This window comes from Streptococcus suis, assembly GCF_046032515.1.
Lineage (GTDB): Bacteria > Bacillota > Bacilli > Lactobacillales > Streptococcaceae > Streptococcus > Streptococcus suis_AL.
On the sequence record NZ_JARQPJ010000010.1, the window covers coordinates 1 to 84,138 of the forward strand.

At 41.7% G+C, this 84,138-nt stretch carries 81 protein-coding genes and 2 pseudogenes; 65 read left to right on the plus strand and 18 right to left on the minus strand.

The window, feature by feature from the left end:
• Positions 1-68: 68 nt before the first annotated feature.
• The 4 genes from zwf to P7J49_RS05715 form a co-directional block, all read right to left on the minus strand.
• Positions 69-1,556 (minus strand): glucose-6-phosphate dehydrogenase, encoded by a 1,488-nt coding sequence (zwf, locus tag P7J49_RS05700; RefSeq protein ID WP_044668739.1) that lies wholly within the window; start codon positions 1,554-1,556, stop codon positions 69-71.
• A 78-nt stretch (positions 1,557-1,634) separates the two neighbouring features.
• The gene (locus P7J49_RS05705) at positions 1,635-2,450 is read right to left on the minus strand and encodes a TIGR03943 family putative permease subunit (RefSeq protein ID WP_408569895.1); all 816 of its coding nucleotides are present in this window, start codon (positions 2,448-2,450) and stop codon (positions 1,635-1,637) included.
• Entirely contained in the window at positions 2,447-3,352 is a 906-nt protein-coding gene (locus tag P7J49_RS05710; RefSeq protein WP_408569897.1) for a permease, read from the minus strand. Before P7J49_RS05710 ends, P7J49_RS05705 begins: the two co-directional genes overlap by 4 nt.
• A gap of 1 nt (position 3,353) precedes the next feature.
• Positions 3,354-3,500: an SPJ_0845 family protein gene (locus tag P7J49_RS05715; RefSeq protein ID WP_002936026.1), complete on the minus strand. Its 147-nt coding sequence runs from the start codon at positions 3,498-3,500 to the stop codon at positions 3,354-3,356.
• Between the two features lie 122 nt (positions 3,501-3,622).
• On the opposite strand from P7J49_RS05715, the gene ligA reads away from it, so the two are divergent.
• The 29 genes from ligA (at position 3,623) to P7J49_RS05860 (ending at position 35,052) form a co-directional block, all read left to right on the plus strand.
• Positions 3,623-5,581, plus strand: coding sequence for an NAD-dependent DNA ligase LigA (gene ligA / locus P7J49_RS05720; RefSeq protein ID WP_029185885.1), 1,959 nt, complete (start codon positions 3,623-3,625; stop codon positions 5,579-5,581).
• Between the two features lie 10 nt (positions 5,582-5,591).
• Positions 5,592-6,635, plus strand: coding sequence for a diacylglycerol kinase family lipid kinase (locus P7J49_RS05725; RefSeq protein ID WP_408569900.1), 1,044 nt, complete (start codon positions 5,592-5,594; stop codon positions 6,633-6,635).
• A 136-nt stretch (positions 6,636-6,771) separates the two neighbouring features.
• Positions 6,772-6,972 carry a F0F1 ATP synthase subunit C gene (locus P7J49_RS05730; protein ID WP_002936021.1) on the plus strand — a complete coding sequence of 67 codons (201 nt, stop codon included), beginning with the start codon at positions 6,772-6,774 and terminating at the stop codon, positions 6,970-6,972.
• A gap of 36 nt (positions 6,973-7,008) precedes the next feature.
• Positions 7,009-7,725 carry a F0F1 ATP synthase subunit A gene (gene atpB, locus P7J49_RS05735; RefSeq protein ID WP_024407435.1) on the plus strand — a complete coding sequence of 239 codons (717 nt, stop codon included), beginning with the start codon at positions 7,009-7,011 and terminating at the stop codon, positions 7,723-7,725.
• Between the two features lie 17 nt (positions 7,726-7,742).
• Positions 7,743-8,249: a F0F1 ATP synthase subunit B gene (gene atpF, locus P7J49_RS05740; RefSeq protein ID WP_002939801.1), complete on the plus strand. Its 507-nt coding sequence runs from the start codon at positions 7,743-7,745 to the stop codon at positions 8,247-8,249.
• Positions 8,250-8,783 (plus strand): F0F1 ATP synthase subunit delta, encoded by a 534-nt coding sequence (locus tag P7J49_RS05745; RefSeq protein ID WP_408569902.1) that lies wholly within the window; start codon positions 8,250-8,252, stop codon positions 8,781-8,783. It abuts the gene before it with no gap.
• A 3-nt stretch (positions 8,784-8,786) separates the two neighbouring features.
• Positions 8,787-10,307 (plus strand): F0F1 ATP synthase subunit alpha, encoded by a 1,521-nt coding sequence (gene atpA, locus P7J49_RS05750; protein ID WP_032497571.1) that lies wholly within the window; start codon positions 8,787-8,789, stop codon positions 10,305-10,307.
• Positions 10,308-10,318: 11 nt separating this feature from the next.
• On the plus strand, positions 10,319-11,197 hold the full coding sequence (locus P7J49_RS05755; protein ID WP_002936012.1) for a F0F1 ATP synthase subunit gamma: 879 nt from the start codon (positions 10,319-10,321) through the stop codon (positions 11,195-11,197).
• A 19-nt stretch (positions 11,198-11,216) separates the two neighbouring features.
• Positions 11,217-12,623 (plus strand): F0F1 ATP synthase subunit beta, encoded by a 1,407-nt coding sequence (atpD, locus tag P7J49_RS05760; RefSeq protein ID WP_024407431.1) that lies wholly within the window; start codon positions 11,217-11,219, stop codon positions 12,621-12,623.
• Positions 12,624-12,632: 9 nt separating this feature from the next.
• On the plus strand, positions 12,633-13,049 hold the full coding sequence (locus P7J49_RS05765) for a F0F1 ATP synthase subunit epsilon (protein ID WP_002936007.1): 417 nt from the start codon (positions 12,633-12,635) through the stop codon (positions 13,047-13,049).
• Between the two features lie 59 nt (positions 13,050-13,108).
• Complete coding sequence (locus P7J49_RS05770; RefSeq protein ID WP_408569903.1) at positions 13,109-13,333, plus strand: DUF1146 family protein; 225 nt, start codon at positions 13,109-13,111, stop codon at positions 13,331-13,333.
• Between the two features lie 23 nt (positions 13,334-13,356).
• Positions 13,357-14,640, plus strand: a complete 1,284-nt coding sequence (gene murA / locus P7J49_RS05775; RefSeq protein ID WP_024400741.1) for a UDP-N-acetylglucosamine 1-carboxyvinyltransferase — start codon at positions 13,357-13,359, stop codon at positions 14,638-14,640.
• A complete protein-coding gene (locus tag P7J49_RS05780) occupies positions 14,633-14,824 on the plus strand; it encodes a DNA-directed RNA polymerase subunit beta (protein ID WP_012775177.1) in 192 nt (63 codons plus the stop codon). The genes murA and P7J49_RS05780 overlap by 8 nt, the downstream gene beginning before the upstream one ends.
• Before the next feature lie 29 nt (positions 14,825-14,853).
• Positions 14,854-15,693 (plus strand): DNA/RNA non-specific endonuclease, encoded by an 840-nt coding sequence (locus P7J49_RS05785; RefSeq protein WP_408569904.1) that lies wholly within the window; start codon positions 14,854-14,856, stop codon positions 15,691-15,693.
• A gap of 186 nt (positions 15,694-15,879) precedes the next feature.
• Positions 15,880-17,433 carry an MFS transporter gene (locus P7J49_RS05790; protein WP_408569906.1) on the plus strand — a complete coding sequence of 518 codons (1,554 nt, stop codon included), beginning with the start codon at positions 15,880-15,882 and terminating at the stop codon, positions 17,431-17,433.
• 55 nt (positions 17,434-17,488) lie between these two features.
• Entirely contained in the window at positions 17,489-18,517 is a 1,029-nt protein-coding gene (locus tag P7J49_RS05795) for a PfkB family carbohydrate kinase (RefSeq protein WP_408569908.1), read from the plus strand.
• A gap of 15 nt (positions 18,518-18,532) precedes the next feature.
• Complete coding sequence (gene uidA, locus P7J49_RS05800; protein WP_408569909.1) at positions 18,533-20,332, plus strand: beta-glucuronidase; 1,800 nt, start codon at positions 18,533-18,535, stop codon at positions 20,330-20,332.
• Positions 20,333-20,377: 45 nt separating this feature from the next.
• On the plus strand, positions 20,378-21,094 hold the full coding sequence (locus P7J49_RS05805; RefSeq protein ID WP_053863794.1) for a FadR/GntR family transcriptional regulator: 717 nt from the start codon (positions 20,378-20,380) through the stop codon (positions 21,092-21,094).
• A gap of 122 nt (positions 21,095-21,216) precedes the next feature.
• The gene (locus P7J49_RS05810; protein ID WP_029176962.1) at positions 21,217-21,837 is read left to right on the plus strand and encodes a bifunctional 4-hydroxy-2-oxoglutarate aldolase/2-dehydro-3-deoxy-phosphogluconate aldolase; all 621 of its coding nucleotides are present in this window, start codon (positions 21,217-21,219) and stop codon (positions 21,835-21,837) included.
• Between the two features lies 1 nt (position 21,838).
• The gene (gene uxaC / locus P7J49_RS05815) at positions 21,839-23,239 is read left to right on the plus strand and encodes a glucuronate isomerase (RefSeq protein ID WP_044778538.1); all 1,401 of its coding nucleotides are present in this window, start codon (positions 21,839-21,841) and stop codon (positions 23,237-23,239) included.
• A gap of 13 nt (positions 23,240-23,252) precedes the next feature.
• Positions 23,253-24,353, plus strand: coding sequence for a mannonate dehydratase (locus tag P7J49_RS05820; RefSeq protein ID WP_024378476.1), 1,101 nt, complete (start codon positions 23,253-23,255; stop codon positions 24,351-24,353).
• Between the two features lies 1 nt (position 24,354).
• Positions 24,355-25,194 (plus strand): SDR family oxidoreductase, encoded by an 840-nt coding sequence (locus P7J49_RS05825; RefSeq protein ID WP_023369921.1) that lies wholly within the window; start codon positions 24,355-24,357, stop codon positions 25,192-25,194.
• Positions 25,194-25,994 (plus strand): HAD family hydrolase, encoded by an 801-nt coding sequence (locus P7J49_RS05830; protein WP_408569912.1) that lies wholly within the window; start codon positions 25,194-25,196, stop codon positions 25,992-25,994. Before P7J49_RS05825 ends, P7J49_RS05830 begins: the two co-directional genes overlap by 1 nt.
• Positions 25,995-26,040: 46 nt before the next feature.
• Positions 26,041-27,831, plus strand: a complete 1,791-nt coding sequence (locus P7J49_RS05835; RefSeq protein ID WP_408569914.1) for a glycoside hydrolase family 3 protein — start codon at positions 26,041-26,043, stop codon at positions 27,829-27,831.
• 10 nt (positions 27,832-27,841) lie between these two features.
• The gene (locus P7J49_RS05840; protein WP_408569916.1) at positions 27,842-29,566 is read left to right on the plus strand and encodes a glycoside hydrolase family 3 protein; all 1,725 of its coding nucleotides are present in this window, start codon (positions 27,842-27,844) and stop codon (positions 29,564-29,566) included.
• 670 nt (positions 29,567-30,236) lie between these two features.
• Complete coding sequence (pheS, locus tag P7J49_RS05845; protein ID WP_002939760.1) at positions 30,237-31,280, plus strand: phenylalanine--tRNA ligase subunit alpha; 1,044 nt, start codon at positions 30,237-30,239, stop codon at positions 31,278-31,280.
• Positions 31,281-31,818: 538 nt separating this feature from the next.
• Positions 31,819-32,340, plus strand: a complete 522-nt coding sequence (locus P7J49_RS05850) for a GNAT family N-acetyltransferase (protein ID WP_033875308.1) — start codon at positions 31,819-31,821, stop codon at positions 32,338-32,340.
• 1 nt (position 32,341) lies between these two features.
• Complete coding sequence (gene pheT / locus P7J49_RS05855) at positions 32,342-34,741, plus strand: phenylalanine--tRNA ligase subunit beta (RefSeq protein WP_408569919.1); 2,400 nt, start codon at positions 32,342-32,344, stop codon at positions 34,739-34,741.
• 44 nt (positions 34,742-34,785) lie between these two features.
• A complete protein-coding gene (locus P7J49_RS05860; protein ID WP_408569921.1) occupies positions 34,786-35,052 on the plus strand; it encodes a DUF2087 domain-containing protein in 267 nt (88 codons plus the stop codon).
• Between the two features lie 20 nt (positions 35,053-35,072).
• On the opposite strand, the gene P7J49_RS05865 is transcribed toward P7J49_RS05860, so the two are convergent.
• A complete protein-coding gene (locus P7J49_RS05865; RefSeq protein ID WP_408569923.1) occupies positions 35,073-35,375 on the minus strand; it encodes a hypothetical protein in 303 nt (100 codons plus the stop codon).
• Between the two features lie 192 nt (positions 35,376-35,567).
• On the opposite strand from P7J49_RS05865, the gene P7J49_RS05870 reads away from it, so the two are divergent.
• Both P7J49_RS05870 and P7J49_RS05875 read left to right on the plus strand, forming a co-directional pair.
• Positions 35,568-36,311, plus strand: a complete 744-nt coding sequence (locus tag P7J49_RS05870; RefSeq protein ID WP_408569925.1) for a polyphosphate polymerase domain-containing protein — start codon at positions 35,568-35,570, stop codon at positions 36,309-36,311.
• Positions 36,298-36,975: a DUF4956 domain-containing protein gene (locus tag P7J49_RS05875; protein WP_408569927.1), complete on the plus strand. Its 678-nt coding sequence runs from the start codon at positions 36,298-36,300 to the stop codon at positions 36,973-36,975. The genes P7J49_RS05870 and P7J49_RS05875 overlap by 14 nt, the downstream gene beginning before the upstream one ends.
• A gap of 64 nt (positions 36,976-37,039) precedes the next feature.
• Here P7J49_RS05875 and P7J49_RS05880 read toward each other — a convergent pair whose 3' ends face one another.
• Positions 37,040-37,522, minus strand: coding sequence for an NUDIX hydrolase (locus P7J49_RS05880; protein WP_408569929.1), 483 nt, complete (start codon positions 37,520-37,522; stop codon positions 37,040-37,042).
• A 168-nt stretch (positions 37,523-37,690) separates the two neighbouring features.
• Between P7J49_RS05880 and folE the strand changes: the two are divergent.
• Both folE and P7J49_RS05890 read left to right on the plus strand, forming a co-directional pair.
• Positions 37,691-38,131 (plus strand): annotated as a pseudogene (gene folE, locus P7J49_RS05885) (GTP cyclohydrolase I FolE); the annotation flags it as partial.
• A 2-nt stretch (positions 38,132-38,133) separates the two neighbouring features.
• Complete coding sequence (locus P7J49_RS05890; protein ID WP_408569930.1) at positions 38,134-39,204, plus strand: GntP family permease; 1,071 nt, start codon at positions 38,134-38,136, stop codon at positions 39,202-39,204.
• A gap of 350 nt (positions 39,205-39,554) precedes the next feature.
• Here the strand turns inward: P7J49_RS05890 and P7J49_RS05895 are convergent, their stop codons facing one another.
• The 7 genes from P7J49_RS05895 to P7J49_RS05925 all read right to left on the minus strand — a co-directional run bounded on the left by P7J49_RS05895 (position 39,555) and on the right by P7J49_RS05925 (position 47,124).
• The gene (locus P7J49_RS05895; protein WP_408569932.1) at positions 39,555-39,767 is read right to left on the minus strand and encodes a hypothetical protein; all 213 of its coding nucleotides are present in this window, start codon (positions 39,765-39,767) and stop codon (positions 39,555-39,557) included.
• Positions 39,768-39,793: 26 nt separating this feature from the next.
• Positions 39,794-40,789, minus strand: coding sequence for a hypothetical protein (locus P7J49_RS05900; protein WP_408569934.1), 996 nt, complete (start codon positions 40,787-40,789; stop codon positions 39,794-39,796).
• 1 nt (position 40,790) lies between these two features.
• On the minus strand, positions 40,791-43,394 hold the full coding sequence (locus P7J49_RS05905) for a hypothetical protein (protein WP_408569936.1): 2,604 nt from the start codon (positions 43,392-43,394) through the stop codon (positions 40,791-40,793).
• Positions 43,387-43,848 (minus strand): hypothetical protein, encoded by a 462-nt coding sequence (locus P7J49_RS05910; protein ID WP_408569938.1) that lies wholly within the window; start codon positions 43,846-43,848, stop codon positions 43,387-43,389. Before P7J49_RS05910 ends, P7J49_RS05905 begins: the two co-directional genes overlap by 8 nt.
• Positions 43,849-43,967: 119 nt before the next feature.
• On the minus strand, positions 43,968-44,906 hold the full coding sequence (locus tag P7J49_RS05915) for an LPXTG cell wall anchor domain-containing protein (RefSeq protein WP_408569940.1): 939 nt from the start codon (positions 44,904-44,906) through the stop codon (positions 43,968-43,970).
• Positions 44,907-45,322: 416 nt separating this feature from the next.
• A complete protein-coding gene (locus P7J49_RS05920; RefSeq protein WP_408569942.1) occupies positions 45,323-45,937 on the minus strand; it encodes a recombinase family protein in 615 nt (204 codons plus the stop codon).
• Between the two features lie 86 nt (positions 45,938-46,023).
• A complete protein-coding gene (locus P7J49_RS05925; protein WP_408569943.1) occupies positions 46,024-47,124 on the minus strand; it encodes a hypothetical protein in 1,101 nt (366 codons plus the stop codon).
• Between the two features lie 115 nt (positions 47,125-47,239).
• Between P7J49_RS05925 and P7J49_RS05930 the strand changes: the two genes are divergently transcribed.
• From P7J49_RS05930 to P7J49_RS05960, 7 genes are all read left to right on the plus strand, one after another.
• Positions 47,240-47,509: a hypothetical protein gene (locus P7J49_RS05930; RefSeq protein ID WP_024413593.1), complete on the plus strand. Its 270-nt coding sequence runs from the start codon at positions 47,240-47,242 to the stop codon at positions 47,507-47,509.
• A gap of 9 nt (positions 47,510-47,518) precedes the next feature.
• Positions 47,519-47,731 (plus strand): hypothetical protein, encoded by a 213-nt coding sequence (locus tag P7J49_RS05935; RefSeq protein WP_408569945.1) that lies wholly within the window; start codon positions 47,519-47,521, stop codon positions 47,729-47,731.
• Between the two features lie 157 nt (positions 47,732-47,888).
• Positions 47,889-48,059 (plus strand): hypothetical protein, encoded by a 171-nt coding sequence (locus P7J49_RS05940; protein WP_408569947.1) that lies wholly within the window; start codon positions 47,889-47,891, stop codon positions 48,057-48,059.
• A gap of 2 nt (positions 48,060-48,061) precedes the next feature.
• Entirely contained in the window at positions 48,062-50,269 is a 2,208-nt protein-coding gene (locus tag P7J49_RS05945) for a type IV secretory system conjugative DNA transfer family protein (RefSeq protein ID WP_408569949.1), read from the plus strand.
• Positions 50,270-50,352: 83 nt separating this feature from the next.
• Complete coding sequence (locus P7J49_RS05950) at positions 50,353-51,150, plus strand: replication-relaxation family protein (protein ID WP_408569951.1); 798 nt, start codon at positions 50,353-50,355, stop codon at positions 51,148-51,150.
• A complete protein-coding gene (locus P7J49_RS05955) occupies positions 51,134-51,301 on the plus strand; it encodes a hypothetical protein (protein ID WP_162841085.1) in 168 nt (55 codons plus the stop codon). The genes P7J49_RS05950 and P7J49_RS05955 overlap by 17 nt, the downstream gene beginning before the upstream one ends.
• Positions 51,302-51,361: 60 nt before the next feature.
• Entirely contained in the window at positions 51,362-53,059 is a 1,698-nt protein-coding gene (locus P7J49_RS05960) for a recombinase family protein (protein ID WP_408569953.1), read from the plus strand.
• 87 nt (positions 53,060-53,146) lie between these two features.
• Here P7J49_RS05960 and P7J49_RS05965 read toward each other — a convergent pair whose 3' ends face one another.
• A complete protein-coding gene (locus P7J49_RS05965; protein WP_408569955.1) occupies positions 53,147-54,295 on the minus strand; it encodes a cobalamin-independent methionine synthase II family protein in 1,149 nt (382 codons plus the stop codon).
• A 197-nt stretch (positions 54,296-54,492) separates the two neighbouring features.
• Between P7J49_RS05965 and P7J49_RS05970 the strand changes: the two genes are divergently transcribed.
• The gene (locus tag P7J49_RS05970; protein ID WP_408569957.1) at positions 54,493-55,659 is read left to right on the plus strand and encodes an MFS transporter; all 1,167 of its coding nucleotides are present in this window, start codon (positions 54,493-54,495) and stop codon (positions 55,657-55,659) included.
• 98 nt (positions 55,660-55,757) lie between these two features.
• Here the strand turns inward: P7J49_RS05970 and P7J49_RS05975 are convergent, their stop codons facing one another.
• Positions 55,758-55,928: a DUF3042 family protein gene (locus tag P7J49_RS05975; protein WP_012775205.1), complete on the minus strand. Its 171-nt coding sequence runs from the start codon at positions 55,926-55,928 to the stop codon at positions 55,758-55,760.
• Between the two features lie 68 nt (positions 55,929-55,996).
• Here P7J49_RS05975 and miaA point away from each other — a divergent pair, with 68 nt between their 5' ends.
• From miaA to P7J49_RS06080, 21 genes are all read left to right on the plus strand, one after another.
• A complete protein-coding gene (gene miaA / locus P7J49_RS05980) occupies positions 55,997-56,881 on the plus strand; it encodes a tRNA (adenosine(37)-N6)-dimethylallyltransferase MiaA (RefSeq protein WP_408569959.1) in 885 nt (294 codons plus the stop codon).
• Positions 56,874-58,124, plus strand: a complete 1,251-nt coding sequence (gene hflX / locus P7J49_RS05985) for a GTPase HflX (protein WP_408569961.1) — start codon at positions 56,874-56,876, stop codon at positions 58,122-58,124. The genes miaA and hflX overlap by 8 nt, the downstream gene beginning before the upstream one ends.
• Positions 58,108-58,743, plus strand: coding sequence for a cystathionine beta-lyase (locus tag P7J49_RS05990; protein ID WP_408569962.1), 636 nt, complete (start codon positions 58,108-58,110; stop codon positions 58,741-58,743). The genes hflX and P7J49_RS05990 overlap by 17 nt, the downstream gene beginning before the upstream one ends.
• A 3-nt stretch (positions 58,744-58,746) precedes the next feature.
• A complete protein-coding gene (gene rnz, locus P7J49_RS05995; RefSeq protein WP_318824061.1) occupies positions 58,747-59,676 on the plus strand; it encodes a ribonuclease Z in 930 nt (309 codons plus the stop codon).
• Positions 59,673-60,428, plus strand: a complete 756-nt coding sequence (locus P7J49_RS06000; RefSeq protein WP_099833244.1) for an SDR family NAD(P)-dependent oxidoreductase — start codon at positions 59,673-59,675, stop codon at positions 60,426-60,428. The genes rnz and P7J49_RS06000 overlap by 4 nt, the downstream gene beginning before the upstream one ends.
• Before the next feature lie 143 nt (positions 60,429-60,571).
• Positions 60,572-62,728 carry a copper-translocating P-type ATPase gene (locus tag P7J49_RS06005; protein WP_274807021.1) on the plus strand — a complete coding sequence of 719 codons (2,157 nt, stop codon included), beginning with the start codon at positions 60,572-60,574 and terminating at the stop codon, positions 62,726-62,728.
• Positions 62,729-62,899: 171 nt separating this feature from the next.
• Positions 62,900-64,447 (plus strand): cardiolipin synthase, encoded by a 1,548-nt coding sequence (gene cls / locus P7J49_RS06010; RefSeq protein WP_408569965.1) that lies wholly within the window; start codon positions 62,900-62,902, stop codon positions 64,445-64,447.
• Between the two features lie 155 nt (positions 64,448-64,602).
• Positions 64,603-66,816: a single-stranded-DNA-specific exonuclease RecJ gene (gene recJ, locus P7J49_RS06015; protein ID WP_408569967.1), complete on the plus strand. Its 2,214-nt coding sequence runs from the start codon at positions 64,603-64,605 to the stop codon at positions 66,814-66,816.
• Positions 66,795-67,964: a DUF3114 domain-containing protein gene (locus P7J49_RS06020; RefSeq protein ID WP_408568573.1), complete on the plus strand. Its 1,170-nt coding sequence runs from the start codon at positions 66,795-66,797 to the stop codon at positions 67,962-67,964. The genes recJ and P7J49_RS06020 overlap by 22 nt, the downstream gene beginning before the upstream one ends.
• Positions 67,965-67,978: 14 nt before the next feature.
• Positions 67,979-68,491 carry an adenine phosphoribosyltransferase gene (locus P7J49_RS06025; RefSeq protein ID WP_002937136.1) on the plus strand — a complete coding sequence of 171 codons (513 nt, stop codon included), beginning with the start codon at positions 67,979-67,981 and terminating at the stop codon, positions 68,489-68,491.
• 103 nt (positions 68,492-68,594) lie between these two features.
• Positions 68,595-69,536, plus strand: coding sequence for a homoserine O-acetyltransferase MetA (gene metA / locus P7J49_RS06030; protein ID WP_002941370.1), 942 nt, complete (start codon positions 68,595-68,597; stop codon positions 69,534-69,536).
• A 9-nt stretch (positions 69,537-69,545) separates the two neighbouring features.
• Entirely contained in the window at positions 69,546-70,220 is a 675-nt protein-coding gene (locus tag P7J49_RS06035; protein ID WP_408569970.1) for a DnaD domain-containing protein, read from the plus strand.
• 1 nt (position 70,221) lies between these two features.
• The gene (locus tag P7J49_RS06040; RefSeq protein ID WP_024386905.1) at positions 70,222-70,905 is read left to right on the plus strand and encodes a tRNA (adenine(22)-N(1))-methyltransferase; all 684 of its coding nucleotides are present in this window, start codon (positions 70,222-70,224) and stop codon (positions 70,903-70,905) included.
• A complete protein-coding gene (locus tag P7J49_RS06045; RefSeq protein WP_408569972.1) occupies positions 70,895-71,689 on the plus strand; it encodes a Nif3-like dinuclear metal center hexameric protein in 795 nt (264 codons plus the stop codon). The genes P7J49_RS06040 and P7J49_RS06045 overlap by 11 nt, the downstream gene beginning before the upstream one ends.
• Before the next feature lie 103 nt (positions 71,690-71,792).
• Entirely contained in the window at positions 71,793-72,617 is an 825-nt protein-coding gene (locus P7J49_RS06050; RefSeq protein WP_408569974.1) for a ZIP family metal transporter, read from the plus strand.
• Between the two features lie 97 nt (positions 72,618-72,714).
• Positions 72,715-73,584, plus strand: a complete 870-nt coding sequence (rfbA, locus tag P7J49_RS06055) for a glucose-1-phosphate thymidylyltransferase RfbA (RefSeq protein ID WP_408569976.1) — start codon at positions 72,715-72,717, stop codon at positions 73,582-73,584.
• Positions 73,584-74,177, plus strand: a complete 594-nt coding sequence (locus P7J49_RS06060; protein ID WP_002937119.1) for a dTDP-4-dehydrorhamnose 3,5-epimerase family protein — start codon at positions 73,584-73,586, stop codon at positions 74,175-74,177. The genes rfbA and P7J49_RS06060 overlap by 1 nt, the downstream gene beginning before the upstream one ends.
• On the plus strand, positions 74,177-74,662 hold the full coding sequence (locus P7J49_RS06065) for a phosphoribosylanthranilate isomerase (RefSeq protein ID WP_408569979.1): 486 nt from the start codon (positions 74,177-74,179) through the stop codon (positions 74,660-74,662). Before P7J49_RS06060 ends, P7J49_RS06065 begins: the two co-directional genes overlap by 1 nt.
• A 188-nt stretch (positions 74,663-74,850) precedes the next feature.
• Positions 74,851-75,897: a dTDP-glucose 4,6-dehydratase gene (rfbB, locus tag P7J49_RS06070; RefSeq protein ID WP_002937117.1), complete on the plus strand. Its 1,047-nt coding sequence runs from the start codon at positions 74,851-74,853 to the stop codon at positions 75,895-75,897.
• A gap of 54 nt (positions 75,898-75,951) precedes the next feature.
• Entirely contained in the window at positions 75,952-76,803 is an 852-nt protein-coding gene (gene rfbD, locus P7J49_RS06075) for a dTDP-4-dehydrorhamnose reductase (RefSeq protein WP_408569981.1), read from the plus strand.
• Positions 76,804-77,479: 676 nt separating this feature from the next.
• Positions 77,480-81,148: a GBS Bsp-like repeat-containing protein gene (locus P7J49_RS06080; protein ID WP_408569983.1), complete on the plus strand. Its 3,669-nt coding sequence runs from the start codon at positions 77,480-77,482 to the stop codon at positions 81,146-81,148.
• 107 nt (positions 81,149-81,255) lie between these two features.
• Here P7J49_RS06080 and P7J49_RS06085 read toward each other — a convergent pair.
• The 3 genes and pseudogenes from P7J49_RS06085 to P7J49_RS06095 form a co-directional block, all read right to left on the minus strand.
• Positions 81,256-81,696, minus strand: a pseudogene (locus tag P7J49_RS06085) (transposase); the annotation flags it as partial.
• A gap of 35 nt (positions 81,697-81,731) precedes the next feature.
• Positions 81,732-82,199, minus strand: a complete 468-nt coding sequence (locus P7J49_RS06090) for a transposase (protein WP_408569985.1) — start codon at positions 82,197-82,199, stop codon at positions 81,732-81,734.
• 19 nt (positions 82,200-82,218) lie between these two features.
• Complete coding sequence (locus tag P7J49_RS06095; protein WP_024378845.1) at positions 82,219-82,545, minus strand: IS630 transposase-related protein; 327 nt, start codon at positions 82,543-82,545, stop codon at positions 82,219-82,221.
• Between the two features lie 484 nt (positions 82,546-83,029).
• On the opposite strand from P7J49_RS06095, the gene P7J49_RS06100 reads away from it, so the two are divergent.
• The 3 genes from P7J49_RS06100 to P7J49_RS06110 all read left to right on the plus strand — a co-directional run.
• Complete coding sequence (locus P7J49_RS06100; protein ID WP_408569987.1) at positions 83,030-83,524, plus strand: modification methylase Sau96I; 495 nt, start codon at positions 83,030-83,032, stop codon at positions 83,522-83,524.
• A 10-nt stretch (positions 83,525-83,534) separates the two neighbouring features.
• Positions 83,535-84,017, plus strand: coding sequence for a hypothetical protein (locus P7J49_RS06105; RefSeq protein WP_408569989.1), 483 nt, complete (start codon positions 83,535-83,537; stop codon positions 84,015-84,017).
• A gap of 1 nt (position 84,018) precedes the next feature.
• Positions 84,019-84,138 (plus strand): DUF2786 domain-containing protein (locus P7J49_RS06110; RefSeq protein WP_408569991.1); only part of this gene is annotated, 120 nt, incomplete at its 3' end.

Here is an 84,138-nt window from a genome sequence, read left to right on the forward strand (position 1 = left end):
TGATTGTTTTTTTATTCTAGTGTACAGGTAAATCCACGAATTCTCAACTGGGGGTCTTTACATATTGTCTATTTCAATAAACCACGTTCACGATACCATACATCAGGAGTCCAAACCCACTTGCAACCGTAGCTTTCTAGCAAATCAAAGGCTGCCTCAGGTCCCATCGTTCCAGCTGGATAGGTGTGGAGTGGGACTTGGTTGCTTGCCCACAAATCAACAATGCGGTCAATCAAGCTCCAGCTTGCTTTCACTTCTTCCCAATGGCTAAAGTTGGTAGAATCACCGTTCAAGACATCGAAAAATAGTTTTTCGTAGGCTTCGGGTGAATTTCCAAGAGCAGTTGCATTGTGGCGGAAGTTGAGTTTGGCAGGAGTAAGAGCAAAGTGGGAACCAACTTCCTTACCATTGATAGAGAGCATGAAGCCTTCTGTTGGCTGGATGAAGATGGTCAATACATTGGCCTCAGAAGGCTGACCAAAAATATCTTCCGCATGCTTGAAGGTGATGGTTACGCGCGTGCCCTTTTCTGTCAGACGTTTACCTGTACGGAAGAAGAAAGGTACATCACGGAAACGGTCAGTATCAACGAAGAAGACACCTCCTGCAAAGGTTTCTGTCTGAGAAGCTTCGGCAATATTTGGTTCATCCAAGTAGCTAACGTAGTCTTTTCCGTCGATGGAACCTGCTGCATATTGACCACGGATGAAGTTGCGTTTGAGGTCCTCATCAGAAGGCTGACGAAGGTGTTGGAAGACCTTGATCTTTTCAGCGCGGACATCTTCCTCCTTGAAGCTGGCTGGCTTATCCATTGCTAGAAGGGAAAGAACTTGAAGGGCATGGTTTTGCACCATGTCCTTCAAGGCACCAGAATGATCGTAGTAGCCCCCACGATCCTCAACACCAATCGCTTCAGCAAATGTAATTTGGACGTTATCGATGTAATCGCGGTTCCAAATATGCTCAAAAATGATATTGGCAAAGCGAACCGCAAAGATATTTTGCACCATTTCCTTTCCTAGGTAATGGTCGATACGGTAGATTTGGTCTTCATTGAAGGCTGCTGCCAATTCATCATTGAGTTTGGTAGCTGTAGCAAGGCTAGTTCCGAAAGGTTTTTCAATAATCAAGCGTTCAAAACCTTGTCCGTCAACAATCTGCTCAGATTTGAGGTGTTTGGCAATGGTTCCGAAAAATTCAGGCGCCATAGAGAGGAAGAAGACCTTGTTGTGCTGGGTATCGTATTTTTCACATAAGTCATCCTGCAATTTACGAAGAGCTACATAATGTTCCGTGTCATTGACATCATGGCTTTGGTAGTAGAAATGACTAGCAAATTCATGAGCTTGACGTGGTGTGTCAGGCAAATCACCCAGTGATTCAATGACGGTTTGCTCAAAAAATTCCTTGGTCCAGGGTCTGCGAGCTGTACCAATTACTGCAAAGTTTTCCTTGATGTGTCCAGCCTTATAGAGGCGAAATAAAGATGGGTAAAGTTTGCGTTTGGCAAGGTCGCCACTAGCACCAAAAATTGTAAACAATACATGTGATGACATAATTTCATTCCTATCTGTTGAATATCATTAATAGTATACCACAAATTGTCAGAAAATTCACTTTTTGAGTTGGGATTATTAGAAAACACGGTAGACATACGGGGAATCTGGCTGTTCAATCTGAACCATCGATTGTAATTCAAGTGTTGGGAGATTTTGTTTCAACGATGTGTGGTAGGAAACCTTGACTGTTCCTCTGGCTTTTACCCAAGTATTGTTAGGAAATTCTGTGGTAGCCCCCGTAGAGAGTAAGCCATATACCCCAGAATCAGCAATGCAGTGAATAATACCAAAGCGGAAAAGGAAAAATTGCTGGCTATTGTCAGGGTCATTGTAGACAAATCCAATCATTTCAATCGTTTTTCCTGAAAATTCCGTAGGATAGTCGTAGATTGCTTCCATCACTTCCATATAGTTTTCATTAGTAACGACAATGGTTTCTTCAGCCAAGTATTTATCAGCAATTTCACGCATCTGGTTTTGATAGGCAGATTTCGTAAAATAAATAGAAGTATCAGGCTTGAGATACTGAACAGTCGTCCCTTCTTGGTTTTGTGTATTAGCATCGTTTTCTGCTGCTAGTGGGAAATGATAGCCCTTGGCAGCAACAGTTGTTGAATCTAGGCTTACCGTGGGAAAGAGCCAGGTTATAGCAAGAGGAATGAGCAATAGTCCAATGCTTGATAGTTTGGCAATTTTGCTTTTTAAATGGCTATGTACTCGAATTTCTTTTACCCAGACATACAATTGTACGATGGCAAGTATGAAAGATAAAACCATGGATAGATAGGCTAGATAGCTATAGTGCAGATTAATGTATTGGTCTAATTTTCCAGAGACATAAAGATACATGGTCATCTCAAAATAGCCTGCAAGAATTAAAAAACGAATCATACTACACCTCCAAGTATCAGACTATATCCCAAAATAACGAGAGTGATAGTAATGATAAAACCGACTATAAATTTCCCCTTGAAATAATGTTTCATCATGAGCAAGTTTTTAACATCCACCATGGGTCCGATAACTAAGAAAGCCATTACTGGGGCAAATCCGAAGCTGGATAGTAGTGATGCGCCAATAAAGGCATCGGCTTCAGAACATAGGGAAAGAAGAAAGGCCAGCAACATCATCAGTAAAATAGCTGTTAACGGACTGTGACCGATGGTAGTCAGGACAGCAGTTGGAATATAGACTTGTACGAGACTTGCAAAGAGACAACCAAAGACTAGGTAACGTCCCGTATCAAAAAATTCATCAATGGCATGAATAAGTGCGAAGCCAACTTTTTGCCAGCTTGTTTTATTTGAATAATCATGCTGGTGATGGTCAAACTTGCTTCCTTTAAGAATGGGTCCTTTTACGAAAAAACCAAGAATGATTCCCAATACTAGGGATACAATGATGGCTCCTAGGGCTCTATAGAAGGCGAAAAGTAGGGAATTGCCAAAAGCAGTAAAGGTTGCAAAAAGGACGATGGGATTAATCACAGGAGCCGTTACTAAAAAGGGAACAGCAGTATAACTAGGTACTTTTTTCTCTAATAGCCGATTGACAATAGGGACAATACCACATTCGCAAGACGGGAAAATGAAGCCGATAAAGGTTCCAAATAGAATGGCAAGAAACTTGTTCTTGGGAAGGAGTTTATGGACTTTTTCAGGGGTGATAAACACATCAATAAAGCCAGAAATCAATGCTCCAATCAATACAAAGGGCAAGGCTTCAATCATGATAGACAGGAAAATAGCCCCCGCCTGTAGGACGGAGGTAGGTAATTGATCAAGACCGAACATATTATTTTTTATCCTGATTCAAGTTGTTTTTCTCGGAATTTTCTTTTGATTTTGGATCAGGATACTCAATTTCTTCCAGTTTTTCAAATGAAGCAAATTCTTCCAGCATCTTTTCTAAATCATCTTGTCGTTTATAGGTTACAGCCATAGGGCACCTCCAAAAATTTTATATACACATTATACATTTTTTACTAAAAATTATCTAAAGGAATCTGTTTTTATTGAAGCGCAAATATAGTTCGCACCTTCAAATCATGATATAATATTCTTATGAAAACAAGAATATCAGAATTAGTTAGCGTGCTCAATCAATACGCTAAAGAGTATTATCAATTGGACAAACCTAGCGCATCAGATGCAGAATATGATACGCTTTATCGTGAATTAGTAGAACTGGAAACAGCTCATCCAGAACTGATTTTACCAGATAGTCCTACCCATCGGGTCGGGGGAAAGGTGCTAGACGGATTTGAAAAATATAGTCATGTTTATCCTCTTTTTAGTTTGCAGGATGCTTTTTCTCGTGAAGAATTAGAAGCTTTTGACCAGCGAGTTCGCAAGGAATTTCCTCAAGCAACTTATATCTGTGAATTGAAGATTGACGGTCTATCTATTTCCCTGACCTATGAAGCGGGTAATTTAGTCGTGGGTGCTACACGTGGTGACGGTAGTGTCGGTGAAAATATTACAGAAAATCTCAAACGAGTGGCTGATATTCCTTTGACCCTACCCGAAGCTGTGGACATCACTGTCCGAGGTGAGTGTTATATGCCAAAGGCTTCCTTTGACCGTGTTAACAAACAGCGTCAGGAAGCTGGTGAAGCTGAATTTGCTAATCCGCGTAACGCAGCGGCAGGAACTCTTCGCCAATTAGACACAGGTGTCGTGGCCCAGCGTGGTCTTGCTACTTTCCTCTACCAAGAGGCCAGTCCTTCTGAGGCGACCAGCCAGTCACAAGTGCTGGAAAAGCTGGATAGTCTAGGCTTTGTGACCAACCACGACTACCAGTTGGCAGACACGATTGACGAGGTTTGGGCTTTTATTGAAAAAATGGCAGAGCGACGAGACGATTTGCCTTATGAAATCGATGGAATCGTCATTAAGGTCAATGACCTTGCCATCCAAGAAGAATTGGGCTTTACAGTTAAAGCACCTCGCTGGGCAGTAGCCTACAAGTTTCCAGCTGAGGAGAAAGAAGCGCAAATCCTATCGGTTGACTGGACTGTTGGCCGCACGGGTGTCGTTACACCAACTGCCAACCTTAGTCCTGTTCAACTAGCAGGAACGACTGTTAGCCGTGCTACTTTGCACAACGTAGACTATATTGCTGAAAAAGATATTCGTATTGGCGATACGGTCATTGTTTATAAGGCGGGAGATATTATTCCAGCAGTTCTGAAAGTGGTGGATAAATATCGAAAAGAGCAAGAAATCATGCCTATTCCTAGTCATTGTCCGTCTTGTCAGAGCGACCTACAACACTATGAGGACGAAGTTGCCCTCCGCTGTATCAACCCTATTTGTCCTAGTCAGCTGATGAGTAAGTTGGAACATTTTGCAAGTCGGGATGCCATGAACATTGCGGGACTGGGGAGTTCAATCGTTGAAAAACTCTTTGGAGCAGGCTTGGTACACGATGTTGCTGATATTTATAAATTAACTGTTGATGACCTATTGACTTTGGAAGGTTTCAAAGAAAAATCAGCTGACAAGCTCTATCAAGCCATTCAAACTTCTAAGAGCAACTCAGCAGAACGCCTCCTATTTGGACTGGGTATTCGCCATGTCGGCAGTAAGGCAAGTAAGATTTTAGTAGAAAAATTTGGCGATTTAGAAACCTTAGCATTTGCTGAACAAGAAGCAATTGCTTCGCTAGAAGGTCTTGGTCAGGTTATTGCTAAGTCCTTGACAACTTTTTTTGCTAGTGAGGGTGCGCAGCAACTTTTAACTGAACTTAAGGAAGCTAAGGTAAACTTGACCTATCTCGGACAAGTAGTAGATGAAAATGCTGCGCTATCGGGTATGACAGTTGTACTGACTGGTAAATTGGAGCGAATGAAACGAAACGAAGCCAAGGCCAAATTAGAAGCTTTAGGGGCAAATGTAGCAGGATCAGTTTCTAAAAAAACTAATCTTGTGGTTGCTGGAACAGATGCTGGTAGTAAATTGACCAAAGCACAGGAACTAGGTATCGAAATAAAAGATGAGGCTTGGTTGGAGAGCTTGTAAAGGTAAAACGATGGAAGAAAGAAAACGTGCTAGACTAATATATAATCCGACCTCAGGTCAAGAAATCATGAAGAAAAATGTAGCCGAAGTATTGGACATTTTGGAAGGCTACGGTTATGAAACTTCAGCTTTTCAAACAACTGCTGAGAAAGACTCTGCAAAAAATGAGGCTACACGTGCGGCACTTGCGGACTTTGACTTGATTATTGCGGCTGGTGGAGATGGAACGATCAATGAAGTCGTCAATGGAATTGCTCCGCTCGAAAAACGACCGAAAATGGCTATCATCCCAACTGGTACAACCAATGACTATGCGCGTGCCTTAAAAGTGCCCAGGGGAAATCCTGTAGAAGCAGCTAAGGTTATTGGTAAGCAGCAGACCATTTTAATGGATATTGGTTTAGCCAAAAATCAAAAAAATGGTTTTCATCAAGAACATTATTTTATCAACATTGCTGCGGCAGGTACACTTACGGAATTGACCTACAGTGTTCCAAGTCAACTTAAGACCATGTTTGGCTATTTGGCCTATGTGGTAAAAGGAGCAGAACTCTTGCCACAAGTACAATTTACACCTGTTCGTGTAGAGCATGACGAGGGCGTGTTTGAAGGCTCGGTTTCAATGATTTTTGTTGCCTTAACCAATTCAATTGGAGGTTTTGAACAGATCGTTCCAGATGCTAAGTTGGATGACGGCAATTTTACCTTATTAATGGTAAAAACGGGAAATTTATTTGAAATTCTGCATCTGATTCGTCAAGTCTTAGACGGTGGCAAACACATTGAGAGTGATTTAGTTGAATACATAAAAACCAAGAGCCTATCCATCGAAAATCTGAACCCAGATAACCGTCTACTGCTCAATCTAGATGGAGAGTTTGGTGGGGAAGCCCCTGTTCGTCTGTACAACCTATCAAACCATATAGAGTTTTTCGCAGATACAGATCTGGTTTCAGACCATGCAATCACTCTTGATACTGATCAGATGAATCGAGAAGATATGGCCAAACGATTCATTGAAGAAACAGACCATATTGATGAAGCTATTAAATAGGAATAAAAGATGAAACCGTCTTTTCTTTTTATTTTGTAAAAATGAATTAAACGCTTACAATGGCGGTATTTTCTTGACAAATAGATGTTTTAGGAGTATCCTTACATGGTATTAAATTTTAAAAGGAGAATTCGTTATGAGTTTAGGCGCATTGGCCCTTGGATTGGCCTGTCTTGGTGTAAGTATCGGTGAGGGACTGTTGGTGGCTTCATACCTTAGTTCGACTGCACGTCAACCAGAAATGCAAAGTAAATTGATGGCTGGTGTATTTTTGGGTGTTGCCTTTATCGAGGGAACTTTCTTCGTAACCTTGGCTATGACATTTGTCTTGAAATAGTAGAAAATAGAGAAATAGAAAAGGGGGGAACCTCCATTGGAAGAACATTTAAGTCCAACCCTTACCCTTGGTCCCGTAACCTTTGACCTGACCATGGTATTGGTTTCTGTCATTACCATTTCCATTATTTTCTTACTTGTTTTTTGGGCTAGTCGTCGGATGGAGCTCAAGCCAAAAGGAAAACAGAATGTTTTGGAGTACGTTTACGAATTGACCATCAATTTTACAAAAGGGAATCTTGGCGATGCGGAAGCAAAGCGGTATTCCTTGTTCTTCTTTACAGTCTTTACTTTTCTTTTGGTTGCCAATAATCTAGGTTTGATGACCAAATTGGAAACAGCAGAAGGACATAATTTGTGGACTTCTCCAACGGCCAATATGGCTTACGATTTCGGTTTGGCAACAATTGCAACAGTATTTTGTCATGTTGAAGGTATTCGTCGTCGTGGTTTCAAGGCGTACCTCAAATCTTTTGTGACACCCTGGGCTATGGCTCCAATGAACATTTTGGAAGAAGTGACCAACCTTGTGTCGCTTGCTCTTCGTCTGTACGGTAATATTTATGCTGGTGAAGTGCTTGTCTCTCTTCTTCTACAATTATCTCAACAAAGTGCACTTGCATATCCAATTGCCTTTGCTCTAAACGTTGTTTGGACAGCATTTTCTGTATTCATTTCATGCTTGCAGGGATATGTATTTATCATGTTGGTATCTATGTACTTAAATAAAAAAATTAGTGGTGAGAGTGAATAGGAAAGGGAAAGACAACTATGGCAACAACTATTACAATGCAATCTAGTACCATTCTTGGAAACTTTATCTTGGTAACAGTCTCATTTGCAGTACTTATTATTCTTATTCGTGTTTTTGCATGGGATAAAATTACAGGTATTTTTGAAGAACGTGCCAATAAGATTGCAAATGATATTGATGCTGCAGAAGAAAAACTAACAGCAGCAGCGAACCTTGTTCAACAACGTGAAGATGAGTTGGTACAGGGACGTATTGAAAGTCAAAAGATTATTCAAGACGCGGTTGAACGCGCAAAACTAGAGAAAAAACGTATTCTTGAGCAAGCAGATGTTGAAATTCAAGGATTGAAGCAAAAAGCTCAATTGGAAATTGAAGCTGAAAAACGTGAAGCACAAGAAAACTTGCGTGTTCAAGTTGCTGAATTGGCAGTTGATCTTGCAAGCAAAATTATTTTGGAAGATTTGGACCAACAAGCTCATAGTAACTTGATTGACCGTTATTTGGACAAACTAGGAGACAAGTAGATGAACGCTAGAGAAAATGCCATCGTGCAAAAATATGCTCTATCATTTGTTGAAAAAGTTAGTGATAATGCAGAAATTTGGGATATGTATGACCAAATTTCTGAATTGATTTCTATTATCCATGATAGTAAGCTGAATCGTCTCTTGCTGTCTGCTACGGTATCAAGAGAAGAAAAGGCTGAATTTGTAAGAACTGTTCGTCAATCAAGTTTTTGGCAAATTAATGACTTGATAGAAGATGTGATTCGAGATGGTCATGCAGATTTGCTGCTTGAAACACTTGAACGAGTTCAACTACAAATCAGTAAATTTAAAAATGAATTTGAAGCCCATGTGGCTTCAGTATATCCATTGACAGAAGCTCAAAAAGAGCGTCTCCGTCACTTGGTAGAACAACGATTTTCCTTGCGTGTACGCAATATCACGGAAGAACTTGATCAAAGTCTCCTCGGTGGTTTTATTGTAACGGTTAACCATAAGGTAATCGATGCAAGCGTTCGGACACAGTTGAAGGACGTTAGAAAAAAACTTTAGAAAATAGAAAGTGGTGTTCTTTTGATTAATGCACAAGAAATTAGCGCTTTACTAAAACAACAAATTGAAGGCTTTCAGCCTGACTTTGACTACACAGAGACTGGTGTCGTAACCTATATCGGTGACGGTATCGCCCGTGCGCAAGGTCTTGACAATGCCATGAGTGGAGAGCTTTTGGTATTTGAAAATGGCACCATTGGTATGGCACAAAACTTAGAAACCAACGATGTTGGTATCATCATTCTCGGACAATTTACCGATATTCGTGAAGGGTCAGTTGTTCGTCGTACTGGTAAAATTATGGAAGTACCAGTTGGTTCGGCTTTGATCGGTCGTGTCATCAACCCACTCGGTCAACCTGTGGATGGTCTTGGTGAAATTCGTACTAGTAAGACTCGTCCGATTGAATATCCAGCACCAGGTGTTATGCAACGTAAGTCGGTTAATGAACCGCTTCAAACTGGTCTTAAGGCGATTGACGCTTTGGTTCCGATTGGTCGTGGTCAGCGTGAATTGATTATCGGTGACCGTCAGACAGGGAAGACATCTGTAGCTATTGATGCTATTCTCAACCAAAAAGGCCAAGACATGATTTGTATCTATGTGGCTATCGGTCAGAAAGAGTCAACTGTTCGTACTCAGGTTGAAACCCTTCGGCAATATGGTGCTTTGGATTACACAATCGTAGTAACAGCATCTGCTTCACAACCGTCTCCATTGCTTTTCTTGGCTCCTTATGCTGGTGTTGCGATGGCAGAAGAGTTTATGTATGAAGGCAAACACGTCTTGATTGTTTACGATGATTTGTCAAAACAAGCGGTAGCTTACCGTGAATTATCTCTCTTGCTTCGTCGTCCTCCAGGTCGTGAAGCCTATCCAGGGGATGTATTCTACTTGCACAGTCGCTTGCTTGAGCGTTCAGCAAAGGTTTCAGATGAACTGGGCGGTGGCTCCATTACAGCTCTACCATTTATCGAAACACAAGCGGGGGATATTTCAGCTTACATCGCGACCAACGTGATTTCTATCACGGACGGACAAATCTTCTTGAAGGACGATTTATTCAACTCTGGTATCCGTCCAGCCATTGATGCGGGTTCTTCTGTATCGCGTGTTGGTGGCTCTGCACAGATTAAGGCCATGAAAAAGGTTGCAGGTACCCTTCGTATCGATTTGGCTTCATACCGTGAATTAGAAGCCTTTACGCAATTTGGTTCGGATTTGGATGCAGCAACTCAGGCCAAACTCAACCGAGGTCGTCGGACTGTGGAAGTCTTGAAACAACCATTGCATAAGCCACTTCCAGTTGAAAAACAGGTTTTGATTTTGTATGCTTTGACAAATGGCTTCTTGGATTCAGTGCCAATTGATGATATTTTGGCATTTGAAGAAGAACTGTACGCATATTTTGATTTGCACTACGATGGTCTTTTGGATGTTATTCGCACAACAAAAGATCTTCCTGACACAGATGAATTGAATGCTGCTATCCAAGCTTTCAAAGACCAGTCTGTCTTTAAGTAAAGGAGTGAATGATGGCAGGTTCTCTCAATGAAATCAAGTCAAAAATTGCATCAACTAAGAAAACCAGTCAAATCACCGGTGCCATGCAGATGGTTTCGGCTTCTAAATTAGCCAAATCAGAGCAATTAGCGCAATCCTTTCAGATCTACGCTAGTAAGGTTCGTCAGATTACAACGGATCTTTTGCGTGGAGAATTGATGGCTTCAGATACAAGCAATCCAATGCTGATTCGCCGTCCAGTTCAAAAATCGGGTTATATTGTCATTACCTCTGACAGTGGACTAAAAGGTTCATATAATTCCAGTATTTTGAAGGCTGTGATGGGGATGATTGAACAGGATCATGACTCGAAAGATGAGTATGAGATTATTGCTATTGGTAGCATGGGAGCAGATTTTTTCCGTGCTCGTGGTATCAATCCTGTCTTTGAATTGCGCGGTTTAGCAGACAATCCAAGTTTTGAAGAGGTTCAAAAAATCATTTCTAAGTCTGTTGAGATGTACAAGAATGAACTCTTTGATGAGTTGTATGTTTGTTATAACCACCATGTCAATAGTTTGACCAGTCAGGTGCGTGTACAACAGATGCTTCCTGTAGAAGATTTGGACCACAATGAAGCAGATGGTTATACAGCTACCTTTGAGTTGGAACCAAACCGTGAGGTTATTTTGGAACAACTCTTGACTCAATATGCAGAATCAACTATTTATGGAGCGATTTTGGATGCCAAAACTGCTGAAAATGCAGCAGGTATGACAGCCATGCAGACAGCGACGGATAATGCTAAGAATGTCATTAACGATTTGACAATCCAATACAATAGGGCTCGTCAGGCAGCGATTACTCAGGAAATTACTGAGATTGTAGCTGGTGCCTCAGCCCTTGAGTAATAGAAATAGAGGAAATAGAATGAGTTCAGGCAAAATTACTCAGGTTGTCGGACCAGTTGTAGACGTTGCGTTTGCAGCAGAAGATAAACTTCCTGAGATTAACAACGCACTCGTTGTATATAAAAATGATGATTCCAAACAAAAAGTCGTGCTTGAAGTGGCTTTGGAACTTGGTGATGGCGTTGTACGGACCATTGCCATGGAATCAACGGATGGATTGACACGTGGGATGGAAGTTCTCGATACAGGTCGTCCCATCTCTGTTCCAGTCGGTAAAGAAACCTTGGGTCGTGTCTTCAATGTGTTGGGAGATACCATTGACCTTGAAGAGTCTTTTCCGGCAGATTTTGAACGTGAGCCTATCCATAAGAAAGCGCCAGCTTTTGACGAATTATCTACTTCAAGCGAAATTTTGGAAACAGGGATTAAGGTTATCGACCTCCTAGCACCTTATCTAAAAGGTGGTAAGGTTGGTCTCTTCGGTGGTGCCGGTGTTGGTAAAACCGTTCTTATCCAAGAATTGATTCACAATATTGCCCAAGAACACGGTGGTATCTCTGTGTTTACCGGAGTTGGCGAGCGTACCCGTGAAGGGAACGATCTTTACTGGGAAATGAAAGAATCAGGTGTTATTGAAAAAACGGCCATGGTATTTGGTCAGATGAATGAGCCACCAGGAGCCCGTATGCGTGTTGCTCTTACTGGTTTGACCATTGCGGAATACTTCCGTGATGTGGAAGGGCAGGATGTTCTTCTGTTCATCGATAATATCTTCCGTTTCACTCAGGCTGGTTCAGAAGTGTCTGCCCTCTTGGGTCGTATGCCATCAGCCGTTGGTTACCAGCCAACACTGGCAACTGAGATGGGACAATTGCAGGAGCGTATTACCTCAACTAAGAAGGGTTCTGTTACATCTATTCAGGCCATTTACGTACCTGCGGATGACTATACAGACCCAGCTCCAGCGACAGCTTTCGCTCACTTGGACTCGACTACCAACTTGGAACGTAAGTTGACTCAGCTTGGTATCTACCCTGCGGTGGATCCATTGGCATCATCATCTCGTGCGCTTTCTCCACAAATCGTTGGTGAAGAGCACTATGCAGTGGCCATGGAAGTAAAACGTGTTCTTCAACGTTACCAAGAATTGCAAGATATTATTGCCATTCTCGGTATGGACGAATTGTCAGATGAAGAGAAGACCTTGGTTGGTCGCGCTCGTCGTATCCAATTCTTCCTCTCTCAAAACTTCAATGTTGCGGAGCAATTTACAGGAATGCCAGGTTCTTATGTGCCAGTAGCTGAAACGGTGAAAGGCTTTAAGGAAATCTTGGACGGCAAACACGACCATCTACCAGAAGATGCCTTCCGAAATGTTGGTTCAATTGAGGATGTGGTCGCTAAAGCTGCTAAAATGAAATTCTAGAGGTGGCTTATGGGACAAATGACTGTACAAATCGTAACACCAGACGGTATCAAATATGACCATCATGCAGCATTTGTTTTGGTCAAAACGGTTGATGGTGAGATGGGTGTCTATTCTGGACATGAAGAACTGATTGCAGTTTTGGAAATCGGTGAAATGAAAGTGCGTCGTGTGGATGATGAAAACCATGTAGACTGGATTGCGGTCAATGGTGGAATCATTGAAGTCAACAAGGATATTATTACGGTCATTTCTGATTCCGCTGAGCGGGAACGGGATATTGATATTAGTCGTGCGGAACGTGCCAAATTGCGCGCGGAACGTGAATTGGAAGAAGCACAGACTGCTCGTAATATTGATATGGAGATGCGTGCAACAGTCGCCCTCCAACGTGCGATAAATCGTATTCGTGTTGGAAAACATTAATCTATATGGGATTGAACTTGGTTCAGTTCCTTTTTTTCATTTCATGGTATAATGGAAACATGGTAATTTCAATTTTACAGTTTTTTAGTCATATATTGTTTATCTATCTGGCTCATCATCTCTTGGTTACAACAGTTGATTGGTCACGGTGGTTGAAGGTGACTGGGGACAATCAGCGTAAAATCAATTTGCTGATTCTCTTTCTGACAATAGCACTGGGGTACTTAGTCTCGACTTTCTTTTTAGAATTGTTGATGATGGGACGCTCTTTTGCAAATATGTGATTTAAGTAAGAAAAGGATAAGAAATGGATACAATTATTGTTACAGGTAGTAAAAACGGTTTGAAAGGACAGGTTGAGATTGAGGGGGCGAAGAATGCCGTTCTGCCTTTATTGGCAGCAACGGTTCTAGCAAGTCAAGGACAGACCAAATTGACTCAGGTTCCTATTTTGTCTGATGTCTATACAATGAATAATGTTGTACGTGGTCTGGGAGTTCGTGTGAAATTTGACGAGGAGACAAAGACTATCGATATTGACGCAACAGGTAAACTTGGTAGCGAAACTCCTTATAAGTATGTGAGTCAAATGCGCGCCTCTATTGTTATTCTTGGTCCGATTTTGGCACGCAATGGTTATGCTAAGGTTTCTATGCCAGGAGGTTGTACAATTGGTAGCCGTCCAATAGATTTGCACTTAAAAGGTTTGCAAGCTATGGGGGCTAAAATTAAGCAACGTGCGGGTTATATTGAAGCGAGTGCAGAGAACTTGCAGGGAGCTCATATCTATCTTGATTTCCCAAGTGTTGGGGCAACGCAAAACTTAATGATGGCTGCAACTCTGGCGCAGGGCACAACGGTATTGGAAAATGCAGCGCGAGAACCTGAAATTGTTGACTTGGCTATTTTCCTAAACAAAATGGGGGCCAAAGTTAAGGGAGCAGGTACAGAGACGATTACGATTACTGGTGTAGAAGAATTGACTGGCGCAGAACATCAAGTGGTGCAAGATCGTATCGAAGCGGGCACCTTTATGGTGGCAGCGGCAATGACTGGTGGAGATGTCTTGGTCAAGGATGCTGTCTGGGAGCACAACCGTCCACTCATTTCTAAGATGTTGGAAATGGGAGTTGAGGTGACGGAAGAAGCTGAAGGGATTCGAGTTCGTTCGCAAGTGGATAAGCTTAAACCTGTAACAGTAAAAACTTTGCCCCACCCAGGCTTCCCAACGGATATGCAGGCTCAATTTACAGCTCTAATGGCAGTTGCAAAGGGTGAATCTACCATGATTGAAACGGTATTTGAGAATCGTTTCCAGCATTTGGAAGAAATGCGTCGGATGGATTTGCATTCGGAAATTTTGCGTGATACAGCTATTATTACAGGTGGTCAGACCTTGCAAGGTGCTCAGGTTATGTCTACTGATTTGCGAGCTAGTGCTGCATTGATTTTGGCAGGTTTGGTTGCTGAAGGTGAGACGATTGTAGGTAAATTAACGCACTTAGATCGAGGTTACTATCGTTTTCATGAGAAATTAGCTGCTTTAGGTGCAACGATTGAACGTGTGAGTGGAGAAGATGAAAATGGATAAGGATAATCTTAGCTATGTTGGTAAAAATTTAATCTTAGTAGCAGTTGTTTTGTTGATTGCTATTTTGGTGTTTATTTTAGGATTAATGGTTGGTTACGGTGTCATAGGAGATGGAGACAATGTATTTGCGGTGTTGTCACCAGCTAAGTGGCAAGAACTAATCGGTAAATTTACAGGAAAGTAGGCTGGACCTGCTTTTTTGATGGAGAGAAAATGGCGAAGAAAAATGTAAAAAAACAAGCGATGAGTCTGCTCAGATTATTGGCTACGATTGTTGTAGTAGCGGGTGGCTATCTTTTAAGTGATAACAAGAGCAGTAACGTTGCTAATTATTCCTATTATGTCAATCAGTCTAAGGCAAGCGAGAGCACACCTAGTCAGGAACTAGCTAGTTCTGTATTGACTGAGGATGTAAAGAAACAGCTTGGACATTCAATTGACTGGAATGGAGCGGGTGCTTTTATCATCAACGGAAATAAGACTGATTTAGATGCTTCAGTCTCTAGTAAGCCCTATGCGGATAATAAGACAAAGACTGTGCAGGGAGAAACGGTTCCAACAGTGGCAAATGCCCTTTTAGCCAAATCAACGCGACAGTATAAGAGTCGTGAAGAAACAGGAAATGGTTCGACTTCATGGACCCCAGCTGGTTGGCATCAGGTACAGGATTTGGATGGATCCTATGATCATGCGATTGATAGGGGGCATCTGCTGGGCTATGCCTTGATTGGCGGTTTAAAAGGCTTTGATGCTTCAACCAGCAATCCTAAGAATATTGCAGTTCAAACAGCTTGGTCCAATCAGGCAAGGGCTGAGGATTCGACGGGGCAAAACTATTTTGAGAGTCAAGTTCGTAAAGCTTTGGATAAGAACAAACGTGTTCGTTACCGCGTGACCTTGATTTATGCTGATGAGGATGATTTGGTTCCAGTCGGAAGTCATCTAGAGGCAAAAGCAGCAGATGGTAGCCTAGAGTTCAATGTGTTTGTTCCAAATGTGCAGAGCGGTCTCAGTATCAACTATCATAGTGGGGAAATTGCAGTAAATCAATAAATAGTCAGACAAATTCTCTCTCGCCAAATCAAATATATCAGACGATTTTCGCGTAAAATCGTCTTTTTTTGCGTATAATTAAAAATATTTACCAAAACTATTGACAAATCATCAGACGAATATTAGAATATACTTAAAGAAAACGCTTACGATTTTATCGTAGAAAACATTTAGGAGGAATTTCCAATGAAAAAACATGTTGAGCAACGTGTCGAAGACGTTACTTATAACAAAGCCAAGTTATGGCAAATCATATTATTTGCGATGAACAATTCATCGACGAATATTTACTTGGTTGCTTTTACTTTCGTGACTTATTTATCGACAGGTGTACTTGGTCTTGCAGCCCTGTTTGTTAGTCAACTCATGGGCTATATTCGTATCTTTGACGGCTTCATCGATCCTACAATTGGAGTTATCATTGATAAAACGGATACTAAGTTTGGTAAATATCGTCCTATCTTGGTTTTGGGGAATATCATTACAGCAGCTTCTCTTTTTATGATGTTAGGTTTAAGTGGAGTTAGCGAGAGTCTCCGTCTTCCTCTATTCATCCTTGTTTTGATTATCCATAAAATTGGATATTCACTTCAACAGACGATTACAAAAGCAGGACAAGTTGCGCTTACTAATGATCCAAAGCAACGTCCAATCTTTAACATTGTTGATGGTATCGCCACAACTGTGTTGATGACTGGTAGTCAGGTTGTCGTATCAGGAACCTTGGTTCCAAAACATGGTGGGTTTACCCCGGGATTCTTCCAAGAGTTATTCCTTGGTGTAGTAATAATTTCAGCTGTACTGGGTATTCTTGCTATTATTGGTATTTGGGAAAAAGACAATAAGAAATACTTTGGTCTTGGTGAGAAGACACAAGAAACTAAGTTGAAAGACTACTGGAAAGTTATCAAAGGAAATAAACCTTTGCAGGTTCTTTCAATCTCTGCAGCCTTTGTAAAATTTGTTGCTCAACTGTTTGGAGATTCAGTTGTCGGAGTGATGCTGTATGGTATCATCTTTGGTGACTATGCTCTTTCTGGAAAAATGTCTATGCTCTTGATTTTGCCAGGTATTCTTGTAACAGTTGGTGCTGCGCAATTGGCTCGTCGTAAAGGTTTGCGTTTTGCATATGTAACGGCCCTTCAGCTGGGAATTACAGGTTTGATTATTCTTGCTGTTATGCTTCTTTCTGCTGAACCTGGAATGTTAGATTTAACGAATTGGAATCTCTACACAATCGGTTTCTTTGTTGTTTATATCATTGCTCGCTACGCATCTAGTGCTCCATCTGGTTTGGTATTGACCATGGGTGCGGATATTACGGACTATGAAACTTCAGTATCTGGTCGTTACTTGTCAGGTATGATTGGGACTATCTTCTCATTGACAGACTCAATTGCTTCTTCATTTGCCCCAATGGTTGTTGGATTTGTATTAGCAGGTATCGGTTTTGGTAAAGAGTACCCAACTGTTGAAACAGCATTCTCAACAGATTTGAGAATGGCACTGATTGTCCTGTTGACTGTGATTCCAGCAGCGGTATTGAGCGTATCCTTGTTCTTGATGAAATTCTACAAACTAGACCGTGAAGAAATGGCTCGTATTCAAGAGAAAATCCATGTTATGAAAGCGGCAAAAGATGAAGAACGTGTGCGTGCGATTGCAAAAAATGTTCCATTATCTGATATGGATTATGTGGATGTAACTCAATATAAGGTTGACCAGTACGACGATAAATAATACATTAACGACCTAGTTGGAGGCTTCCAGCTGGGTCTTTCATCTAGGAGGCGGTATGAAAAAAATCTTAGCATTTGGAGAAGTTTTATTGCGGCTATCTCCTCCTCATTATCAGACCTTAACACAGGCCACGAGTTTAGATTGTCAGTTTGGTGGTTCGGAGTTGAATGTTTTAGTCAGCTTGGCTCAGCTTGGTCACTCAGTCGAGTTGGTGACAGCACTGCCTAAGAATGAAGTGGGAAAAATGGCAGAACACTTTCTTTTTGCAAGGCAGATTGGACAGAAAAATGTGATTCGAAAAGAGGGGAGGCTGGGGCTTTATTATTATCAAAAGGGTTTCTCTCTGAGACCTAGTCAGGTGACCTACGACCGTGATTATTCTGCTTTCAGCTTATCCAAGGAAGAAGATTATGATTTGGAAGGTATGTTTAACGGTGTTGACTGGTTTCATGTGAGTGGTATAACGGTCGCTTTGAATCCAGATATTTATCGACTGGCCTTTCGTTTGATGGAAATGGCAAAGGAGCAGGGTGTTAAGGTTTCCTTTGACTTGAATTATCGAGAAAGTTTGTGGTCTTCTTTTGAGGAAGCAAGGGAGAAATTATCTCCTTTTGTAGGTTTAGCAGATATTTGCTTTGGTCTAGAGCCTATTCAACTTTTCAATGAATCTGGTAAAGATGTGAAGGATGAATTGGGGTTGAAGCGCCCTTATGAAAATAAAGAGGTCTTGTTGGCGGTGGTTAAAGGTTTAGCAGAGAACTATTCTTTGCAGGGTCTTGCTTTTACCCAGAGGGAAATGACCTACAATAATGAATATTTGCTGAAAGCATACTTGTATCAAGATGGTATTCTTTATGAAACGGAAAAAGAATCCATTCAAGTTTTGGACCGAGTTGGGACAGGGGATGCCTATACAGCAGGAATTATTTTGGGCTATTTGCAGGAAAAAACGCCACAGGAAATAGTCGACTTGGGGATGGCTAGTTTTCAATTCAAACATACCATTGAAGGGGACATTAATGTCATCAGTCCATCAGACATTGATTTGCTATTGAAAAAAGGGTCACGTGAAATAAAACGATAGAAAGAAGGAAAAAGTATGTTGTATCCAATTCAAACAAAAACACGTTCAGTTAATTCCTTAAATGGAATATGGGCTTTTAAGCAAGGGAACAATGATGTTCATAGTCTGTTAGATACAGATGAAGTAATGGTTGTACCAAGTTCGTTTAATGATGTTGTTGTCGATAAAGCAAAGCGCAGTTTTGTCGGAGACAATTGGTATGAACTCATGGTGGCTCTCCCTGTCGTATCAGCTGATGAGGAGTTGGTTGTGCGTTTTTGTTCGGTGACGCATCAGGCCAAAGTCTATGCAGATGGTCAGCTAATCGGGGAGCACAAGGGTGGTTTCACACCTTTTGAATGCTTGATTCCATCAAACTTATACGACGCTGATCAATTCCGGTTGACAGTCTGTGCCAATAATGAACTAAATTATACAACCCTTCCAGTAGGGAATTATAGTGAAGAAGTGGATGAGAATGGTCAAGTTGTAAAGACAGTCAAGGAAAATTTTGACTTTTTCAACTATGCTGGTATCCAGCGGACAGTCTATCTCTATAAACGTCCCAAAAATAGAATTGAGGATATTGTTATTCGGACTGAGCTAAATCAAGATTTGACTCAGGCAGTAGTAAATGTTGATGTGAAGACAATTGGGCAGTACGATTCCATCCGTATGTCTATTTTAGATCAAGAGGGACAGGAAGTAGGTCTTCTTGAAAATGGACAAATGGCCATTGAACATCCACGCCTTTGGGAAGTCTTGGATGCCTATCTCTATACTGCTAAAGTTGAATTATTTGACGGAGAAAACTTGCTAGATACCTACTCAGAACAATTCGGCATTCGTAGTGTTGCGGTTGAAAATGGGCAGTTTTTTATCAATGGAAAACCGTTCTATTTCAAGGGATTTGGTAAACATGAAGATACCTTTATTAATGGCCGTGGTTTCAATGAAGCAGCCAATCTGATGGATTTGAACTTACTGAAGGATATTGGAGCAAACTCTTTTAGGACTTCCCATTATCCCTATTCTGAGGAAATGATGCGGCTGGCAGATCGCTTGGGAATCGTTGTCATTGATGAAGTGCCAGCAGTCGGTCTGTTCCAGCTTTTCAATGCGGCCTTGAATTTGACAGGTGATTCTGAAGTAGTAAAAAATACTTGGGAAGTTATGCAAACCAAGGAGGCTCATGAGCTGGTGATTGATGAATTGATAGCGCGTGATAAGAATCATCCTTCTGTAGTGATGTGGGTTGTTGCCAATGAACCGGCAGGGCATGAAAAGGGAGCACGTGCGTACTTTGAACCTTTGATTCAACGCATGAGGGACAAAGATCCTTCTAAGCGTCCTGTGACCTTGGTCAATATTATGACAGCAACGCCTGATAAGGATGAGGTGATGGATTTGGTCGATGTTGTCAGTCTCAATCGTTATTATGGTTGGTATGTTGCTCATGGTGACTTGAAGGCGGCAGAAAAAAGGCTCCGTCAAGAGTTGGAGACTTGGCAAAAACTTTATCCTGACAAGCCGATTTTGATGACGGAATATGGTGCAGATACTCTTCCAGGTTTGCATTCGATGTGGGATATTCCTTATACAGAGGAATTTCAGGTGGATTACTATGAGATGAACCATCGAGTCTTTGATTCTATTCCTAATTTGGTTGGTGAGCAGGTCTGGAATTTTGCTGATTTTGAAACTACAGTCGGTATCATTCGCATTCAAGGAAATCACAAAGGATTATTCTCAAGAAATCGACAACCCAAGCAAATTGTAAGAGAAATCAAGAAACGTTGGACTGCCATTCCAAACTACCATTATAAGAGGAAATGAGCTATAATAGTAGCAGATAGAAAGTTGTATTGGAGGACCAAGCACATGGCGAAACCCTTGGTAGAAAAAGCATCGGAACGCTTATTAGAATTGATTTTGGAAAGAGGATATGAAGTTGGTGACAAGCTTCCAAATGAGTATGAATTGGCCCAAGATTTAGAAGTTGGACGTTCGACTGTTCGTGAAGCTGTTCGAAGTTTGGCTACTCGAAATATTCTGGAGGTGCGCCAAGGGTCGGGAACCTATATCAGCTCTAAAAAAGGAGTATCAGAGGATCCCCTAGGTTTTTCTTTGGTGAGAGATCGTGTGAAGTTGACGACAGATTTGTTTGAAGTGCGGTATTTGCTTGAACCGAGAATTGCGGAGCGTGTTGCACAGTTTGCCTCGGACGAAGATATTGCAAGGTTGGAAGACATTGTCGTAGCTATTGAAGAGGCGGTAGCTGCTGGAGATTCGAAGCATCTGGAATTGGATGTACAATTCCACTGTATGTTAGCTGAGATGAGTGGGAATCTGGCTATGACAAGTCTGATGCCTGTCATTAATCAATCTATTCATCTGATCAATGAAAATTATTCAAATCGTCAGATGAAATCGGATAGTTTACAGGCCCATAGGAATATCTTAATGGCTATCAAACAACGTCACCCTGTTGCAGCCTATGATAGCATGTTGGCGCATATTATAGCAGTAAGACAGGTTGTATTGAGTGAGTGGTTCGGTAAAGATATGACCTTGCATGGTCTCAACGATCATAAATAGAAATAAAAAATAGATAGCCCAGAAGAATTCTTCTGGGTATTTTTTGCTTTTTTCTTGACAAATCATCTGACGAATTGTATACTATAGCTATAAATGACAACGCTTTCTAATTGGAGGTCAAGATGTTAAAGCAATTAAAAGAAAATTACTTTTTTGCAGTGATTCGCGGAAAAGATGAAGAAGATGCGAAAGAAATCGCTCGCCATGCGATTTTGGGAGGTATTCGAAATATTGAAATCACATTTTCGACTCCAAATGCAGCGACAGTTATCAAAGAATTACAAGAGGAGTTCTCAGATGATTCATCCGTAGTCATTGGTGCAGGAACTGTAATGAATGTATCTCTCGCACAAGAGGCAATTGACGCTGGTGCTAGTTTTCTGGTTAGTCCTCATTTTGATAAAGAAATTCAAGACTTGGCGCAAGAGGCTGAGGTATTCTACTTCCCAGGTTGTGCAACTGCAACAGAGATTGTCACAGCTAGTCAGGCGGGATGTCCTATTATCAAACTTTTCCCTGGTGGTGTCTTGGGTCCTGGATTTATCAAGGATATTCACGGACCAGTGCCCCAAGTGGATTTGATGCCTTCTGGTGGCGTATCGGTTGAAAATGTTGCAGATTGGAAAAAGGCAGGTGCTTGTGCTGTTGGAGTCGGTTCGGCTCTGGCAAGTCGAGTGCAGGCTGAAGGCTATGAAAGTGTAACGACGATTGCTCGCAGTTTTGTTGCAGCTTTGGAGGGATGAAATGAGTTTTAATGACAAAAACTTTATGCTAAAAAACGAGCCTGCTAAGGAGCTTTACGGGAAAATAGCAGAGCTTCCTATCTATGATTTCCATTGTCACTTGGATCCTAAGGAAATTTTTGAAGATAAGGTTTATGAAGATATTGTTGATCTGTGGCTGGGGGGTGACCATTACAAGTGGCGCTTGATGCGGGCTAATGGTATCTCAGAAGAAGAAATCACAGGTTCAGCAAGTAAACTAGATAAGTTTAAAGCCTGGGCAAGGACCTTGGAACGGGCTTTCGGAAATCCTCTCTATCATTGGAGTCATTTGGAATTGCGACAGGTTTTCGGTGTTGAGGAATTGTTGACCGAAGAAAATGCAGAGCGACTCTATCATCAGCTCAATGCTTATTTGCAAGAACATCGAATGAGTCCACGGAAGCTAATTGCGGATGCTAGGGTGACCTTTATTGGGACAACTGACCATCCTCTTGATAGCTTGGAATGGCATAAGCGCTTGGCTGAGGACTCAACTATAGATACTGTAGTGGCACCGACTTTCCGCCCAGATGAAGCCTTTATAGAACATCGAAATTTCAATCCATTTATTAAACGCTTGGAGGAGGTAACAGGGGTAGCAGTAAGAGACTTTGCAAGTTTTGTAGAGGCACTTGGTCAGCGCGTTTCCTATTTTGCTCAACACGGTTGCCGAGCAAGTGACATCAGTTTTACGGCCATTTCATACGAAGAAGCAAGCCTTGAAGAGCTTGATGATATTTTACTAGCAAGACTTGCAGGTAAAGAAGCTGGTCAATCCAGTATCAATAAATGGCAGACTGCTATCTTTAGGGAATTGTGCCGATTGTACAAGAAACATGGCTTTGTGACACAAGTTCACTTTGGTGCCTTACGGAACAACCATACCGGACTGTTTGAAAAACTTGGAGCAGATGTAGGTGTGGATTCGATTGGAGACCAGACATGTCTGACTGTGAATTTGAATCGTTTGTTAGATAACTTGGTCAAGGAAAATGCCCTTCCAAAAATGATTTGGTACAATCTCAATCCAAGTTACAACATTGCTCTAGCCAATACTTTGGCGAATTTCCAGTCCAATGAGGAAGGGCTTCGTAGTCAGCTACAATTTGGTGCTGGTTGGTGGTTTAATGACACCAAGTTGGGTATGATTGACCAGATGAATGCTTATGCAGAACAGGGCATGCTTGCAAATTTTGTTGGTATGTTGACAGATTCGCGTAGCTTTTTATCTTATCAACGGCATGATTATTTCAGACGGATTTTAGCGACTTACGTCGGCCAATGGATTGTTGATGAAGAAGTGCCTGAAGATTACAATCGTTTAGGCCAGCTTGTAGAAGCCATATCCTATTACAATGCCAAAGAATTTTTTGAACAATAAAGGAGAGTAAATCATGAAAATGTCATTTCGATGGTATGGGAAAAAGGATCCTGTGACACTTGAGGAGATTAAGGCGATTCCTGGTATGCAGGGAATTGTGACAGCTGTCTATGATGTGCCAGTTGGTCAAGCTTGGCCCCTTGAAAACATTCTAGAGCTGAAAAAAATGGTAGAAGAGGCAGGACTTGAAATTACGGTTATTGAATCCATTCCTGTCCATGAAGACATCAAACAAGGGAAGCCAAATCGTGATGCCTTAATCGAAAACTATAAAACTTCCATCCGTAATGTCGGGGCTGCAGGTATTCCAGTTGTATGCTACAATTTCATGCCTGTGTTTGACTGGACACGTTCAGACTTGCACCACCCACTTCCAGATGGTTCAACCTCTTTAGCTTTTCTTAAATCTGATTTGGCAGGTGTTGATCCTGTGGCGGATGATTTGAATTTACCTGGTTGGGACTCGTCCTATTCCAAGGAAGAAATGAAGGCTATTATTGAAAATTATCGTCAGAATATTTCCGAAGAAGATTTATGGGCGAATTTGGAGTATTTCATCAAAGCGATTCTGCCAACGGCTGAGGAGGCTGGCGTCAAAATGGCTATTCACCCTGATGACCCTCCGTATGGAATTTTCGGATTGCCACGTATTATTACTGGTCAAGAAGCCGTTGAACGATTTTTGAATCTCTATGATTCAGAGCACAATGGAATTACCATGTGTGTCGGATCCTATGCTTCTGATCCGAAAAATGATGTCCTTGCCATGACGGAATATGCTCTCAAACGCAATCGTATCAATTTTATGCATACGCGCAATGTGACGGCAGGTGCTTGGGGCTTCCAAGAAACAGCACATCTGTCACAGGCTGGTGACATTGATATGAATGCTGTTGTTAAATTATTGGTAGACTATGACTGGACTGGTGCCTTACGTCCAGACCACGGCCGCCGTATCTGGGGAGACCAGACCAAGACACCTGGTTATGGTTTGTATGACCGAGCCCTTGGAGCAACCTACTTTAACGGTCTCTATGAAGCCAATATGCGAGCAGCGGGTAAGACACCAGATTTTGGAATTACAGTCAAAACAGTTGGAAATAAGGAGGGCTAGTATGACACGTGTTATTGAGTTTAAGGATAAGGTTGTTGTTATTACAGGTGCAGGAGGCGTTCTTTGTGGCTATTTGGCAAAAGAATTTGCTAAGGCAGGCGCAAAGGTTGCGCTTTTGGACTTAAATGAAGCTGCGGCTCAGGTCTTCGTTGATGAGATTGCAGCAGCAGGAGGCGTAGCAAAAGCCTATAAATCTAACGTTCTTTCTAAGGAAAATTTGGAAGAAGTTCGCCAGCAAGTCCTGGCAGATTTTGGACCAGTAGATATTTTAATCAATGGTGCTGGAGGCAATAATCCAAAAGCGACAACGGACAATGAATTCCATGAGATTGGACTACCAGCTGAGACCAAAACTTTCTTCGACTTGGATGAGGCAGGTATCAACTTTGTATTCAATTTGAACTATTTGGGAACCTTATTGCCAACACAGGTCTTTGCACAGGATATGATTGGTCGCTCGGGAGCAAATATTATCAATATTTCCAGCATGAATGCCTTTACTCCTTTGACAAAAATTCCAGCCTATTCAGGTGCCAAGGCTGCTATTAGTAATTTTACCCAATGGTTAGCAGTTCATTTTTCAAAAGTTGGCATCCGTTGTAATGCGATTGCGCCTGGATTCTTGGTTACCAACCAAAACCGTGGCTTGCTATTTGACGAGTCAGGTCAACCGACCGCGCGTGCCAACAAGATTTTGACCAATACACCAATGGGGCGGTTTGGTGAAGCCGAAGAGTTGGTCGGAGGGGTCTTCTTCTTGGCAGATGAGAATTTGGCAAGTTTTGTCAACGGTGTTGTTTTACCGATTGACGGTGGTTTCTCAGCCTATTCAGGAGTTTGATGATGAAAACGGATTACGTATTTTGTGTGGACTCTGATGGTTGCGCCATGGACACCATGACCTACAAACATAAACTATTTTTCGGCCCCTTGGCTGCAGATGTTTTTGGTGTTGAAGATAAAGAACCATTTTTAGCTGAATGGAATCGAGTCAATCTCTACTCACGAGAACGTGGCATTAACCGTTTTGTAGGCTTGGTTAAAGGTCTAGAATTTGCAGGTGTGACTGGTATAGACAACTTAAAAAATTGGGTCGCGACCACAGATTCTTTGTCAAATGCTTCTCTGGAAAGATTGATAGAGGAGCAGCCGTCAAAAGACTTGGAATTAGCTTTAGAATGGTCCAATCAAGTCAATCAAGCCATTAAGCATTATAGCGGTCCTGTTTTAGCCTTCATCGGCGTTCACAAGGGCTTGGAAAAATTGAGCCAGTTAGGAAAAGTCTACGTGGTTTCTTCTGCTAATAAGGAGGCAGTAGAAGAAGAGTGGACAGACCAAGGTTTGATGGACTATGTTACAGAATTGTACTGTCAAGACCGTGGTAAGAAAGAAGATGTCATCAAACTGTTAATAGAGGAAGGGTATTGTCCTGATAAGATTATGATGATTGGTGACTCGCCTGGTGATTTGAAGGCGGCGGAATTGAACGGTGTCCATTTCTATCCTATTTTAGTAGGACGAGAGATGCAGTCTTGGACAGATTTGACAGAAACGATTGCAGATGAATTTGTTCATCAAGCATTCAAAGATGAGAAAGAAACAGAATTGACACAGGCATTTTGGAATAATTTAGACGACTAGAGAAGGGCTAGAGGCGCTATGCCCTCTAGCTTTTTTGGAGGCAAATATGACACATTTAGTAGATTTACGGAAGAAACCTTACAGCCTTGATGAAGAGGCTATTTCTTGGATTGAAGAAACCATTGCTCAGATGACCTTGGATGAAAAAATCGGTCATCTCTTTGTCAACATGGGGAGCCAGCGGACGGAAGAATATCTGACTGGAGTATTAAATGATTATAAGGTTGCTGCTGTTCGTTACAATCCTGGACCTGCTGCAGATATTTGGGAGCAAAACTATATTTTGCAGACCAAGTCTAAGATTCCCCTTTTGATTGCAGCCAATACCGAATCTGGTGGGAATGGCGCTGTTACGGATGGAACGAAAATTGGGGATGAAATCAAGATTGCTGCGACAGCCGATCCCCGCTATGCTTATGAAATGGGGAAAGTTGCAGGACTTGAAGCAGCTGCGGTAGGCTGCAATGCCTCCTTTGCACCGATTATGGACCTAAGCCGTAATTGGCGCAATCCAATCATTGCAAACCGAACTTGGGGAGCTAATGTAGACCAAGTCATTGAATTATCCAAAGAATACATGCGTGGCATTATGGAACATGGCATTGTGCCATTTGCTAAGCATTTCCCAGGCGATGGTATTGATGAACGTGACCATCATCTCTCTTTTGCTTCGAATCCAATGACCAAGTCTGAATGGATGGAAACATTTGGACGGATTTACGGTGAGATGGCTGACGCAGGTCTTCCAGGTATTATGGCGGGGCACATTCATTTGCCAAATGTTGAGAAAGAAATGCATCCAGAACGTGAATTGGATGACATGTTGCCAGCTTCGCTGAATAAAACCCTCTTGGATGAGTTGCTTCGTGGAGAGTTAGGTTACAATGGTGCCATTGTCACGGATGCCAGTCACATGATCGGTATGACAGCCTCTATGCCGCGTCGTGAGCTATTGCCTACAGCTATTGAGGCAGGATGTGATCTTTTCCTTTTCTTCAACGATCCAGAAGAAGATTTGCAATGGATGAAAGAAGGATTGGAAAATGGTCTGCTTTCTGAGGAACGCCTCCATGATGCTCTTCGTCGTACCTTGGGCTTGAAAGCTAAACTCGGTCTTCACTTGTTTGAAGGTCGTCGTGAGGAAATCATGTTGCCAAAAGAAGAAGCGCTGGCTTTGATTGGTAGAGATGAGGCGAAACAGCTTGCAAAAGAAGTAGCTGACAAGGCGATTACCTTGGTAAAAGCCAAACAAGAAGGAATTTTCCCTGTCAATCCAGAACGCTACAAACGTATTTTGTTGGTAGAAGTAGATGGCTATAAGGGTGGTTTTGGCGCCATGATCAATGCTGGCAAGAAGAGAGCAGCTGATACGCTGAAAGAACTATTAGAAGCTCGAGGTCACCAAGTATCTATCTGGGAAAATACAGAAGCACGGATTGCCAAATTGCCAGAAGAAGAAAGACCAGCAGCGATTGCAAATGTCTATGCTTCCAAGCGTCCTATTGCAGAAATCACAGATAACTATGATTTGATTATCGATTTAGTCGATGTCAACTCAGGAGGGACAACTCAGCGGATTATTTGGCCAGCTGCCAAGGGAACACCAGACCAGCCTTTCTATGTTCACGAAATTCCAACCATTGTTGTCTCTGTTCAGCACCCGTTTGCACTTGCAGATATGCCACAGGTTGCAACCTATATCAATGCCTATGATGGCTTGCCTGTCACTTTAGAAGCCTTGGTTGCCAAACTAGCAGGAGAGTCAGCCTTTACAGGAGTATCGCCTGTAGATGCCTATTGTGGTTTGGTAGATACACGTATATGGCGAGGAAAATAAGGAGGAAAAAATGCCTAGATTGGTTGATTTGCGGAAGAAACCCTATTGTTTGGATGAAGAGCAGATTGCTTGGGTGGAAAATACCTTGGCTCATCTGACTGATGAAGAAAAAATCGGTCAATTGTTTGTCAATCTATTCTTCTTCGGAGGAGACGCTTTTAGCGGAAATAATTTGAGTAATCAGGAATTGATGAATCGGTACCACATAGGTGGAGCCCGCTATATGAATGGCAGTCCAGAACAGGTACAAGGACTGATTAACGACTTGCAAAGCTATTCAAAAGTACCTCTCTTGGTTGCGGCGAACTGTGACTCAGGTGGAGATGGGGCTGTGAAAGGAGGAACCTATATTTCCTCAGGTGTTCAATCGGAAGCCAGTCGGGATCCTCGTATTCCCTACCTAGCAGGTCTCGTATCTGCGCGCGAGGAGACTGCATTAGGCGTAAATGTCAACTTTGACCCTTGTGTGGATATTGTTCAGAACTGGCGCAATACTATCGTCAATACCAGAGCCTACGGTACAAATGCGGATGATGTGATTGCCTACACCAGTGCCTATTTAGAAGGATTGACTGCTGAAAGAGATGTGATTCAATGTATCAAGCATTTCCCAGGAGATGGTACAGAAGAACGTGATCAGCACCTAGTCCTTGGTGTCAATGAGCTCTCTCCAGAAGAATGGGACAAGAGTTTTGGTCGTGTCTATCGTCATCATATTGACGCTGGCGTTGAGATGATTATGGCGGGTCATATTGCCTTGCCTTACTATCAACAAACATTGAACCCGAGTTTGAAGGACGAAGATATTTTGCCTGCAACGCTGGCTCCTGAATTGATTCAAGATTTATTGAAAGAAAAACTGGAATTCAATGGCTTGGTCATAACAGATGCCAGCCACATGTTGGGGATGACAGCAGCGATGCGTCGTGAAGATTATGTCCCAGCAGCCATTGCTGCGGGTTGCGATATGTTCTTATTCTTCAATAATTTAGAAGAAGATTTTGAATTTATGATCAATGGCTACCGCAAGGGAGTGATTACTGAAGAACGCCTTCATGATGCTCTCCGTCGCATTTTAGGTCTGAAAGCCAAACTCAATCTGCATAACAAGCAAGCAGAAGGAACCTTACTAAAATCAGCTGATGAATTGGCTATTATCGGCTGTGAAGAACACTTGGCTTGGCAACGTGAAGCAGCAGACAAAGCAATTACGCTGTTGAAAGATACACAGAAAAATCTTCCAATCAGTCCAGAAACCCATCGCAGAATCCGTTTGTATTACCTAGAAGGCGAAAAAGAAGGGATTATGGCGGCAAGTACAGAAGTGGTTGATAACCTTAAAGCTGCCCTAGAGGCGCGTGGTTATGAAGTGACTGTCAATGATGGTACAACTCGAATTAAAGGAAAAACGCTGCAATACCGAGAAGAAGTTGATTTAGCTTTAACGGTTGCCAATGTCATTGGATATGGAGCGCAGAATAATTACCGCATCCAATGGAAAACAGCCATGTCCAATGAAGTTCCTTGGTATGTACATGAAGTTCCAACCATTTTCGTTTCACTAAACTATACGACCCATCTTCACGATGTTACCATGGTCAAAACTGCTATCAATGCCTACCATCATAATAAAAACACGATTGAATCTCTCCTTGATAAATTGGAAGGAAAAGATGACTTCTATGGTGTGCCAAATGAGAATGTTTGGGCCAATAAATGGCAGGCAAAACTATAAAACTAAACTCCTTTCTATCCTAGATAGAGGGAGTTTTTCTAGCACGCCAAACGCATGAAGAAAATTTCGTTTTCGGAAATCATATTTTCAATATTTACATCAGTTTTTTATTAAAAAAAGTGATATAATAGCTTTGAAAATGAGGGATTACCCCCGTTAAAGTGTAAGTTTTATGGAAATATTTTGAAAAAATGCATGTAACTAGAAAATAGTTGCATGCATTTTCTTCATGCGTACGGCGTGTTTTTCTAGGGATATTTATTGCCAAACATTCTTATTTTTGATAGAATATTCTTAATTGAATAGAAGTCTGTGAGACTAGTACACCTATGGAAACTGCTCAGGGAGTTGAGCCGTGACTGCAAGCTCAATCAGTGAAAGTTGGTCGAATTCACTCACACAAGGACTTAGAACCTGTATTCACAGTTCAGCACTTCCATCTAAGGCAAGTTTTTCAGCTACTCATCATTAGTTTTTTTTCAAAATACAGTCAGTATTCCCTCAAAAAACAGCCTTGATTAGCGAAAAACCATCTCTTATATGCAAGCTCTTCATTTGTGAATACAGGTTCATAGAACTAAGGTCTGCCTTGCAGATGAAAACGGATGGTACCGCGTGACAACGCTCCGATACGAGTGGTGTCATGCGTTTTTTTATTATTGGAGGAATTATGTCAAACATTGAACAACAGTTGGCTGAATTAAGCCAAACGACACTAGAAAAGTTAAAAGAAATCCAGCACCAAGGAGAAAAAGAACTACAAGACTTGCGTGTTGCGGTTTTGGGTAAAAAAGGGTCCTTGACTGACTTGTTGAAAGGCTTAAAAGACCTGTCTAACGACATGAAACCAATCGTTGGTAAACAGGTCAATGAAGTGCGTGATGTGCTGACAGCTGCTTTTGAAGAAACAGCTCAGAAGGTTGCGGCAGCGAAAATTCAACAGCAATTAGCTTCAGAAACCATTGATGTGACCTTGCCAGGTCGTCAGGTCAAGGTCGGAAAACGTCATGTCTTGACCCAAACTTCTGAGGAAATCGAAGATATTTTCTTGGGCATGGGCTTCCAAATCGTTGACGGATTTGAAGTGGAAAAAGACTACTACAACTTTGAGCGCATGAATTTGCCAAAAGACCACCCGGCGCGTGATATGCAGGATACCTTCTACATCACCGAAGAAATCCTTATGCGGACCCATACGTCGCCTGTTCAGGCACGTACCATGGACCAGCATGATTTCTCAAAAGGTGCCTTGAAGATGATTTCGCCTGGACGTGTTTTCCGTCGTGATACGGATGATGCGACCCACAGCCACCAGTTCCACCAGATTGAAGGTTTGGTTGTTGGTGAAAATGTATCCATGGGCGATCTCAAAGGTACGCTTGAAATGATTATCAAGAAAATGTTTGGTGAAGAGCGTCAGATTCGCCTGCGTCCATCATACTTCCCATTCACTGAGCCTTCTGTTGAGGTGGATGTTTCCTGCTTCAAGTGCGGTGGTGATGGCTGTAATGTATGTAAGAAAACAGGCTGGATTGAAATCCTCGGTGCCGGCATGGTCCACCCGCAAGTATTGGAAATGAGTGGCATTGACTCAACCAAGTACTCTGGCTTTGCCTTCGGTCTTGGTCAGGAACGTATTGCCATGCTTCGCTACGGTATCAATGACATTCGTGGATTCTATCAAGGCGATGTACGATTCTCGGAGCAGTTTTAATCCGATACTCATAAATGGTGCTGAAGCACCTATTTATGAGACGACAGTCGCTATGGCGAACTGTCTAATCGTCTCACTAGTTCTAAGGTTGAAAAAATGTCGTTTTCAACCTTAGAGCGTCGTAATCTCGCACTATTTAAGGTGTGGGAATCGCTGCTCTGCGACTTTCCTAGCTACCTTACTAGGATTTCTAGATAAAAATATCGTTTTGCTTGAAAGCCGTCGTAATCCGATAAAGCTAGTAGATTGTTGTTTGAGAGAAACGGTAGCTGCTCTAGCGGTCTACCTACTTCCCTCACTAGTTCTAAGGTTGAAAAAATGTCATTTTCAACCTTAGAGCGTCGTAATCTCGCACTATTTAAGATGTGGGAATCGCTGCTCTGCGACTTTCCTAGCTACCTTACTAGGATTTCTAGATAAAAATATCGTTTTGCTTGAAATCTGTCGTAATCCGATAAAGTTAGTAGATTGTTGATTGAGAGAAGCGGTAGCTGTTCTAGCAGCTTACTTAACCCAGTTAGAAATGAGAGGTAATGAAATGCAGATTGACCCTATACGTTTAGAGGAGGTTTCTGTTTTGCAGGAGCTGGCTAAGCAGACTTTTGCAGAGACCTTCGCTCACGATAATGACCCGAAGGAACTGGAGGCATTCTTTGAGGAGTCTTATTCCTTGGAGGTCTTGACTAGTGAGTTGTCGGACCCCAATTGCCAGCACTATTTTCTAAGAGTTGATAAACAGATAGCTGGTTATCTCAAGCTAAACCAAGGTCCTGCCCAGACGGAGCAGGAGTTGGAAAATGCCTTTGAAATCCAGCGTATCTATCTCTTGCAGGCTTTTCAAGGTCGCGGTCTTGGGAAGGTCTTGTTTGAGTTTGCTTTGGAAAAAGCAGAGCAGTCAAGCTGTGATTGGGTCTGGCTGGGAGTTTGGGAACATAATTACAAAGCTCAGCAATTCTATGCAAAATACGGATTTGAAAAATTTGGCCAGCATGAATTTGCGGTCGGTGATAAGATTGATGTGGATTGGCTATTAAAACGGCCTTTGCACCAGAAAGGATAATATGTTAGTAAGTTATAAATGGTTAAAAGAACTGGTTGACTTTGATGCGACAAGCCATGACTTGTCTGAAAAAATGTCAACAACAGGAATTGAAGTAGAAGGGGTTGAGCAAAAGAGTGCTGGCCTGTCTAAGTTGGTTGTTGGTCAGGTTGTGTCTGCTGAGCCAATTCCAGATACCCACCTCAATATTTGTCAGGTAAATGTGGGCGAAGCAATCACGCAAATTGTTTGCGGTGCTCCGAATGTCAAGGCTGGCATCAAGGTGATCGTTGCTCTGCCAGGTGCTCGTATCGCTGGCAACTACAAGATTAAGAAAGGCAAAATCCGCGGAGTTGAGTCCTTGGGTATGCTCTGCTCATTGAGCGAAATCGGCGTGTCCGACTCAGTTGTGCCAAAAGTCTATGCGGACGGTATCTACCACCTGCCAGAAGATGCGGTCGTGGGTGAGCCAGTCTTTTCATACCTAGACCTCGACGATGAGATTATTGAGTTGTCCATCACGCCAAACCGTGCCGACGCCCTCTCTATGCGTGGCGTGGCTCACGAAGTGGCAGCTATCTATGACAGCAAGGTCAACTTCAAGCCTGTGGTCTTGGAGGAAAGTGACAAGAAGGCCAGCGATGTGATTGAAGTGGCCATTGAGTCAGACAAGGTGACTGCCTACACGGCTCGTGTCATCGAAAATGTGACCGTCGCACCAAGTCCACAGTGGTTGCAAAACCTGCTCATGAACGCCGGTATCCGCCCGCTCAACAACGTGGTGGACATCACCAACTACATCTTGCTTTACTTCGGTCAGCCAATGCACGCCTTTGACTTTGACAAGTTTGATGGCAAGAAAATCGTGGCTCGTCAGGCAAAAGACGGTGAGAGCCTGGTAACGCTTGACGGCGAAGAGCGTGACTTGATTACCGATGACATCGTCATTTCCGTTGCGGACAAGGCAGTTGCCCTTGGTGGTGTTATGGGTGGTGCCAACACAGAGATTGACAACAACTCTAAGACGGTTGTGCTGGAAGCTGCCCTCTTTGACGGCAAGTCTATCCGCAAGACCTCTGGTCGCCTCAACCTTCGCTCTGAATCCTCTTCTCGCTTTGAAAAAGGCATTAACGTGGCGACTTTGACGGAGGCTATGGACACAGCAGCTGCTATGATTGCAGAACTGGCTGGTGGTCAGGTCTTGTCTGGTATCGTTTCAGCTGGTAGCGTGGACACATCGGATGTCCCAGTCACAGCGACTATTGATTACGTTAACCGCTCGCTCGGGACCAATCTTGACTATGCCCAAATCGCAGACATTTTCCGTCGTTTAGGTATGGAAACAACTGGCGATGCAAGTCAGTTTACAGTAGCAGTACCGCGTCGTCGTTGGGACATTCGCATCCCAGCAGACTTGGTGGAGGAAATCGCTCGTATTTATGGTTATAATAATCTGCCGACCACTCTTCCGAAAGAGGACGGAACAGCGGGTGAGTTGACCCTGACCCAGAAAATCCGTCGCCAAGTGCGTAGCCTGGCAGAAGGTGCAGGACTGACAGAAATTATTTCCTATGCCTTGACAACGCCTGAAAAGGCTGTGGAGTTTGCGGCTCGTCCAACCACAGTCACCGAACTCATGTGGCCAATGACTGTTGACCGCTCTGCCCTTCGTCAGAACATGGTGTCTGGTATGCTGGAAACGGTAGCTTACAACGTGGCTCGTAAGAACAAGAACTTGGCCCTCTACGAAATCGGAAAAATCTTTGAACAGTCTGGCAATCCAAAAGAGGACCTGCCACAAGAAATCAACAAGTTTGCCCTTGTTTTGACAGGTTTGGTAGCTGAGAAAGACTTCCAGACACCAGCTGTACCAGTTGATTTCTTCCATGCCAAAGGTATCTTGGAAGCTATCTTCGGTCACTATAAGTTGGCCGTTGACTTTGTGGCGACCAGTGAGATTGCGGCCTTGCACCCAGGTCGTACAGCTGAAATTCATTTGAATGGGGTGGTAATCGGCTTTGTCGGTCAGGTACATCCTCAAACGGCTAAGGATTACGGTATTCCTGAGACTTATGTGGCTGAAATCAATCTGGATGCGATTGAAGAAGCCCTCCAGCCTGCTCAGCCATTTACCGAAATCTCCAAATTCCCAGCGGTTAGCCGTGATATTGCCCTGCTTTTGAGCAGTGATGTCAAACATCAGGATGTCCTGGATGCGATTGCCGGTGCTGGCGTCAAACGTTTGACTAAGGTGACCCTTTTTGACGTCTATGCTGGCAGCAATATCGAGGCTGGTAAGAAGTCTATGGCTTACAACCTGACCTTCCAAAATCCTGCGGACAGCCTGACGGATGAGGAAGTGGCGAAGTACATGGAGAAAATTAGTAAGTCGCTCGAAGCACTTGGTGCTGAAATTCGTTAATTTGTAAATCCTAGTCTGTGGGCTAGGATTTTTGGGAGGGAGATATGGATAGTCAAGACATTCATGATAAATTTTTTCGAGATGGGAAGTTGCTTGTCATTCCGAAAAAGCTGAAAAGTAAGCAGGTCTTGTTTGCCTACTTACAAGAAGAATTAGCTAAGAAAGGCTCAACATTCACCGAAAAAGAGGTCAATGCCTTTCTAGCTGAAGTCTATGATGACTATGCAATTTTAAGACGATACTTGGTAGACTACGGCTACCTGTCGCGTGACCAGTATGGTTTGGAATACAGGGTAGAAGAAAAGAGATGATTGCGGTCATCTCTTTTGGTTTACAAAATAAAAGGTTCAATCTTCAAGTCGACACCTTCTCCATACTTTTCCAGCAAGTCGTCCGCCAGGGGATGATAGAGTTCTCGTAGTTGTTCAATCTTGTCAGGGAATTGCTTGCCAATGTAGTCAAACTTGCATTCGATGGTTAAGAAAAGTTGGTGGAAGAGTTCGTTCATCTCATTCAATCGGGCAATCATTTCTTCGTCTTCTTTGAGAAAATCAGGGATTTCTGAGCGATTGTTGACAAAACCGTCGATGAGTTTTACGGGGAAAGAGCCGTATTCTAGGACAAATTCGTACATGGGGTTCTCCTTGCCTTACTATTGATAAGACTATTGTAGCATAGTTTGGAATGTGACAAAAGAATTTCAACTTTATTGCAGTTTAAGTTTTGTTTAACATTACTTTCAGTTTCGTTTAAAGGTTTGGGGTTAAACTAAGACTGTAAACGAGGCAGGTAAGAGCCGAGTAGTTTTAGATAAAGAGGGAAAAACATGAAAACTAGAATCGTACAAAAACAATTTAAACGTAAAGAAACAAAATACATCGTTGATAAAGAAACATTTGCACAACTTGAAAAAGATTTACAGAAACATATGGTTTCAGACGAGTTTGCAACGTCAACCATTACAAATATATATTTTGATAATGAAGATTTCGATATGATTCAAGATTCTATTGCTAAAAAGAATGGTCGTGAGAAGATTCGCATGCGTGTCTATGATGCCAAACCATCTGGATCAAGTCAGGCCTTCCTTGAAATCAAGAAAAAAGAAAACAAAATTGGTTACAAATACCGTCTAACTTCAAACCCAGTTTCCGTAACAAATTATATTGAAAACGGAGTGATTGATTCTACCATTAAAGATGAAAAAGTCACCTCAGAATTGGAACAATTGAGAGAACGCTACGGCACAATTAAACCTAAAATGTACATTTACTATGATCGTGTTTCCTATAAAGGGATTGAAGATAGAAAAGTTCGACTCACAATTGACAAGAATTTGCTCTACCGCGACTATGATGTAGATGCCATGGAAGGTAAGTTTGGTAAAGACCTTTTGGATCCTACAAAAGTTATCATGGAAGTAAAGGTTCCTGAAGAACGACCAGAATGGTTGGTAGCCTTGCTTGAAAAATATCAAATTGAAAAACAATCATTCTCAAAATACGGCAATGCCTATAAACTTGCCCACAATATCACCGGAGAGGAAGTAAATCAACATGCAGCTGTTTAATAGCATTTTTTCAACAGCCAATAGCAGTATCACCTTAGCGCAGATGTCCATGGTTTTTGGAGTCAGTCTGGCCATGGGTATTCTGCATGCGGCTGTGTATAAATACAAAGCTAATTACACGAAAGAATTCGTCATCACATTAAGCCTAATGCCAACCTTAATTGCTGTTATCATTGCCTTGGTAAATGGTAACTTGGGTGCAGGTGTTGCGGTTGCAGGGACCTTTAGTTTGATTAAGTTCCGTTCTGCCGCTGGTTCATCAAAAGAGATATTGGCCATCTTGCTAGCGATGGCAATCGGTTTGGCAACGGGTATGGGATTCCTAGGTTTGGCTGTCTTTATGACTCTTGTTTTATCGGTATGTATCCTTATCTTTGAAAATAGTAGTTTTGCGCAAGTCAATCAAAATCGTCGCCATCTTTTGGTAACTGTACCGATTGACTTCAACTATGACCAATTTTTTGAACAACAATTTGGCAGTTCATGCAAGCAGTCAGATTTAATGTCCCTCAAATATAAAAAGAAAAAAGAAGCCCTTGTCTTAGAATACCAAGTCCTCCTCGACAAGACCATTACAGATAAGCAACTGGTCGATACAGTCCTATCAGCAGGTCCCTTGGATGTCGTATTGAATAAACAAATGCCTAAGAAGAAATATTTGTAATAGCAAAGAAGCCCAGGACTTCCAAGGGCTTTTTCTGTTTCACTTGTGAAAAGAGGTTCTTAGATTATTCTTCATAAAAATCAACGCTGTAATCTAGCAGTTTGTCCCCATCATAGCGGAAGCAGGCGGAGAAGAAGGGATGGTTTTCCAAGAGCCACTCTTGAAAATGGCGGTCGCCTTCCCAGGTTGGTTTGGACAGGACTTGATTATAAGGAACCCACTCCAGATCGCCTTCGTTGCATTCTATTAGGTTTCCCTCAAAACCAGTTATTTTAAAGACATAGGTGTACCAGTCAGTGTTTGGAGTAAAGTCCGGAAAGGTGATGACCCCTTTGAGGGCATGCTTGGTGACGGTCAGTCCTGTTTCTTCAAAGACCTCGCGAATGGCACAGGCTTGTGGAGTTTCACCAGGCTCCAACTTGCCACCGACCCCAATCCATTTCCCCTGGTGGACATCGTTTTCTTTTTTATTGCGATGGAGTAGGAGAAATTCTTTGCCATTATCAATGTAGCAAATCGTCGCTAGTTGGACAGGTTTTTTAGTCATAATAGCTCCTTGAATGTGATTTCTTTCATTATACCATAAAGCTCTCTGCTGTGAAGATGCTAGCCTTTTATCTGGCAGGGGACAGTTTTTGTATGAGAATACTGAAAGCCCTTTTCTGAAAAGGGAATTTAGGGTATAATAAGAACATCAAACTATTTAAGGTGTATTATGTCAAAACAAGAACAAATTGAACAAAACATTTACCAATTATTGGAATTATTAGGAGAAGACCCAAACCGTGAGGGCTTGCTGGATACGCCAAAACGGGTCGCCAAGATGTATTTAGAAATGTTTAATGGCTTAGAAGAGGATCCCAAAGACCAATTTACAGCCGTCTTTTCAGAAGGTCATGAAGAGGTTGTTTTGGTCAAGGATATTCCCTTTCATTCCATGTGTGAACACCATTTGGTGCCCTTTTATGGCATTGCGCATGTAGCCTATATTCCGAGTAAGGGGCGTGTGACAGGTCTGAGTAAATTGGCGCGTGCAGTGGAGGTGGCAAGCCGTCGCCCTCAATTACAGGAACGCTTAACTCATCAAGTGGCTCATGCACTTCAAGATGCCCTTGAACCAGAAGGCGTTTTTGTCATGGTCGAAGCAGAGCATATGTGATGGGGGCAAGTGGAGCTACGCAGACGATTGCCAATAGCATTTTGAAAGTAATGGGAAAAGATAGTCCCTATAAGGGTTTGTTAGCCATCACTTTGATTGCTTCCATTCTGACCTATGGTGGTGTGAGTATTTTTGTAGTTATTTTTACCTTGCTTCCCCTTTCACGCCCCCTCTTTAAAGAGTTGAATATCAACTGGGCACTTTTTCCGCTTCCTGTCTTTTTGGGAGCAGGTACCTATACGATGACAACTCTTCCTGGGGCACCTTCCATCCAGAATGTCATTCCGACAAAAGTTTTGGGAACTAGCTTGACCGCGGCACCTGTTATAAGTTTGGTAGCCAGCTTGACGCTATTAATATTTGGCTTGCTCTACATGGCCTACTGCCTCAAGAAAAGTCTAGCAAATGGAGAGACGTATACGGAAGAAGAGGATGAAACTGCAGTAGTGGTAGCTGATAAGACACCAAATCTATTTTTATCAGTCTTGCCTCTATTCAGTCTTATTGGGACGATTTTCCTAATGAGTAAAACTCCGAATGTCCTAGCAATTGGCTTGTTGGTTTCTATCCTTCTATCAGCCTTGATTTTTTATCCATATCTGCCAAATCAAAAAGAAATTTTGAATGCTGCGACAACAGCATCTATAGTGCCTGCATTTGCAACTTCTAGTACCGTAGCATTTGGGACGGTGTTAACCTTGTCAGCAGGTTTTGCAGTCATTCAAGAATGGATTCAACAAATACCAGGATCGCCACTGATTAGTTTATCTGTTTCGATAGCATTGGTTAGTGGTATTATCGGTTCATCTTCTGGTGCGGTAGGTATTGCTTCAAGTAATTTCCTCCCTGCCTATTTGGAAATGGGGATTAATCCAGAGTTGCTGCATCGTGTAGTAGTTGTTGCATCAGCTATCTTGACAGTTGTGCCTCAGTCTGGCGTGATGATTACCTTCCACAATCTTTCGAAATTAAGTATGAAACGAGGACTCAAGTATTCGTTTATCCTAGTGACAGTTGGGCATTTGTTAGCCTTACTTGTGATTTTACTGTTGGCGCCTTTGCTATATTAGGATTGATTAACAAACAAATAAAAGCCCTGCCAAAAGACAAACTGACATCTAGCAGTCTAAATCAAAGAGTTCACACATCTTAAAATAAATGAGACTGGGCAAAAAGTCTTAAAAATAGAAAACAGCTTAGAAATGCGTTGTCAGAAACGTTGATTCTAGGCTGTTTTTAATTGTTAAAATTTTAATCGGAGGAGGAATTTTTTAGTTTTTGCCCAGCCTCTATTTATTATATTCTTTTCGAAAATAATTAAATATAAGGAAATAGAACTTGAAATGAGTCCTGTTGCTTGCTTTCGAAAAGGCTGGCGTTGGATAGAAGAGAAAATTCACCCAACGCCAACCACGCCGATTTACTTACACTCTAAATGTGCCTGACCGCTGTTTTTCATGTGCGAAACCCAAAAATCCTTACAAAGCGGTGTTTCAGTTCCCTCCACCTGAACCGCAAAGTCTGGCACAGGTAGGTAGTTTTCGTCAAAGGTTAGGCGACTCTCAACTCGGCGAAACTGGTCATTAGCACGACCAGTACTATCTACCTTGGGTTGAACACCCCTAAAATTCACAATGTTATTGCCGTCATCTAACAATTCTAGTTTGAAGTTTGTGCTCCCCTGTAAAAAGGCGTTAAACGCAGGAAGGCAATATCGTTCGCCTGAACCGCGTGCCCCAACTCAACCGTTACACTACAGGCATATAACCCACCTGTTCTGGCAAAATCTTCCTTACATCGAACCAAGCTGACATTGTTGGTGCGAAGAGCCTTGCTGTCTCCTCGGCGACTTGCAGGCAGGCTATGCTCTAAATGAGCCCCTGCTCCTTGAGCTGGGTAATAGATTTGTTCACTCAAGCCATTACCATTTTTCGCAAAGGAATCATTATCCAAACCATTATAAATATCACCATTCGCTCCTTGGTTGTAGCCAAAGAATTGAGCCTTTAAGATAGCTGGCACATTTTCTTTCTTATTCCACTCACTTCTATTAAGCAGGAGGTGGTTGCCTTCTTCGCCATCCTCTAAGTAGTTAACCGTATTCAACCAAACATTGCGGTCTTTGTTGGTCATGTCTTCAGTCGTATGCCAGCTAAGGCGGACTTTCGAAAAGTTTTGAATCCCTTTAAGAGGAATGATATGTGCCTTACCAGCGTCTGCTTTGCCCAGATAATCTGGTGTATCTCGGTGGATTTTGACGCAGGTGTAGGCTTGATTGAGGCTTTCATCACCGTCTCTGGTTGAAACGACACTTTCGCCTGTTGCCGCACCAATTCCAGCCGCATGGAGCATATTGCAAGACCCAGCCGCACCTGTTTTCGAAATCTCTGCCTCCATTTTCTGGCATTTGATTGGGGTTAAATCGAACCCACCCGCACACTCTTTCTGGTAGATACTCAAGAAACGTTTGGCGTCTTCAATCCCCACCTGAGCGCTATCATAAGCGCTCTGTGAGAGGTCGTGCTTGCTGACTTGTTGCTGGTCTCGAATCATCAGACGCAGGAAACTAGCAACCATCAAAGCGACAAGGGAACAGGTGATGACCACAAGAAACATAGAAACACCACCTTTTTTAAATTGTAATCGAATCGTCATCTTAATACCTCACTGGAAGTTCTTTTGTATAAGTTGTTGTAATGCGTCCCTGAACCCAACTAGCTTGTCCGAATGCCCACATGTAGATATCTGGGCGCTGGTTGTAGACCTCGGCTGGTTCGCCATCTGTACCTGCCGTGCGCCAAGAGTTTAGCTTGTTGGCAACAACTGGACCATTCACCCTGAGAGGCTTACCACAAGTAGCGTCAGACACAAAGCTGGTATTGACCGAAAGACCAGATGATACGGGCTTGGCGCAGGTCGTAACGGTCTTTTCAGAAATCAGCCAGGCATCGATTTGGGTTACATCGCTTCCAATTTTGATATCCCCACTAGCGACGATAATCGTTTGCGGAATGCGTCCCAAATCTAGCCTACCACTTGGCGATTGCGAGACGATATTGCCTGTAATTTCCACATCCTTGGCATAAATCACACGGGTCGAAGCTAGTTGATTTGTTAGACCTGTGATGACTTTTTTTGCGAGTGGCTTGGTTTGGCTTCCTTCAACTGTTATATTTCGCTCTGGAACATTTTTTGAGAAACGCGACCCAAGGGCAGTGACTATATAAGAAATGTTAGTATCTTCTCCCCAAGCGCCATAGCTTCCAAGGTCGGTAGTTTTAGCAGTTTTTGATGCACCACTTGGGACGGCATTTTTAAAGGTCAAGTTGTGTGTGATATGCGAAGACTCAGTCGTGAAGCCAGTGATTTTCTTACCAGCCAAGGCTTCGAACTCTGCCCATGAACCAAACTGAGCTCCACTAACCTTGGTCGTTCGACTGGTTCGAATACCACTTTTCGAATAGATACCATTACTCCAAATATTCATCTTGGGCTTTTTGACCACTAGGACACAAATCGGAGCAGAATGTCGCCATTCTTTTTGATTGTCTTGTTGGGATTTCAAGCTACCAGACGAAGATGGCTTTGTCTTTTTGTAAGGTGTTACAGACAAGGCAACGCAAAACCGAGTTCCAACAGGCGCATCATCTGGAATATTGATAACGTGCGACCCGACAGAAGTTTCTCCATCCGAAATGCGTCCTGTTCGAATATCTTCATGGCAATTTCTTAAAGTGGTTGGCGGATACTTAAAGGTATATCTATAGTGCGTACAAGGATTAGAACTACTGATATATCCAGCAGAACCTCCCTGTGTCAGGTGGCTTTCTTCATTTTGTGGAACTTCCCAAGTTGTGATAGCCACTTTGGAATCTTCTGGTGTAGGTGTTCCGTTATTGGTTATTTTTTGAGTTGTAGGAATGCGTGTACCTCGTTCACTTGGGATATCATCACCACCACAATATTGGCTTCCCGTAGAAACACAAGGTGTGATTTCATATTCATACGGGATATAGACACAAGCTTCTTGCGGAGAGATACCTGTGCCGTTTTGTACTCTTGCCAAACCTCCATGGTGAACCCAAGAACGGATAGGTCTTGAGTAATCACTTCCTAAGTACTTCCCATTTTTATCCCGTTTATCGTGGTAGCCAATGATATCATAGGACTTGTATGATGGGGAGAAGGAGTATTTATAGTGGGTTCTGTCGCACACATATTTGCCTAAATATTGGTCTTTAGCCACAATTGTCCCAGAGTTTCTATTAATATCACTTCCAGAAAAGCTACCACCTCTTGGCGAAACCTCTCCATTTTCATTACTCCAGCTGTGGTTTTTAGTAGAAGTGTCAACACCGCCACTTGGGACTGAATTTTGGAAGTTTGTCGTGACAATGTGATTAAAGCTCACGCTATCTCCGTATTTTCCAAGATTTTCTCGCCCACTATGCCACCCCCTAAGGCTGGTTGATTTTACATAGGTTTGAGCACTGTGACTACTAGAGGGGGGTGGAGTAGGAGTTGGTTGAGGCTTAGGATTAGGTTTTTCTCCTATGTTTACCAACAAAGAAAATTCAGTATCGTAGTAATAATCACGGTCATAACCTCCAGGAGCTTTACCAGGAGGAACAGAAGTTGCGTGATAATCCAATACTCCATGTCCAACCCTAAACCTCAACCATCTCGAGTTAGGCTTGCTTTTGCTTGCGGCAGGCGCCGACCTCAGGCTTTCGATTCGTTCGTTTGTAATTTCAATTCGAATAGTTCCTACTCTCTTGACGTTATATAGACCAGATTGACTATATGCGAAATAGTACCCATTATTCCTGTCTGATATCGCATAAGGCTTGTTGACTTTTAAACCTCTTTCGCCACCATCATTAAGGATTTTTGCGCGCGTAATAGTATGATTAGCATGATGTACGCGACACAGTCGACTTGCGAAATTTAAGTAGATATATCGCTGATTAGACGGCAACGTATACTCAACCTTTTTACCTAATGAATTGATGATGTCTAATCCACTAGAATCTGAGGAAATCCAGCTAGTAGTAATGACATTATTATAGCCATAGTTATCAAATGATTCTTTTCTTTGTCTACCGAAATAATCTCTTTCGTAATATTCTCCACCGTTACATTTCTGAGTGAGCTCATTCACAATCTCTTGAGGGGCATGTGTTGCAAAAGCGCTACTACCACCAAAGAAAACAAAAAAGACTCCGAAAGCAAGAAAAATTCCGAATAGTTTCTTAGACATCTTGTTCGTCCTTGACATCATCTAAAATAATGGTTTTAACACTATTTTCTAGGGAATTTAAATCTTGAATCTCTCGAATCTTTAAACTTGGATTTTCACCATTTTCGACCAATTTTAAAATAGTTTCATAGCTCGCTTTTTTGTCTCGAACCAAAATAGCCTCAAGCATTACGCAGTTGGCGTCTTCTTTATAGTTTGCCAAACCTTGAACTTTGGAAATAATCTGCTTTTTGTCTTCGTCGTAATTTTCAGTTGTTTCGTAAAAATCGTTATATTCTTTGATAATTTCATCACCACAAATTGTGCCAATCTTAGATTCTTTTGGTCGAGTCAGCAAAAGATAAACGTTTGCACCAAGACTTGCCAGCAATAAAATTGCCACCAAAACCGCAAAAAATGGCTTTTTTGATGTTGTTTTAGCGGGCGTGTTTCCACCCAAAACCTGATTTTCCATAACCCTCCTTAATTATTTATGTCTCCATTTAACCACAAACGCAATCAAAATTCAAGGGCAGAAATAAGAAAAACCCCACGAAATGTGAGGTTAGACTTAGTTGATAGATGATTTAGGAATTATCGCTTCTTGGTGTTGAATTTCAAAGAGAAAGTCACACCAAGAAGAGTGATGAAGCCAAGCAAAGTTGTCCAAACAGAGGTACTGTCGCCCGTGTGCGGAAGCACTTTTGCTTCGGTAGTAGCGTTACTTGTTTGAGTTGCGCTAGTAGCCGAAGTTTTCGCTGGAGCTACGGTTGCGTTTCCAGTTGGTTTTTCGACTGATTTCGAAGTGTTGCCACCAACTTGAGCACCGCCATTTCCACCTTTCGAACCGTTTCCGCTTGATGGCGGAGTTTGGTTGTTAGACGGTGGTGTTTGACCATTCTTGCCGTTACCATCTTTTGGATTATCTCCGTTCGAAGGAGGGGTATCCTTCGGCTGTTCAGTTGGTGGAGTTGGTTGGCCTTTCGGAACATCATCTTTTGGTTTTTCACCATTTGATGGAGGATTTTGACTACCGTTATCACTTGGCGGAGTTTGACTGCCGTTTCCGTCATCTGGCTTATCGCTGTTGGATGGAGGCATTTGCTCCCCATTATCGGTCGGTGGGGTCTGACTACCGTTATCACTTGGCGGAGTAGTTACTTTATGACGTGTAATTACGTCATAAATACGACCTTCTTCTACTTCATCATAGGTATAAGTGAGTTTCTGGGTCGCATCAACTAATTCAAATCCGTCAGGAAGTTTAAAAGTGTAGCTTTCTCCTGGCTTCAGGACAATCTCCTCGCTACCAGCTCCAAAATTATAAGGTCCTCTGCGTATAAACATATAAACTATAAAGGTTTTGGATTGTACAGACGGAACATCTTGGACTGAACCATTAACGGTCGGCGGAGTAACTTCCTCCGCATAGACAATGCTTCCATTCTGCGTCGCAATCAAAGCAGATGGAACGCCGCCAAGCACTGCCACAGAGGCAAGAGCTACACCAAATTTAAGGAATTTTTTGTTCATTTTAATTTACCACGGCTTTCGAAAAGCCGTCCTTTCTTTTTAGATATAGAGAAAAAGTAAAAAACAAAAAACTTCCGTCAGGTTCATCACAAAAGAAGAATCATCTTCAACTGGTAATGTGCCTGACAGAAGCTCATCTATCAACTGCCTATCAGTTTACCATGTTTTTATGTGTTTGTCAATGGGTATTTTAGGAAAAGCCTCCTTTTCGAAAAAATGCCTGCTACAAAAATTGCTTTTGTCGCTCAGACGGTCGTTAAAGAGACAACTAAAAAAGGAAAAATGCTTGTTCTAAGAATCCCTTAAAACCAACATTTTTCCAGAAGTGTTCACTTAAAATTTAGCTTTCTCCCAAACGACCGTTCAGGTTACAAATTACCTATATTCTAATATATTCTGCCGTTTTCGTCAAGGATTTATGTGCGGTGGAACTTAATTTTCCGCCTGTTTAAGACTCGATAGACTGTCGCCCGACAAACACCGCAGGTTTGGGCGATTTCGAAAGGCTTGTATTTTTGGCGGTAAAGTTCGATAATCTCGTCCTCTTTCTCTTTCGAAAGTCCTTGATTACCCAGTTTGACGCCCTTTTCCTTGGCTTTTCTCAGACCGTCCTTGGTGCGACTGCGAATATTTTCCAGCTCCATCTCTGCCACGTAACCAAGGAGTAGACAGAGAAGCTTGCCCGTGAGCGACTTGGTTTCGATGTTTTCACGGAGCGAGATAAGCTCGATGTCGTGGGCTTGGAGCTCTTCGATGATGGCAAGGAGTTTGAACATTTTGCGGGTTAGGCGGTCGAGTTTGTAGATGACGAGCTTGGTTTCTATGCCATCTCGGGCAGACTTTTTGGCGAGTTTGAGAGCTTTTTTGAGTTTCGTTCGCTCATCATTTCCGCCTGAATCTCTCTCAATAAAGAGCCTATCGCAGTGGCTAAGAGCCTCAACTTGAACTTCCAGTCCCAGCTCTTGGCGGTTGTCACAGGACGAGACTCGGGCGTAGCCGATGGTTAATTGATTGATGGTGTCAGGTTTCATGTTTCCTCCATTTCTATTGTAGCAGGGCTAACTAGTTAGAAAAAGAAGAAACTTAGAACAACCGTGTACTCTTAAAATATCCTAATTTATAGCTTTACCAAGCAGAAAAATACCAGCTCTTTGCTCTGTAATTCTTCCATACCTCCTACAACCAACTCGGTATTCTCTTTAGAGGTATATCGTTGTCGCTTTAGAAAATCCGTAACCTTATTTGTAGTTTCTATCATTTTTTTCATAGAATCGGCAGTATGGTCATAACGAGTTCTTACAGATAGAACCAGTTTATTCATTTCGAATAATGTGCCACTCATTTCTTTAGGAAAATATTGCTGGAGTGACCGACAAAAAATATCAAAGGAATCATAAAAGCCTGCAAGTAATACAATCGAATCCGCATCTTTAAAGTTGTCTAAAATAAACTGCTGTATCCGTTCGTTAATAACATCATTTTGCAGAATCAAACCATTTTGGACAAGCGGGATTTTATCAACCCTTTCTCTAAGCAAAAAACGCAAGGTTGGGATTCCGAAATTTTGTTGGGTCTTAGCTTGAGAAAGTTGGTTCGGAGAGTAAAATTCCAGATAGAATGCTTTGTTTATTTCAGGGAAATCGAACAGATTTTCGAAATGTTTTCGGTGTGGAAATAAAGATAAGACAATCTCGTTATCTAAAAACCGAAGAATCGTTTGTTGGATAATGTGTGCATTTCGCTTGGCTTCATCGTCTACAATTGAAATATTAGGAAGATTAACCAGATAGATAAGCATAATGGCGATATATTCTTCGTCTTCTTTAGCAGAATGAAGCTTTTTTAATTTCTCTTCGCCAAAAACCTGCTTTGCTTCTTTCGCATGTTCGGAAAGAGCATTTTTTATCTTCGAAGCAACCTGTCTGAAATGAAAGGTTTCTTCTTTATTTAGATTAGACAGCACTTTAGATATTCGCTGACTCTGAAAGTCTAAGTCGGTTAGGGGCAAGACTTCACGATAATATTCAGGCACTTCCTCTTCGCCTGTAAAAATCCGATTACTAGAAACTCTGTTTATTTCTGGGATAAAAGAGGTTTTGGGATTGCCTTCGCCTACTAATTTATTTAATACTGTATTGACAAAATCTTCTTGATTTCGTTTTTTCTTTTCACATTTTTGAAGAATATAACAAAACCAACCTAATCTAAACCTTGTCATCTGCTCCTCCTTGAGATTTTTGAGATTTTTTGACTGATGAATGAGATTTAATAATCAATTATACTTTAACCATAAGTTAGCTAACTTACCAAAATTATATCAAAGGAGAACGCTTATGTCACTCACACCTTCTATTCGTCGCAATAAAGAAGTCCAAGCACTTCAAACCATCGCCAGTCCATATCAAATGGAGGTCGCAAGAAAGCTCAGTCAAAACATGGCAGACAACCAAGCAAGGGAGCTTCTGGCGACAGACATTCTCTACAAAGTGGGGAATTTAGCCTTGATTCAAGCTGAAATCCTGAAAAACAATCCAGAAGCTCACGCTTATACAGATTATATTCTGAGAGCTTTCACTCACTACACCACGCAATATTTGAAATAAGGAGGAGTTATGAACATTTATTCTTGGATTCTGATAATAAGTGGCGTTGCCTTACTCTTTATCTCTGCTCTAGGGGCATACTTTGAAGCATTAGACAAAGAAAACCAGCCAAGCTATACAGAAGAAGAAATCGCACTGGCAGAATATCTTGAAAAGAAACAAGCAATTAACGGAATTTACCTAGAAGCTGTCGCCGAAATCTTACGCCACCAAAAGCGATAGAATCACCACTTGGACTAGACAAAAGGACAAAATATGGTGAAATATACTACTGTTAATCCGTCCAAAATCTATTCCAATCGCTCCAAAAGCAGGACAAAGCCAAATTTCAAATTTTGGCAATCTTCCTGTATAACTGAAATCAGAAAGGAAACCAGCCATGAAGAAACTACTCGCTTACATTCTCGGATTCTTTGCCTGTGCTTGGCTTGTCAATCAAGCGGTTAAATTGGTCTTGGAAGTTTGGCAAGTGTTGTTTTTGGGAGTGGTGTTCATCTTTGCTGGTTGGTTTGCCTTTCAGATTATCAAAATTAAGAAAGATTGGAGGTAAATATGAAGCGACACTTTAACGCTTTGTCGTGGAGCGAATGGGCTTGGCAGCGTCCGTTTTCAGAAGAAGATGTCAAAAGCCTACTTGGTCAGCTGGTCGGTCTGACTCGGCGGAAGAGTCTTGTTTTTGAAGTTCGCTTGAAGAGAAACCGTGTGCAGTATCTTTTAGGAACAGAAGAACAAGATAAACGGCACATTCATCAATTGATACAATCACACCGACAGATTCAATTTTCTAAAGCTCCTAAGCGTGAAAAAATATCAGTTACCCGATTAGTTCAGATTAAGCAGTCACATTATGCCCTAAAAACAGACTCGCTAGAAAACATGATTCGCTCTAGTTTGGCACTGTCAAAAACACTCCAGCCAGATGAGGAAATTGTTCTTCAGCTAATTCTTGGCTCTGGCTCTCCACCAAAACCACAACCTAAAGAATTACCAAATTTGTCTGCTCGCTGGTATCAGGTTATCACAAATAATATTCCTGAACTCTCAGAAAACTCCAAAAAGCTCATGCGTCAGAAGTTAAATCAATCAACTTTCAGATGTGAAATTAGGCTTGGGGCAAATTCACGCAGTATTTTGCGGACGAAAGAGTTCTTTTCAAGCCTGCTCAGTTGCTTTCGGATGCTGGAAACTCACGCCACTATCGAACTAAAACCAATCTCGGCTTCAAAAATCAATCAAGCCCAACCGTCTTGGTCTTTCCCGTATAGCTTAGCTACTACTGACCTCGCTTGTTTTCTGCTTTTGCCTGTTGGTGAAGAAAACATGGACGGTGTGCCGAATGTTCACCCGAAACTCATCACCCCACCGCTTGGCTACAATTTGAATCACAACAAGGCAAGAAGTTTTGGGCAGACTATCGAAACTCAGCCGAGACCACTTCAAATTTCCAGCCAATCCGCCAAGAAACATTTGTTTCTACTTGGAAGCACAGGAACAGGTAAAACTACAGCCATGAGTCATTTGATTCTATCTGACATAAAATCCAAGAAGCATAGTGTGGTCGTAATTGACGCCAAGGGGCAACTAACACATGAACTGCTTGAACGAACTCCAGCCGAACATGACGAAGACATAGTGGTTGTTTCACCAACTGCCAAGCGAATTGTTGGCATTAACCCCTTTGAGCTGACAAATTATGGAATTGAACCTGAAGTTATCGCAGATTATCTGTTAGAGCTATTCAAAGGCTTATATCCAGAACATTTCGGAATCTACTCTTTAGATATTCTGTCGCACACTTTCTTGACTTTGGCACGGATTCCAAACAGTTCTTTAGTGATGTTGCCTAGCCTTTTAACCAATAAACACTTCAGAAATAAACTGCTGAAAAATCTCACAGACCCAATCGGCTTAGAAAGTTTTTGGTCTTGGTTTGAGATGTTAAGCAAAGCCCAACGCCACCAGATGTTAAACCCAATTTTGAATAAGTTTCGCCAGTTTTTACTTCGCCCGCAACTCAGGGCTATGCTTGGACAAGCTAAACCAAAATTCAGTTTGGCAGAACTCTTCCAGGGCAGAAAAATTGTGCTAGTGCCACTTAACAAGTCGGTGATTGGTTCAGAATCCGCCAAACTTATCGGAAGCCTTGTCACTTCAATCTTGTGGATGCTTATTTTGCGACAGTCTTCGGTTGAGTCAAGCAAACGCCAGTCTGCTTTCATTTATGTCGATGAAACACCGAGCTTTCTTGGAATCCCTAACGCTAATCTGGACGAAGCACTTTCACAATCTCGCCAGTTTAATGTTGGCTGGGCGATAGGTTTTCAGCACTTGGCACAGATGTCTTCAAACCTTAAAGCAGGAATTGAATCAAATACTGCCAATAAAATTGTCTTTGGCTTGAATTTGAACGAAGCCAAGGAAATGGCAAAATCCACATTAGAAGTTGCCAAAGAAGATTTTTATAGCCTGCCACCGTTTTGGGTATATTCAAGAATTGAAACCTCGCCCAATACCTATCGCTGGGTAATTGGCAAAACCTATCCACCAACACCTGGGATTCGAGATAGTCGCACGCCTTACCTAAATAGTCTTATCAAATACGGACAAAATGTGGACGATTTAGAGCGAGAATTTCAGGCTTTTACTTACCAAGAAAAACCACAAACAACTGAATCTCTGGACGATTTAGGACGAAAAAAGCGTTCTAATCGGTCTTCCAATCGTGTTGATGAAGAAGATTCTTCCAGCCCCGTAAAATAAGCCTTTCTGTCCCCCAATTGTCACACGACTTACTGCGTAACGAAGCACATTTTACCAGCCAACCTTTAAGGAGAACAAAACAGATGAAATGGAATCAATTAACCACTCAAGATATTCAAATTTTATACTTTCTCAATCAAGCTAGATATGCCACTACAAGCCAGCTTGCCAGACTCTTCTATTCGGACAGCGACAAACCAGAAACCGCTATTCGCCGAGCCAACTTTACAACGCAAAGACTGCTAAAGACTGGTCTGGTTTCACACCTCAAACGCCGAATTGGTGGTGTTCGCAAAGGCTCAGCTTCCTATGTTTGGCAAATTACCTTTCAAGGTTTGAAACTGTTAAAAAGTCAAGACGAAACGATTGTCTTGCGTTATAAAAACCACTACGAACCCAGCCAACACCATGTCGAACACACCTTGTCGGTCACGGAAATATTCATTGAAACCATGGAGACCGTCCGAGACTCCCAAAAGCTATCACTTGAAGCCTTTTCTTTCGAGCCGAACTCTTGGCGGAGCTACCAAAAACTTTCTGGCTTAGGTATGACTTTGAAACCTGATGCTTATCTGGAGCTGGTCAGCCGAGAATTCGAAGACCACTATTTTATTGAACTAGACCGAAGCACCGAAAGTCTAGCCCGCATAGTGAACACCTGTAAAAAATATATCGAATACTATCGCTCAGGCGTCGAACAACGCCAGCATGGAGTTTTCCCATTTGTGCTTTGGATAGTTCCAGATGACAAGCGAAAGCTGGCAATTTCGAAAGCGATTCAAAATGAACTCTATAACTTTTGGGAATTGTTTACCGTGATAACGCTAGATGAATACCAAAGTTATATCAAAGGAGGCTTGGAAAATGAATCAGAAGAATAAAGACCGAGATTCAAACCAAGCCTCGCACACCTTAGCAGAACACCGTCGAATTGGTCGAACGACTTACTACATTTACCATTCTTTTACTGGAAAAAGACCGCTCGAAAAAGTGCTAGAAAGGTTGATTTTAAGCGATAAACCGCTATTTTAACAGTAGTAAAAATGGTATAATAGTAGTATAGGTGTGTGAACTCCAAAAAGGAGAAAACACATGAACAGAACTTTGACAATTCCATATTATAACCAAGTAGACACTTCTAGACTTTCGAATATTACGGTCGTTTATTGTCGGTTAAGCCAAGATGACGGATTGAACGGAGATAGCAACTCAATCATCAATCAGAAGAAGATTTTATCTGAAGCCGTTCAGCGTGAACGATTAGAAAATCCGATTTTGTTTGTCGATGACGGATATAGCGGAACGAACTTTGACCGCCCAGCTATTTCAGAAGCTCTCAGACTGGTAGAAAATGGACAAGTTTCGAACTTTATCGTAAAAGATTTAAGCCGTTTGGGGCGGTCTTATATCAAGGTTGGGCAACTAACAGAAATTACTTTTCCAAGTTTTGATGTTCGATTTATCGCCCTAAATGATGGCGTTGATTCGAACAAACCCAACGAAACCAATTCGATTTTCTTGCCTATCAAGAGCCTCATGGATGAAATGTATGCGGCGGATACCAGCAAGAAGATTCGGGCGGTTATTCAGGCCAAAGCCAAGGCGGGCGAACGAGTGACAGCGAATCCGCCTTATGGCTATCTAAAAGACCCCGAAAACCCTAAAAACTGGATAGTTGACCCCGTAGCTAGTGAGGTTGTGAAGCGAATTTTTCAAGAAGCTAAAAACGGTAAATCTGCCAACGAAATCGGTAAAATGCTTGAAGCAGACAAAGTCGAAAAACCAGATTGTTATCGTATTAAATCAGGACGAAAGCCCTTGGCTGGTGTTCAAGATAAAAGATATTCTCCATATTATTGGAGTCGTGAAACTATTACAAGGCTTTTAAAACGTGAAGAATATCTAGGTCATACGGTCAATCTTCGAACACAAACCAAGTCTTACAAGGACAAACGTTCAATTGATAAACCCAAAGAAGATTGGTTGATTTTTAAAGATACCCACGAGGCAATCATAGACCAAGAAACTTTCGATATTGTTCAGAAAATGCGCAGTCACAAGCGGTCAAATCAACGCTACAAAAACCGTGTTGGTCATGAAAATTTGTTTGCGGGATTGGTCTTTTGTGGAACTTGTGGACGAAAGCACTATTTTTGTCCATTCCAGAGCAAAACAGGACTGAATCACGACCACTACAAGTGTTCTGGCTACCGCAAGCCAATTGACGGTTGCGAAAATCCGCATTACATTCAAAAATCTGCCCTGATTGAGATTGTGGGCGCAAAACTTCGGCAAACCATTCAAGAAATTCAGCTAGACAAAAACAAGTTCTTGGAAAAGCTAGAGTGGCAAAGTCAAGTTAAATTTTCGAAAGACAGCCAACGCCAGCGCCAACAACTCCAAAAAGATGAATTTCGTTCGAAAGAGATTGACGCGATTATTCAAAAGCTCTATGAAGATAATCTGCTTGGAAAAATTTCTGATGAACGTTTTGTAAAGTTAAGTCAGAGCTATGAAACTGAACAGAAACAGCTTCAAACTTCAATCTTAGACTTGACAGAAAAACTCGCCCAACAACAAGAAGAAACACAAAATATCTCCAAGTTTATGGCGAGAATTTCCAAATATACAGAACTGCCAGAATTAACTGTAGAAATAGTGAACGAACTGATTGACAAGATTGTGATTCACAAGCCAACAGGCACGAAGCGCAATCGGATTATTCAGTTTGATATTCACTACAACTTTATCGGAAAACTAAACAACGAAAAAGCGAGTCAGGTGGACTGACTCGCTAATATTGCCCATAATAACTAAACTGCTTTTTGTCAGCCTAGCTAATGGCGGGGCTTTTATGCACGAATAACAAGAAGTGGCTTAAGACCAAAACTTCTCTGCAATTTCTTGGCCTTGTTTAATTTTTGCCCACTGTTGCGGGATGGCCAATTCATTACCTGAATCACATGAAGCGAATCCACATTGATGTGACAAGTAGAGACGCTCTTTTGGAATAATCTTGCTTGCTTCCTCGAGTAATTTATAAACACGTTCTTCATCATCCAAATCAGAAGTTTTACTTGAAAGTAGACCAAGAACGACTTCGACATTCTTATCACGCAAGCTTTCCAAAGCTTTTAAATCACCTGCACGTTCATCATCCCACTCAAGGAAGAATCGATCGTATTTTTGGTCACGCAGGAATTTTTCAGCAATAGCTTCGTAAGTTCCGCCAGCTGCTGAGCGGCTTTCATAGTTACCACGGCAGTTGTGCGTCCAGACGGTCAAGCCAATTTCATGTCCGTAATCAATAACAGCATTATTGATAGCAACAAACTCGTCAGCCAAAGCAGCCAATGCTTCAGAATCGTCTTGTGGCAAGAAAGGTACAGGGTTAGCAGGGTCGAATAATTCCCAAAGGCAGTCATCAAATTGAACGATTTGTCCACCAGCTTCCTTGTACTGGTCTAAAAATTCCTTATAGGCAGCGATGAGCCCGTCTTTCAATTCATCACGAGTCCTGTAGATGTGATCTGGTCCAACTTGTCCATTGAAAATTGTCAATTCATTAAAGGCATGGGCTGGCCCAAAAATAGTTTGTTTGGTTACAGTTTCACCAGCTAGTTCTTTAACTTTTTTATAAATGTCAATGAAATGGTGATTTTTTGCTGAAAGAGGACCTGTGATACGTAATCCAATATCCTTACGTGTTTCAAAAATTTGTCCATCATGGTCTTTAAAAGGATAACCATGCTCAGCAATGTAACGCTCGATACCATCGAAGCCCCAGACAAAGTCAAGATGCCACATTGATTTTGAAAACTCACCGTCTGTTACAATATCAATACCATTTGCTTTTTGTTCAGCTACAATCGCTTCGATAGTTGCAGCTTCAGTTTCTTGATAGCCATCAAAGGCGTCGTAGAATGGGTATTGGATATTGTCACGATGCTCAATTTTACGTTTAAATTCTCCTAAGTTTGCTGGTCGAAGAAGTGAACCGACTAATTGGAATCTTGAAGTTGTCATATGTGTGTCTCTCTTTCGTTTTAGTGATGAACCTATTCTAACTCATAAGCTATCATTTGAAAAATAGTTATTTTCATGGCAAATCCATAGTTAAAAACTATAACTAGAAAAAAAGACGGAAATAACTTTCTATCATTTGTCAACTATGGTATAATCGAAAGTGCTGAAATCCGAACATTAGGAGACTTAGGAGAAAAATGAAAAAACAATCACCCTTTATAATTGCAGGAATCGTCATGCTAGGGGTCGTGATGCGTGCCCCCTTTACAGCTTTACCTGCTATTTTGACAGATGTGGCAGCAGGACTGGGAGTAGAAGTGAGTTCATTAGGAATTTTAACCTCTATTCCGCTCATCATGTTTGCTCTCTGTTCATCCTTAGCACCGCGTCTTGCGGCTAAGTTTGGCATGGAAAAACTAATGGCCCTAGTCTTACTGGTCATGGTGCTTGGTTCAGGGATGCGAGTTCTCAACTTACCAGCCCTTTACATTGGTACTATGCTTGTTGGTGCTACAATAGCGTTTATTAATGTTTTGCTACCAAGTTTGGTTGCGGCTAATTTTCCAAAGAAAATTGGTCTGTATACGACGATTTATATCACTCTCATGGGGGTTGCGGCAACAGTTGCATCCATGATTGCTGTTCCAATTGTATCCTCTAGTTCTTGGGAATTTTTTATTCTATTAATTACAGGATTGGTGTTTATAGCTTTCCTAATCTGGTTGCCTAATGTAAAAAATAACCATCGATTTGCAAGTGAGAACCAAGGAAAACAGAAATCATCTATCTGGAAAAATAAAGCAGCGATTGCCTTTTTGATATTTGGTGGGCTACAATCAGTTCTCTACTATACAGAGATTACCTGGCTGCCAACCATTTCCCAGTCGGTAGGTTTTACCAAGGCTGAAGCTGGTTTGATGGCAGGAATCTTTAACTTGACTGCCATTCCAATGTCCATGATTATACCAGCAATTTTATCACGTCAGACTAAGGAAATGCGTCGGAACATTATGCTAGGAACATCATCCGCAACTCTTCTAGGTCTTGCTTTGATGATATTCTTACCAAGTAATTTTATACTTTGGAGTATCCTCCATATTATTCTTAGCTTTTCAAACGCTGCCCTTTTCCCCTATATGATGTTGGGCTTTACCTTGAAAACTAGCAACAGCCAAGCAACTGCTCAGTTATCAGGCATGGTGCAGACCGGTGGCTATCTCATTGCTGCATTTGGACCAGGCCTTCTCGGTTATAGCTATCCAATCTTCGGAAACTGGATGCCATTGATTCTTGCTCTGGCTATCGTCACACTTGCCATGATGTGGACTATTGTTCTGATCGAAAAAGAAGATATTATCTTATAAAGTATAATCCCTTAAGGAGACTGACATTTTTCTGTGAAAATGGCAGAGCTTCTAAGGGATTTTTGGTCAAACAAAAAAGCTGGACTCCTGCCAGCTTTTTAGTGTGCCACGCGTTTACGAGCAGCTTTTTTACGATTTTCCTCAATGAAGGCTTCTTTCTTTTCTTCTGGTTCAATGATTGTTTTGTGAACGGTGAAGACTGCACCTGCCGCAAGAGCAACTGTAGAAAGAACACCTGTTAAGAAACCTTTACCAAAACCTTTAGCCATAGTTATTTCTCCTTTACTTGTGTTATAATAGATTTTAGCGAAAAAACAAAATATTTTCAAGGAAAAAGATGAAAACTAAAGTTATTGTGGTCATTGGACCAACTGCGGTAGGAAAAACTGCTTTAGGAATAGACTTGGCCCAGCGCTACAAGGGAGAGATTATCAGCGGTGATAGCCAGCAAGTCTATCGCAAACTGGATATTGGTACGGCAAAAGCTAGTCCTGAAGAGCAGGCTGCTGCGGTTCATCACTTGATTGATGTCCGAGATGTGACCGAGGGCTATTCGGCTTATGAATTTGTAGCAGAAGCCAAGGCCTTAATTGCAGACATTACTAGTCGTGGCAAGTTGCCCCTTATCGTTGGAGGTACGGGGCTTTACATTCAGAGCCTGCTTGAAGGCTACCATCTGGGCGGGCTGGTTGACCAGGAGCAAGTTCTTGCTTATCGGGCGGAACTCGACTGCTTGTCTGACGAGGATTTGGAAACAATGGCAGAGCAGACAGGTTTGATGGTCGAGGGAAACAGTCGACGGAGAATCATTCGTGGGTTGGAGTTGAAAAAATTTGGCAAAAATTTGGAAAATACAGAGTCAGAATATGTGCCTCTTTACATCTGCCTGACGGATGACAGACAGGTTCTTTACGACCGCATCAATCAGCGAGTGGATAAGATGATGGCGGCGGGCTTATTAGATGAAGTTAGTTGGCTCTACCAAGAACACCCTCAAGCCCAAGCCGCTATGGGAATTGGCTACAAGGAATTTTTCCCTTATTTTGCAGGTGATCTTTCGCTAGAAGAAGCAGTTGATAAGGTCAAGCAAAATAGCCGCCGCTTTGCCAAACGCCAATTGACTTGGTTTAGAAATCGGATGCAAGTTCCCTTTTATTCAGTAGGCGAGCCAGATTACAAGTCGCAGATTTTCACCGCCGTGGAGGAATTTTTAAATGATTGAAACGCAGAAAGAACAAGAACGCGCCCTCCTGGTTGGAGTGGAATTACCGCAGACAGATAATTTTGACATGTCCATGGAAGAGTTGGCAAGCCTGGCCAAGACGGCTGGCGCTCTGGTCAAGGGAGTCTACACTCAAAAACGTGAAAAATACGACAGCAAAACCTTTGTTGGCTCAGGAAAACTAGAAGAAATTGCCCAGATGGTCGAAGCTGATGTGATTGATACCGTTATTGTCAATAACAGACTGACACCCCGTCAGAATGTCAATTTGGAGGAGATTCTGGGGGTTAAGGTCATCGATCGCATGCAGTTGATTTTGGATATCTTTGCCATGCGGGCACGGAGCTACGAGGGAAAACTACAAGTCCACTTGGCCCAGCTCAAGTACATGTTGCCACGCTTGGTTGGACAAGGTATCATGCTCAGTCGTCAGGCAGGTGGTATCGGCTCTCGTGGACCAGGTGAAAGCCAGTTGGAGCTCAACCGTCGAAGCATTCGTAATCAGATTCACGACATTGAACGCCAACTCAAAACGGTGGAGAAGAACCGGGCAACTGTCCGTGAACGTCGTCTGCAATCAGGCGTGTTCAAAATCGGCTTGATTGGTTATACCAATGCTGGCAAGTCCACTATTATGAATGCCATGACGGATAAGCGACAGTACGAGGCGGACGAACTTTTTGCGACACTTGATGCCACGACCAAGCAGATTAACTTGGCCGACAAGTTCAACGTGACCCTGACCGATACGGTTGGTTTCATTCAGGACCTACCGACCGAGCTGATTTCTGCCTTCAAGTCCACCTTGGAGGAGTCTATGAATGTGGACCTCTTGCTCCATGTCATCGACGCCTCTGACCCCAATCACAGTGAGCAGGAGCAGGTAGTCTTGGATATTCTAAAAGACCTGGATATGCTGGACATTCCACGTCTAGCTCTCTACAACAAGTTGGACAAGACGGACGACAGCTTTACCCCAAGTCAGTTTCCTCATGTCATGCTGTCCGCTAAGGCTGAAAATGCCAAAGGCCATATTCAGATGATGGTCTTGGCCAAGATTAAGACCATGTTTGAACGATTTGAGGTCAGGGTACCACTTGCTGAATCTTATAAATTGCATGATTTAGCTACTCTAGCCCTAATAGAAAATCGGACCTATGAAGAGGATGTGGAAGTGGTATCAGGCTATATCGCTTCCAGCAATAAATGGAAGTTGGAAGAATTTTATGACGGATTATCTTGATTTGGCAATCAAATACGGTGGCTTTACCAGTCTGGACAAGGTCTATCTGGCTAAGAAATTAGCTGATTTGACTGACCAACAAAAACTAGATTTTATCACGCCACCGCCCTCGGTTATCAATGCCTATTTTGCGGAAATCTACCAGAAACAAGGAGCAGAAGAGGCGACGGACTACTATCTTACACTTTCTCAGCAGTTCTGCCTTTTTCCAAAAGAACCCAGCTTTGCTGAAAGCAAACCCTTTGTCCGCCTCAACTTATCAGGTAAGTCTTTCGGATTTGCCTATGTGTCGGCGGACGGTCTGGCCCAGGTTTTTTCGGAGCAAGAGAAGGAAGTGACAGATAGCCTAGTCTTTGAAATCGCCCAAGTCTTTCCCCACTATGTCGTCTTTGTGGAGGAGGGCAAGATTTTTATGAAAGTCAATCCCTTTAAGGATGCCGAGTTAGAGGAAGTTGAAACAGACTACCTCTTGACACAGGTGGAAAAGACAGAAGGTTTGGTCAAGATTTCAGGCTTTAATCAGGAAGAAGTGCTGGAAGTAGCGGAAGTTTTTTCTGGTCAGTCATTTTTTGCCTGGTCGGGTCGCTCAGCGATAATATTTATAGAAAATAGAAAGTAAACAATGCAAATTCAATTTTTAGGTACGGGGGCTGGACAGCCCTCCAAGGCTCGAAATGTATCCAGTTTGGCCTTAAAACTCTTGGATGAAATCAATCAAGTTTGGCTTTTTGATTGTGGCGAAGGAACTCAAAATCAAATTTTGGAAACGACTATTCGTCCACGAAAGGTCGCAAAAATCTTTATCACTCACCTGCACGGCGACCATATTTTTGGACTGCCAGGTTTTTTGTCTAGCCGTTCTTTCCAGTCTAGTGAGGAGCAGACGGATATTGATATTTACGGTCCTGTGGGCATTCGTTCCTTTGTTTTGTCCAGTCTGAAAGTATCAGGGACACGCCTACCTTATCGCATTCATTTTCATGAGTTTGATGTGGAGACGGTCGGTCAGGTCTTAGAAACAGATAAATTCACGGTATTCGCTGAAAAACTGGACCATACCATTCCTTGTGTCGGCTATCGTGTCATCCAAAAAGATTTGGAAGGGACATTGGATGCAGAGGCTCTGCGTGCGGCAGGTGTACCATTTGGTCCCCTCTTTGGAAAAATCAAAAATGGTCAAAACGTGACGCTAGAAGATGGGACTGAAATTATCGCGAGTGACTATATTTCTCCTCCTCGGCCTGGTAAGGTAGTGACCATTCTTGGTGATACGCGCAAGTGTCATGCCAGTGTGCGTCTGGCTGTCAATGCTGATGTGCTGGTGCATGAGGCGACTTACGGAAAAGGCGATGAGAAGATTGCTCGCAAGCACGGGCATTCGACTAACATGGAAGCTGCTCAGGTTGCCAAGGATGCTGGTGTCAAGCAGCTCTTACTCAATCATATCAGTCCACGCTTTTTGTCCAAAGATATTAGTCAGCTACGGAAAGATGCAAGTACTATTTTCGAGCAGGTTCATATTGTCAAGGACTTGGAGGAAATCGAGCTATGAGAACCATTCTAATCACAGGTGCCTCTGGTGGCTTGGTACAGGAAATGGTGCCATTGCTGAAAGATGATTTCTTGATTTTACTAGGTCGTGATGTGGCAAAAATTGAGCAGCTCTATGCTTACCATGAAAAAAAGGCTGTCTTTGATGTAGACATCCGAGATGAAATAGCTCTGACGGCATTTTTCGATGAACTGGATAGTCAGTTTGGTCAGATTGATATTCTAGTCAATAATGCTGGCTATGCCATTTATGATGATTTTGAGAATTTTTCCAGCCAGCAGGTGCAAGCTATGTTTGACATCAATACTTTTGCTCTGATGACCATGTGCCGTTTAGTAGGTAAACGAATGAAGGCCAGACGGAGCGGGCAGATTATCAATATCATTTCCATGTCAGGCTTGATTGCTTCAGCTAAGTCCTCGGTTTATTCGGCGACCAAGTTTGCGGCTATGGGTTTTTCCAATACCATTCGCTTGGAATTAGCTCAGTATGGTGTGACAGTTACTACCGTTAACCCAGGTCCAATCGCAACCAGCTTTTTCGATCAGGCTGACCCGGATGGAAGCTATCAAGAGAGCGTCAAGGCTTTCTTGCTGCAACCAGACTATGTTGCCAAGAAGATTGTTTCGGCTATGGGATCAAGGAAGAGAGAAATCAACCTGCCCTGGACCTTAGCTGTAGCTCATAAGCTCTATACTCTTTTTCCGAGGCTGGCTGATTATTTGGCAAGTACTGTTTTTAATTTGAAATAAAGAAAAGTGAACACATAATATGACCTAGATGGATTAATGCCATTCTAGGTTTTTTTGATCTAATCGGTTGACATTTTTTGACTACAAGTGTAAACTATAATTGTAAATCGATTACAAATGTAGACAGAAATAGGAGTTATCTTATGAACCATTCAAAAGAAAATAAGCAGGAACACCAACATATGATGCATTCTGAGGAAGTTGGTCAGACCAGCCATCATTCTCATCAGCAGGAGCATCCTCATGAAGAGGGGGTTCACGCCAATCATCATTCTGACCATCATCATGTAGGGGGCTCTGACGTCAGTCATCATTCTCATCATACTCATGATGCTCATCAGCATCACCAAGGGCATGACCATGACATGATGGAGCATGGTGGGCACATGATGCACATGGGGGATATGAATACAAAACTCAAAGTCGCAGTGGCAGTCATGATTCCCCTACTTGCCATTTCTCCAATTGCAGGTTTCACTCTTTTACGTTTTCCGGGTGTTGAACTTGTCCAGCTGATATTAGGTTCTATTATCTTCTTCTACTCAGGAACACCTTTCTTTAACGGAGCTAGAGGGGAGTTGCAAGCTAAAAAACCGGCAATGATGACCCTGATTTCCATGGGGATTATTGTTTCCTATCTTTACTCCGTTTATGCAACAATTTTAGCGCTATTGGGACAAGAAAGCATGAACTTTTGGTTTGAGTTGTCTACGCTGATTGTCATTATGCTGATTGGGCACATTATTGAAATGAAGGCGGTTATGGGAGCAGGGGATGCCCTGAAAGACTTGGCCTCTCTCATTCCGAAAAAAGCCCATCTCAAGGATGGGACAGATGTTGCGGTAGAGGACTTGCAGATTGGGGATTTCCTCTTAGTCAAGGAAAATGAAAAAATTCCGGCTGACGGTAAGATTTTGAGTGTTGCTCATATTGATGAATCCATGATTACTGGGGAATCTCGAGCTGTCAAAAAAGAGGCAGGAGATAGGGTATTCGGTGGTTCGCTCAATCAAAACACGCCCTTTGAAATGGAAGTGACCAGTCTTGGTAAGGACAGCTTTTTGGCGGAGGTGACCGAAATGGTCCGTCAAGCGCAAAACCAGAAATCCAAGCTTGAAAATATGGCTGACCGCGTAGCCTCTTGGCTCTTCTATGCAGCTTTAATTGTGGGGATTTTGGCCTTTATTTATTGGACCATGACGGCTAATCTTGCCTTTGCCTTGATGATGGCAGTTTCTGTTTTTGTCATTGCCTGTCCGCATGCCCTTGGTTTAGCCATCCCTCTTGTTGTGGCGCGTTTGACCACGATTTCTTCAAAAAATGGTCTTTTGGTTCAGAACCGAACAGCTCTTGAACAGGTTAACCAGATTCGGTTTGCCTTGATGGATAAGACCGGAACCTTGACCGACGGAAAATTTCGAGTTCGCCACAGCCAAGATTTGGTTGAGGGAGCGGATGCGCTGGCCAAAATGGCAGCATTAGAAGTTCTTTCAACCCACCCAATTGCCCTTTCGATTGTGGAGGCGGCAGGTCCACTTTTCTATGAAGCAGAACGGGTTGAGAATATCCCTGGTAGTGGGATTCGAGGCGTCTTGGATGGAAGGATTTATGAAATTATGTCCTACAAAGGTCTGCAGGAAATAGGTTTGTCAGTGGATCAGGACGTGATTGCTCCCTATCTTGATTTGGGACTTACTTTGAGTTTTTTGGTGGCTGATCGTGTGGTCTTGGGATTTGTAGCCTTGGGCGACCAGATAAGAGAAGATGCTAAAGATTTTGTAGCAGGCTTGAAAGCGCAGGGGATTAGTCCTGTGATGTTAACGGGTGACAATCCAGCTACCGCACAAAAAGTAGCCATTCAGTTGGGCATAGAGGATTACCGAGCTGAACTTAAACCAGAGGATAAGGCAAAACTGGTCAAGGACTATCAGGCGCGTGGGGCAGTTCTTTTCATCGGCGATGGGGTCAATGATTCGCCTGCTCTAGCGACGGCAGATTTAGGCTTTGCCATTGGCGCAGGAACTTCTGTTGCCATCCACTCTGCAGACGTGGTCTTGGTTCAATCCAATCCATCAGCAGTCTTGGATATGTTGAGCATTGCCAAGACAACCATCCGCAAAATGAGGCAAAATCTCTGGTTTGGGGCAGGATACAACATCATTGCCATTCCTTTAGCTGCTGGAATCCTTTATCCAAGCATGGGCATTATGGTGGATCCTTTATTGGCGGCCGTGCTCATGAGTCTATCGACGGTTATTGTCGCTATCAATGCTATGGGTTTACGTTACGGTAAACCGTAGAAATTTTGACAGATAATATATATAAGTAAAACACCGGTCTATGTCGGTGTTTTATGATGTAGGAGATAGGGGTGCTGTTTTCAAGTAAGAACTGCGAGAAATCTACTGCGATAATTAGTAGGATATTTGACTATAATCTGTTATAATGGTAAAAAAATAAGGGAGAGATGTATGGAAAAACTTTGGAAAATTATATACAGTCGGACCTTTATCGTCATTAGTTTGATCGTTCTAACCATTTTCCTTATTCTATGGTTGGTAGGTTCGGCAGCTACCTATATGCCTGCTCTATTGATTGTTTTGCAAATTTTTTCAATTTTTGTAGCTATTTCAATCATCAATAGACCGATGAATACCAGTTTTAAGTTAACCTGGATTATTTTTGTCATTGGTATTCCGATTTTTGGTGCTCTATTCTATTTTATTTTGCAGTCCAACATTGAAACCAAACGTTATCGTAAAAATTTTCATAAGCAAGCACAAAGACTTCGGGAGTATAGTAAGACGTCTGAAAAGGTCATGAAGGCATTGGAGCAGGAAGATAAGGAGCAACTGAAATTAGCTCACTTCATGAGTGAGTACGTTGGCTACCCAATTCATACCAATACGGATGCCGTCTATTTTTCAACAGGTCAGGAAAAATTTGAAGCTCTACTAGAAGAATTGAAAAAGGCAGAGCAGTATATTTTTATGGAGTACTTTATTGTCGATATGGGATATATGTGGGATTCTATCCTTGACATTTTGAAGGAAAAGGCAGCGCAAGGGGTGGAAGTTCGTTTTATGTATGATGGGATGAATTCACTGACCAATCTTCCCTATAATTACTATAAAACCTTGAGAAAATATGGGATAAAAGCCAAAGTATTTTCTCAAATTATCCCAGCCTTATCTACGGTGCAAAATAACCGTGACCATAGAAAAATTGCGATTATTGATGGAAAGGTTGCCTTTACTGGTGGCATTAATATCGCAGATGAATACATCAACAAGAAAGTGCGTTTTGGTTACTGGAAAGACGCAGCGATTATGATTAGGGGAGAAGCTGTTGCAAACTTTACGTTGATGTTCCTTCAAATGTGGAATTACAATGAAAAGACAGAGACAAATGACCTAAAATACCTCAAAACGCATAAAGATTTAGAGACGGAAACCGTTGATGCTGAAGGTTTCTTCCTTCCGTATGGCGAGAATCCATTTGATGGAGATGAGGTAGCCAAACGAGTCTGCCTAGACATGATTCAGTCGGCAACGGATTATATTTATATCATGACACCCTACTTAGTGTTGGATGATGAAATGATTGATAATTTGACTTATGCTGCGAAGCGTGGAGTCGAGGTTCGTATTCTGCTCCCGCATATCTACGATAAAAAATCAGCCTATTTGGCTGCTCGTACTGATTTTCCGACTTACTTGGAAGCAGGAATTGAAATCTTTGAATTCCAGCCTGGGTTTGTCCATTCCAAAGTTGTTTTGGTCGATGATAAGAAAGCTACTGTTGGTACGGTGAATATGGATTTTCGCTCTTTTTATCTTAATTTTGAGTGCGGTCTCTATATTTACAATCACTCGGCAGTTTTGGCAGCTATTAAGGATGACTTTACTCATTCCTTCAAAAAATCACAGCAAATTAACCTTCTGACCTTCCATAAAACGTACTCTTGGTATAAGCGTTTGGGAGGAGCCCTACTGCGAATTATTTCACCGTTATTATAAATTGCACTATTAGTTCTTCATGGAGCAAGGGATCGACATTCTGTTTCGGTCTTACCTTGCTCCATTTTTCTTGGAAAATGATATAATAGAAAGATAGTTTATACTCGGAAAAGTTACAGGTTACTTGTGATTTTGAGTATTAAGGAGTAAAAAACGTGATAAAACCCAATTATGACTGGCAATTATTGACCGGTTTTTCTGATGAACAATTTATCAAAATTGCTAAAAAAGAAGGAGTGGACCCGGTAGCGGCTAAGTTGCTGTATGAACGTGGCATCCATTCGGCGGAAGAATTGCATACTTTCTTACAACCAAGCTTAGAAGACCTTCACGATCCCTATTTACTACATGATATGGACAAGGCGGTAGAGCGGATTCGCCGAGCAATTGAAGATTACGAACAAATTTTGATTTATGGAGATTATGACGCAGACGGCATGACCTCGGCATCTATTCTGAAAGAAACTCTGGAGGAAATGGGGGCAGAAGTCCAAGTTTATCTTCCCAACCGTTTCACAGACGGCTATGGGCCGAATCAGTCAGTTTACAAGTATTTTATCGAGCAGCAGGGGATTTCTCTAATTGTGACGGTGGACAATGGCGTAGCGGGTCATGAAGCGATTGCCTATGCCCAGGAAATGGGTGTCGATGTTGTCGTGACAGACCACCATTCCATGCAGGAAACCCTTCCCAATGCCTATGCGATTGTACATCCAGAGCATCCAGAGGGAAATTATCCCTTCAAACATTTGGCAGGTTGCGGTGTGGCTTTCAAATTGGCCTGTGCCCTTCTTGAAACGGTTCATGCAGACTTGCTGGATTTGGTCGCAATTGGTACCATCGCTGATATGGTCAGCTTGACCGATGAGAATCGTGTCATGGTCAAATATGGTCTCTCGCTTCTCAAACAGACTGAGCGAGCAGGTTTGCAAGAGTTGATAAAGATAGCTGGTATTGACATAGACAGTATTGATGAAGAAACAGTTGGTTTCCAACTTGCTCCGAGGTTGAATGCCCTTGGTCGACTCGACGATCCTAATCCAGCCATCGAATTACTGACCGGTTTTGATGACGAAGAGGCCCATCAAATTGCTCTCATGATTGATAGTAAAAATGTAGAACGCAAAGACGTCGTCCAAGCAATTTACGATGAAGCAAAAACCATGCTCCGTCAGGATAGACCTGTTCAAGTTCTGGCTAAAGAAGGTTGGAACCCAGGTGTTTTAGGGATTGTAGCAGGACGCCTACTAGAAGAATTGCAGCAACCTGTTATCGTCTTGTCTATTGAAGATGGTAAGGCAAAGGGTTCGGCTCGTTCGGTTGAAGCAGTTGACATTTTCAAGGCCCTTAAAGATCATCAGGACCTATTTATCGCCTTTGGTGGTCATGCTGGTGCAGCAGGTATGACCTTGGAAGTTGACAAACTTGAAGAGCTTGCTCTAACCTTGACAGACTACATTATCGAAAATAAATTGGATTTATCCAGCAAGTCTTCGCTGGTCTTAGATGAAGAATTGGATTTAGAGGAATTAACCCTAGATACTCTAAAATCTTTCGATAAGCTTGCGCCTTACGGCATGGATAATAAAAAGCCTGTATTCTACATCAGAGACTTTCAGGTGGAATCAGCAAGAACTATGGGGCAGAATAATGCCCATTTGAAACTACGCATTACTAAAGGTGCTGCTGGATTTGATGTCGTTGCTTTTGGTAAGGGCAATCTAGCCTTGGAATTTTCACAGGCCAAGGGCTTAGAACTAGCTGTCACCTTGTCTGTCAATCAATGGAATGGCAATACCAGTCTTCAGCTTATGTTGGTTGATGCTCGGGTCAATGGTGTTCAACTTTATAATATTCGTGGAAAACAACATCCTATTCCTGCAGGAGTCCCAATTTTGGACATTGAAAATCCAGTAGCAGATAACAAAGCAATTGTCTTGGCTAACTTGCCTGAGGACCTCAGTAGTCTGCGTAGCTATTTTCAGGAAAGAGAATTTGAAGCCATTTATTTTAAAAACGAAATTGCCAAACCGTACTATCTAGACGGTTATGGTAGCCGAGAACAATTCGCTAAATTGTATAAGACTATTTACCAATTTGATGAGTTTGATGTTCGCTATAAACTGAAAGATTTAGCTGGTTACTTAAAAATTAAGGACAGTCTCTTGGTTAAAATGATCCAGATTTTCCAAGAATTAGAATTTGTCACGATTACGGATGGGGTCATGCGGATCAACAAAGGGGCACAGAAGCGAGAGATTTCAGAAAGTCAAATATATCAAGAATTGAAAGAAACAGTTATCCAACAAGAGTTGATGGCGCTTGGCACCGTTCAGGAAATTTATGAATGGCTATGTGGTCGCGTTTGATGACAGTAGAAGCTCTGGTTGTTGTTGGAGTAATTGGAACGCTTCTCTACGCTCATTGGTTTATCAGGCAGAAAAGCCTGTTGAAAAATCTTGAACAGATAACTGAAATAAAGCACGCACTGATTGAATTACGACGAGTAGGATGGTCAGAAAGAGCTATCAAAAAGGTTTTCCTGAAACAACTGTTGCCTCTAAAACAAGAAGACATCCCAGCATTTGTTCAAAATTTCATAAAAGAAGCTACTATTTTTGCCTCAACTAGCTTTTATCAGTTGATAAGAGTTGACAGTCGCTCTTTAAGCCAAGAGAAGGCGACGGCCTTATTGGAGCAAAGTATAAATATGTTAGATTTTCCTGAGGAATTAAGTCACGGGATATTACCTGAACTTTTGCAGAAGATGGATGTGAATTGTCCTCCACACCATCCGTTTTGGCGGTACTTTGCTAAGCTAGTTGATAAGGCTTTTCCAGTTCGGGAATTAGAAGTTAAACGGCCGTTAAACAGACAGGTCCATCAGCTGCGCTATCTTATTTCCTATCAGCAGGCTTTTTGGGTACGTCAGCAGTTTGGAAAAGGAAATACAGATTGGCAAGCTCTGATAGCCTATTTACGTAGCCTACCTCGATGGTCTTACCGCTTACGAGAATCTGCCCGCCTGCACAATAAACAACTGTTCGGCAAGAAAAATCAGAAGACCTTGCCAGTCAATATGAAGATTTTGATTCATTTTCACAGCGAATTTATCCTAAATCAAGATGGACAATTTGCCTTGATTTTAGAAGAACGACCTCATGTCAATGGCGTGGTAAACGGGGCTTCCTTTAATTATGCCAGAGCTAATAATAAGCGCCATAGACAACTTGATATGGCTCCAGTTGGCAGACTGGATCCCGTTTTTCGGAAAGAATTGCTACGCTCAAAGATGGGAGTCTATTTATCGCCTACTCGCTTTCGTCGCTACCAAAAAGGAAGAAATGAGGTTGGCTGGGAGCAGTCTTACTTTAATCAGCAAGGAAGCTTTTCCTATGGTGGACATAGTAGGGCAGCTTGTGTGGCGAATTTGAGGAGACGATTTGCTAAAGATATAGGTCTGAAATGTACCAAAAAACAATTTCATGGTATAATGAAGAGTAAAAATTATTTTTAAAAAGAGAGAGACAAATGAACTTAAAAGATTACATCGCAACAATTCCTAACTATCCAAAAGAAGGTATCGAATTCCGTGACATTAGCCCTTTGATGGCAGATGGAAATGCTTATAGCTATGCAGTACGTGAAATCGTTCAGTATGCGACAGATAAGCAAATCGATATGATTGTTGGGCCAGAGGCGCGTGGTTTCATCGTTGGATGTCCAGTTGCCTTTGAATTGGGAATCGGTTTTGCACCAGTTCGTAAGCCAGGTAAGTTACCACGTGAGGTTATCTCAGCTGATTATGAAAAAGAATATGGTGTCGATACATTGACGATGCATGCAGACGCAATCAAACCAGGACAACGTGTCTTGATTGTCGATGACTTGTTGGCGACTGGTGGTACTGTAAAAGCAACGATCGAAATGATTGAAAAGCTTGGCGGTATCGTTGCTGGCTGTGCCTTCTTGATTGAGCTAGATGATTTGAAAGGCCGCGAAGCAATAGGTGATTACGACTACAAGGTTTTGATGCACTATTAATCTAAGGTTATAGCCAAAACTTATAACTGGTCCTATTTTTATTCTAATTGAATTGCATGGCAACCTGTCTTATAATAAATATAAGAAAATTGGGAGGTTGCTTATGCCAATTAAAATTGAAAAATCATTACCAGCAGTTGAAATTTTGAGAAAAGAGAACATTTTTGTGATGGATAGTGACCGAGCTAGTCATCAGGACATTCGTCCTATCAAAATCCTTATTCTCAATCTCATGCCACAGAAGATAGTGACGGAGACTCAGTTGCTCCGTCTTTTGGCTAACACTCCTTTACAGCTAGAGGTTGAATTTCTCTACATGGCTAGTCACGAGTCCAAAAATACACACTCGGACCATTTGAAGCAGTTTTATAAGACTTTTGAGCAGGTCAGGGATAGCTATTTTGATGGGCTCATCGTGACAGGAGCACCAGTTGAAAACTTACCTTTTGAGGAAGTTGATTACTGGCAAGAACTTACTCAAGTTTTTGATTGGTCAAAAACACATGTTTATTCAACATTGCACATTTGTTGGGGTGCACAGGCAGGTTTGTATGCACGCTATGGTGTACCCAAACACAGTATGTCTCGAAAACTATCAGGCGTATATTGTCAAGAAGTGACTAATCCAACTAGCCCTCTTATGCGTGGATTTGACGATGAATTTCGCTCACCACACTCTCGCTATACGGAAGTAAGGGAGGCAGATATTGCCCATCTGAGTGAGTTGACGATTTTATCACAAGGTCCAGAAGTTGGCCTATCCATCTTAGCCAGCAAGGATTTAAGAGAAATTTATAGTTTTGGACATTTAGAGTATGATAGGGATACATTAGCTAAGGAATACCAACGTGATTGTATAGCTGGAAAAAATCCCCATTTACCGGAAAATTATTTCAAAGAAGATGACCCTACAAGCAAACCATCTCTCTCTTGGAATTTACCAGCAGCACAATTCTTTACCAACTGGGTGAATTATGCTGTCTATCAAGAAACTCCATACGACTGGCATATCTTTGAACAATCAGCCCAGTCAGCTAGTCTTTAAAGAGGAAGTATGAACTATTCACAGCAATTTCGTCAGGGACATTTGGTCCTGCCAGCAGCAATATTATTCCACTATCAAGAGCTTTTTCCGTCGGCAGATGATTTTTTGATTTGGCAGTTTTTCTTATATCAAAATTCTTCAGCTATCGAATCATTAGCACCTAGTGAGATTGCTCAAGCTACTGGTAAAACAGTTGCCCAGGTCAATCAAGCTATTGAAAATCTCCAGGATGCTGGACTCTTAGAATTTAAGACAATCAGTATTGCTGGTGAAATTGAAATGATATTCGATGCGCTTCCTGCTTTTGAAAAATTAGATGTTCTGTTAACTCCAAAACAGGCAGTTGAGATTGTGCAACCAGAGAATGATTTGAAGACCTTGGTGGGCGATTTTGAACGTGAATTGGGTCGCTTTTTATCGCCGTTTGAAATCGAAGATTTGCAGAAGACTATTGAGGATGACAAAACTTCGATTGATTTGGTTCGTGCAGCCTTGAAAGAAGCTGTTTTTAACAACAAAACAAATTGGAAATACATCCAAGCTATTCTACGAAACTGGCGTCGTGAGGGAATTACTACAGTTGCGCAGGTAGAAGCGAAAAATGCAGAAAGAGAAATTCAGACTCCTAAGAATGTGACTGTTTCAAGTGACTTTCTTGATGCAATGAATCTCTGGAAAGATTGATATGGAAACAAAATTATCTAAAAGGCTGGAAACAGTCGCAAGTTTTGTCCCACAAGGGGCACGTCTAGTTGATGTAGGGAGTGACCATGCTTATCTCCCTCTTTTTTTGGTAGAGCAGGGGCGTATTGATTTTGCCATTGCGGGGGAAGTCGTTCAAGGTCCCTATCAGTCAGCGCTCCAGAATGTAGAGCAGGCGGGACAAACAGAAAAAATCCTAGTCCGTTTGGCAAATGGCTTAGGTGCATTTGAGACGTCTGACCAGATGACTGCCGTGACCATAGCAGGTATGGGGGGACGCTTGATTGCGGAAATCTTAGAAGCAGGAAAAGAAAAGCTTGCGACCATTGAACGTCTGATACTCCAGCCAAATAATCGTGAAGATGATGTGCGGCGATGGTTGGAAAAAAATGGTTTTAGATTGGTTGCTGAAAAGATTCTGGAAGAAAACGGCAAGTTATATGAAGTCCTCGTTGCAGAATCAGGACAGATGAGATTGTCAGAAGTTGAACACCGTTTTGGTCCCTATCTACTAGAGGAGGCCTCACCAGTTTTCGTCAAAAAGTGGAGAAGAGAACTTGAAAAATTAAGTTTTGCTTTGGAACAAGTTCCATCTGAACGCCAGGGTGACCGCTTTGCCATTTCCCAAAAGATCCAACAAATTCAGGAGGTAGTCCATGTTAGCTAGTCAGGTTATTGAGCGCTATCAAGCCTTTTGTCCCCCTTCTTTGGCTATGGAAGGCGATGTCAAAGGGCTGCAAATCGGTACCCTTAATAAAGAGATTCAACGTGTCATGGTGGCTCTGGATATTCGTGAGACAACAGTGGCAGAGGCGATTGATAAAAAGGTGGATTTGATTATCGTCAAGCATGCTCCGATTTTTCGACCAATAAAGGATTTGGTGGCTGACAATCCGCAAACTAAAATGTATCTTGATTTGATTAAGCATGATATTGCAGTCTATGTTAGTCATACAGATATTGATGTGGTTGAGGGTGGTCTCAACGACTGGTTCTGTGAACTATTAGAAATTCAAGATACTACCTACTTGATTGAAACTGCCGAGGGGCAGGGGCTTGGTCGTGTGGGGACAATAGCAGAGCAGACCTTGGAGGAGTTGGCTTTGAAAGTCAAGGCGGTCTTTGGTCTAGATGCTGTCCGTCTGGTGACCTATGGGCATCAAGCTCAGCAATATGTCAGCCGTGTGGCGATTTGTGGCGGAAGTGGTGGTTCCTACTACCATGAGGCTCTTGCCAAGGGGGCAGATGTTTACATTACAGGCGATATTTACTACCATACGGGTCAGGATATGTTGACACAAGGCTTGCTGGCTATTGATCCAGGCCATCATATCGAAGCCTTGTTTATCAAGAAAATTGCTGAATTGTTGGAAACATGGAAAGCAGAAGAGGGCTGGGATGTGGACATTCTACCTTCAACTGTTTCAACCAATCCGTTTCGACACCTATAAAAGTCACAAAAGTTGTGGCTTTTTTCTGTCTTTCTCTTGATTTTTTAGGGTAGTTAGGGTATCCTAATTATCATACTATGCGCGGTTAAAAAGGAGATGTGAAATGGCTTGGTTTACGGAACAGTCTGTTGTCATACAGGCTTTATTAGGTGGCTTGTTTACATGGTTTTGTACCATTTTAGGTTCGGCTATCGTCTTTTTCTTTAAAACTGTTAGTCGTCGGTTGCTGGATACCATGTTAGGCTTTGCGGCAGGTGTTATGATTGCGGCCTCTTTCTGGTCCTTGCTAGCACCCTCGATTGAGTATGCTGAAAGTTCATACGGCAATTTAGCTTGGATACCAGCAGCAGTCGGCTTTGCAGTCGGTGGCATTTTCTTGCGCTTGGTCGATGCAGGGGTACCGCATTTACACTTGGGACATGACAAGGATCAAGCAGAAGGTGGAGACGAGAAGAACAGGAAAAATCTGTCTAAGACAGCTCTGCTATTTTTGGCTATTACCATCCATAATATTCCCGAAGGTTTGGCGGTCGGAGTGACATTTGGTGCCTTGGCTTCTAATTATAGTCCAGCTGCCTTTGTTGGTGCTTTAGGGCTTGCGATTGGTATTGGTTTGCAAAATATCCCTGAAGGAGCAGCCTTGGCTATTCCAATTCGTACAGACGGTGCATCTAGGTGGAAAGCTTTTTACTGGGGATCAATGTCAGCAATTGTCGAGCCGATTGCAGCAGTCATAGGGGCTTTTGCGGTCACCTTTATGACACCTATTTTACCTTATGCCCTTTCCTTTGCGGCAGGAGCCATGATTTTTGTCGTTGTAGAAGAGCTCATTCCAGAGTCGCAGACAAATGGCAATACGGATATTGCAACTCTGGGTTTAATGGCCGGTTTTATCATCATGATGATTTTGGATGTTGCCTTAGGATAATTTGTTAAAGTCTGTCGTCACAGGCTTTTTTCTTATGACAATATCTTTAAAAATATGGTATAATGAACTGATATTAATTTAGGGAAGGTACTCTTATATGAAAGGTATTATTCTAGCTGGTGGGTCAGGTACACGCTTGTATCCTTTGACGCGCGCAGCTTCAAAACAGTTGATGCCAATTTACGATAAACCAATGATCTATTATCCATTGTCAACATTGATGTTGGCTGGGATTAAAGAAATCTTGATTATTTCAACTCCGCAAGATCTTCCACGTTTTAAGGATATGCTGGGAGATGGTTCTGAATTGGGAATTTCTCTTTCTTATGCAGAGCAACCAAGTCCAGATGGTTTGGCGCAAGCCTTTATTATCGGTGAAGAATTTATCGGTGATGACAATGTAGCCTTGATCCTTGGTGATAACATCTATCACGGCAATGGATTGACCAAGATGTTGCAACGTGCAGCCAGCAAAGAAAAGGGAGCGACTGTCTTTGGTTACCAAGTAAAAGACCCAGAACGCTTTGGTGTTGTTGAGTTTGACGCAGACATGAATGCCGTTTCTATCGAAGAAAAACCAGAGGTACCAAAATCAAACTTTGCAGTTACTGGTCTTTATTTCTATGACAATAATGTTGTGGAGATTGCGAAAAATATCAAGCCCTCACCTCGTGGCGAGTTGGAAATCACAGATGTCAACAAGGCTTACTTAGAACGCGGCGACTTGTCTGTTGAGCTTATGGGCCGTGGATTTGCTTGGTTGGATACAGGTACGCATGAAAGCCTCTTGGAAGCTGCACAGTACATCGAAACGGTTCAACGTTTGCAAAACGTTCAAGTGGCTAACTTGGAAGAAATTGCCTACCGCATGGGCTATATTACAAAAGAACAAGTCCACGAATTAGCACAGCCACTTAAGAAAAATGAATACGGACAATACTTGCTCCGTTTGATTGGAGAAGCCTAATGACAGAAAACTTTTTCGGTAAAACACTAGCAGCTCGCCCAGTTGAAGCTATTCCAGGAATGTTAGAATTCGACATTCCTGTTCATGGCGACAACCGTGGCTGGTTTAAGGAGAACTTCCAAAAGGAAAAAATGTTGCCTCTCGGCTTCCCTGAAAGCTTCTTTGCAGAAGGAAAATTGCAAAATAATGTTTCCTTCTCTCGCAAAAATGTTCTTCGTGGTCTTCACGCAGAGCCTTGGGACAAGTATATTTCCGTAGCGGACGGCGGTAAGGTTTTGGGAACTTGGGTCGATCTTCGTGAAGGCGAAACCTTCGGTAATACCTACCAAACCGTTATTGATGCTTCAAAAGGTATCTTTGTCCCACGTGGCGTTGCCAATGGTTTCCAAGTTTTGTCAGATTTCGTGGCTTACAGCTACTTGGTTAATGACTACTGGGCTTTGGAACTCAAGCCTAAGTATGCCTTCGTCAACTACGCTGACCCGAGCCTTGACATCCAGTGGGAAAACCTAGAAGAAGCAGAAGTTTCAGAAGCAGATAAAAATCACCCACTCCTCAAAGACGTCAAGCCTTTGAGAAAAGAGGACCTCTAATGTTTCAAGCCTTTTTGGAAATAGCAGAGCAGTTAAACAAGTTAGGAATCACTCCCTTGTTAATGGGCTCAGTTGGTTTGGAAAGGCGCACAGGGAGGGACTGGCAGGCAGGAGATTTAGATATTCATGTTCCAAGTAATCCACGTGGCTGGGAAGCCCCAGACGATGAACGGATTTATCAGGTGGACGCCTTGATTTCTATGATGAACCAACTAGGCTATGTCCTTGTTGACCGTCATGAACATGAATTTCATAAAGACGGCCTATCTGTTGAATTCGGAGGCCTACATTCACTGCCTGAATTTGCAGGTGTGGAATTAGACGAACTGGAAGAGCTGGAAACAGCAGGTGTTCGTTATTACCTACCGACACTTGAGCAATACCTGAAAATCTACCAAGCCTCTTCAAAAGATTCCTACCGAGCAGAAAATAACAATCAAAAAGACTTTGCCAAGATTGCTTACTTGAAAGAAATCTTGAAGTAGAGAAAGCGAGCGCAGCGAGCTGCTCTGTGTGTCATCGCTGTAGTGAGAAGCTCCTTTGCCTTGCTAAGGAGCGGGGGAAACCATGAGACCTTAGGCTCATGGTTTAGTAATGAAACACCTTGGTGGTTGCTTACGACCCCACTACCTAAGATGACACACAAAAAAGAAAAAACTTTTCGGAGAAAAAAATGTCTCAATTTAAAAATATCATCGTAACTGGTGGAGCTGGTTTCATCGGTTCAAACTTTGTACACTATGTTTATAACAATCATCCAGACGTTCACGTAACTGTTTTGGATAAACTTACTTATGCAGGAAACAAGGCTAACTTGGAAGCTATTCTTGGTGACCGTGTTGAGCTGGTTGTTGGCGACATTGCAGATGCTGAGTTGGTTGACAAATTGGCTGCTAAGGCAGATGCAATCGTTCACTATGCGGCAGAAAGCCACAACGACAACTCTCTCAACGATCCAAGCCCATTCATCCATACCAACTTTATCGGTACTTACACTCTTCTTGAAGCGGCTCGTAAATACGATATTCGTTTCCACCATGTATCAACTGACGAAGTATATGGCGACCTTCCTTTGCGTGAAGATTTGCCAGGTCATGGTGAGGGTCCAGGTGAGAAATTCACTGCAGAAACCAACTACAACCCATCATCACCTTACTCATCAACCAAGGCTGCTTCAGACTTGATTGTTAAAGCATGGGTCCGTTCATTTGGTGTCAAAGCAACTATTTCAAACTGTTCAAACAACTACGGTCCATATCAACACATCGAGAAATTTATCCCACGCCAAATCACCAACATCTTGGCAGGTATCAAGCCAAAACTGTACGGTGAAGGTAAAAACGTCCGTGACTGGATTCATACCAACGACCACTCGACTGGTGTTTGGGCAATCTTGACAAAAGGCCGTATGGGTGAAACGTACCTAATCGGTGCTGACGGTGAGAAGAACAACAAAGAAGTGCTTGAATTGATTCTTGAAAAAATGGGTCAACCAAAAGATGCTTATGACCACGTGACTGACCGTGCAGGACACGATTTGCGCTATGCTATTGACGCAAGCAAACTTCGTGACGAGCTTGGATGGACACCACAATTCACAGACTTCTCTCAAGGTTTGGAAGAAACGATCCAGTGGTACACAGACAACCAAGATTGGTGGAAGGCTGAAAAAGAAGCAGTTGAAGCCAACTATGCTAAGACACAGGAAGTTATTAAATAAGACTATTAAAGGCTAGGGCTCTTGCCCAAGCCTTTCTTGAAATAAGGAGCAAATATGATTTTAATTACAGGTGCAAATGGTCAGTTGGGTACAGAGTTGCGTTATCTCTTGGATGAGCGTGGTGTTAAGTACGTTGCCGCTGACGTAGCAGAAATAGACATCACGGATGCAGACAAGGTGGATGCCTTCTTTGCAGAAGTTAAGCCAAGCGTTGTTTACCACTGTGCAGCCTATACAGCTGTTGATATGGCAGAAGATGAAGGCAAAGAACTCAACTACAAGATTAACGTAACAGGCTCTGAAAATGTTGCTAAAGCGGCAGCTAAATACGGTGCAACCCTTGTCTATATCTCTACAGACTATGTCTTCAATGGTGATTTGCCAGTCGGTCAAGAGTGGCAAGTAGATGACCAACCAGATCCGCAATCTGAATACGGTCGTAGCAAGCGCTTGGGTGAGGAAGCAGTTGAGAAATTCGCAGACAAGTTCTACACTGTTCGTACGGCTTGGGTTTTTGGTAACTATGGTAAAAACTTTGTTTTTACCATGCAAAACCTTGCGGAAACCCACGATACCTTGACAGTTGTCAATGACCAACACGGTCGTCCAACCTGGACACGCACACTTGCGGAATTTATGGTACACCTGGTGGACACCAAGCAAGCATTTGGCTACTATCATTTGTCAAACGATGCAGCAGAAGATACGACTTGGTTTGACTTTGCGACGGAAATCCTTAAGGATACTAATACCAAGGTATTGCCAGTGGATTCTAGCCAATTCCCAGCCAAGGCTAAGCGTCCATTCAACTCAACCATGAGCTTGGACAAGGCAAAAGCCACAGGCTTTGTCATCCCAACTTGGCAAGAAGCCCTCGAAGCTTTTTATAAGCAGGAGAAGCGATAGAAATTCTCTTTCGTTAATTATTCACTTGCTATCATTAGTGATTGTAATTTTATTGCTATATATACTGAAATGGTTTGCTTCTTGTCTGATGTATGTAGTAGTTTGACATTGTCAGATTAAGTTAGACATTTAGAGAGTTCTCATAGAGTAAGGAATCCTGTTAGGACAGATTCCTTTTATCACCGTCAAGTTCCAATCTTCTTCTGAATGAGATTGGATAAAGGCTTTTTCTGATGATGTTAGGTTCGTTCTACTCAGATTATAACGTTTCTTATTTGGCTAATAGTAGTCGTAAGCTGAATTTCCATTTTTGAGAAAGTGCATTATACATTATAGATAATCTATTTTGAATTATCTAAAATTTTCAGTTTTGTCAATTTTTTTGTCTTCTTGAAAGCAAGCCTTTATCATAATGAGTTCATTTGTGGTAAGAAGGGGACCTGCATTTATGTTAGTCATTTCAGATAAATGTGGTAGTTTATCTGAGCCTAACATAGATGTTTTTTTGTCTAGCTTAATTTTACAAATTTCGGGGCTTAATAAAACCGAATAATTATTGTTTGTATGATAAAATTTTTGTTTAAAAATGAGAAATTGTGCTATAATTTAGAATATAGATTTTAGTTTTGTTAGTGTAGCTATGGCTATTATCTTAACTGAAATTAAGGAGGGTAATGTGAAAAAGAAAACGATATTCTTACTATCTGTATGTGCGATTGTTTTGAGTGGTTATGTCGTACAAGCGGATAGTTTAGAAGCTTCAAGTCAGTTAATGAGTGTTCCTAGTTCACCGGAAACCGGAGGACAGTTATCCGTTATAGAAGAAGCTGGTCAGATGAAAGCTGTTCTTTCACATATTACTGGGGAAATCATTGGAGTAACAGGACAGTTTAAATCAAGTTCAAACTCAGGAAAAACTATTGCCTTCACTATTGATGCTCAGGGACAGTATGTTGCTTATTTAAATCGCTCTAATTTTTCAGATGAAGATCAAATATTTACTTTGACTTTAGTAGTTAATCTCCTAGATGGAAGTTCACATAGTTTGGATGAATATACATTCTCCTGGATAAAAGCCACAGATATTAGTCAAGAAGTAGCTATTGTTAAAGAAGATAGTGGAAAAGAGACGACAGCTTCAAATAGTTCGGTTACTTCTAGTATTTCATCTGCTTTAGCTTCGACTACGACTAGTGGGACAACAATTTCTGAAAAAAATACTGTATCTTCAGATGATACCAATTCTGTAAGCACTTCTTTAGCAAAATTGGTAACGAGTACACAAACTGAGACGGTAGCAAGCACAAGTCAAATTTTAAGTAGCGTGGGAACACAGCTTCAATCGGCTTCTATGATGAGAGCAGCAACGAATACAAGTACGCAATCACAAACAGGTACAACACCGTCAAGTGTGATAACTGAAGTTGCACAAAAGAATCAGATATTGGAAATAAAATATACTCGTCCAATTAGTAGCGGAGAAGTTATTAAATTTGCAGTTTGGTCAGAAAAAAATTCTCAAGATGATCTTATTTGGTATGATGCCAATCAAACTGGTGCTGCTTATGTAGATTTGAGAAAACATCGTGATTATGGAAAGTATCAGATTCACACTTATGCAAATCGTAATGGTAAAATGGTTTATCTAGATGAAGTTGTATTTGATGTAGAAGCTAGTGGAAAAATTTCAGTTTCTAATATTGATTCAGTAACTGGGACTTTTGACGTCAATATTGAAAATATTTCAGCGCCACTCGGTTTGAGTAAAGTCCTTGTTCCAACTTGGACAAAGTCAGGTGGCCAAGATGACATTGTTTGGTATGAAGCACAACGTCAGACAAATGGTAACTATAAGGTAACAGTAAATAAACGAAATCATAAAAATGGTGTAGGTGATTACAATCTACATTTATATTATAAGGATAGTAATGGAAATTTAGTATACATTACTGAAACGATTGCTAATCTCCCTGAAGTTAAATTATCAGGAGATTTTACGATTTTGGATATCAATCCTCAGAGTGATAGTTTTAAAGTACGTATAACAAATATTGTAGCCCCTAATGGTATTAGCAAGGTTCTTGTTCCAACTTGGACAGAGTCAGGTGGCCAAGATGACATAAAGTGGTATGAAGCAAGCCGACAAACAGATGGCAGTTATATCCTAACTGTTAATAGAACCAAACATAATTATGAGGCTGGTAAATATAACTTACATCTATATTATAAGAGTGACGATGGTAGTCTAAGATATGTGAATGAAACAGTTATTGATTTTCCTTCCGCTAAAGCATCAGGTACTATTACGGTATCGGACATAAATCAACAACACGGTACTTTTAAAGTTCGTATAACAAATGTTTTAGCGCCTAATGGTATTAGCAAGGTTCTTGTTCCAATTTGGACAGATTCCAATGGTCAAGATGATATAAAATGGTACGAAGCTAATCGTCAGACGGATGGTAGTTATCTACTTACTATCAATAAGGCTCAGCATAAGTATGGTACTGGTAAATATAACATTCATTTGTATTATCGTGGTTTAGATAATCGTTTGGTATATGTTACTGAAGCTGTAGCAAATCTACCTGAAGCTAAAGTTTCTGGTAATATTAAGATTATTGAACAAGATAATTTAAAAGGTATTTTCAATGTCAGAGTAACAGACATTGTAGCACCTAATACATTAAGTAAAGTTATCATACCAACCTGGACAGAATTTAATGGTCAGGATGATATAAAATGGTATGAAGCCAGTCTTCAGGCGGATGGCAGTTATCTATTTACAGTCAATAAGGCTCAACATAAATATGAAACTGGTAAATACAATATTCATGTGTACTATCGTGATACAGATGGTAGACTGACTTTTGCTGGATCGACAACAACAGAATTGGCAGCTGTCAAGTCTTCAGGAAAGCTTTCAGTTTCTTCGTTAGATGCTAAGAACGGAACATTCAATCTTAAGGTTTCGGATATTGTACCATCATCTTCTTTAAAATATGTTGAGGTTGTTGTTTGGTCTCAAAAAAATCCTAGCGATTTAAAATCATATAATGCAGTTGCTCAAAGTGATGGTACTTACGCAGTGCAAATTGATAAAAAAAATCACAGTAATAATATCGGTGATTATCAGGTCTCTGTATATTATGTATATTCTGACTATAAAGATTATGTAACTTCGACTGTTGTAAATATTCCGTCCTCCCGATCTTATACAATTTATATTGATCCAGGTCATGGCGGTTCAGATTCTGGTGCATCATATGATGGTATTTACGAGAAGAACTTAGCAATGTCGGTCGCCAACAAATTAAAAGCTAATTTGATACAAATGGGTTACCAAGTGTTAATGACGCGTACAGCAGACTATGATGTTGATTTCAAAACAGAACGTTCGAGAATGGCTAATCAAAGCAATGCTGATCTCTTCATAAGTATCCATTTCAATGCAACCGGTTTAGGGAAATCTAGTGCAACTGGTATCGAAACATACTGGTATCAATATGATCCAGAATACCAACCTAAAATTAATCAGAAAATGCATAACAATCCGACTCGTTTAGCTGAAAGTGAGATTTTGGCAAATCAAGTTCAAACTAGTCTAATTCGTGAAACTGGTGCGGTAAACCGAGGAGTTCGTAGAGAAACATTTGCAGTTTTACGCGAGACTGCAATTCCAGCGATATTAGTCGAACTTGGATTCATGGATAATCCATCTGAATTGCAAAAAATTAAACAAGAGGCATACCATACAAAACTTGCAAAAGCTTTGGCTACTGGTATTGATAATTGGTATAGTGTTGTTGGTAGCAAACCATCAGCAACTGAAACGACTAACCAGAAAAATACTGTTGAACGAGTTCAGATGACAACTAGCCAACAAGCATTTGTTAATAAAATATTACCTACAGTGCAGCAAGTTTCAAAAAATAAAGGTATAGTTACTAGTGTGATGTTAGCACAGACTATTTTAGAGAGTGCATGGGGAACGTCTCAACTAGCTACAAATGCGAATAATATTTTTGGAATTAAGGCCGATGTAAGTTGGAAAGGAAACACCTACACTGTTCAAACAAACGAAGTTGTAAGCGGAAAAACAGTTACGGTCGAGAAACAATTCCGTGCATATGGGACTATTTTTGAAAGTATAGCTGACTATGGTAATTTCTTTACTTCAACACCTTGGAGAATAAAAAATTATTCTAACTTTTTGCAAGCTAAGGATTATGAGTCTGCATTAACTAGCTTACTAGCTTCTGGTTATGCAACCGATCCAGCATACGCAGAGAAATTAAAATCGTTAATTCTTAGATATGGGCTTGATCAATACGATGTCAATTAGTTTGATTCGGATTGAGCAATAATATGAATAAGAATAGATTTTATTGGAAGTTTAATATCTAGTAGACTCTTTTGGCTCTTTGTCAACTGTAGTGGGTAGATGAAAAGCTAACACCTAGAGAGGACGAACTCGTTCTCTCTTTTTCTATCTCTTTCTTATTTTTAGGAGATAGGCTGAAAAGGGCTATCCCCAGCCCCTTTTCACTGTTCAAAGCGATTAAAATCCGTTTTTTAAAGTTTTCATCTTCCTAAAGCCAAAAGTATTTCGCTTAATGACTTTGATGAGATTATTGGTAGCTTCCAGTTTGGCGTTGGAATAAGGTAATTCCAACGCGTTTAAAACCTTGTCTTTATCCTTTAGAAATGTCTTAAATACCGTCTGGAAAATAGGATTAACAGTGGCTATTTCTTGTTCGATTAGGTCAAAGAAATAGTTTGAGTTTTTCTCTCAGTAATGAAATAGGAGTAGCAGAAAGGGTCCATAGTTCTGTTTTAGCTCGTCCGAGTAGGATAGAAGTTTGTCTAGGATTGCCTGTTTGTTAGATGTATAGTCATTTAGTTTTAAAATAGTATTCCAAAGAATACTAAACCGATTGAAATCTCCTCAATAACTCAGCCACTTTTCTTTTCAATCCAGCCCAGAATCGTTCAATTGGGTTAAGTTCCGGGGAATAAGGTGGAAGCGGAAGAAAATAGTGTCCCTTAGCCACTGCAAGCTCATCTAGTTGTTTCTTGGGATGAAAAGCTGCATTATCCATAATGATGACATGGGGTTCTGTCAAGGATGGCAATAGCTGCTCCTGATACCACTTGATAAATAATTCCGCTGTCATCGTTCCATGATAAAGCAAGGGGGCTATAATTTTAGAACCAGTTTGACCAGCTACTACCGAAATTCTTTCGAATCTGCGTCCACTTACCTTGTCGTATACTTTCTCCCCTCGAGGTGCTCTAGCTTTGTGACGATAAAGATAAGTATCAATGCCAGTCTCATCAATGTAAACAATAGGGGTGTTTGGAAAGCAGGCTAAAACATCAAGATAGCGTCTCACCTTTTCGCTATCTTGTTCTTTATAGGTTGTGGTCTTTTTTTAAAGTGATGTTCAGTTTTTTTAAGGCTGCCCAAACTGAGGGAATACTACAGTCAAAATGCTCTGCAATTTCCCTTAAGAAAGCATCTGGATGTTCCTTGACATAGGCTTCCAAGCGGTCAAGCGGAAGTTTGCGAGGACTACGAGCTCGTGGTTTACGATTCAGATGTCCTTCATTTTTCAGCTGTGTCTCCCAACGGTACAAGGTATCGGTTCCAATACCAAATAGGTCACAGGTTTCCTTTTTTGTGTGTCCTGATTGGACATAGGCAATAACGCGTTTTCTAAAATCAATTCCGTAAGTCATAAGTCTATTTTATCATATATTAAATAAAAACTAAACAACTATATTCGAAACATGGGGCAATAGAATCGTTTATCGCTGAGCTTACGGTTATCCTGTTGGAGAGAAACAGTCTGGGGCTAGAAACTAGAGAGCGAGGGGGCTCATTTGTAGTAAATGCAAACTTTATTTGCTCCATTTCAACTCTTCCTAGGCAGGAGAAATAAATTCGTTGTAATGGCTTTTACACGATTTCTTGTCTCTCTAGGCTAGCATAGGAATCTGTAGAATTTAGCCTACAATAGCACACTAAGTAAACCACGTGTAAGTGGTAAGAGTTTTTAGAATTGAATGTATCCCTGTATTTATGAGGAGAACGGAGAAATCTGTTCTCCTTTTTGTTCGTTTAAAATCTTATACGGAAAGGGGCTTCACCATGTGTTTAGATTTGGAGGAGTTGATTGCGGTAAACAGAGCATAGAGGGCTTGACAGAGTTAGGAGGCCAGAATGATTAGAAACGAATTATACGAGCAGCTAATCAATAGTGAGCCAATAGGGTTCATTGATCCTTTTACTGATCTAGGGGAATTTGATTCTATTCAGATGAAGTTCAAGCAACCTGTTAGAAGCTTGGTAAACAAGTACTCTGGGAAACCTTACAATGCCCACTGGCAAAATAAGATTGAAGAGATGAGGGTTCTATATATTCAATACCAGAGAAGCTTGAAACTCGAAGACGAGGAGCAGGCAGTTCATAATAGGGTTAGAAATAAAGAATCCAAAGAACATGTTCATGAAATCGTCACAACGTATTTGAAGTTGGGATTTAGGTTTAAAGAAATTGAAGCAAGAGTGTCACTATTCAACACTCGCCTACGTAGAAATTGGAAAAGGAGCGATTATGTTACAACTGCAACTCCTGAGGTTTATCTGAATAGAGACTTACAGGAGGGTATTTGTTCATGTAGCTCCAGTATTCCAAAAAGCATGAAGATTAACTAGAGGTATTGCTATGAAGCATGAAGAAATAAATGTAGATCCAGGGATATGCAGACGTTGCGCTTGTAACTGGGTTATACCCTGCATTCATGAAAAATATGGTCCGTGCTGGTGGATTGATAAGTGTCAAACATTATGCAGCCATTGTTTTTATGGACTGAACGAAGAATCTTTTCAGATGAAAGTTTACTATAGACCAGGGCATGATTGGCTAGAAAGAGATGAGGGGTTTGCGCAGGAGATATTAGCAAATCCTGAGAGACACTGGGTCTATGATATGGAACATGATGTACTATGTGTCGTTACGATGGGAGACCATCTAGGGGCGGTTAGATTTCTAGCAAGGAAGTTCTATAAGCTTGATCGTATTTACCGTGATGAAATTCCAAAGTGGCAAGAAATTATTGCTAATAACATGATTTTTTACAATGTGGTGATCGATGATCCAGAACATTATGCTTGGCACTTACCTCGAAAATATCGATTGGAGGATTGACATGGGAAATAAAATTATCGGGAAGATACAAAATCTTTTGGAGTTAGCTTATGATACACCAGACGATGAGGAGGGGCAAACAGCTCTTCTGATGGCTCAAAAACTCATGGTAAAACACAAC

What these genes read in the sequence shown, in the direction of transcription:
- atpD (WP_024407431.1), top strand. Translation starts at nt 11,217, where the DNA reads ATGAGTTCAGGCAAAATTACTCAGGTTGTCGGACCAGTTGTAGACGTT.
- P7J49_RS05780 (WP_012775177.1), top strand. Translation starts at nt 14,633, where the DNA reads ATGGATAAGGATAATCTTAGCTATGTTGGTAAAAATTTAATCTTAGTA.
- P7J49_RS05960 (WP_408569953.1), top strand. Translation starts at nt 51,362, where the DNA reads ATGAACAGAACTTTGACAATTCCATATTATAACCAAGTAGACACTTCT.
- rfbB (WP_002937117.1), top strand. Translation starts at nt 74,851, where the DNA reads ATGTCTCAATTTAAAAATATCATCGTAACTGGTGGAGCTGGTTTCATC.
- metA (WP_002941370.1), top strand. Translation starts at nt 68,595, where the DNA reads ATGCCAATTAAAATTGAAAAATCATTACCAGCAGTTGAAATTTTGAGA.
- P7J49_RS05840 (WP_408569916.1), top strand. Translation starts at nt 27,842, where the DNA reads ATGCCTAGATTGGTTGATTTGCGGAAGAAACCCTATTGTTTGGATGAA.
- P7J49_RS06040 (WP_024386905.1), top strand. Translation starts at nt 70,222, where the DNA reads ATGGAAACAAAATTATCTAAAAGGCTGGAAACAGTCGCAAGTTTTGTC.
- P7J49_RS06100 (WP_408569987.1), top strand. Translation starts at nt 83,030, where the DNA reads ATGATTAGAAACGAATTATACGAGCAGCTAATCAATAGTGAGCCAATA.
- rfbD (WP_408569981.1), top strand. Translation starts at nt 75,952, where the DNA reads ATGATTTTAATTACAGGTGCAAATGGTCAGTTGGGTACAGAGTTGCGT.
- uxaC (WP_044778538.1), top strand. Translation starts at nt 21,839, where the DNA reads ATGAGTTTTAATGACAAAAACTTTATGCTAAAAAACGAGCCTGCTAAG.
- P7J49_RS05950 (WP_408569951.1), top strand. Translation starts at nt 50,353, where the DNA reads ATGAAATGGAATCAATTAACCACTCAAGATATTCAAATTTTATACTTT.
- P7J49_RS05900 (WP_408569934.1), bottom strand. Translation starts at nt 40,789, where the DNA reads ATGACGATTCGATTACAATTTAAAAAAGGTGGTGTTTCTATGTTTCTT.
- P7J49_RS05860 (WP_408569921.1), top strand. Translation starts at nt 34,786, where the DNA reads ATGGATAGTCAAGACATTCATGATAAATTTTTTCGAGATGGGAAGTTG.
- pheS (WP_002939760.1), top strand. Translation starts at nt 30,237, where the DNA reads ATGTCAAACATTGAACAACAGTTGGCTGAATTAAGCCAAACGACACTA.
- P7J49_RS05880 (WP_408569929.1), bottom strand. Translation starts at nt 37,522, where the DNA reads ATGACTAAAAAACCTGTCCAACTAGCGACGATTTGCTACATTGATAAT.
- P7J49_RS05945 (WP_408569949.1), top strand. Translation starts at nt 48,062, where the DNA reads ATGAAGCGACACTTTAACGCTTTGTCGTGGAGCGAATGGGCTTGGCAG.
- P7J49_RS05795 (WP_408569908.1), top strand. Translation starts at nt 17,489, where the DNA reads ATGAAAAAAATCTTAGCATTTGGAGAAGTTTTATTGCGGCTATCTCCT.
- P7J49_RS05965 (WP_408569955.1), bottom strand. Translation starts at nt 54,295, where the DNA reads ATGACAACTTCAAGATTCCAATTAGTCGGTTCACTTCTTCGACCAGCA.
- P7J49_RS05875 (WP_408569927.1), top strand. Translation starts at nt 36,298, where the DNA reads ATGCAGCTGTTTAATAGCATTTTTTCAACAGCCAATAGCAGTATCACC.
- rfbA (WP_408569976.1), top strand. Translation starts at nt 72,715, where the DNA reads ATGAAAGGTATTATTCTAGCTGGTGGGTCAGGTACACGCTTGTATCCT.
- P7J49_RS06020 (WP_408568573.1), top strand. Translation starts at nt 66,795, where the DNA reads ATGGCTATGTGGTCGCGTTTGATGACAGTAGAAGCTCTGGTTGTTGTT.
- P7J49_RS05890 (WP_408569930.1), top strand. Translation starts at nt 38,134, where the DNA reads ATGGGGGCAAGTGGAGCTACGCAGACGATTGCCAATAGCATTTTGAAA.
- murA (WP_024400741.1), top strand. Translation starts at nt 13,357, where the DNA reads ATGGATACAATTATTGTTACAGGTAGTAAAAACGGTTTGAAAGGACAG.
- cls (WP_408569965.1), top strand. Translation starts at nt 62,900, where the DNA reads ATGGAAAAACTTTGGAAAATTATATACAGTCGGACCTTTATCGTCATT.
- P7J49_RS05820 (WP_024378476.1), top strand. Translation starts at nt 23,253, where the DNA reads ATGAAAATGTCATTTCGATGGTATGGGAAAAAGGATCCTGTGACACTT.
- P7J49_RS06005 (WP_274807021.1), top strand. Translation starts at nt 60,572, where the DNA reads ATGAACCATTCAAAAGAAAATAAGCAGGAACACCAACATATGATGCAT.
- rnz (WP_318824061.1), top strand. Translation starts at nt 58,747, where the DNA reads ATGCAAATTCAATTTTTAGGTACGGGGGCTGGACAGCCCTCCAAGGCT.
- P7J49_RS06000 (WP_099833244.1), top strand. Translation starts at nt 59,673, where the DNA reads ATGAGAACCATTCTAATCACAGGTGCCTCTGGTGGCTTGGTACAGGAA.
- P7J49_RS06025 (WP_002937136.1), top strand. Translation starts at nt 67,979, where the DNA reads ATGAACTTAAAAGATTACATCGCAACAATTCCTAACTATCCAAAAGAA.
- P7J49_RS05940 (WP_408569947.1), top strand. Translation starts at nt 47,889, where the DNA reads ATGAAGAAACTACTCGCTTACATTCTCGGATTCTTTGCCTGTGCTTGG.
- P7J49_RS05830 (WP_408569912.1), top strand. Translation starts at nt 25,194, where the DNA reads ATGATGAAAACGGATTACGTATTTTGTGTGGACTCTGATGGTTGCGCC.
- atpF (WP_002939801.1), top strand. Translation starts at nt 7,743, where the DNA reads ATGGCAACAACTATTACAATGCAATCTAGTACCATTCTTGGAAACTTT.
- P7J49_RS05955 (WP_162841085.1), top strand. Translation starts at nt 51,134, where the DNA reads ATGAATCAGAAGAATAAAGACCGAGATTCAAACCAAGCCTCGCACACC.
- P7J49_RS05975 (WP_012775205.1), bottom strand. Translation starts at nt 55,928, where the DNA reads ATGGCTAAAGGTTTTGGTAAAGGTTTCTTAACAGGTGTTCTTTCTACA.
- P7J49_RS05990 (WP_408569962.1), top strand. Translation starts at nt 58,108, where the DNA reads ATGACGGATTATCTTGATTTGGCAATCAAATACGGTGGCTTTACCAGT.
- pheT (WP_408569919.1), top strand. Translation starts at nt 32,342, where the DNA reads ATGTTAGTAAGTTATAAATGGTTAAAAGAACTGGTTGACTTTGATGCG.
- P7J49_RS06035 (WP_408569970.1), top strand. Translation starts at nt 69,546, where the DNA reads ATGAACTATTCACAGCAATTTCGTCAGGGACATTTGGTCCTGCCAGCA.
- P7J49_RS05825 (WP_023369921.1), top strand. Translation starts at nt 24,355, where the DNA reads ATGACACGTGTTATTGAGTTTAAGGATAAGGTTGTTGTTATTACAGGT.
- P7J49_RS05810 (WP_029176962.1), top strand. Translation starts at nt 21,217, where the DNA reads ATGTTAAAGCAATTAAAAGAAAATTACTTTTTTGCAGTGATTCGCGGA.
- P7J49_RS05765 (WP_002936007.1), top strand. Translation starts at nt 12,633, where the DNA reads ATGGGACAAATGACTGTACAAATCGTAACACCAGACGGTATCAAATAT.
- P7J49_RS05970 (WP_408569957.1), top strand. Translation starts at nt 54,493, where the DNA reads ATGAAAAAACAATCACCCTTTATAATTGCAGGAATCGTCATGCTAGGG.
- P7J49_RS05910 (WP_408569938.1), bottom strand. Translation starts at nt 43,848, where the DNA reads ATGGAAAATCAGGTTTTGGGTGGAAACACGCCCGCTAAAACAACATCA.
- P7J49_RS05730 (WP_002936021.1), top strand. Translation starts at nt 6,772, where the DNA reads ATGAGTTTAGGCGCATTGGCCCTTGGATTGGCCTGTCTTGGTGTAAGT.
- P7J49_RS06060 (WP_002937119.1), top strand. Translation starts at nt 73,584, where the DNA reads ATGACAGAAAACTTTTTCGGTAAAACACTAGCAGCTCGCCCAGTTGAA.
- P7J49_RS05865 (WP_408569923.1), bottom strand. Translation starts at nt 35,375, where the DNA reads ATGTACGAATTTGTCCTAGAATACGGCTCTTTCCCCGTAAAACTCATC.
- P7J49_RS06105 (WP_408569989.1), top strand. Translation starts at nt 83,535, where the DNA reads ATGAAGCATGAAGAAATAAATGTAGATCCAGGGATATGCAGACGTTGC.
- P7J49_RS05915 (WP_408569940.1), bottom strand. Translation starts at nt 44,906, where the DNA reads ATGAACAAAAAATTCCTTAAATTTGGTGTAGCTCTTGCCTCTGTGGCA.
- miaA (WP_408569959.1), top strand. Translation starts at nt 55,997, where the DNA reads ATGAAAACTAAAGTTATTGTGGTCATTGGACCAACTGCGGTAGGAAAA.
- P7J49_RS05705 (WP_408569895.1), bottom strand. Translation starts at nt 2,450, where the DNA reads ATGATTCGTTTTTTAATTCTTGCAGGCTATTTTGAGATGACCATGTAT.
- hflX (WP_408569961.1), top strand. Translation starts at nt 56,874, where the DNA reads ATGATTGAAACGCAGAAAGAACAAGAACGCGCCCTCCTGGTTGGAGTG.
- P7J49_RS05925 (WP_408569943.1), bottom strand. Translation starts at nt 47,124, where the DNA reads ATGACAAGGTTTAGATTAGGTTGGTTTTGTTATATTCTTCAAAAATGT.
- uidA (WP_408569909.1), top strand. Translation starts at nt 18,533, where the DNA reads ATGTTGTATCCAATTCAAACAAAAACACGTTCAGTTAATTCCTTAAAT.
- P7J49_RS05755 (WP_002936012.1), top strand. Translation starts at nt 10,319, where the DNA reads ATGGCAGGTTCTCTCAATGAAATCAAGTCAAAAATTGCATCAACTAAG.
- P7J49_RS05870 (WP_408569925.1), top strand. Translation starts at nt 35,568, where the DNA reads ATGAAAACTAGAATCGTACAAAAACAATTTAAACGTAAAGAAACAAAA.
- P7J49_RS05805 (WP_053863794.1), top strand. Translation starts at nt 20,378, where the DNA reads ATGGCGAAACCCTTGGTAGAAAAAGCATCGGAACGCTTATTAGAATTG.
- P7J49_RS05770 (WP_408569903.1), top strand. Translation starts at nt 13,109, where the DNA reads ATGGTAATTTCAATTTTACAGTTTTTTAGTCATATATTGTTTATCTAT.
- P7J49_RS05745 (WP_408569902.1), top strand. Translation starts at nt 8,250, where the DNA reads ATGAACGCTAGAGAAAATGCCATCGTGCAAAAATATGCTCTATCATTT.
- P7J49_RS06045 (WP_408569972.1), top strand. Translation starts at nt 70,895, where the DNA reads ATGTTAGCTAGTCAGGTTATTGAGCGCTATCAAGCCTTTTGTCCCCCT.
- P7J49_RS06050 (WP_408569974.1), top strand. Translation starts at nt 71,793, where the DNA reads ATGGCTTGGTTTACGGAACAGTCTGTTGTCATACAGGCTTTATTAGGT.
- P7J49_RS06095 (WP_024378845.1), bottom strand. Translation starts at nt 82,545, where the DNA reads ATGACTTACGGAATTGATTTTAGAAAACGCGTTATTGCCTATGTCCAA.
- P7J49_RS05715 (WP_002936026.1), bottom strand. Translation starts at nt 3,500, where the DNA reads ATGGCTGTAACCTATAAACGACAAGATGATTTAGAAAAGATGCTGGAA.
- P7J49_RS05835 (WP_408569914.1), top strand. Translation starts at nt 26,041, where the DNA reads ATGACACATTTAGTAGATTTACGGAAGAAACCTTACAGCCTTGATGAA.
- P7J49_RS05930 (WP_024413593.1), top strand. Translation starts at nt 47,240, where the DNA reads ATGTCACTCACACCTTCTATTCGTCGCAATAAAGAAGTCCAAGCACTT.
- P7J49_RS05725 (WP_408569900.1), top strand. Translation starts at nt 5,592, where the DNA reads ATGGAAGAAAGAAAACGTGCTAGACTAATATATAATCCGACCTCAGGT.
- P7J49_RS05785 (WP_408569904.1), top strand. Translation starts at nt 14,854, where the DNA reads ATGGCGAAGAAAAATGTAAAAAAACAAGCGATGAGTCTGCTCAGATTA.
- ligA (WP_029185885.1), top strand. Translation starts at nt 3,623, where the DNA reads ATGAAAACAAGAATATCAGAATTAGTTAGCGTGCTCAATCAATACGCT.
- P7J49_RS05710 (WP_408569897.1), bottom strand. Translation starts at nt 3,352, where the DNA reads ATGTTCGGTCTTGATCAATTACCTACCTCCGTCCTACAGGCGGGGGCT.
- P7J49_RS05935 (WP_408569945.1), top strand. Translation starts at nt 47,519, where the DNA reads ATGAACATTTATTCTTGGATTCTGATAATAAGTGGCGTTGCCTTACTC.
- P7J49_RS05920 (WP_408569942.1), bottom strand. Translation starts at nt 45,937, where the DNA reads ATGAAACCTGACACCATCAATCAATTAACCATCGGCTACGCCCGAGTC.
- P7J49_RS05905 (WP_408569936.1), bottom strand. Translation starts at nt 43,394, where the DNA reads ATGTCTAAGAAACTATTCGGAATTTTTCTTGCTTTCGGAGTCTTTTTT.
- P7J49_RS05850 (WP_033875308.1), top strand. Translation starts at nt 31,819, where the DNA reads ATGCAGATTGACCCTATACGTTTAGAGGAGGTTTCTGTTTTGCAGGAG.
- zwf (WP_044668739.1), bottom strand. Translation starts at nt 1,556, where the DNA reads ATGTCATCACATGTATTGTTTACAATTTTTGGTGCTAGTGGCGACCTT.
- P7J49_RS05790 (WP_408569906.1), top strand. Translation starts at nt 15,880, where the DNA reads ATGAAAAAACATGTTGAGCAACGTGTCGAAGACGTTACTTATAACAAA.
- P7J49_RS06065 (WP_408569979.1), top strand. Translation starts at nt 74,177, where the DNA reads ATGTTTCAAGCCTTTTTGGAAATAGCAGAGCAGTTAAACAAGTTAGGA.